This is a genomic window from Streptomyces sp. WM6386 (assembly GCF_000972385.1).
Taxonomy (GTDB): domain Bacteria; phylum Actinomycetota; class Actinomycetes; order Streptomycetales; family Streptomycetaceae; genus Streptomyces.
In genome coordinates, this window is sequence record NZ_JXTE01000017.1 from 1 (window position 1) to 111,772 (window position 111,772).

At 71.3% G+C, this 111,772-nt stretch carries 107 protein-coding genes, 5 pseudogenes and 1 riboswitch; of the genes and pseudogenes, 53 read left to right on the plus strand and 59 right to left on the minus strand.

Features of this window, described 5'->3' with window-relative positions; translation table 11 throughout:
- A pseudogene (locus TN53_RS13010) lies at positions 1-254 on the plus strand (ROK family protein); the annotation flags it as partial.
- Between the two features lie 107 nt (positions 255-361).
- On the opposite strand, the gene TN53_RS13015 reads toward TN53_RS13010, so the two are convergent.
- Positions 362-1,123 (minus strand): GntR family transcriptional regulator, encoded by a 762-nt coding sequence (locus TN53_RS13015; protein ID WP_046258595.1) that lies wholly within the window; start codon positions 1,121-1,123, stop codon positions 362-364.
- Between the two features lie 165 nt (positions 1,124-1,288).
- A complete protein-coding gene (locus tag TN53_RS13020) occupies positions 1,289-2,170 on the minus strand; it encodes an RNA polymerase sigma-70 factor (protein ID WP_046258596.1) in 882 nt (293 codons plus the stop codon).
- Positions 2,171-2,313: 143 nt separating this feature from the next.
- On the opposite strand from TN53_RS13020, the gene TN53_RS13025 reads away from it, so the two are divergent.
- Complete coding sequence (locus TN53_RS13025; protein WP_046258597.1) at positions 2,314-3,144, plus strand: alpha/beta fold hydrolase; 831 nt, start codon at positions 2,314-2,316, stop codon at positions 3,142-3,144.
- Positions 3,145-3,225: 81 nt separating this feature from the next.
- Here TN53_RS13025 and TN53_RS45000 read toward each other — a convergent pair.
- Positions 3,226-4,071, minus strand: a pseudogene (locus TN53_RS45000) (DMT family transporter); the annotation flags it as partial.
- Here TN53_RS45000 and TN53_RS13035 point away from each other — a divergent pair.
- The 5 genes from TN53_RS13035 (at position 4,062) to TN53_RS13055 (ending at position 12,995) form a co-directional block, all read left to right on the plus strand.
- Positions 4,062-5,537 (plus strand): PLP-dependent aminotransferase family protein, encoded by a 1,476-nt coding sequence (locus tag TN53_RS13035; protein WP_046258598.1) that lies wholly within the window; start codon positions 4,062-4,064, stop codon positions 5,535-5,537. The pseudogene TN53_RS45000 and the gene TN53_RS13035 overlap by 10 nt on opposite strands.
- A 149-nt stretch (positions 5,538-5,686) precedes the next feature.
- Positions 5,687-7,261, plus strand: a complete 1,575-nt coding sequence (locus tag TN53_RS13040; protein ID WP_046258599.1) for an alkaline phosphatase D family protein — start codon at positions 5,687-5,689, stop codon at positions 7,259-7,261.
- Between the two features lie 154 nt (positions 7,262-7,415).
- Positions 7,416-8,819 (plus strand): SWIM zinc finger family protein, encoded by a 1,404-nt coding sequence (locus TN53_RS13045; RefSeq protein ID WP_046258600.1) that lies wholly within the window; start codon positions 7,416-7,418, stop codon positions 8,817-8,819.
- Positions 8,816-11,458: a DUF6493 family protein gene (locus TN53_RS13050; RefSeq protein ID WP_046258601.1), complete on the plus strand. Its 2,643-nt coding sequence runs from the start codon at positions 8,816-8,818 to the stop codon at positions 11,456-11,458. Before TN53_RS13045 ends, TN53_RS13050 begins: the two co-directional genes overlap by 4 nt.
- 142 nt (positions 11,459-11,600) lie before the next feature.
- On the plus strand, positions 11,601-12,995 hold the full coding sequence (locus TN53_RS13055; RefSeq protein ID WP_234441587.1) for a GNAT family N-acetyltransferase: 1,395 nt from the start codon (positions 11,601-11,603) through the stop codon (positions 12,993-12,995).
- Here the strand turns inward: TN53_RS13055 and TN53_RS13060 are convergent.
- Positions 12,973-14,202 (minus strand): trans-sulfuration enzyme family protein, encoded by a 1,230-nt coding sequence (locus TN53_RS13060; RefSeq protein ID WP_046258603.1) that lies wholly within the window; start codon positions 14,200-14,202, stop codon positions 12,973-12,975. The genes TN53_RS13055 and TN53_RS13060 overlap by 23 nt on opposite strands.
- A gap of 60 nt (positions 14,203-14,262) precedes the next feature.
- Here TN53_RS13060 and TN53_RS13065 point away from each other — a divergent pair, with 60 nt between their 5' ends.
- Positions 14,263-14,754, plus strand: coding sequence for an Lrp/AsnC family transcriptional regulator (locus TN53_RS13065; RefSeq protein ID WP_046258604.1), 492 nt, complete (start codon positions 14,263-14,265; stop codon positions 14,752-14,754).
- Positions 14,755-14,786: 32 nt separating this feature from the next.
- Positions 14,787-16,475, plus strand: coding sequence for a DUF885 domain-containing protein (locus tag TN53_RS13070; protein ID WP_046258605.1), 1,689 nt, complete (start codon positions 14,787-14,789; stop codon positions 16,473-16,475).
- 24 nt (positions 16,476-16,499) lie between these two features.
- Here the strand turns inward: TN53_RS13070 and TN53_RS13075 are convergent, their stop codons facing one another.
- From TN53_RS13075 to TN53_RS13085, 3 genes are all read right to left on the minus strand, one after another.
- Entirely contained in the window at positions 16,500-17,333 is an 834-nt protein-coding gene (locus TN53_RS13075; protein WP_046258606.1) for an SDR family oxidoreductase, read from the minus strand.
- A gap of 41 nt (positions 17,334-17,374) precedes the next feature.
- On the minus strand, positions 17,375-17,893 hold the full coding sequence (locus tag TN53_RS13080) for an immunity 21 family protein (protein ID WP_046258607.1): 519 nt from the start codon (positions 17,891-17,893) through the stop codon (positions 17,375-17,377).
- Positions 17,894-17,991: 98 nt separating this feature from the next.
- Entirely contained in the window at positions 17,992-18,474 is a 483-nt protein-coding gene (locus TN53_RS13085) for a rhodanese-like domain-containing protein (RefSeq protein WP_046258608.1), read from the minus strand.
- A 135-nt stretch (positions 18,475-18,609) separates the two neighbouring features.
- On the opposite strand from TN53_RS13085, the gene TN53_RS13090 reads away from it, so the two are divergent.
- Complete coding sequence (locus TN53_RS13090; RefSeq protein ID WP_046258609.1) at positions 18,610-19,056, plus strand: Lrp/AsnC family transcriptional regulator; 447 nt, start codon at positions 18,610-18,612, stop codon at positions 19,054-19,056.
- Position 19,057: 1 nt separating this feature from the next.
- Here TN53_RS13090 and TN53_RS13095 read toward each other — a convergent pair whose 3' ends face one another.
- From TN53_RS13095 to TN53_RS13125, 8 genes and pseudogenes are all read right to left on the minus strand, one after another.
- The gene (locus TN53_RS13095) at positions 19,058-22,054 is read right to left on the minus strand and encodes an AAA family ATPase (RefSeq protein ID WP_046258610.1); all 2,997 of its coding nucleotides are present in this window, start codon (positions 22,052-22,054) and stop codon (positions 19,058-19,060) included.
- Positions 22,051-23,223 (minus strand): exonuclease SbcCD subunit D, encoded by a 1,173-nt coding sequence (locus TN53_RS13100; protein ID WP_046258611.1) that lies wholly within the window; start codon positions 23,221-23,223, stop codon positions 22,051-22,053. The genes TN53_RS13095 and TN53_RS13100 overlap by 4 nt, the downstream gene beginning before the upstream one ends.
- A gap of 51 nt (positions 23,224-23,274) precedes the next feature.
- A complete protein-coding gene (locus TN53_RS13105; RefSeq protein WP_046258612.1) occupies positions 23,275-23,901 on the minus strand; it encodes a YigZ family protein in 627 nt (208 codons plus the stop codon).
- A gap of 83 nt (positions 23,902-23,984) precedes the next feature.
- The gene (locus tag TN53_RS13110; protein ID WP_063776245.1) at positions 23,985-24,479 is read right to left on the minus strand and encodes a DUF6210 family protein; all 495 of its coding nucleotides are present in this window, start codon (positions 24,477-24,479) and stop codon (positions 23,985-23,987) included.
- Entirely contained in the window at positions 24,476-25,018 is a 543-nt protein-coding gene (locus tag TN53_RS13115) for a SixA phosphatase family protein (protein WP_046258613.1), read from the minus strand. Before TN53_RS13115 ends, TN53_RS13110 begins: the two co-directional genes overlap by 4 nt.
- On the minus strand, positions 25,015-25,716 hold the full coding sequence (locus TN53_RS13120; protein ID WP_234441588.1) for a hypothetical protein: 702 nt from the start codon (positions 25,714-25,716) through the stop codon (positions 25,015-25,017). Before TN53_RS13120 ends, TN53_RS13115 begins: the two co-directional genes overlap by 4 nt.
- Positions 25,717-25,857: 141 nt before the next feature.
- Entirely contained in the window at positions 25,858-26,007 is a 150-nt protein-coding gene (locus TN53_RS49295) for a glycoside hydrolase family 15 protein (RefSeq protein WP_324609613.1), read from the minus strand.
- A pseudogene (locus tag TN53_RS13125) lies at positions 26,007-27,083 on the minus strand (glycoside hydrolase family 15 protein); the annotation flags it as partial. The pseudogene TN53_RS13125 and the gene TN53_RS49295, both read right to left, overlap by 1 nt.
- A gap of 205 nt (positions 27,084-27,288) precedes the next feature.
- Here TN53_RS13125 and TN53_RS13130 point away from each other — a divergent pair.
- Together TN53_RS13130 and TN53_RS13135 are read left to right on the plus strand one after the other, a co-directional pair.
- Entirely contained in the window at positions 27,289-27,696 is a 408-nt protein-coding gene (locus TN53_RS13130) for a CoA-binding protein (RefSeq protein WP_046258614.1), read from the plus strand.
- 483 nt (positions 27,697-28,179) lie between these two features.
- On the plus strand, positions 28,180-29,403 hold the full coding sequence (locus TN53_RS13135; protein WP_046258615.1) for a 4-hydroxybenzoate 3-monooxygenase: 1,224 nt from the start codon (positions 28,180-28,182) through the stop codon (positions 29,401-29,403).
- 6 nt (positions 29,404-29,409) lie between these two features.
- Here the strand turns inward: TN53_RS13135 and TN53_RS13140 are convergent, their stop codons facing one another.
- Positions 29,410-29,769 (minus strand): ArsR/SmtB family transcription factor, encoded by a 360-nt coding sequence (locus tag TN53_RS13140; RefSeq protein WP_046258616.1) that lies wholly within the window; start codon positions 29,767-29,769, stop codon positions 29,410-29,412.
- A gap of 60 nt (positions 29,770-29,829) precedes the next feature.
- Between TN53_RS13140 and TN53_RS13145 the strand changes: the two genes are divergently transcribed.
- The gene (locus tag TN53_RS13145) at positions 29,830-30,852 is read left to right on the plus strand and encodes a cation diffusion facilitator family transporter (RefSeq protein WP_046258703.1); all 1,023 of its coding nucleotides are present in this window, start codon (positions 29,830-29,832) and stop codon (positions 30,850-30,852) included.
- Positions 30,853-30,862: 10 nt separating this feature from the next.
- Here TN53_RS13145 and TN53_RS13150 read toward each other — a convergent pair whose 3' ends face one another.
- Positions 30,863-31,420 carry a YbaK/EbsC family protein gene (locus TN53_RS13150; protein ID WP_046258617.1) on the minus strand — a complete coding sequence of 186 codons (558 nt, stop codon included), beginning with the start codon at positions 31,418-31,420 and terminating at the stop codon, positions 30,863-30,865.
- Positions 31,421-31,440: 20 nt separating this feature from the next.
- Positions 31,441-32,013, minus strand: a complete 573-nt coding sequence (locus tag TN53_RS13155) for a helix-turn-helix domain-containing protein (protein WP_046258618.1) — start codon at positions 32,011-32,013, stop codon at positions 31,441-31,443.
- Positions 32,014-32,106: 93 nt separating this feature from the next.
- Here TN53_RS13155 and TN53_RS13160 point away from each other — a divergent pair, with 93 nt between their 5' ends.
- The gene (locus TN53_RS13160) at positions 32,107-32,964 is read left to right on the plus strand and encodes a DMT family transporter (protein ID WP_046258619.1); all 858 of its coding nucleotides are present in this window, start codon (positions 32,107-32,109) and stop codon (positions 32,962-32,964) included.
- A gap of 12 nt (positions 32,965-32,976) precedes the next feature.
- On the opposite strand, the gene TN53_RS13165 is transcribed toward TN53_RS13160, so the two are convergent.
- Positions 32,977-33,729, minus strand: coding sequence for an acyltransferase (locus tag TN53_RS13165; protein ID WP_046258620.1), 753 nt, complete (start codon positions 33,727-33,729; stop codon positions 32,977-32,979).
- A gap of 109 nt (positions 33,730-33,838) precedes the next feature.
- On the opposite strand from TN53_RS13165, the gene TN53_RS13170 reads away from it, so the two are divergent.
- Complete coding sequence (locus tag TN53_RS13170) at positions 33,839-34,366, plus strand: gamma carbonic anhydrase family protein (RefSeq protein WP_046258704.1); 528 nt, start codon at positions 33,839-33,841, stop codon at positions 34,364-34,366.
- Between the two features lie 61 nt (positions 34,367-34,427).
- Here TN53_RS13170 and TN53_RS13175 read toward each other — a convergent pair whose 3' ends face one another.
- The 3 genes from TN53_RS13175 to TN53_RS13185 form a co-directional block, all read right to left on the minus strand.
- On the minus strand, positions 34,428-35,072 hold the full coding sequence (locus TN53_RS13175) for a DedA family protein (protein ID WP_046258621.1): 645 nt from the start codon (positions 35,070-35,072) through the stop codon (positions 34,428-34,430).
- 65 nt (positions 35,073-35,137) lie between these two features.
- Complete coding sequence (locus TN53_RS13180; RefSeq protein ID WP_046258622.1) at positions 35,138-36,739, minus strand: carboxylesterase/lipase family protein; 1,602 nt, start codon at positions 36,737-36,739, stop codon at positions 35,138-35,140.
- Positions 36,740-36,915: 176 nt separating this feature from the next.
- The gene (locus tag TN53_RS13185) at positions 36,916-38,763 is read right to left on the minus strand and encodes an RICIN domain-containing protein (RefSeq protein ID WP_095046462.1); all 1,848 of its coding nucleotides are present in this window, start codon (positions 38,761-38,763) and stop codon (positions 36,916-36,918) included.
- A 376-nt stretch (positions 38,764-39,139) separates the two neighbouring features.
- On the opposite strand from TN53_RS13185, the pseudogene TN53_RS49300 reads away from it, so the two are divergent.
- Positions 39,140-39,546, plus strand: a pseudogene (locus tag TN53_RS49300) (UTP--glucose-1-phosphate uridylyltransferase); the annotation flags it as partial.
- 51 nt (positions 39,547-39,597) lie between these two features.
- Here the strand turns inward: TN53_RS49300 and TN53_RS13195 are convergent.
- On the minus strand, positions 39,598-40,035 hold the full coding sequence (locus tag TN53_RS13195; RefSeq protein ID WP_046258623.1) for a DUF4442 domain-containing protein: 438 nt from the start codon (positions 40,033-40,035) through the stop codon (positions 39,598-39,600).
- An 86-nt stretch (positions 40,036-40,121) separates the two neighbouring features.
- On the opposite strand from TN53_RS13195, the gene TN53_RS13200 reads away from it, so the two are divergent.
- The 4 genes and pseudogenes from TN53_RS13200 to TN53_RS49535 form a co-directional block, all read left to right on the plus strand.
- The gene (locus TN53_RS13200; protein ID WP_046258624.1) at positions 40,122-41,033 is read left to right on the plus strand and encodes a hypothetical protein; all 912 of its coding nucleotides are present in this window, start codon (positions 40,122-40,124) and stop codon (positions 41,031-41,033) included.
- Between the two features lie 66 nt (positions 41,034-41,099).
- Positions 41,100-42,122 carry a membrane protein gene (locus TN53_RS13205; RefSeq protein ID WP_046258625.1) on the plus strand — a complete coding sequence of 341 codons (1,023 nt, stop codon included), beginning with the start codon at positions 41,100-41,102 and terminating at the stop codon, positions 42,120-42,122.
- A gap of 71 nt (positions 42,123-42,193) precedes the next feature.
- Entirely contained in the window at positions 42,194-43,174 is a 981-nt protein-coding gene (locus TN53_RS13210; protein ID WP_046258626.1) for a membrane protein, read from the plus strand.
- 86 nt (positions 43,175-43,260) lie between these two features.
- A pseudogene (locus TN53_RS49535) lies at positions 43,261-43,419 on the plus strand (MFS transporter); the annotation flags it as partial.
- On the opposite strand, the gene TN53_RS13215 reads toward TN53_RS49535, so the two are convergent.
- From TN53_RS13215 to TN53_RS13225, 3 genes are all read right to left on the minus strand, one after another.
- The gene (locus tag TN53_RS13215) at positions 43,381-44,226 is read right to left on the minus strand and encodes a spermidine synthase (protein WP_046258627.1); all 846 of its coding nucleotides are present in this window, start codon (positions 44,224-44,226) and stop codon (positions 43,381-43,383) included. The pseudogene TN53_RS49535 and the gene TN53_RS13215 overlap by 39 nt on opposite strands.
- Positions 44,227-44,323: 97 nt before the next feature.
- A complete protein-coding gene (gene tuf / locus TN53_RS13220; protein ID WP_046258628.1) occupies positions 44,324-45,502 on the minus strand; it encodes an elongation factor Tu in 1,179 nt (392 codons plus the stop codon).
- 254 nt (positions 45,503-45,756) lie between these two features.
- The gene (locus TN53_RS13225; protein WP_046258629.1) at positions 45,757-46,479 is read right to left on the minus strand and encodes a DNA alkylation repair protein; all 723 of its coding nucleotides are present in this window, start codon (positions 46,477-46,479) and stop codon (positions 45,757-45,759) included.
- Positions 46,480-46,528: 49 nt separating this feature from the next.
- Between TN53_RS13225 and TN53_RS13230 the strand changes: the two genes are divergently transcribed.
- Entirely contained in the window at positions 46,529-47,296 is a 768-nt protein-coding gene (locus tag TN53_RS13230) for a TVP38/TMEM64 family protein (RefSeq protein ID WP_046258630.1), read from the plus strand.
- Between the two features lie 163 nt (positions 47,297-47,459).
- On the opposite strand, the gene TN53_RS13235 is transcribed toward TN53_RS13230, so the two are convergent.
- Positions 47,460-48,629 (minus strand): thiolase family protein, encoded by a 1,170-nt coding sequence (locus tag TN53_RS13235; RefSeq protein ID WP_046258631.1) that lies wholly within the window; start codon positions 48,627-48,629, stop codon positions 47,460-47,462.
- Positions 48,630-48,775: 146 nt separating this feature from the next.
- On the opposite strand from TN53_RS13235, the gene TN53_RS13240 reads away from it, so the two are divergent.
- Positions 48,776-49,276 carry a winged helix-turn-helix transcriptional regulator gene (locus TN53_RS13240; RefSeq protein WP_046258632.1) on the plus strand — a complete coding sequence of 167 codons (501 nt, stop codon included), beginning with the start codon at positions 48,776-48,778 and terminating at the stop codon, positions 49,274-49,276.
- Between the two features lie 79 nt (positions 49,277-49,355).
- Here the strand turns inward: TN53_RS13240 and TN53_RS13245 are convergent, their stop codons facing one another.
- Genes TN53_RS13245 through TN53_RS13255 form a run of 3 tightly spaced genes read right to left on the minus strand, consistent with a single transcriptional unit; the run spans position 49,356 to position 52,125 of the window.
- Positions 49,356-50,063, minus strand: a complete 708-nt coding sequence (locus tag TN53_RS13245) for a cupin domain-containing protein (protein ID WP_046258633.1) — start codon at positions 50,061-50,063, stop codon at positions 49,356-49,358.
- Complete coding sequence (locus TN53_RS13250) at positions 50,057-50,983, minus strand: PmoA family protein (RefSeq protein ID WP_046258634.1); 927 nt, start codon at positions 50,981-50,983, stop codon at positions 50,057-50,059. The genes TN53_RS13245 and TN53_RS13250 overlap by 7 nt, the downstream gene beginning before the upstream one ends.
- Positions 50,980-52,125, minus strand: coding sequence for a Gfo/Idh/MocA family protein (locus tag TN53_RS13255; RefSeq protein ID WP_095046463.1), 1,146 nt, complete (start codon positions 52,123-52,125; stop codon positions 50,980-50,982). Before TN53_RS13255 ends, TN53_RS13250 begins: the two co-directional genes overlap by 4 nt.
- Positions 52,126-52,395: 270 nt before the next feature.
- On the opposite strand from TN53_RS13255, the gene TN53_RS13260 reads away from it, so the two are divergent.
- Together TN53_RS13260 and TN53_RS13265 are read left to right on the plus strand one after the other, a co-directional pair.
- On the plus strand, positions 52,396-53,271 hold the full coding sequence (locus TN53_RS13260) for an undecaprenyl-diphosphate phosphatase (RefSeq protein WP_046258636.1): 876 nt from the start codon (positions 52,396-52,398) through the stop codon (positions 53,269-53,271).
- Positions 53,272-53,385: 114 nt separating this feature from the next.
- The gene (locus TN53_RS13265; protein WP_046258637.1) at positions 53,386-53,565 is read left to right on the plus strand and encodes a hypothetical protein; all 180 of its coding nucleotides are present in this window, start codon (positions 53,386-53,388) and stop codon (positions 53,563-53,565) included.
- A 15-nt stretch (positions 53,566-53,580) separates the two neighbouring features.
- On the opposite strand, the gene TN53_RS13270 is transcribed toward TN53_RS13265, so the two are convergent.
- The gene (locus tag TN53_RS13270; protein WP_046258638.1) at positions 53,581-54,162 is read right to left on the minus strand and encodes a hypothetical protein; all 582 of its coding nucleotides are present in this window, start codon (positions 54,160-54,162) and stop codon (positions 53,581-53,583) included.
- Between the two features lie 50 nt (positions 54,163-54,212).
- On the opposite strand from TN53_RS13270, the gene TN53_RS13275 reads away from it, so the two are divergent.
- On the plus strand, positions 54,213-54,782 hold the full coding sequence (locus tag TN53_RS13275) for a chloramphenicol phosphotransferase CPT family protein (protein WP_046258639.1): 570 nt from the start codon (positions 54,213-54,215) through the stop codon (positions 54,780-54,782).
- A gap of 9 nt (positions 54,783-54,791) precedes the next feature.
- On the opposite strand, the gene TN53_RS13280 is transcribed toward TN53_RS13275, so the two are convergent.
- The gene (locus TN53_RS13280; protein WP_046258640.1) at positions 54,792-56,039 is read right to left on the minus strand and encodes a hypothetical protein; all 1,248 of its coding nucleotides are present in this window, start codon (positions 56,037-56,039) and stop codon (positions 54,792-54,794) included.
- A 207-nt stretch (positions 56,040-56,246) separates the two neighbouring features.
- Between TN53_RS13280 and TN53_RS13285 the strand changes: the two genes are divergently transcribed.
- From TN53_RS13285 to lnt, 3 genes are all read left to right on the plus strand, one after another.
- A complete protein-coding gene (locus TN53_RS13285; RefSeq protein ID WP_046258641.1) occupies positions 56,247-57,425 on the plus strand; it encodes an FAD-dependent monooxygenase in 1,179 nt (392 codons plus the stop codon).
- A 76-nt stretch (positions 57,426-57,501) separates the two neighbouring features.
- Positions 57,502-57,981, plus strand: a complete 480-nt coding sequence (locus tag TN53_RS13290; RefSeq protein ID WP_046258642.1) for a nuclear transport factor 2 family protein — start codon at positions 57,502-57,504, stop codon at positions 57,979-57,981.
- 79 nt (positions 57,982-58,060) lie between these two features.
- On the plus strand, positions 58,061-59,626 hold the full coding sequence (gene lnt, locus TN53_RS13295; protein ID WP_046258643.1) for an apolipoprotein N-acyltransferase: 1,566 nt from the start codon (positions 58,061-58,063) through the stop codon (positions 59,624-59,626).
- On the opposite strand, the gene TN53_RS13300 is transcribed toward lnt, so the two are convergent.
- Together TN53_RS13300 and TN53_RS13305 are read right to left on the minus strand one after the other, a co-directional pair.
- On the minus strand, positions 59,550-60,455 hold the full coding sequence (locus tag TN53_RS13300; RefSeq protein WP_046258644.1) for a Gfo/Idh/MocA family protein: 906 nt from the start codon (positions 60,453-60,455) through the stop codon (positions 59,550-59,552). The genes lnt and TN53_RS13300 overlap by 77 nt on opposite strands.
- A gap of 13 nt (positions 60,456-60,468) precedes the next feature.
- Positions 60,469-61,650, minus strand: a complete 1,182-nt coding sequence (locus tag TN53_RS13305; RefSeq protein WP_046258645.1) for an FAD-dependent monooxygenase — start codon at positions 61,648-61,650, stop codon at positions 60,469-60,471.
- A gap of 74 nt (positions 61,651-61,724) precedes the next feature.
- Between TN53_RS13305 and TN53_RS13310 the strand changes: the two genes are divergently transcribed.
- The 3 genes from TN53_RS13310 to TN53_RS13320 all read left to right on the plus strand — a co-directional run bounded on the left by TN53_RS13310 (position 61,725) and on the right by TN53_RS13320 (position 63,458).
- Positions 61,725-62,321: a TetR/AcrR family transcriptional regulator gene (locus tag TN53_RS13310; RefSeq protein ID WP_046258646.1), complete on the plus strand. Its 597-nt coding sequence runs from the start codon at positions 61,725-61,727 to the stop codon at positions 62,319-62,321.
- A 41-nt stretch (positions 62,322-62,362) separates the two neighbouring features.
- Positions 62,363-62,875 (plus strand): DinB family protein, encoded by a 513-nt coding sequence (locus TN53_RS13315; protein WP_046258647.1) that lies wholly within the window; start codon positions 62,363-62,365, stop codon positions 62,873-62,875.
- 112 nt (positions 62,876-62,987) lie between these two features.
- Entirely contained in the window at positions 62,988-63,458 is a 471-nt protein-coding gene (locus tag TN53_RS13320) for a hypothetical protein (protein ID WP_046258648.1), read from the plus strand.
- Between the two features lie 483 nt (positions 63,459-63,941).
- On the opposite strand, the gene TN53_RS13325 is transcribed toward TN53_RS13320, so the two are convergent.
- From TN53_RS13325 to TN53_RS13355, 7 genes are all read right to left on the minus strand, one after another.
- Positions 63,942-64,463: a tetratricopeptide repeat protein gene (locus TN53_RS13325; RefSeq protein WP_046258649.1), complete on the minus strand. Its 522-nt coding sequence runs from the start codon at positions 64,461-64,463 to the stop codon at positions 63,942-63,944.
- Between the two features lie 111 nt (positions 64,464-64,574).
- Positions 64,575-65,258 carry a uracil-DNA glycosylase gene (gene ung, locus TN53_RS13330; protein ID WP_046258650.1) on the minus strand — a complete coding sequence of 228 codons (684 nt, stop codon included), beginning with the start codon at positions 65,256-65,258 and terminating at the stop codon, positions 64,575-64,577.
- 69 nt (positions 65,259-65,327) lie between these two features.
- The gene (locus tag TN53_RS13335; RefSeq protein WP_046258651.1) at positions 65,328-66,911 is read right to left on the minus strand and encodes an ABC transporter substrate-binding protein; all 1,584 of its coding nucleotides are present in this window, start codon (positions 66,909-66,911) and stop codon (positions 65,328-65,330) included.
- Positions 66,912-67,103: 192 nt separating this feature from the next.
- Positions 67,104-67,865, minus strand: a complete 762-nt coding sequence (locus TN53_RS13340) for an SDR family oxidoreductase (RefSeq protein WP_046258652.1) — start codon at positions 67,863-67,865, stop codon at positions 67,104-67,106.
- Between the two features lie 11 nt (positions 67,866-67,876).
- Positions 67,877-68,638 carry a 3-oxoacyl-ACP reductase FabG gene (fabG, locus tag TN53_RS13345; RefSeq protein WP_046258653.1) on the minus strand — a complete coding sequence of 254 codons (762 nt, stop codon included), beginning with the start codon at positions 68,636-68,638 and terminating at the stop codon, positions 67,877-67,879.
- 128 nt (positions 68,639-68,766) lie between these two features.
- Positions 68,767-69,216 carry a DUF3037 domain-containing protein gene (locus tag TN53_RS13350; RefSeq protein ID WP_046258654.1) on the minus strand — a complete coding sequence of 150 codons (450 nt, stop codon included), beginning with the start codon at positions 69,214-69,216 and terminating at the stop codon, positions 68,767-68,769.
- Positions 69,213-69,968 carry a HipA family kinase gene (locus TN53_RS13355; protein ID WP_046258655.1) on the minus strand — a complete coding sequence of 252 codons (756 nt, stop codon included), beginning with the start codon at positions 69,966-69,968 and terminating at the stop codon, positions 69,213-69,215. The genes TN53_RS13350 and TN53_RS13355 overlap by 4 nt, the downstream gene beginning before the upstream one ends.
- 93 nt (positions 69,969-70,061) lie before the next feature.
- Here TN53_RS13355 and TN53_RS13360 point away from each other — a divergent pair, with 93 nt between their 5' ends.
- Positions 70,062-70,481 (plus strand): Rieske (2Fe-2S) protein, encoded by a 420-nt coding sequence (locus TN53_RS13360; protein ID WP_046258706.1) that lies wholly within the window; start codon positions 70,062-70,064, stop codon positions 70,479-70,481.
- Here the strand turns inward: TN53_RS13360 and TN53_RS13365 are convergent.
- Positions 70,447-71,100 (minus strand): cysteine hydrolase, encoded by a 654-nt coding sequence (locus tag TN53_RS13365; protein ID WP_046258707.1) that lies wholly within the window; start codon positions 71,098-71,100, stop codon positions 70,447-70,449. The two genes, TN53_RS13360 and TN53_RS13365, sit on opposite strands and share 35 nt — an antisense overlap.
- A 139-nt stretch (positions 71,101-71,239) precedes the next feature.
- Between TN53_RS13365 and TN53_RS13370 the strand changes: the two genes are divergently transcribed.
- On the plus strand, positions 71,240-71,707 hold the full coding sequence (locus TN53_RS13370; protein ID WP_046258656.1) for a pyridoxamine 5'-phosphate oxidase family protein: 468 nt from the start codon (positions 71,240-71,242) through the stop codon (positions 71,705-71,707).
- Between the two features lie 6 nt (positions 71,708-71,713).
- On the opposite strand, the gene TN53_RS13375 is transcribed toward TN53_RS13370, so the two are convergent.
- Positions 71,714-72,616, minus strand: a complete 903-nt coding sequence (locus tag TN53_RS13375; RefSeq protein ID WP_046258657.1) for a LysR family transcriptional regulator — start codon at positions 72,614-72,616, stop codon at positions 71,714-71,716.
- A 73-nt stretch (positions 72,617-72,689) separates the two neighbouring features.
- Here TN53_RS13375 and TN53_RS13380 point away from each other — a divergent pair, with 73 nt between their 5' ends.
- A complete protein-coding gene (locus TN53_RS13380) occupies positions 72,690-73,724 on the plus strand; it encodes a DMT family transporter (RefSeq protein WP_046258658.1) in 1,035 nt (344 codons plus the stop codon).
- On the opposite strand, the gene TN53_RS13385 is transcribed toward TN53_RS13380, so the two are convergent.
- Positions 73,721-75,052: an aminotransferase class I/II-fold pyridoxal phosphate-dependent enzyme gene (locus TN53_RS13385; RefSeq protein WP_046258659.1), complete on the minus strand. Its 1,332-nt coding sequence runs from the start codon at positions 75,050-75,052 to the stop codon at positions 73,721-73,723. The genes TN53_RS13380 and TN53_RS13385 overlap by 4 nt on opposite strands.
- Before the next feature lie 48 nt (positions 75,053-75,100).
- On the opposite strand from TN53_RS13385, the gene TN53_RS13390 reads away from it, so the two are divergent.
- Positions 75,101-75,784, plus strand: coding sequence for a pyridoxamine 5'-phosphate oxidase family protein (locus tag TN53_RS13390; RefSeq protein ID WP_046258660.1), 684 nt, complete (start codon positions 75,101-75,103; stop codon positions 75,782-75,784).
- Complete coding sequence (locus tag TN53_RS13395; protein ID WP_046258661.1) at positions 75,784-76,416, plus strand: FMN-binding negative transcriptional regulator; 633 nt, start codon at positions 75,784-75,786, stop codon at positions 76,414-76,416. The genes TN53_RS13390 and TN53_RS13395 overlap by 1 nt, the downstream gene beginning before the upstream one ends.
- Positions 76,417-76,454: 38 nt before the next feature.
- On the opposite strand, the gene TN53_RS13400 is transcribed toward TN53_RS13395, so the two are convergent.
- The 3 genes from TN53_RS13400 to TN53_RS13410 all read right to left on the minus strand — a co-directional run bounded on the left by TN53_RS13400 (position 76,455) and on the right by TN53_RS13410 (position 79,239).
- The gene (locus tag TN53_RS13400) at positions 76,455-77,390 is read right to left on the minus strand and encodes a DMT family transporter (RefSeq protein ID WP_046258662.1); all 936 of its coding nucleotides are present in this window, start codon (positions 77,388-77,390) and stop codon (positions 76,455-76,457) included.
- Positions 77,391-77,563: 173 nt separating this feature from the next.
- The gene (locus TN53_RS13405; protein ID WP_046258663.1) at positions 77,564-78,568 is read right to left on the minus strand and encodes an EamA family transporter; all 1,005 of its coding nucleotides are present in this window, start codon (positions 78,566-78,568) and stop codon (positions 77,564-77,566) included.
- Positions 78,569-78,708: 140 nt separating this feature from the next.
- Complete coding sequence (locus TN53_RS13410; RefSeq protein WP_046258664.1) at positions 78,709-79,239, minus strand: Clp protease N-terminal domain-containing protein; 531 nt, start codon at positions 79,237-79,239, stop codon at positions 78,709-78,711.
- A gap of 171 nt (positions 79,240-79,410) precedes the next feature.
- Here TN53_RS13410 and TN53_RS13415 point away from each other — a divergent pair, with 171 nt between their 5' ends.
- Positions 79,411-79,626 carry a hypothetical protein gene (locus TN53_RS13415; RefSeq protein ID WP_199924565.1) on the plus strand — a complete coding sequence of 72 codons (216 nt, stop codon included), beginning with the start codon at positions 79,411-79,413 and terminating at the stop codon, positions 79,624-79,626.
- A gap of 113 nt (positions 79,627-79,739) precedes the next feature.
- Complete coding sequence (locus TN53_RS13420; protein ID WP_046258666.1) at positions 79,740-80,168, plus strand: SRPBCC family protein; 429 nt, start codon at positions 79,740-79,742, stop codon at positions 80,166-80,168.
- A gap of 72 nt (positions 80,169-80,240) precedes the next feature.
- On the opposite strand, the gene TN53_RS45010 is transcribed toward TN53_RS13420, so the two are convergent.
- The gene (locus TN53_RS45010) at positions 80,241-80,867 is read right to left on the minus strand and encodes a PadR family transcriptional regulator (protein ID WP_095046469.1); all 627 of its coding nucleotides are present in this window, start codon (positions 80,865-80,867) and stop codon (positions 80,241-80,243) included.
- A 215-nt stretch (positions 80,868-81,082) separates the two neighbouring features.
- On the opposite strand from TN53_RS45010, the gene TN53_RS13430 reads away from it, so the two are divergent.
- From TN53_RS13430 to TN53_RS13440, 3 genes are all read left to right on the plus strand, one after another.
- Positions 81,083-82,210: an ABC transporter substrate-binding protein gene (locus TN53_RS13430; protein WP_046258668.1), complete on the plus strand. Its 1,128-nt coding sequence runs from the start codon at positions 81,083-81,085 to the stop codon at positions 82,208-82,210.
- A 100-nt stretch (positions 82,211-82,310) separates the two neighbouring features.
- The gene (locus TN53_RS13435; RefSeq protein ID WP_052745195.1) at positions 82,311-83,534 is read left to right on the plus strand and encodes a sensor histidine kinase; all 1,224 of its coding nucleotides are present in this window, start codon (positions 82,311-82,313) and stop codon (positions 83,532-83,534) included.
- Positions 83,531-84,163 carry a response regulator gene (locus tag TN53_RS13440; RefSeq protein WP_046258669.1) on the plus strand — a complete coding sequence of 211 codons (633 nt, stop codon included), beginning with the start codon at positions 83,531-83,533 and terminating at the stop codon, positions 84,161-84,163. Before TN53_RS13435 ends, TN53_RS13440 begins: the two co-directional genes overlap by 4 nt.
- 177 nt (positions 84,164-84,340) lie before the next feature.
- On the opposite strand, the gene TN53_RS13445 is transcribed toward TN53_RS13440, so the two are convergent.
- Both TN53_RS13445 and TN53_RS13450 read right to left on the minus strand, forming a co-directional pair.
- Positions 84,341-85,969, minus strand: coding sequence for a thiamine pyrophosphate-binding protein (locus tag TN53_RS13445; protein WP_046258670.1), 1,629 nt, complete (start codon positions 85,967-85,969; stop codon positions 84,341-84,343).
- A complete protein-coding gene (locus tag TN53_RS13450; protein ID WP_046258671.1) occupies positions 85,966-86,751 on the minus strand; it encodes a cyclase family protein in 786 nt (261 codons plus the stop codon). The genes TN53_RS13445 and TN53_RS13450 overlap by 4 nt, the downstream gene beginning before the upstream one ends.
- A 162-nt stretch (positions 86,752-86,913) precedes the next feature.
- On the opposite strand from TN53_RS13450, the gene TN53_RS13455 reads away from it, so the two are divergent.
- Positions 86,914-87,723, plus strand: a complete 810-nt coding sequence (locus tag TN53_RS13455) for a PhzF family phenazine biosynthesis protein (RefSeq protein ID WP_046258672.1) — start codon at positions 86,914-86,916, stop codon at positions 87,721-87,723.
- Positions 87,724-87,844: 121 nt separating this feature from the next.
- Here TN53_RS13455 and TN53_RS13460 read toward each other — a convergent pair whose 3' ends face one another.
- A complete protein-coding gene (locus tag TN53_RS13460; RefSeq protein WP_046258673.1) occupies positions 87,845-88,654 on the minus strand; it encodes a CPBP family intramembrane glutamic endopeptidase in 810 nt (269 codons plus the stop codon).
- 186 nt (positions 88,655-88,840) lie between these two features.
- Here TN53_RS13460 and TN53_RS13465 point away from each other — a divergent pair, with 186 nt between their 5' ends.
- Positions 88,841-90,613, plus strand: coding sequence for a substrate-binding and VWA domain-containing protein (locus TN53_RS13465; protein WP_046258674.1), 1,773 nt, complete (start codon positions 88,841-88,843; stop codon positions 90,611-90,613).
- A 54-nt stretch (positions 90,614-90,667) separates the two neighbouring features.
- On the opposite strand, the gene TN53_RS13470 is transcribed toward TN53_RS13465, so the two are convergent.
- Complete coding sequence (locus TN53_RS13470; protein ID WP_046258675.1) at positions 90,668-92,188, minus strand: glutamate-cysteine ligase family protein; 1,521 nt, start codon at positions 92,186-92,188, stop codon at positions 90,668-90,670.
- Positions 92,189-92,315: 127 nt separating this feature from the next.
- Here TN53_RS13470 and TN53_RS47260 point away from each other — a divergent pair, with 127 nt between their 5' ends.
- From TN53_RS47260 to TN53_RS13485, 4 genes are all read left to right on the plus strand, one after another.
- The gene (locus tag TN53_RS47260; protein ID WP_159038126.1) at positions 92,316-92,534 is read left to right on the plus strand and encodes a hypothetical protein; all 219 of its coding nucleotides are present in this window, start codon (positions 92,316-92,318) and stop codon (positions 92,532-92,534) included.
- A gap of 205 nt (positions 92,535-92,739) precedes the next feature.
- Positions 92,740-93,324, plus strand: coding sequence for a hypothetical protein (locus tag TN53_RS13475; protein WP_046258676.1), 585 nt, complete (start codon positions 92,740-92,742; stop codon positions 93,322-93,324).
- Positions 93,325-93,603: 279 nt separating this feature from the next.
- Positions 93,604-93,810 (plus strand): DUF5999 family protein, encoded by a 207-nt coding sequence (locus TN53_RS13480; RefSeq protein ID WP_046258677.1) that lies wholly within the window; start codon positions 93,604-93,606, stop codon positions 93,808-93,810.
- 210 nt (positions 93,811-94,020) lie between these two features.
- Positions 94,021-95,067 carry a LacI family DNA-binding transcriptional regulator gene (locus TN53_RS13485; protein WP_046258678.1) on the plus strand — a complete coding sequence of 349 codons (1,047 nt, stop codon included), beginning with the start codon at positions 94,021-94,023 and terminating at the stop codon, positions 95,065-95,067.
- A 99-nt stretch (positions 95,068-95,166) separates the two neighbouring features.
- On the opposite strand, the gene TN53_RS13490 is transcribed toward TN53_RS13485, so the two are convergent.
- The 5 genes from TN53_RS13490 to TN53_RS13510 form a co-directional block, all read right to left on the minus strand.
- Positions 95,167-96,231, minus strand: a complete 1,065-nt coding sequence (locus tag TN53_RS13490) for an endo-1,4-beta-xylanase (protein ID WP_046258679.1) — start codon at positions 96,229-96,231, stop codon at positions 95,167-95,169.
- Positions 96,232-96,287: 56 nt separating this feature from the next.
- Positions 96,288-97,115 carry a carbohydrate ABC transporter permease gene (locus TN53_RS13495; protein WP_046258680.1) on the minus strand — a complete coding sequence of 276 codons (828 nt, stop codon included), beginning with the start codon at positions 97,113-97,115 and terminating at the stop codon, positions 96,288-96,290.
- A complete protein-coding gene (locus tag TN53_RS13500; RefSeq protein WP_046258681.1) occupies positions 97,112-98,110 on the minus strand; it encodes a carbohydrate ABC transporter permease in 999 nt (332 codons plus the stop codon). The genes TN53_RS13495 and TN53_RS13500 overlap by 4 nt, the downstream gene beginning before the upstream one ends.
- Positions 98,111-98,116: 6 nt before the next feature.
- Positions 98,117-99,412 carry an extracellular solute-binding protein gene (locus tag TN53_RS13505; RefSeq protein WP_046258682.1) on the minus strand — a complete coding sequence of 432 codons (1,296 nt, stop codon included), beginning with the start codon at positions 99,410-99,412 and terminating at the stop codon, positions 98,117-98,119.
- Between the two features lie 217 nt (positions 99,413-99,629).
- Positions 99,630-101,123: a glycoside hydrolase family 43 protein gene (locus TN53_RS13510; RefSeq protein ID WP_046258683.1), complete on the minus strand. Its 1,494-nt coding sequence runs from the start codon at positions 101,121-101,123 to the stop codon at positions 99,630-99,632.
- 422 nt (positions 101,124-101,545) lie between these two features.
- Here TN53_RS13510 and TN53_RS13515 point away from each other — a divergent pair, with 422 nt between their 5' ends.
- The gene (locus TN53_RS13515) at positions 101,546-103,501 is read left to right on the plus strand and encodes an APC family permease (RefSeq protein WP_046258684.1); all 1,956 of its coding nucleotides are present in this window, start codon (positions 101,546-101,548) and stop codon (positions 103,499-103,501) included.
- A 172-nt stretch (positions 103,502-103,673) separates the two neighbouring features.
- On the plus strand, positions 103,674-104,201 hold the full coding sequence (locus TN53_RS13520) for a hypothetical protein (RefSeq protein WP_046258685.1): 528 nt from the start codon (positions 103,674-103,676) through the stop codon (positions 104,199-104,201).
- On the opposite strand, the gene TN53_RS13525 is transcribed toward TN53_RS13520, so the two are convergent.
- A complete protein-coding gene (locus TN53_RS13525) occupies positions 104,179-104,775 on the minus strand; it encodes a DUF1707 SHOCT-like domain-containing protein (RefSeq protein ID WP_046258686.1) in 597 nt (198 codons plus the stop codon). The two genes, TN53_RS13520 and TN53_RS13525, sit on opposite strands and share 23 nt — an antisense overlap.
- A 104-nt stretch (positions 104,776-104,879) precedes the next feature.
- On the opposite strand from TN53_RS13525, the gene TN53_RS13530 reads away from it, so the two are divergent.
- From TN53_RS13530 to TN53_RS13545, 4 genes are all read left to right on the plus strand, one after another.
- Positions 104,880-105,275, plus strand: a complete 396-nt coding sequence (locus tag TN53_RS13530) for a TOBE domain-containing protein (protein ID WP_046258709.1) — start codon at positions 104,880-104,882, stop codon at positions 105,273-105,275.
- Between the two features lie 255 nt (positions 105,276-105,530).
- Complete coding sequence (modA, locus tag TN53_RS13535) at positions 105,531-106,364, plus strand: molybdate ABC transporter substrate-binding protein (RefSeq protein ID WP_046258687.1); 834 nt, start codon at positions 105,531-105,533, stop codon at positions 106,362-106,364.
- Positions 106,361-107,215 (plus strand): ABC transporter permease, encoded by an 855-nt coding sequence (locus tag TN53_RS13540; RefSeq protein WP_046258688.1) that lies wholly within the window; start codon positions 106,361-106,363, stop codon positions 107,213-107,215. Before modA ends, TN53_RS13540 begins: the two co-directional genes overlap by 4 nt.
- A gap of 110 nt (positions 107,216-107,325) precedes the next feature.
- Positions 107,326-108,393 carry an ABC transporter ATP-binding protein gene (locus TN53_RS13545; protein ID WP_046258689.1) on the plus strand — a complete coding sequence of 356 codons (1,068 nt, stop codon included), beginning with the start codon at positions 107,326-107,328 and terminating at the stop codon, positions 108,391-108,393.
- A 104-nt stretch (positions 108,394-108,497) separates the two neighbouring features.
- Here the strand turns inward: TN53_RS13545 and gcvP are convergent, their stop codons facing one another.
- Positions 108,498-111,383: an aminomethyl-transferring glycine dehydrogenase gene (gcvP, locus tag TN53_RS13550; RefSeq protein WP_046258690.1), complete on the minus strand. Its 2,886-nt coding sequence runs from the start codon at positions 111,381-111,383 to the stop codon at positions 108,498-108,500.
- Between the two features lie 174 nt (positions 111,384-111,557).
- Positions 111,558-111,654, minus strand: a riboswitch (glycine riboswitch).
- Between the last annotated feature and the right edge of the window lie 118 nt (positions 111,655-111,772).

Here is a 111,772-nt window from a genome sequence, read left to right on the forward strand (position 1 = left end):
TCGTCCACGACGTGGCCGCCCTCTCCCTCGCCCTCGACCCCGAGCTGGTCGTCATCGGCGGCTGGGCGACCGGCCTGGTCGACGTACTGGAGCCGCTGCGGCTGGAGTTGGCGCGCTACTGTCTGCGGCCGCCGAAGGTGACGCTGTCGCTCCTCGGCGAGGCCGCCGTGGCGACGGGGGCGCTGCGGCTGGCGCTGGACCATGTGGAGGAGCAACTCTTCGCGGTGGAGGGCACGGTGACGGCGCGACGCTGAGGGGTTGCTGCTTCCCAGGTGGCTGTTGTTGCCGAAACGCCTCGCGCCCCGAAACGCCTCGCGCCCCGGAGTCGCTCCGGGGCGCGAGGCGTCGGGCGCTACGGCGGTCAGGACGCCCGGCGCTCCGGGTCCTCGTGGATCTCCACGCCGCCGGAGTCGCCGAAGGTCAGCCGGCAGGTGTCGGCGCGGTAGGTGGCGACGGACAGCGCGGCGGTCCTGCCCTGCGAGAAGAAGCGGGTCGTCACCACGAGGACGGGAGCCCCGGGCAGCCGGTCCAGCTGCTTGGCGTCGTCGGCGCGGGCCGAGCCCAGTTCCACGGCGCTGTCCTGACCCTCCAGTCCCAGGCGCTGCAGCTCGCGCAGCACGGCACGCGCGCGTGCCGCACCGGACGGGGCGTCTATGGCGGAGAGGTCGGGGACCGAGGACTGCGGGATGTAGAGCAGTTCCGCGGCGACGGGCTGGCCGTGCGTCATACGGGAGCGGCGGACGATGTGCACGGATTCGTCGTGGCCGGTTTCCAGTGCCCCGGCGACGGCTGCCGACGGGACCTCCAGCGTGCTGTCGACGGGCTGCCAGGCGTCCGTGGCCGTGCCCGGCCAGACATGCTGTTCCGTGCCGACGGCGACGCCCACGCGGGGCGGGGCGACGGTCGTGCCGACACCGCGGCGGCGCTGCAGCCGGCCTTCCAGCTCGAGCTGCTCCAGGGCCTGGCGGAGCGTGGCGCGCGCGACGCCGAACCGGGCGGCGAGGTCGCGCTCGTTGGGCAGGATCTCCCCCACCGAGAACTCGGAGTCGAGCGCCTCAGTGAGCACGGTCTTGAGGTGCCAATATTTCGGTTCCGGCACCGTTTCCAGCTGCGTGGTCCCCACCCTGTCCTCCGCAATCGCCGTGATCCGGCGGCGTTTTAGCGCCCTTGTTTATTAAAGGTTGTTTCACTTCTCTGCGACCATAGGGCGGCCCCCACCCTTGGTCAAGACCAATCCTTGATGACGACAAAGCCCCCGTCGTGGACGGGGGCTTCGCGCTGGAGTTCGCTACGCGGCGAGCGACTGCAGTTTGTCGGGGTTGCGTACGACGTAGACCGACTGGATCCGGCCGTCGACGACGTCCAGCTGGAAGACCGAGTCGGGCTTGTCGCCCGACAGGAGCAGCAACGCGGGGCCGCCGTTGAGCTCCAGGAAGCGGAAGGACATGTCCGGGACGCCCTTGCGTGCGGCGCCGACGAGGAAACGGCCGACCTTGTCCGCCGTCTCGATGACGCGCAGCGGCGCCCTGGACTTGCCGCCGCTGTCGCCGACGAGGCGGACGTCGGGGGCCAGCATCGACATGAGCCCCTGGAGGTCGCCCTCCGCGGCGGCGGCGAGGAAGCGCTCGGTGAGATCCCGGCGCTGGACGGGGTCGACGTCGTAGCGGGGCCGTCGTTCCTCGACGTGCTTGCGGGCTCGCCCGGAGAGCTGGCGGACGGCCGCTTCACCCCGGTCGAGCATGGTGGCGATCTCCGCGTACGGGTAGCCGAAGGCCTCCCTCAGCACGAACACCGCCCGCTCCAGCGGCGACAGGGACTCCATGACGACAAGGACGGCGAGGGACACCGAGTCGGCGAGGACGGCGCGCTCCGCGGTGTCCGGGACCATGTCACCGAAGTCCGTGACGTACGGCTCCGGCAGCCACGGGCCGACATACGCCTCGTTGCGCGCCTTGACCTGGCGCAGCCGGTCGATGGCCAGGCGGGTCGTGACACGCACCAGATAGCCGCGCGGTTCGCGCACCTCGCCGCGGTCCGCGCCGGACCAGCGCAGCCAGGCCTCCTGGACCACGTCCTCCGCGTCGGCCACCCGCCCCAGCATGCGGTAGGCGACGCCCACCAGGACGGGGCGGTGCTCTTCGAATACGTCGGTCACGGTATCGGTGCTCACGACACCATCCCAGCCGACCTCCCGCGTGCTGTCCAGGCGAGTTGGGCACGTGCCACACGAAGGGGGCTACCCGCCGGTAGCAATTGCTGACAAGCTGTCTACACGCCGTCCGGCTGCGAGTCCAAGACGAGGAGCACACGTACATGGCCGCCACCGTCTCGTTCAAGGTCCCTTCCCCGCACGGCCCGCGGACCGTGACCGTCGACTACGCGCGCGTGGGCAGCGGCGAACCGCTTCTCCTGTTGCACGGCATCGGTCACCACCGGCAGGCCTGGGACCCGGTCGTGGACATCCTGGCGACCGAGCGCGAGGTCATCGCCGTGGATCTGCCCGGCTTCGGGGCGTCCCCGGGGCTGCCGGACGGACTGACCTACGACCTCGCCACCACGACCGCCGTGTTCGGCGCCTTCTGCGAGGCGTTGGAGCTCGACCGGCCGCATGTCGCGGGCAACTCGCTCGGCGGCCTGCTCGCCCTGGAACTGGGCCGGGAGAAGCTCGTACGGTCCGTCACCGCCCTCTCCCCGGCGGGGTTCTGGTCGGAGGCGGAGCGGCGTTACGCCTTCGCCGTGCTGCTCACGATGCGCGGCATAGCCCTGCGGATGCCCCGGCCGATGGTCGAGCGACTGTCCCGCTCGGCGGCCGGCCGCACCGCGCTCACCAGCACCATCTACGCCCGCCCGGCCCGCCGTTCACCCGAGGCCGTCGTCGCCGAGACGCTCGCGCTGGTGAACGCGACCGGCTTCGCCGAGACCCTCCGCGCGGGTGGCGCCGTGCAGTTCGTCGACGACATCCCCGGTGTTCCGGTCACCGTGGCCTGGGGCAGCAAGGACCGTCTGCTCCTGCGCCGGCAGGGGGTCCGCGCCAAGCAGATCATCCCCAAGGCCCGCCTCGTGCGGCTGCCCGGCTGCGGCCACTGCCCGATGAACGACGACCCGGCGCTCGTCGCGCGCGTGATCCTCGACGGCAGCCGCTGACCTGTTCGACGCGCGGGACCCGAGGACGACTCCGGCGCCGACGACGGCGCTCCCGACGGCCTGGGCGACGCCGTAGGAGCCCGTTCCGACGAGCGGGGCGGTGCAGGCGGCGGCGACCGGGATGAGACCGGAGAACAGCGTGGCGCGCTCCGCGCCGATCCGCTGCATGCCCATGTACCAGCACACGAACCCGACGACCGTGACGACCGCCGCCTGCCACAGCAGCGCGGCGGCCTCGGCCCGGTCGGGCGGGCGCAGCCAGGCCGAGCCGTCCACGACCAGTCCGGCCGCCAGGGACTCGAGCGTGGCGATCCCGCACACCGTCGCCGACAGCAGCCGTGGCCCCAGCGGCCGCAGCAGGGGCACGGCGAGAACCGCGAAACCGACCTCTCCCGCCAGCGCGCACACGGAGAACGCCAGGCCCGTGCCGTCCGTCCGCCCCCAGCCCTGGACCGTGAAGGCGCCCAGGGCCACGAGCAAAGCCCCGTACAGGACGGCACGTCGGGGGCGGCGCCCGTCGAGGAGGGGCACGACAACGGCAACCACGACCGGCGCGCAGCCGACGAGGACACCGGGGACGGCGGGCTCGGCCGTACGTTCCGCCGCGATGACGGCCATGTTGAAGCCGACCATGCCGACGGCCGCGAGCAGCGCGAGGCGGGCCCAGTGCCGCGGCGCGAGGGTCCGCAGCCGGGCCGCCGCGCCGCGCCCCACCAGCGGCACGAGCAGCAGGCAGGCGAGGCCGTAACGCAGGAACTGGCCGCCCGCGTACGGGTAGTCGCCCAGGACGCTGTTGGCGGTGAAGGACGCGCCGACGAGGACGCAGGCGAACGCGGCGAGGAGCGCTCCGCGGGTGGTGGTGGCGTTCATGGGAACGACGCTAGGGAGCGGGGTGGCCCGCATTAAGGTCCATTGCCATGACGTCATCGGGGACCAATCGGAAGCGCGCCACGGCACCGGGCGATGAGGCCGGCTCCGCGTCGGGCGATCGGCCCGGCTCCGCTGCCTGGGAGTTGCTTCTCCCGCTCGGCTCCGCACCCGCGCGCACGCGTGGGCGTTCGCTGCAGGCGGCGCTGCGGGCCGCGGTCCGGTCGGGGAGGCTCCCGCCGGGGACCAGGTTGCCGTCCAGCCGGGACCTGGCCGGTGACCTCGGTGTGTCGCGCGGGCTCGTGACGGAGGCGTACGAGCAGCTGACGGCCGAGGGGTATCTGCGCAGCGGGCGGGGGGCGGGGACCTGGGTGGGCGGCGCCGTACGTTCCGCCGAGCCACGCGCGCGTGATCTCTCGCCGCGTCCCCCCGGCGCCCGCGCGGACTTCGTGCCCGGGACGCCCGACCTGTCCCTGTTCCCGCGCGCCGCCTGGGGCGCGGCACAGCGCGGGGTACTGGCGGAGCTGCCGCACCACGAGCTCGGCTATCCCGATCCGCGCGGGCTGCCCCGGCTGCGCACCGCCCTGGCCGAACTCCTCGCCCGCCGCCGTGGAGTGGTCGCCGACCCGGAGCGGATCGTGGTGGTGTCCGGGGTGGCCCAGGCGTCGACCCTGCTCGGCTTCGCCCTCCACGCGCGCGGGCTGCGCGAGGTGGGCGTGGAGGATCCCGGCAGTCCGCAGCACGACGGCCTGTACGCCGCGGCGGGCGTCACCGCGGTGCCCGTGCCGCTGGACGAGGACGGGCTGGCCGTCGAGGCCCTGCGGGCGTCGGGCGTGCGGGCCGTCGTGACCACGCCCGCCCACCAGTACCCCACCGGGATCGCGTACTCCGCACGCCGCCGTGCCGAACTGCTCGACTGGGCACGGTCCGTGGACGGGTTCGTTCTGGAGGACGACTACGACGGCGACTTCCGCTACGACCGTGCCCCGGTCGGCGCGCTCCAGGGCCTCGATCCCGACCGTGTGGCCTACGCGGGTTCCGTGAGCAAGTCCCTCGCCCCGGGGCTGCGGCTGGGCTGGCTGCTCGTACCGGAGTCGCTCGCCGACGAGGTGATCGAGCGCAAACGGACCATGGACCTCGGCCATCCCGCTCTCGACCAGGCGCTGTTCGCCCGTTTCGTGGAGCGCGGCGACTACGACCGTCAGCTGCGCCGCTGCCAGCGCGCCTACCGCGAGCGGCGCGACGCTCTCGTGGCCGCTCTGGAGGAGTACTTCCCCGGCGCGAAGGTGTCCGGGATCGCCGCGGGGCTGCACGTCATCGCCACGCTGCCGGAGCGCTACGGGCCCGAGGAACGCTTCCTCGCGCGCGTTGCCGCGGCCGGGGTGGCGGTCCGTCCGTTGTCGGACTGCACGCACGCGCGTGCCGCGGACGCTGCGCAGACCCGACTCGTGGTCGGATACGCGCATCTGTCCCCCGCGCGGATCCGTTCGGGCGTACGGCTGATGGCCGAGGCGGGGTCCGGCTGAGGTCGTCGTACCTCGCCATGTCCGCGAATCGCACACCGGTTCCCTTACGCCCGCGGTCAGTTGTTCACTTGTGGTTTGCGTGTGCGCTGCGGCGCACGAGTAGTTGTGGCATCGCACACTGGCCGGATCCCGTCCTTGGAGGCGCATCCATGTCACATCGTCCGCTCCCCGACCGCCGCACCGTCCTGCGCGGCTCCCTGGTCGCGTCGGCGGCCCTGGCCCTGCCCGCCACGGCCGGTTCGGCACCGGCGTTCGCCCTGTCCGGGCGCCCCGAGGCGGGGTGGGGTGTGCAGACGGGCGACGTGACCTCGAACTCGGGGCTGGTGTGGGTGCGGTCCGACCGTCCGGCGCGCATGATCGTCGAGACGTCCGCGACCGAGTCGTTCCGCAACCCGCGCCGCTGGCACGGCCCGCTGCTCGGCCCGGACACCGACTTCACCGGCACGACACGGCTGCACGGCCTCCCGCCCGGTGAGCAGATCCACTACCGCGTACGGCTGGCCGACCCCGACGACCCGCGCCGTACCGGCGAGCCGGTCGCCGGCACGTTCCGCACGGCCTCGGCCAGGAGGCGCGACGGCGTGCGCTTCGTCTGGTCGGGCGATCTGGCCGGGCAGGGCTGGGGCATCAACCCGGATCTCGGCGGATACCGGATCTATGACGCGATGGCCGCGCTGGACCCCGACTTCTTCGTCTGCAGTGGCGACAACATCTACGCCGACGGCCCGCTCTCGGCTGCCGTCACCCTGCCCGACGGCAGCACCTGGCGGAACGTCACCACCGAGGAGAAGGCCAAGGTCGCCGAGACGCTGGCCGAGTTCCGCGGCAACTTCCGCTACAACCTGCTCGACGACAACCTCCGGCGGTTCAACGCCCAAGTCCCCTCGATCGTCCAGTGGGACGACCACGAGGTGAGCAACAACTGGTTCCCCGGCGAGATCCTCGCCGACTCCCGCTACACCGAGAAGAACATCGACGTGCTGGCCGCGCGCGCCCGCCAGGCGTTCTCCGAGTACTTCCCGATCTCGACCCTGCGCCGCCCCGACGGTCGGGTCTACCGGGTGGTCAACCACGGCCCGCTCCTCGACGTGTTCGTGCTGGACATGCGCACCTACCGCAACGCCAACTCGCCGGACGACCAGTCCACCGACCCGCAGGGCATCCTCGGCGCCGAGCAGCTGGCGTGGCTCAAGCGGGAACTGGCACGCTCCCGGGCGGTGTGGAAGGTGATCGCCTCGGACATGCCGCTCGGTCTGGTCGTGCCGGACGCCACGGACGGCAAGCCCAACATCGAGGCCGTCGCCCAGGGCGACCCGGGTGCCCCTCTCGGGCGTGAGCTGCAGATCGCGGAGCTGCTGCGGTTCATCAAGCACCGGCGGATCACCGGCACGGTGTGGCTGACCGCCGACGTCCACTACACCTCGGCCCAGCACTACCAGCCGTCCCGGGCCGCCTTCACCGACTTCGAGCCGTTCTGGGAGTTCGTGTCCGGACCGCTCAACGCCGGCGCCTTCCCGGCCAACACGCTGGACGGCACCTTCGGCCCGGAGCGGGTGTTCGTCAAGGCGCCGCCGACCGCGAACGTCTCCCCCGCCGGCGGCTACCAGTTCTTCGGCGAGGTCGACATCGACGGCGGCAGCGGGGAGCTGACGGTCCGGCTGCGGGAGTCGGACGGCACCGTGCTGTTCACGCAGGTGCTCCAACCGGGCCGCGTGGGCCAGTGACTCCCGTACCCTCGTAGGCGGGCCGCGTCCCGGCGTCATCCCCCGGTGCGCGGCCTGCGTATTTTCCCGGCCGATGACCCCGCGAACTCCCCCTCAACCAGGGCGTTTTAGCAGGTCAGGGCCGATTGTCAGTGGTCGCCTCTACGGTTTTTCCATGACGCGATCTCTGCAGGCCGTGGCCTATCGCCGACCCTCCGTGCTGGAGTCCGCAGCGGGCTCACAGCGCCTGGGGCTCGAGACCTCACGGGGTGCGACGCCCTCGGGCACCGAGGACCATCCGCGGTTCTTCGCGGGCTTCCTGACGTCTCCTCAGGTGGCTTCCGCCGGACTGCTCGCGGTGGCCGACGTCGCGGCCGCGCGCTACTTCCAGCCGCAGCTGCGCGCCTCGCTGGACCCGGTGGTGACGGGCAACGGCGATCGGCTGCGCTTCGAGTCCTTCTCCGGCTGCGGCGGGGTCTACGCCCGCCTCGACGTGCTGGCGCCCGGCCTGGACGGCGGCGAGGTGGGGCATGGCACGACGAACGTCGACGTCAACAACCCGCTGCGTGACGCGCTCTCGCGGATCGGCGCGGACGACCCGCTCCATCTGCGGGTCGGCCCCGAGGAGCTGGCCGTGACCACGCTCGACGGCCCGGTCGTGGAGAAGAAGGTGCCGCTCCCCGACCGCTGGCTGCGCGGCTTCGCGGAGGCCCAGGTGATCGCGGCGGGCTTCGACCTGCGGGCCGAGTTGCCCGCCGCCGAGGCCGTGCGGTTCCTGCGGGCGCTGCCTCGCGGCGGAGGGCGCGGCGCCCCGCGTTGGGTGGTGCCGGCGGGCGGCACGCTGCGGCCGACCACCCGCGCGGTGCCCGGCGCGGTGTGCCTGCCGGGGCCGGAGCGGCTGGTCGCGCTCCAGCGGGTGCTGCGGCACGCGACGGCCCTGCGGGTGTACGGTCCGGCGGTCGCCCCCGGCTCCGGCAGCGCCGCCACGGCCGGCGCCTGGGAGGCCGTCCTGCCGGGCATGCGGCTCACCCTGACGCTGTCACCCGATGCGTCACGCGGGTTCTCCGGGGAGGGCGGTGTCCTCGACGCGCTGGCCGCCGACGAGGCCGCGGAGGACGCCGAACTGATCTCGGTGCTCCTGGCATGGGAGCCCCGCGTCGACGTCGCCGACCTCGCCGCAGCGGCGGGGCTCCCGGCCGACCGGGTCCGGACGGCCCTGGTCCGTCTGGGCACCTCGGGCCGCGTCGGGTACGACACGGCGGAGGCGGCCTACTTCCACCGGGAGCTGCCCTACGACGCCGAGCGCGTGGAGCGCCACAACCCGCGGCTGCGGTCGGCCCGGGCGCTGGTGGCGGCGGGCGCGGTCGCCCTGGACGGCACGGGCGGCACGGTCACGGCCGAGGACGGACATGTGCACCGGGTGCGGGACGCGGCGGGGGTGCTCAGCTGCAGTTGCCTGTGGTGGGCGAAGTACCGGGGCGGGCGCGGGCCGTGCAAGCACGCGCTGGCGGTCCGCATGGTGCGGCGGGGTGCCGCGGTGGAGCGGGAGACGGTTCGGGTCGACGGGGGTGTGCGATGAGCGAGCTCATCGACGCGGTGCGGGGCGGGCGGACGGCCGAGGTGCTGAGTCTGCTGGACGGGATGACGGACACGGAACGGCGGGCGGTCTTCCCCGAGTTGAAGGAGCTGCGCAAGGAGCTCCGGGCGGATCGCTGGGGCGCGGCCACACGGCGCGCGCACCCCGCCCTGCACGTGGCGGGCGCGGCCTGCCAGACCGGTGCGGCGGCGGTGGCCGGCTGGCTCGGGGCCTCCGACATGAGCTGGTGGCAGGCGCAGCCGGCGGTGCTGATCGATGTGCTGGGCGACCGCGATCCCGCATGGCTGGCGGACGTGGCGCACCGGCTGGCGCAGCGTCCGGCCGGTGCCGACGTGGCGTACGAGCTGATGTCCGGCCTGGTGCGTCTCGCGGGCTGTGCGGTGCCGACGACGGACGCGTACGTCCGGGGTTGGCTGCTCCACATCGGCACCACCTGGCATCGCGAGGGCACTGTGCAGGACCGGCTGCGTCGGGAGCCGCATCTCGCGCAGCTGGTGGCCGCCGTCTTCGAGACGGACGACATGGGCTCTCTGCTGGGGTGGTTGTCCGGTGACGGGCCGAACAGCTGGACCGGGGCTCTGGCCGGGCTCACGGCCGAGGGCACGCTCGACCGGCGGACGATGGTCGACGCGTGTGTCGCCCGGCTCCTGCGCGGCGGCCGGCCCGCCGATCACCGGGTGTTCCTCCGCCTCCTCAAGACACTGGACCTCACTCGCGACGAAGAGCGCGAACGGACGGCGGACTGGCTGGCCCTCGCCGCGGACGCCACGTCGACGGTTGCCTCGCACGCACAGTCGGTGTTGGGCTCCTTGGCCCTGGACGGCGACCTGCCTGTGCGCCGACTCGCCGAGATGTCGGGCGCGGTGTTGTTCCGTACGGAGAAGAAGCTGGTGCGGGCCCAGCTCGTCCTGTTGGGCAAGGTGCTCGCACGGGACGCCGGCACGGTCGACGATCTGCTGCCGGCCGCCGCCCAGGCGTTCGGGCACGAGGACTCGGATGTGCAGGAGCGGGCGCTGAAGCTGGTCGAGCGGCACGTCGGGAAGGCCGGCGCCGGGGCGCGGGACGAACTGGCCTTCGCGGCGGAGCAGTTGATCCCGGCGTTGCGCGCCCGGGCGGTCGCCATGCCTGGTGTGGCACCGGCGGCATGGCAGACCGTGGCCCACGAGGAGGTGCTGCCACCGGCCCCGGAGCCGGCGCGTCTCGCCCCTGCGCCCGAGTCGGCCGCCGAACTCGCCGAGGAGGTGGGGGCGTTGCTGGCCTCCGGCGGGGATGTGGCGACGTTCGAGCGCACCCTGGACGGGCTCGTGCGCCGTGCCCACCAGGACCGGGAGTCCCTGATCGAGGCGCTCGGTCCGGTGGTGGCACGTCTGTGGTGGGTCGCCGACGACCCCGAGCATGAGCGGCAGTACGCCTTCGGTGGCCGTCTGTCCTCTCTCGAAGTGGTGCTGGCGACGCTGCTGGGCAAGGTCCGTACCCACACGCTCCACAGCGCGGTCCAGCACGGGACGTCGGCGCACACCTGCGTACACAGCCCGCTGGCGAAGGCGTTCAACGCCCGTGTCGCGGAGATCGCGTACCGGATCGCCACCGACCCGTTGCCGTTCCTGTTGTCCACACCCACGTGGAGCACGGGGCTGCTGGAGCCCGACGAGCTGGTGGCCCGCCTAGAGGAGTACCGGCGCCTCGGTGCGCGGGTGTCGGCGGCGGACTTCGACCAGGCGCTGCTCCGCGTCAGCCGCACGGACGAGTCGGTGTCCGCGGCGGCGGCCGAGAAGGCGGCGGGGCTCGGCACAGTGGAGGGGAGGCGCCTGGCCCGGTGGCTCGCCTCGGGGCCGTCGGCGCTGCCCACGTACCGGCGGCGGACCGCGGGAGCGCGCCTGCTGGTCGAGCTCGGTGAACTCCCGGAGCTGCAGGAGGACTTCGGCCGCGAGTTCCGTCACCTGGGCCGGCCGGTGAGTGTGCACGGGGACCGCTGGCACTGCTACCACTGGGACGACACGCCTCGCCGGCACTGGCTCGCTCTGCTCCCCGAGCGCCGCGAACTGATCGCGGCCCGCGTCCTGCGCGACGTCTCGACGGTCGCCGTCGACGACGCCCGGGGAGCCGCCGCCATACTTCCGCTGCTCGCCGAGTCCGGCGGTGAGGCGGGTGACGCCGTGCATCTGTGCCTGGCGTACGGGCTCGGGGCCCGGCACGAGGAGGATCGACTCGCCGCCGTGGACGCCCTGCTGGTGCTCGCGGCGCGGGGGCAGCTCGATGTGGCGTTGCTGGGAGCCGACCTCGGGCAGCTGGTGCGGCGCGGGGCCGTGAAGCCGTTGCGGCTGACGGAGTCGGTACGCGCGGCGGCGGCGACCGGGGCGAACGCCACCATCTGGGGGCTGCTGCGGCACACCCTGCCCGTGCTGCTCGCCGACCTCGCCACCGGCGGTCCGGACGGACAGGCCGCGAAGGTCCGGGGCCTCGGTGAACTGCTCGCCGTGGCCGCGGAGTGCGCCGAGCGGTCCGGGGCACGGGGCGAGCTGCCGCATCTGGCACGGACCGCGGACCGGCGTGGCTCGTCCCGGCTGGTCACGCAGGCCCGGCGGTTGCACAGCGCGCTGGCTCTGGAGGTGGCCGCTTGACGGTCGCCCCCACTGCACCGTCTGCCGCAGCACAAACGCAAGAACAGCCACATATGGTGCAGATCTAGTCTTTACCGCCCGGTCACAAAGCGTTCGTGATCACGCAACACCGTTCCTTCACAGTGGCTGTATGAAACGGGAAATGTCTGATGTGACGCGTGCGAGGCATGGTCGTCCGGTCCACCACTGGCGGCGGGACCTCATCGAACTCGCCGCACTCTTCACGGCGGTCGCGGTGGCGGACGCCGTCGCGAACCTGGTCGGGCACGGCCCCGACGGTCCGGTGCTGCTGTTGATCTCGGCGGTCGCGCTGGTCGCCACGGCGGCGTTCCACACATGGTGGGCACGACACCACGGTCACGCACCGCCGGTCGGCGATACCGATACCGACGCCCGGCCGCTCTCCCCGGAGCAGGCCGGGCTGTCCGAGCAGTCGTCGGCCGAGGCCGGGGTGAGCACGCTGTGGCGAATGCGGACGACGGTGAAGGACGAGCCGGGGTCGCTGGCCGCGCTGTGCACGACGCTCGCCGCTCACCGGGTCGACATCCTCAGCCTGCAGACGCATCCGCTGGCCGAGGGCACGGTGGACGAGTTTCTGCTGCGGGCGCCCGGCGCGCTCGAGGCGACCGGGATCACCCGTGCGGTCTCGCTGGCCGGCGGTTCCGGTACCTGGATCGAGCGGGCCGACGCCCATGACCTGGTCGACGCACCGACCCGGGTGCTCGGCCTCGCGACCCGTACCGCGCTGGACGCGGCGGAACTTCCGCTGACGCTGCGGCAGTTGCTGGGCCGGTGCACGATCCGGCAGTCACCCGCGGGTCCGGGGCCCGAGACGGTGCCCACCGAGGGCGTGCTCGAGGACACCGTGATGAGGCTGCGGGCGCCGGAAGGCGGAGTGATCACCGTGGAGAGGCCCTATCTGCCGTTCACCCCGACCGAGTTCGCGCGGGCGCGGGCCCTGGTGCAGCTGGACGCGGTGCTCGGACCCCGGGTGCCGCGCAGCCAGGACGTACTGACGCTGCCCGAGGGCAACGACATCACCGTGCGCCGGGCCGACGTCGCAGACCTGGACGCGGCCAAGGCGATGCACGAGCGCTGCTCGCAGCGGACGTTGTCGCTGCGCTATCACGGGCCGGTGGGCGACGCGGACCGTTACTTGAACCACCTGCTCAGTCCGCGCTTCGGGCGGACCGTGGCCGTCCAGACGACGTCGGGTCGGATGGTCGGCCTGGGTCATCTGCTGTGGGACGGGGACGAGACGGAGGTCGCGCTGCTCATCGAGGACGAGTGGCAGCGGCGCGGTATCGGTGCGGAGTTGCTCCGCAGGTTGGTGGGAATGGCCCTTGAGGCCGGGTGCGAGAGTGTGTACGCCGTGACGCAGGCGTCCAACACGGGGATGGTCGCGGCGATGCGGGGGCTGGGGCTCCCCCTCGATTACCAGATCGAGGAGGGGACCCTGGTGATCACTGCGCGGCTGGACGGGGTCGCTGCGCTGGGAGACGGCATGGTCAGCGCTATGAACGCAGAAGCGCCGTAGCAATCGTAGGACCGTCGGCGGGTGCGGGCACACTGTGGCTGGTCGCGCAGTTCCCCGCACCCCTTGGCGGCGTCGCGGCCAGGGCGTTGTTCAGATCTGTCCAGAGATCCTCCACGTCCTCCAGGCCTACCGACATGCGCAGCAGGCCGTCACTCACCCCGGCGTTCCGTCGGTCGCCCTCGTTCACGATGCGGTGGCTGATGGACGCCGGGTGCTGGATCAGGGTGTCCACGCTGCCCAGGCTCACCGCCGGGGTGATCAGGCGGACGCCCGCGATCACCTCGTGCGGGTCGCCGTGGACCTCGAAGGCGATCATCGCGCCGCCGATGCGCGGGTAGTGGACACGGGCGATCCGGGGGTCGGCGGCGAGGCGGCGGGCCAGTTCGGCGGCGTTGGCGGAGGCGGCGCGGACGCGGACCGGCAGGGTGGAGAGGCCGCGCAGCAGCAGATAACCGGCCAGGGGGTGCAGTACGCCACCCGTGGCGAAACGGACCTGCCGCAGCCGTCCGGCGAACTCCTCGTCGCAGGCGACCACCCCCGCCATCACGTCACCGTGCCCGCCGAGGTACTTGGTGGCGCTGTGCAGCACCAGCCGTGCGCCCTGCTCCACCGGGCGCTGGAGTACGGGCGTGGCGAAGGTGTTGTCCGCGAGCAGCGGGACCGAGCCGCAGGCATGGGCCACCGCCCGCAGGTCCACCTCGGCGAGCGTCGGATTGGCCGGGGACTCGACCATGACCAGGCCCGTGTCGGGGCGCAGCGCGTCCGCGATGCCCGCCGGGTCGGTCCAGGTCACCTCGGAGCCGAGGAGTCCGGCGGTGAGCAGGTGGTCGCTGCAGCCGTACAGGGGGCGGACGGCGACGACATGGCGCAGGCCGAGGGAGGCCCGTACGAGAAGTACCGCGCTCAGCGCGGCCATACCGCTGGCGAAGGCCACCGCGGACTCGGTGCCCTCCAGACGGCCCAGGGCCGTCTCGAAGCGGGCGACGGTCGGGTTGCCCAGACGGCCGTAGACGGGCGGGCCGTCCGGGTCGGCGCCGGTGGTGGCGAAGGTGTCGATACGGGCGGCCTCGCCTCGGCTGTCGTACGAGGGGTAGGTGGTCGACAGGTCGATGGGCGGGGCGTGCAGTCCCTGCCGGGCGAGGTCGTCGCGGCCGGCGTGAACGGCTTCGGTGGCCAGGGCTCTCATGGGCACAGGCGTCGTCTCCATGCGGGCAAGAGTGAACACCGACCGGGCTGGGGGACGAGAGCACCGTGCTACGTTCGGCCAATGGCCGAATCTGTCGTACTGGATCCGGTGGACCTTCATCTTCTGCGGCTGCTGCAGAACGACGCCCGGACCACCTATCGCGACCTCGCCGCCCAGGTGGGGGTCGCGGCGTCGACCTGTCTGGACCGGGTGACCCGGCTGCGGCGCGCCGGTGTGATCCTCGGCCATCAGCTGCGGCTGGACCCGACGAAGCTGGGGCGCGGCCTGGAAGCACTGCTGTCCGTGCAGGTCAGGCCGCATCGGCGGGAGTTGGTGGGGCCGTTCGTGGAGCGCATCCGGGCGCTTCCGGAGTCCCGGACCGTCTTCCATCTGACCGGCCCGGACGACTATCTGGTCCATGTCGCGGTCGCGGACATGACGGATCTGCAGCGGCTGGTCCTGGACGGGTTCACCGCTCATCGTGAAGTGGCCCGGGTGGAGACGCGTCTGATCTTCCAGCAGTGGGACTGCGGACCGCTGCTGCCGCCTACGCCCTCGGCTCAATCCGCGTGACGTGCGCGGCCCCTCGTATGAGGATGGACCGCATGTCAGAGACCAAGAGCCCGCTGCCCCGTGAGGTCGCCGACGCCTATGTCGACGACCTCATCGCCCTCGATCCGATCACCGGTACGTACCTCGGCGTGAAGGAGAGTTCGAGCAGGCTGCCCGACACCTCGCCGGCGGGCCAGGAGACGCTCGCGCGGTTGCAGCGGGCCACGCTCGCCAGGCTCGACGAGGCCGAGCGGCAGCCCGGTGCGGACAGTGACATCGAGCGCCGCTGCGCCCGGCTGCTGCGCGAGCGGCTCACCGCGGAGCTCGCCGTGCACCAGGCGGACGAGGGGCTGCGCTCGGTCGGCAACATGGCGACGGCGGCGCACTCGGTGCGCGAGGTGTTCACCGTGACACCTCAGGAATCGGACGAGGACTGGGCGGCGATCGCCGAGCGGCTGCGGGCCGTGCCGGCCGCGTACGCCGGGTACCGCGAGTCCCTCGCGCTCGGTCTGGAACGCAAGCTGTACGCGTCCCCGCGCCCCACGGCCACCTTCGTCGAGCAGCTCACCGAGTGGGCGGACACGGGTGAGGGCCGCGGCTGGTTCGAGGACTTCGCGGCGGACGCTCCCGAGGCCCTGCGCGCTGATTGTGACGAGGCCGCCCGCGCCGCGACCGCCTCCGTCGCCGAGCTGCGGGACTGGATGCGGGACGTGTACGTGCCGGCGATCGAGGGCGCGCCGAACACGGTGGGCCGTGAGCGCTACGCCCACTGGTCGCGTTACTTCAACGGCACGGACCTCGACCTGGACGAGGCGTACGCGTACGGCTGGTCCGAGTACCACCGGCTGCTCGGCGAGATGAGGAAGGAGGCCGAGAAGATCCTCCCCGGCGCCGAGACGCCGTGGGTGGCGCTCGCCCACCTCGACGAGCACGGCAAGCACATCGAGGGCGTCGACGAGGTCCGGGACTGGCTCCAGGCTCTGATGACCCAGGCGATCGAGTCGCTGGACGGCACGCACTTCGAACTGGCCGAGCGGGTACGGAAGGTGGAGTCCTGCATCGCGCCGCCCGGTGGCGCGGCGGCCCCGTACTACACGCCCCCGTCGGAGGACTTCTCCCGCCCGGGCCGCACCTGGCTGCCGACGATGGGCCAGACCCGCTTCCCGGCGTACGACCTGGTGTCGACCTGGTACCACGAGGGCGTCCCGGGCCATCACCTCCAGCTCGCGCAGTGGGTGCACGTCGCCGACAGCCTCTCCCGTTACCAGGCCACGGTCGGCATCGTCAGTGCCAACGCGGAGGGCTGGGCGCTGTACGCGGAACGGCTGATGGACGAGCTCGGGTTCCTCACGGACGCGGAGCAGCGGCTCGGCTATCTCGACGCGCAGATGATGCGGGCCGCGCGGGTCATCGTGGACATCGGCATGCATCTGGAGCTGGAGATCCCGGCCGACTCGCCGTTCCACCCGGGCGAGCGCTGGACCCCTGATCTGGCGCAGGAGTTCTTCGGGTCGCACAGCAGCCGTCCGGCGGACTTCGTGGAGAGCGAGCTGACCCGCTATCTGACGATCCCGGGGCAGGCGATCGGCTACAAACTGGGCGAGCGGGCCTGGCTGCTGGGCCGGGAGAACGCGCAGCGCCGCCACGGCGACGCCTTCGACCTCAAGGCGTGGCACATGGCGGCGCTCTCGCAGGGCTCCCTCGGCCTGGACGACCTGGTGGACGAGCTCTCCGCGCTGTGAGTCAGCGCGGGAATCCGCTCGGAGTCAGCGCCGGAATCCGCCCTCCGAGTCGATCACCTGCCCGGTGACCCAGCCCGCCTCGTCCGTCGCCAGCCAGGCGATGAGGCGGGCGGGGTCGTCCGGCATGCCCCAGCGGCCGGCGGGGAAGCGGGCCGCGACGGCCTCGTACACCTCGCCGGTCAGGTAATCCGTGTCCACGGGGCCGGGGTTGACGGTGTTCACCGTGATCGCCTGCTCGGCGAGGGTCGTCGACAGCGAGCGGGTGACGGAGGCCAGGGCGCCCTTCTGGAGGGCGTAGGCGATCTCGCCCGGCATGCCGCCGGCGATGTCCTGGCCGGACGTCATCATCACGATCCGGCCGCCCGGGGTGTCCGCGCGGCGGCGGGCGTAGGCCTGTACGAGCAGCAGCACCGAGCGGGTGTCGACCGCCCAGTGCGCGTCGAGCATGGTCGCGTCGACCTCGTCGAGGGTGCCGTCACTGCCGCTGAGGGCGTGGTTGGCGACCAGGATGTCGAGGCGGCCGCCGAGCGCGGAGACGGCGGTGCCGATCAGTTCGGCGGGTGCCGCCGGGTCGGACAGGTCACCGGGGCCCGCTTCGACCCGGGCCTGCGGATCGCCCAGTGCCTCACGCACGGAGGCGAGGACGTCCTCGGGGCGGTCGGCGCCCCACGGCTGGGCGGCGTCGTGCGGCACATGGTGGTGCAGATAGACGCTCGCCCCGTAGGCGGCCAGTCGGCGGGCCACCGCGTGCCCGATGCCGCCGCGTCTGCTGGCGCCGGTGACCAGGGCGGTGCGACCCCGCAGGGGCAGCGGGTCGCGGCGGAGCGATTCGGGTGCGGGGTGCGGGAGTCGGGGCATGGTCGACCATGATGGCCAGGGGGCCGCCGCGGCGCAGGTGATTATCCGTGCGCCAGTGGCCTCAGTTGTACGAGTCCCAGCCACGTCTCCGGCCCGGGCCGCACGTGCGCCGCGCGCACCGCGTAACGGCCGGGTTCCAGCGCGATCCACACATGATCGGTGCGCAGCGAGTCGTTCCCGGGCCACGCGGCGTCGAACAGCAGCACCGGTCCTGGCACGTTCCAGGCCACTTCGGGCCCCCACACGGCGCTGTCGAGCGCCGCCGGCACCTCGGCGAGCAGCCGCTCCTCGGACTCCCCTGCGGACCATCGTACGAAGATGCCGTGGTCCGGCAGATACGTGGTGGAGGCGGGCTCGTCGCCGAGCACGAGCGCCGCGCTGTCCCCGACGGGCAGCAGCCCGACGTATCCGTCCACCTCGCAGGCCCGGTCGTAGTCCGAGGCCAGTTCGTCGCCGTCGGCGCCCGCCCAGAACGGAAGCACCGTCTCCGGCACCGCTATCAGCGGTCCGCCGCCCGACTCGACCCACTCCGCCGCGCCCGGCTCCGCGTATCGCACCATGGCGCGGAATCTACCGTGTGCATGACGGCTTACGTCGGCGGATACCGAAAAGCGGAACATCGGATTCAGCTACCGCGCCGCTTCGCGGAGCGCCAGGCTCAGCACCCGCAGTTCTCCGCGCCCACCGGCGCCGTCAGCGGGTCGGCGTCCCGGCGCTCCGCGCCCTCCCAGGTCTCGAACCCGAAGCCCTCGCGCGCCCAGTACTCGAAGCCGCCGAGCATCTCCTTGACCTGGTAGCCGAGTTCGGCGAGGGCGAGGGCCGAGCGGGTGGCGCCGTTGCAGCCCGGGCCCCAGCAGTACGTCACGACCGGCACGTTCTTGTCGAGGAGCTGCTCGGCCTGCTCGGGGATGAGCGCGGTCGGCAGGTGGACGGCGCCCGGGATGTGTCCCTGGTCCCAGGCCTCGGTGGAACGCGAGTCGAGGACGACGAAGCCGGGGTCGCCATCGGCGGCGAGGGCGGCGGCGACGTCGGACACGTCCGCGTGGAAGACGAGGCTCGCACGGAAGTAGGCGGCGGCCTCGGCCGGAGCCGCGGGGGCGACACGCAGGACGGGGTTGACGACGGCGGTGCTGGTGCTCATGCTCTGGCCTTTCCCTGGCGGTTCTCGTGGTGTGGTTCCACGACCAGAAATCTACGGCCGATGATCATGATTCAGAAGTGTCGATCCCCGGCCTTCGGCTTGATCGGCCGGTGAATCCCCTGCTATCTCTCGGACATGACCGCGTTTTCCCCGGACGCCACCGACTGGCGCATTCTCGATGTCCTCCAGCGGGAGGGCCGGGCCAGCTTCGCCGAGCTCGCCCGGGCCGTCTCCATGTCCCCGAGCGCGGTGACCGAGCGGGTGCGCCGATTGGAGGAGGCGGGGGTGATCCAGGGGTACTCCGCGGTGGTCGACCCGGACCGGCTGGGGCTGCCCATCCTGGCGTTCGTGCGGCTGCGGTATCCGAACGGCAACTACAAGCCGTTCCACGACCTCGTCGAGGTGACGCCGGAGATCCTGGAGGCGCACCACGTCACGGGCGACGACTGCTTCGTCATCAAGGTCGCCGCCCGCTCGATGCAGCACCTGGAGGAGGTGTCCGGCAAGATCGGCTCGCTGGGCTCGGTGACCACGAGCGTCGTCTACTCCTCGCCGCTCCCCCGCCGCCCGCTGGGCCGCTGACTCACCCCGCGCCGCGCTGCCGCAGCGCCGACCCGGAGCGCCCCTTCACGACCTCCAGCTGGGCGTGGATGCGGCGCCGCAGGTCCGCGACATGGCTCACGATGCCGACGCTGCGGTCGCGTTCGCGCAGGGAGTCGAGGACGTCGAGGACCTCGTCGAGGGTCTGGTCGTCGAGGCTGCCGAACCCCTCGTCGATGAAGAGGGTGTCCAGGCGGACCCCGCCGGCCTCGTCGGTGACGACGTCCGCGAGCCCGAGGGCGAGGGCGAGCGAGGCGAAGAACGTCTCGCCGCCGGACAGCGTGGCGGTGTCCCGCTCACGGCCGGTCCAGGCGTCGACGACATGCAGTCCGAGCCCGCTGCGGCCGCGCCCTGCCCGGTCGTCGGAGTGGACCAGGGTGTAGCGACCGGAGGACATCCGCAGCAGCCGTACGGTCGCGGCGGCGGCGACCTGCTCCAGGCGGGCCGCCAGGACGTACGACTCCAGGCGCATCTTGCGCTCGTTGTCCGCCGAGGTGCCCGCGGCGAGCGAGGCGAGGCGCGCGACACGGTCGTACTCCTCGCGCAGCGGTGCGAGCCGTCGCACCGAGCCGGTCGCACGCGCGGAGAGCCGGTCGAGATCGGTGCAGCGCCGGGCGGCGGCGTCGCGCGCGGAGGCCGCGTCACGGACCCGCCGGTCCGCGAGGGCGGCGCTCCGCTCGGCCGACGCGAGGTCGCCGGGCGGCTGCTGAGCGGCCGCCGCGGTCTCGGGCTCGGCGAGCACGGCCCGCACGGCGGCCTCCTCGGACTGCCAGGCGTCCAGCCGCCGTTGGAGGTCACGGTGGGCGGCGACGTCGAGGAGGGCGTCGGCCGCGGCCTGCGGTGTCTCGAAACCGGCCCGGAAGGCGGCGTCCGCGAGCCGGGCGTCGGCGTCCTTGAGTCGCTGGGCGGTGTCCTCGGCGGCGCGGGCGGCGTCGGCGGCGTCGGTGAGCAGGGCGGTCTGCCGCTCCAGCTGCGCGGCCCGCGCGGCCACGCTGTCGGCGGGGCCGCGCGCCTGGGCCAACTCCTCCTCCAACAGGGTCCGTTCCTGGTCCAACCGCTCCCGGTGCCCCACCCGCGAGGCCGCCCGCACCTCGGCCTGCTGCCGCGCGGCGGTCCGCTGCTCGTGCTCGACCTCGGCACGGCGAAGCTCCTCGCGCGCGGGGTGCAGATCCGAGGCGTCCCGGTGAGCCTGGGCGTACAGCCACTCCAACTCCTCGGACGTCGAGGAGAGTTGCCCGGTGGGGGTGTCCCCCGCCTCCGCCGTGGCGGCGGCCAGCGCCTCGCGTACGGTGCCCAGGCGCCGTTCCTGCTCGATGTGGCGTTCGTCCGCCTGCTGGTAGGCGGCCAGCGCGCGCTCCTCGGCCTCCCGGTCGACGTGCCCGGCGTCCTTGCGGGCCGGGGCCGGGTGGTCGGTCGAACCGCAGACGGCACAGGGCTCACCGTCCGCGAGTTGCGCGGCAAGCTCGGCGGCGATGCCGTTCAGGCGCTGTTCCTTGACGTCGAGCCAGTGCGCCTTGGCCGCGAGCGCGTCCTCCTGGGCGAGGCGGACGCGATCGGCGATGGTGTCCGTGTCGCCGGCCAACTGGTCCCGCATCCGCGCGGCGTTGAGCCGCTTCTGCGCGGGCTCGCGCTGCACGCCGAGCTGCTCGGCCCGCGTCGCGGCCTCCTGCGCGGAGTCGATCCGGGACTGAAGCCCGGCGCGGATCGTCTCCCACCCGGCGAGCCACGCCTCCGCCTCCTGGCGAACGTCGTCGTCCGCACGCTCCTGACGGTCCAGCCCTGCCCGCTCGGCGACGAGTTCGGCCAGCCGCTGCTCGCCGCGCCGCGCCGACTCCAGCCCGCCCAGCTCCTCCGCGGCCCGGCGGGCGGCAGCCGCGAGCCCGGCCGCACCGGCGCCCGCGAGGGTCTGCGGCAGCAGGGCACGCGTGCGTGACTGTGCGACGGCCGCTCTGCCGTGCTCGGCGTCGGCGGCCTCCCGCAGCTCCAGCGCGGGCGCCACGGCCTCCGCCTTGCGGGACCGCTCCATGCGGGCCTGCGCCTGCCGGTAGCCGTCGGAGCGCTCTTCCATCAGGGCGGCCCGGTCCCGCGCCTGTGTGAACCGCTGTTGCAGCCGCGCCAGTTCGCGTACGTCGGCCAGGGTGTGTTCGGCGCCGGCCTGGGCGGACTCGGCGGCCGTGAGGCGGCTGTGGGCGATGGTCAGCTGTTCACGGGCGGTGCTGCGGGCGATCGCGGCGGCGCCCATGACGGCTTCGGCGAGGCCCGGTTCGCCCGGCGCGGCGTCGGGGAGTCGCATGGCGTCGCCGGCCGCCTGCTGCATGCGGTGGGCGTCGGCCAGGAGTTCGGTGTCGCCTTCGCGTACCTGGGTCTCGGTGGCGCGGCGGCGTTCGGCGAGGCGCTTCTCGACCTCGGCGAAGCGGTGGGTGTCGAACAGCCGGCCCAGCAGCCGGCCGCGCGCCTCGGCGTCGGCGCGCAGGAAGCGCGCGAAGTCGCCCTGGGGCAACAGCACGACCTGGCAGAACTGCTCGCGGCTCATGCCGAGCAGCTGGGTGATCTCCTCGCCGATCTCCTGGTGGGAGCGGCTGAGGTCCTTCCAGGTGCCGGCCTGGGCATCGTGCTCGCGCAGCCAGCTCTGGGCCTTGTCGACAGTGGTCCCGGGGCGTCCCTTCTTCTTGGGGCGTTCCCAGGGCGGCTGCCGGGTGATCTCCAACCGGCGTTCGGCAATGGACAGTTCGAGACAGACCTCGGTACGGGTCTCGGCAGTGGCATGATCACTGCGCAGGGTCATCCCCTGCCCGCTCTGCCTGGCACCGGGAACGGCGCCGTAGAGCGCGTAGCACACAGCGTCCAGTACCGAGGTCTTTCCTGCCCCGGTCGGCCCGTGGAGCAGGAACAGTCCCGCCGCGGACAACTCGTCGAAGTCCACGGTCTGCGAGCCGCCGAAGGGACCGAAGGCGGTGACCTTCAACCGGTGCAACCTCACCGCGCCACCTCCCGTACCGTCTCGTCCGCACGGACCGCGTCGAACGCGTCCCGCAGCACGCCCTGTTCGTGTGCGTCGGGTCCCGCGCCGCGCACATGGGCGACGAAGTCCTCGGCGATCTCCTGGTCGCTGCGGTCCGCGAGCCGCTGGGCGTAGGACACGTCGGGGTCGTCCGGCGCCCGCTCGGGGTCGAAGGCGAGGCTGAGGGTGTGCGGGAAGCGCTCGGTGAGCCGGGCCATGGGGTCGGCGGGGCGCACCGCGTCGGTGAGGGTCGCCTCGACCCACGCCTCCTCGTGGCGCGTGAGTTCGGGGTCGGCGAGCAGGTCCTCCAGTGATCCCCGGATGCGGGCCAGCGAGCGGGGCACCGGGCAGTCGACGCGCTCGGCGCTCACCGCGCCCTCGGCGTCCAGGTCGATCAGCCACATGCTCTTGCGGTGACCGGCCTCCGAGAAGGAGTACGGCAGCGGGGAGCCGGAATAGCGCACGCGCTCGGTGATGGTCTGGCAGCCGTGCAGATGTCCCAGCGCCACGTAGTCGACGCCGTCGAAGACCCCGGCCGGTACGGCGGCCACTCCGCCGACCGTGATGTCCCGCTCGCTGTCGCTGGCCTCGCCGCCGGTGACGAAGGCGTGGGCGAGGACGACGGACCGCGTCTTCCGCTGTCCACGCGCGCGTGCGGCGAGGTCGGCGCGGACGCGGTCCATGGCGGCGGCGAGCACGGCCTCGTGGCCGGCCTTCTCCACGCCGAACTCGTCCTTCACCAGAGCGGGTTCCAGATACGGCAGTCCATAGAAGGCCACGTCACCGAAATCGTCCGCCAGGACCACCGGTGTCCCGCACGCCGCGGGCTCGGTCCGCAGATGGATGCCCGCGCGGTCGATGAGGCCGGCTCCCACGCCCAGTCGACGGGCGGAGTCGTGGTTCCCGGAGATCATCACCGTGGGCACACCGAGGTCGGCCAGCCGGTGCAGGGCGTCGTCGAACAGCTCGACCGCGGCGAGCGGCGGCACCGCCCGGTCGTACACGTCTCCCGACACGACCACGGCGTCCACGCCGTGCTCACGCACGGTGGTGACGAGATGGCCGATGAACTCGGCCTGCGCCCCGAGCATGTTGACCCGGTGGAACGCCCGGCCGAGATGCCAGTCGGAAGTGTGCAGCAGTCGCATGATCCCCGAGACTAACGGCCGGGTCTGACATCACGGGCGGTTACCGGCCTTTCAGGCATCGCCATACGCCTCTCCGCCCAGTTCGAACCCGGCCGCCCCGGCGGTGACGTCGGCGAGCCAGGCCTCGAAGGCCGGTACGTCCGCGTCCGGCAGGCCGATCTCGATCGTGACCGCCTCGGCGTAGCGCACGTCGCGCACCTCGCGGCCGGTCGAGCGGAGGTCGTTCTGGAGTTTGCCGGCGCGCTGGTGGTCGACGGTGACCGTGGCGAGGCGGAAACGGCGGCGGGTGAGGGTGCCGAGGACGTCCAGAGCTTCGCCGACCGCTCCGCCGTACGCGCGGATGAGGCCGCCCGCGCCGAGCTTGACGCCGCCGTAGTAGCGGGTGACGACGGCGACGGCGTACCGCATGTCGCGGCGCAGCAGCATCTGGAGCATGGGGACGCCCGCGGTGCCGCCGGGTTCGCCGTCGTCGCTCGCCTTCTGGATCGCGGCGTCGGCGCCGATGACGTAGGCGAAGCAGTTGTGGGTGGCGTCGGCGTGCTCCTTGCGGACGGACGCGATGAAGTCCTGGGCCTCCTGCTCCGTGGCCGCGGGGGCGAGGGCGCACAGGAAGCGGGAGCGGTTGACCTCGGTCTCGTGCACGCCCGCGTGGGCGACTGTGCGGTACTCGTCCGGCATCCGGCCACCCTATGCGGACCGTCTCGGCCCGCCCGACCAGGAGGTGCGGGCGACGATGTGGTGAAGATCGCGCCGCAGGGAGATCACCGCATGACCGGCACGCAGGCGGAGGGCTCGGAGCGACGGCCGCGGGTGCACGTCGGCTGGTCGGAGTTCTCCCAGGCCAGGAAGCCGGGTCCGTCGGGGGTGAGCACCGGGACCCACGCCTCGTCGGCCTCGGCGAGGCGGGACTCGTCCAGGACGAGGGGGCTGGGCCAGGTGTCGTCGCGGTCGGCGGAGCCGTAGAGGTGGACGGCGACCGCCTTCCTGAGCCCGGCCAGGAGCTCCTCCGGCCAGTCCAGGCCGCGCGAACCCCGTCCCTTCAGCTCCCGCACGAAGATCTGCTTCAGCTCGTCGTCGAGGTCCCGCCCGAACACGGGGACCAGATAGCCCTCCTGCTCGTAGGGCATGCAGCCGTGACCTCCGCCCTGGGTCTGGTAGACCACCCCGGTCGGCGCCGCCACGACCACGAACATCCAGCCCTGACCGGTTCCGGTGCCGTCGGGGTCGAGGAAGACGTACCGCTTGGCCGCGCTCACTCCTTCTTGCCCCTCGCCACCGTCACCGCGGTCAGCAGTGCCGTGCCGGGGAGCAGGGCCTCCCACCCGGTGCCGCGCCAGGTCAGCACGGCGACGGCCGCGGTCGGGAACTTCACGTGGACCCGCTCCAGGGTGTCGTCGAGGCCGTCGCCCGCCAGATCGAGGACGAGCTCCTCCAGACCGGGGTTGTGGCCGACCAGCAGCAGCGTCTCGACCTCGGCGGGCACCTCGTGCACGATCTCGAGGAGTTCGGTCACGTCGGCGCCGTAGAGGCGCGCGTCGTGCCGGACCGGCGGCGGGGTGCCCCACTGGGCGGAGGCGAGGTCCCAGGTCTGGCGGGCGCGGACGGCGGTGGAGCACAGCGCGAGGTCGGGCAGGAAGTCGGCCTCGACGAGCGCGCGGCCCGCGGCGGGTGCGTCCCGGCGGCCCCGCGGGGCCAGTGGGCGCTGGTGGTCGGGGACGCTCTCGGGCCAGGCGGACTTGGCGTGCCGCAGCACGACCAGGCGGCGCAGCGGGCCCGCTCCGGCGCGCGCGATCACGCGAGGGTCCCCAGGTCGCGGGTCAGTTCCAGGCCGAGGAGCCGGTCGGCGTAGGCGTACGTCTCGAAGCGGGCGCCCGCCGGGAGGTCGGAGGCCTCGACCCGGCGCAGGACGCGCAGCACGCCGGGGACGTCCAGATCGTCCTCCCAGGCGGTACGCAGCTCTCCGCGCACGTCCTCGGGGACCGGCTTCGACGGTTCGCGCGCCCATGCGGCGACGGCTCGGCGCCAGCGTACGAGCGTGTCGTCGGCCTCCGACAAGGCGGCCGCGTCGAGCCGTACGGGCAGGCCATGGCGGCTGGACAGCAACGCCAGACGGAGCACACCGGGGTCGGCTCCTTCCGGGGCACCCGTGACCGGCGCGACGGCGACCCGCACCCCGTCGGGTGTCGCCCCGCCCTCGCCGGCCACGTGGACGACCTGGGACCCGCCTGTCCCCGGGCCGCTGTCCCGGCCGTCCTCGAAGGGCCGGACACCCAGGGCCGCGGCACCCGCCCGTAGCTCCGCCCGGTCCCGTTCGGCGCTGAGCAGTGACCAGACCGGTGTGCCGCCGATTTCCAGGGCGCGTGCGAGGACGTCGGCGACGAGCAGCACGCGCAGGGCGGTGCCGTCGTAGCCCGGCACATGTGCCTCGACGCGGGTCGGGCCACGGCGGGCAGGGACGGGGGCGCCGGTTCGGGCGTCGATGATGTGCAGCACGGGGTGAGCGTAGGCGGGGTCGGGGTCGTGCGCAGGCAGGTGGCACGGATTCCGGTCAGGGTGGCGGAGTCCGACGGCGGGCACGGCGCGCGTGACGTATCCGGACATCGGCCACCCCCTGCGTGCGGACCGCCCGCCGGCTCAGCGCTCCGCCCGGTCGAGTTCCTCGTCGAGGGCGAGGGCCGCGCCGATCAGGGCGAGGTGGGTGAACGCCTGGGGGAAGTTGCCGAGTTGTTCGCCGGTGCGGCCGATCTCCTCGGCGAAGAGGCCGACATGGTTGGCGTACGTCAGATGTCGAGCTGGAGCTGGTCGGCGGCGCCGTTGCCGACACGGACGGGGGCGGAGCCGCGGTGGCCCTCCAGGTGGTCGAGGGTCTCCTCGGCGAGGTGGGGGTCGCCGTCGACGCGGTACATGATCTGGAGAGGCTCGCCGGTGGCCGTGCGGCCCGATCTCAGGCGCTCACCGAGCCAGCGGCGGAAGGCGTGCGCCGCCTCGGTGAAACCCAGGGCCATCAGTGCCTGCATCGAAAGGGAGGCGTCGCGCACCCAGGTGTAGCGGTAGTCCCAGTTGCGTGCGCCGCCGAGCTGTTCGGGCAGGCCCGTGGTCGCGGCGGCGACGGGGGCGCCCGTGGGGGCGTAGGTGAGGAGTTTGAGGGTGATCGCGGACCGGTTGACCATCGCCTGCCAGCGGCCCCGGTAGGTACTGCGGCGGAGCCAGCGGTGCCAGAAGGCGCGCGCCGCGTGGAACTCCGTCTCCAGGGCCTCGGGCGTCGGCGGAGCGGGCGGCTCGGCCCCGGTCGCGCACACGGTCAGGATCAGGGCCGCACGCTCGCCGTGTGCCAGCTCGACGACGGATCGGGCGTCCGTGCCGTCCCGCTCCAGGGTGAGCGGTCCCGCGCTCTGGAGGTACGCGTCGGTGCCCGGACCGGAGAAGTGCGCGCGGTCCGGGCGCAGGTCGAGGCGGTGGTCCGCGCGGCCGTAGTCGAAGCGGGGGCGGCACTCCAGCGTGAAGCGGACCCGGCCGCGGGTCACCCGCAGGACCCGGATCAGCCGGTGCCGGTCCGTGGCGGTCTCCGGACGGTCCACCGGCATGAAGTCGACGACCTCGCCGACCCCGTCGGGGGTGAGGAAGCGGGTGACGAGGACGGCGGTGTCGGCCAGGTACAGCTGGCGGGTGGTGACGTCCTCGCCCTCGACGGTGACGGCGAAGTGACCGCCCCGCTCGTGGTCCAGCAGCGCGGCGAAGAGGCTGGGCGAGTCGAAGCGCGGGGCGCAGAACCAGTCGATGACACCGTCGGAGGAGACCAGGGCCGCCGTCTGGAGGTCTCCGACCAGCCCGTGGTCGGCGATGGGGGGATAGCGCCGCATGGCCCCGACACTCCTGCCGGGCCGCCGCCGTCGCCACAGGGGTTGCGCCGTCCGCGTGATCGAGGATCCGGCCCGTGATCCGGTGAAGGTTGAACCATCGGCGGGACCGCTGTCCGGCGGCGCTCTGAGAGCCGTGGGAATCCCGGTGCCCGGCCCGCTGTTGTCGCGCACACCAGCCCTGGCAGGACTTTCAAGGAGGCCGAGCGTGTACGGCGACCCAGCAACGATCCGCAAGATCCTCACCGAGAGCGGCGACACCTGGGCGATCGTGGGCCTGTCGTCGAACCAGCGGCGCGCCGCCTACGGCGTCGCGGACGTGCTGCAGCGGTACGGCAAGCGCATCGTGCCCGTGCACCCCAAGGCGGAGACGGTCCACGGCGAGCGGGGCTACCCCTCGCTGGAGGCGATCCCCTTCGACGTCGACGTCGTGGACGTGTTCGTCAACAGCGACCTCGCCGGTGCCGTCGCCGACGAGGCCGTCGCGAGGGGCGCCAAGGCCGTCTGGTACCAGCTCGGAGTGATCGACGAGGCCGCATACGAGCGCACCCGGGCCGCCGGTCTGGAGATGGTCATGGACCGCTGCCCGGCCATCGAGATCCCCCGGCTCGGCTGACCGGCCGCACAGGAACGTCGCCTGGCCTCGCGCCATGGAGGAGCACTGCGGTACCGCCGAGGCCCGAGGACCACAACGTCAGGAAGTCGGTGCGCTTCGGCGCGTCCTCGAAGTCCCGGAACGCGAACCACAGGGACAACCACGTCAGGACGATGGGCAGGAAGACCGCCACGTCCCGGAGCGTGGACACGCATGCGCTCGACCGACGACCAGTGCTCGACGGTGGTGCCCCGGGTGGCGGTAAGGACCCGGTCGCCCTCCCGTCGGCGCACCTTGCAGGCGCCGGTGTCACCGTCGCGCAGCCGGCAGCGGAAGGGGCAGAGGGTGCACTGAAGGCCACCGTCGACGGGACGGTAGAAGTCGGCCGGTACCCAAGCGACCACCCCGTCCAAGCCATCACCCCGCTCGCGAGCACCGCACGGTCACCCGGATTTCCACGGTACTCGGTTCCCGGGTGCGACAGGGCGCGGACATAATGCTCGGATGACTTCCCCCACCCCCCACTCCAACTCCGGCGCCGCGCAGCGCAGTCCGGTCGTCGTCATCGGCGCCGGGCCCGCGGGGCTCACCATCGGGAACATTCTGCGGGCCGCCTCCGTCGACTGCGTGGTCCTGGAGACCGAGACCCGTGAGTTCGTCGAACAGCGGCCCCGGGCCGGGGTTCTGGAGGAGTGGGCGGTACGCGGTCTCGAGCAGCGGGGCCTCGCGGTGAGCCTGCTGGAGCGTGCGCAGCGCCACGCCGAGTGCGAGTTCCGGTTCGGCGGGGAGCGGTACCGGTTCGAGTACGCCGAGCTGACGGGCCATCACCACTGGATCTATCCGCAGCAGTTGCTGGTGACCGACCTGGTGCGCGAGTACGCCGACGTGCGCGGCGGCGACATACGGTTCGGTGTGCGGGACGTGGAGCTGCACGGCCTGGACACGGACCGCCCGTCGGTGTCGTACACGGACCCGGAGTCGGGCGAACGCGTGCTGATCCACTGCGACTTCGTCGCGGGCTGCGACGGCGCACGCGGTGCGACCCGCGCCGTACTGACACCGGACCGCGCGCACATCTCCCGCTACGACTACGGCATCGGCTGGCTGGCGCTGCTCGCCGAGGCCCCGCCGTCCAATGACTGCGTGGTGTTCGGCATGCACCCGAACGGCTTCGCCGGCCACATGGCCCGCAGCCCCGAGGTGACCCGCTACTACCTGGAGTGCCCGCCGGGCGACGACCCGGAGAACTGGTCGCACGACCGCGTCTGGTCGGAGCTGCGGGAGCGCCTGGGGGCGGCGGGCGCACCGCCCCTCACGGAGGGCCGGCTGATCGAGAAGCGCGTCCTCGACATGCACAGCTATGTCGTCGAGCCGATGGTCTTCGGCCGTCTCTTCCTCGCCGGCGACGCCGCCCATCTCACGGCGCCCATCGCGGCGAAGGGCATGAACCTCGCCCTGCACGACGCGTTCCTGCTCGGCGACGCGCTGATCGCACAGCTCGGCAAGGGTGACGGCACGGGTCTGTCCGGCTACTCGGCCGCGTGTCTGGGCCGGGTCTGGGACTACCAGGAGTTCTCCCAGTGGCTCTCCGACATCTACCACGGCACCTCCTCCGGCGACCCCTACCGCGCGGGCACCACCCTGGCCCGCCTGCGCCGCCTCTTCGGCTCGCCGTCCGCGGCGTCGGCCTTCGCGGAGCAGTACCTGGGCAAGGGCTCCGGGTACTGAGCCCTCTCAGTCGTGAACCGGCCGGTCGTCGAGCCGGTGGTCCGCCACGCTCAGCGCCTCGTCCACCAGCCGTCGCAGATGCCCGTCCCGCAGTGAGTAGATCACCCGTCGTCCTTCCTTCCGTGTGGTCACCAGCCCCGCCAGCCGCAATCGGGCCAGGTGCTGGCTGACCGCGGGACGCGCCGCTCCGCAGGCCTCCGTGAGGGTCGTGACGTCGGCCTCTCCGGTCGTCAGGGCGTGCAGCAGGGTGAGGCGGGTGCGGTCGCCGAGGAGGGCGAGGAGTTCGGCGGCGAGGGCGAACTGTTCGTCGCCGGGGGTACGTGGGTGCGCATGATGCGCAGGTGATAGGTGCATGCGTGCGCTCATACGCACATAATGACGTCGTGGGCTTCCTGCGTCCACTTCGCGCACCGGAAGGGCAACGACGTGAGCGACCGACACCACCACGACCATCACCGGCATGCGGGGCTGCGCCACCGTCTCACCCATCTCTTCACTCCCCACTCCCACGAGACCGCCGACAAGCTGGACTCCGCCCTGGAGTCCTCGGCGCGCGGGATGCGCGCCCTGTGGGTCTCGCTCGCGGTGCTCGGCGTGACGGCGGCGGCCCAGGCGGTCGTGGTGGTGATGTCCGGGTCGGTCGCGCTGCTCGGGGACACCGTTCACAACACCGCGGACGCGCTGACCGCCGTGCCGCTGGGGATCGCGTTCGTACTCGGCCGACGTGCGGCGACGCGGCGTTTCACCTACGGGTACGGGCGGGCGGAGGATCTCGCGGGCATCGCGATCGTGCTGACGATCGCCGCGTCGGCGGCGTTCGCCGGGTGGACGGCGATCGAGCGGCTCCTCGACCCGCGTCCCGTCCAGCATGTCCCGGCGGTCGCCGTCGCCGCGCTCGTCGGTTTCGCGGGCAACGAGTGGGTGGCGCGGTACCGGATCCGGGTCGGCCGGGACATCGGTTCGGCCGCGCTGGTCGCGGACGGACTGCACGCCCGTACGGACGGATTCACGTCACTGGCCGTGCTGCTGGGGGCGGGCGGCTCGGCCCTGGGCTGGCAACTCGCCGACCCTGTCGTGGGGTTGGCGATCACCGCCGCCATCGCTCTCGTGCTGCGGGACGCGGCGCGCGAGGTGTTCCGGCGGGTGATGGACGCCGTCGACCCGGCGCTCGTCGACCGGGCCGAGCACGCCCTGCGGAAGGTCGAAGGCGTGCGCGAGGTCGGTGAGCTGCGGCTGCGCTGGATCGGGCACCGGCTGCGCGCCGAGGTCGCGGTGGTCGTCGACGGCGATATGACGGTTCGTCAGTCCCACGCGGTGGCCGTCGCGGCCGAGCACGCCCTGCTGCATGCCGTCCCCCGGCTCACGGCTGCCCTGGTGCACGCCGACCCCGCACCCCTGCCGGGCGAGGACGATCCGCATCACATCCTCGCCCATCACACCGCGGCCTGAGCTCAAGGGCTCAGGCGATCCCGAGCCCCTCCAGCACCACCGCACCCGGCAGCTCCGCGAACGCCTTCCCCGGCACCAGCAGCTTGCCGCGCCGCCGTCCGCTGCCCACCAGGACGTAGGGCAGGTCGACGACGGCCGAGTCCACCAGCACGGGCCAGTCGGCGGGGAGTCCCACCGGGGTGATACCGCCGTACTCCATGCCGCTCTCCCCCGTCGCCGTGTCCATCGAGGCGAACGAGGCCTTGCGGGCGCCGAGTTGGCGCCGCACCACGCCGTTGACGTCGACGCGGGTGGTGGACAGGACGACACACGCGGCCAGTTGGGACTCTCCGCCGCGCTTGCCCGCGACGACGACGCAGTTCGCGGACTGTTCGAGCAGCTCCTGCCCGTAGTGCTGCACGAAGACGGCCGTGTCGGCCCACTGCGGGTCGGTCTCGACGTAGACGATCTGCCCGGCGGGGACGCTGCCGCTCCAGCGGCGTACGGCGTCCGCGACGGGGGCGGTCAGTTCGTCGAGGCAGTCAGGAGCGGGCCGGGCGTTGTCGAAGTGTCCGATGGGTGCGTCCATGGCCGCACGCTAACAGCCGTTCAGGGCGCGGCCGGCACCGAGATGGCCAGCAGCAGTTCCATCGGGACGTCACCCTGATTGCCATAGGTGTGCGAGGCGTTGGCCTCGAAGGTGACGCTGGAGCCGGCCGGGACGCGGTACTCGACGCCGTCGACGGTGAGGGTCAGTTCGCCGCCCGTGACATGCACGATCTCGACCGTGCCGACCGGGTGCGGGTCGGAGGAGCTGCTCTCACCCGGCATCAGCTTCCACCCCCACATCTCCAGTGGGCCTGGGGCCTCCGTGCCCGCGAGGAGCTTGCTGTAGCTGCCCGCGTCCGTGTGCCACAGACGGACGACCTGCTCGGGCGGGACGATACGCACCTTCGGGCCCTGCTCGTAGTCGAGCAGGGTGGTGACGCTGACGCCGAGGGCGTCGCCGATCTTCACGACCGTGCCGATGCTCGGATTGGTCCGGGCCTGTTCGATCTGGATGAGCATGCCGCGACTGACTCCGGCGCGTGCGGCGAGCGCGTCCAGGGTGAAGCCGCGTTCGGTCCGCCAGCGCTTGACATTGCGCGCCAGGGACTGGGTCAGCAGATCGAGGTCCGACACATCACGTCCAATATTCTGTATGACACGGTGCACCTGATTGAACTACGGTGAGATGCACCCGATTGTTCACCGAACTGTACTGCGAGGCACCCCGTGACAGCATTCTTCGCCCTGGCCACCAGTCTCCTGTGGGGGCTGGTCGACTTCGGCGGCGGACTGCTGACCCGGCGCACCCCCGCGCTCACGGTGGTGGTCGTCTCGCAGGCGATCGCCACGGTCGTGCTCGGTGTGATCGTGGTCGCCACCGGCGGCTGGAGCGAGGCCGGGCCGCGGCTGTGGTTCGCGGTCGCCGCCGGACTCATCGGCCCCGTCGCCCTGATCTGCTTCTACAAGGCGCTCGCCCTGGGCCCGATGGGCGTGGTCTCCCCGCTCGGCACCCTCGGCGTGGCCGTCCCGGTCGGCGTGGGCCTCTTCCTCGGTGAGCGCCCCGGTCTGGTGCAGTTCGCGGGGATCGGGGTCGCCGTCCTCGGTGTCGTCCTCGCGGGCGGCCCGCAGCTGCGGGGCGCCCCCGTCCAGCGGCAGACCCTCCTCCTCACCCTGGTCGCGGCGTTCGGGTTCGGCACGGTGTTCGCGCTGATCGCGGAGGCGTCCACCACGGTCACCGGCCTGTTCCTCGCACTCTTCGTGCAGCGCGTGGTGAACGTCGCCGTGGGCGGCGCCGCCCTGTACGTCTCGGTCCGCAAGGGAGTCCCCGCGCTCCCGGCGGGCGGCTTCCCCTGGGCCTCGCTCCCGGCGCTGGCGTTCGTCGGCCTCGCGGACGTCGCGGCGAACGGCACCTACGCGATCGCCGCCCGGCTGGGCCCGGTCACCGTGGCGGCGGTGCTCGCCTCGCTCTACCCCGTGGTGACCGCCCTCGCCGCCCGCGGCTTCCTCAGCGAACGGCTGCGGGCGGTCCAGGCGGCCGGTGCCGGCCTGGCCCTGGTGGGCACACTGCTGCTGGCGACCGGCTGAGCCGCCCCCGGATCAGTCCAGCTCGGCGAGTTTCGCCGCCGTCTCCTCGTCCAGCCCGGCCAGCGCGTTGAGCTGCTCCGGCGTGACCCCCTCGGGTATCGGCCTGGGCGCCGGGGTCCGCAGCGGCGGCTGCCAGCCGGCCTCGGGAGTCCATCGCCGTACGATCCTGGCGGGCGCCCCCGCCACCACGGCGTGGTCGGGCACCACACCGCGCACCACCGCCCCGGCCGCCACGACCACGTTCCGCCCGATCCGCGCCCCCGGCAGGATCACGGCACCGGTGCCGATCCAGCAGCCCGGGCCGATCTCCACCGGCTCCATCCGCGGCCACTGCTTGCCGATGGGCTCGTGGGGATCGTCGTAGGAGTGGTTCGTGGACGTGACGTACACATAGGGCCCGAAGTAGCAGTCGCTGCCGATGGTGACCGTCGTGTCGGCGATGACATGGCTGCCACGGCCGAGGACGACACCGTCCCCGATCCGCAGGATCGGCTCCGGACCGAGGTCCAGGTCGGGCATCAGACCGGCGGTCAGCGTGACCTGCTCACCGACGATGCAGTGCGAGCCCAGCTGGATCCACGGCTCCCCGAAGACCGTGCCGAGCGGAAACGCGAGCCGCGAGTGCTCGCCCAGCGCGCCGAAGCGGAACCGTCCCGGGTGTTCGGCGGTCACGGAACCCGTGCGCTGCACCCAGGCCCAGCCCGCGTGGACGGCACGCTGCGTGAGGCCGCGGCACCAGGATGAGAACGTGTTCTTCTTCGGCACGAGGTCACCGTACTCAGGGTGAGGAGGGGCGATGAGCGACCGGGCCTGTGATCTTTGCCCCACGCGCGTGGCGTACGGTGCCGGTGTCAGCGACGACGAGGAGAAGGCGATGACGCACAAGGCGTTGATCACGGGCATCGGCGGCCGGGAACCGAAGATCGACGGCGCGGCCTTCGTGGCCCCCACCGCCTCGGTGATCGGCGACGTGACGCTGGAGGCGGGGGCGAGCCTCTGGTACGGGGCCGTGGTCCGCGGCGACGTCGAGCGGATCTCCGTCGGCGCGCAGAGCAACATCCAGGACAACTGCACCCTGCACGCCGACCCGGGATACCCCGTGACGATCGGCGAGCGGGTGTCGGTGGGGCACAACGCGGTGGTGCACGGGGCGACGGTCGAGGACGACTGCCTGATCGGAATGGGCGCGACCGTGCTGAACGGCGCGGTGATCGGCGCGGGGTCGCTGGTGGCGGCACAGGCACTGGTCCCACAGGGGATGCAGGTGCCGCCGGGTTCACTGGTGGCGGGCGTACCGGCGAAGGTGAGGCGTGAGCTGACGGAGGAAGAGCGTCAGGGCGTCACGCTGAACGGCACCATGTACGCGGATCTGGCGAAGGCGCACGACGAAATCCACAGCTAGGCAAACCCACCCAGGGGCGCGGGGAACTGCGCGACCAGCCACGACAACCCCGCGCCCGAGGTCACTCAGAAGCCCCTACGGTCTCGGCCTCACGCACCGCACTCTGAGCCTTCGCGGCCTTGCGCTTGAGCACCAGCATCGACGTGAGCCCGATCAGCACGGCGAGCACCAGCCCCAGCCACGAGAACCGCTTCAGCCACGACTCCGCGACGATCCCCACGTAGTAGATGACGGCCGTCGTACCGCCCGCCCAGATGATCCCCCCGAGGACGTTGGCGATCAGGAACTTCCAGTACGGCATCCGCAGCACACCCGCCAGCGGCCCCGCGAAGATCCGCAGCAGGGCGACGAAGCGGCCGAAGAAGACGGCCCACATGCCCCACTTCTCGAAGGACCGCTCCGCCGTGGCGATGTGCCCCTCGCTGAAGTGCCGGGGGAATTTCCTGCCCAGCCAGGCCAGCAGCGGCCGACCACCCTTGCGGCCGATCGCATAGCCGATCGAGTCGCCGATGATCGCTCCCGCGCTGGCGCAGGCACCGAGGATGAACGGGTCGATCTCACCGTGCTGGGAGGCGAGCAGCGCGGACGAGACGAGGATGATCTCGCCCGGCAGCGGAATGCCCAGGCTCTCCAGGCCGATGACCAGGCCCACCAGCAGATAGATGCTGACCGCGGGTACGGTCTCGAGCCACTCCTGGACGTGCACCGCCGGTTCCTCCCGTTGTCCTGTGTTTGCGACGCACTCTCCACGTGAGCGTGCGTCGGGGCAGCCTACCCGTTGAGTGTGACGGTGGCGGGGTCCCAGAGGTTGCACCGGTGCTCACGGTGCGCGGTCGCACTCAAGGCGTTACCACCGGCGGACGCCGTCCGCAGCGAGAGCACCGTCCCCGTACCGCCGGGCATCGAGGGCTGTCCGTCCGCCCGCGGCACTCCACCGCGGATGAACGATCCCCAGTACTGGACCATCTGCCGCGCCAGCACCTGCTGCTCGCGGTTCAGCGGGGACTGGAGGCCGAAGTGCTTGAAGAGGTACTGCAACTCGTTCACATGGGTCGCCCCGAAGTCGAAGTCGGTCCCCAGATCGCGCAGTGAGGCGAACGGCGGGGAGGTGCGGTCGGCGAACTCGTACCCGTAGACCGGTCCGCGGCCGGCGAGCACGCCGTCGAGCCGTAGCGCGCTGCACGCGAAGAGCTGGTCGCCGAGGGCCGTGGCATAGCCGATCGTGGGCGTCGGGTACGCCGAGACCGGGTAGCGCCGCAGCGCCTGCTCGCCGAATTCCTCCCGCATGACCGTCGGATACTGCTCCGCCGTGAGGGGGTTCCCGCCGAGGTCGAAGCGGGCGAAGGCGAAGAGCCGGCCCTCGTCCTGGTTCGCCCCGTTCATCACCGGCACCCCGGCGGCGGCACCCTGGGCGAAGGCGTCCGAGGGCTGGGTGGGCAGGAAGCGTCCGCCGGCCACCGGAGCCCAGTCGAACTCCCCTTGTGCGGCGAGGACTTCGGCGGCCGGCTTGCCGCGCAGACAGGCGACCGTCTCGCACCCGAGCTGCCGCGCGAACGCGGCCCCCTGACTCACTGCCGTCTCCCGCGTCCGGGCGGCGCAGTCGTCGTACGCCCCGCTCTCGATGATGCCCGCCCGGAACAGTCCCTTCGCCGTGGGTGAGGCGAGCTGGGTGCAGACCGAGCGGCCGCCCGCGGACTCACCGGCGATGGTGACACGGCCCGGGTCGCCGCCGAAGCGGCCGATGTTGGCCCGCACCCAGCGCAGCGCCGTCTGCTGGTCGAGCATGCCGAAGTTGCCGGAGACCCCGTCGCGCGCCTCGTCGTCGAGACCAGTGGTGGCGAGAAAACCCATCGCACCCAGGCGGTAGTTGACGGTGACCACGACCGTGCCGGTCTGCCGGGCGAAGGTGTCGGGGACGATGTCCTGTCCGGCCCCGGCGGTGAGCCCGCCGCCGTGGAACCAGACCATGACCGCGCGGTGTCCGGCGCGTTCGGGGACGTACACATTGAGGTCGAGGCAGTCCTCGGTGTGTGAGGGCTGCTCGTACCCCGGGTCCCAACTCGACGTCTGGACGCACTTGTTGCCGAAGTCCTGTGCTGTACGCACCCCGTGCCACGGCCTGACCGCTCTCGGTTCCTTCCAGCGGAGCGCGCCGACGGGCGGCTCGGCGTACGGGATGCCGAGGAACTGCCGCCCCTCGGTGGTGACTTCACCTCGTACCAGACCCGCTTCCGTACGGACGACGGGATCGGGCGAGCCGACCGCCTGAGCGGGTGCGGGCGTCACGAGCGCGGCCGCGAGGGCCGTCAGGGCGACGGCGATCGCCCCGCGCAGCGGACGCAGGGCGGGTCGCCGGGAGACGGTGTCGGTCATGAGCCGTCACTCCTTCGGTGTGCGGGCACGACTTTGTGAACACATCCGGTGGGAAACGCCATGGGCGCGGCGGGAAAACTATGACCCTTAGTGACTCGTGTCAATGAGGTGAACGAGAAGCGGCCGGATGCCAACAACAACCGAAGAGGGGCCGCCTCGACGAGGCGGCCCCCGGGTCAGTGAAGGAGGGATCCGACTGCGGTGACGACGGTTCCCGCGACCGGCACGTCCTGGAGGACGGCCGGGTCCTCGGGTTCGGCCCGATGGTCGACCTGGGCCGCGCGCGGCTCGTACTCCTCCGCCTCGCCCGGAGCGTGCCCGTCGGGCTCCTCGGGGCGCACGGGCTCAGCCGTGGGTGACTTCGAGGCGGTGTCCGGGAGTTGGAGATCCCCACCCTCCCCCTTCTCCCCCTTCTCCTTCGTCCCGCCCTTCCCCGTCTTCTCTGTCCTGTGTTCCTTCTCTTCCTTCCCTTCCGTCTCGCCCTTCTCCCGCGTCTCAGCGGTGGGCGGATCCGCTGTCTCGAACAGCCACCCCTGATCCGCGGAGCCGTCGCGCTCGACCACTACGACGTCGAGGTCCTTGTCGGGTGCGACGACCAGCCCCTTGCCCCAGCGGAGCAGGAGTTCACCGCGGACGGTGAGGTCGTACTGGACCTCACCGGCGTGCACCAGGCATCCGGCGAGGACGACCGAACCCTCGTCGGTGTCGGCGCCGAGGCAGAGGGTGGGATCGGCGAGGCTGCGCAAGAGGCCGTCGTCCTGGTACGACCACTGCTGGGACAGCACCGACGAGCAGGCCGCGAGCACCGTCGCGGATCCGGCCTCGACCTTGTTCCCCCGGATGTCGAGGCAGAGATCGGCGGTGCGGCTGCGGAGTCTGCCCTGGCCGATCTCCACGGGGTCGCTCGCGGAGGCGGCCGACGGGGAACCGTCGGAGGGCACCGAGTCGGGGCTGGGCACGATGTCGTTGCCGCTGGGCGCGCCCCAGGTGACACCGGGGTCGGGGACACCGTTGTCATCGGACCAGCCCTTGGTGACGAGGACGGTCGCGAGCAGGGCCAAGGAGGTCAGGCCCACGATCATCGCCGCCTTGGTGTGCCGTCTCGGTGCGGCGACACGTGCGGGCCGGTGACGGCCGCCGCGCGGACGGGCCGTCGGCGACTGGCTCGAACCGCCGCGGCCGGGCCGGGAGTCGAGATAGCGCCGGGCACCCCAGCCGAGCACGGTCTCGGCGAGCAGCGCCTCGAGGCCGCCCTCGAAATGGCTGAGCTGTTCGGCGGCGTGCCGGCAGTGGCGGCACTCCATCAGATGGTGCTGCACATCGGGGAGCAGGGCGCCGCCACGGCGAATCGGGACGTCGAGGAGACGGTTGTAGAAGCGGCAGTCCTTGGAGGGAGCGAGTTCCCGGTGGGCTCGTACACAGCCCTCCCGGAATTGGTCGCGCGCCCGTTCCAACCCGTCCGCCGCCTGGGGGATGTCGACCCCCAGCAGACCGGCCGGTACGGATATGTGCTCGGCCTCGACCTCGACATGCCACAACAGGCATTGCGAGGCACCCGGAAGGGCCTGGAATGCGCGCTCGGCGAGCTTCCGCCTTTCGGGGGTGACACCCCGCGCGGCACGCAGTCCGCGGCCGCCGGTCGTTTTGCCCAACTCCGGCAGCGCCGCGGAAATGCGGTCCTGTGCGGCCCACTCCTTCACCGTGTCCCGTACGGCGACCAGGAGTTGGGGCCGCACCGCGCCCCCGCCCGCCCGTCCGAGCACCCGGTGGAACGCCGCGGCGGCCACGAGTTCCGCCGAACCGGACGAGGAGGCCAGGCAGATGACCGCGTAGTCATGGGTCGCCCGCCAGTGCCGGGCCATCAGCAGTGCGACAGCGCGGTCACCGCCCTCGGCACCGCCCAATTGGGCGACGAGATTTCGGTCGGTCTCCCCCGGGGTCGCTCCGGGGCGCGGCGGATAGGGGGGCCTTGGGGGGGTAGGGGATTGCACTGAACCAATTCCTTCCAAGCCGCAGGACGGCATGGCTATTGCGCGTCCGCCGGAAAGCAGGTGCGTGATTGGTGCATACCTATGCCGCGTCAGGTACGGTGCGGTCATTCGGGGCGGTCACTTTCGCACACGTGAATCACAGGAAACAAGAAGTTCGAGTGACCAAAGTTCAAAACGCAGTGAATTCAGATAAGTTACCGGCGGTATCCGCACCCGCATTCGAAATCCCGGACCGGCCGACCCCAAGTTGTGTGCAGCCAAAGACAGTTGGCACACGAAATCTCCAACTTTCGCGACCCCGGGGCCGACACATAGCGCGCCCCCATGTTTCTCCCCGGAAGCTCTCATTCCCGTGGGCCGGCATGGGCCGCATGATCGTCTCCCGACCTCCCACCGACCTCGCGACCAAGACACGGTCCGCCTTGGCGTCGTGCGCGACCCCGGCCCGCCTCGCCGACTTCCACCACATCCGGCAGCGCGAACCCCTCGGCCACGCGGTGCTGTGCGCCCGTCGCCACCTCGGCGCCGAGCCGTTCGCCGTCCTGTTCGGCGACGACCTCATTGACCCGCGCGCGACACTGCTCATCCGGATGCCCGACCGACGCCCTCCAGGCACTCGCCAGGGGCGGCACGGTGCACGGGGTCGGCTTCGAGGGACTGCGCTACGACACCGGCGACAAGGCGGACTGGCTGCGCACGGTGGTCCGGCCGGCCTGTTGCCGGCCCGACCCGGGGCTCGAATTCCTCGCCTGGCTCAGGGAGTTCGTCACGGCGGCCGAGAACGGCGGAGCCGAAGGCCGGCGGCTCGGGGCCTGATCACACACCATGGCCCCGACCGACGGCCGGGGCCATGTCAGGACGGGTGGCTCAGCCGTTGGGACGCAGGGTCCAGACCACGGTCATCTCACCGGTCACCGCCCCGTCGGCACGGCGGATCTCGATCGCCACCGGGAACTCCGGGCGCTCCCCCGCGTCCAGCTCGGCGACCACGTCGGCGACAGGGCGGCCCAGGGTCGCGGTGGCGGTGACGGCTCCCATCGCGAGCTTCTTGTACGCGATCTCGGCCTTGACGGCGAGCGGCACGGCTCGCGAGAGCTGGTCCCCGAACGCGGCGAGGACGATGCTGCCGCTGGCGGTCTCACCGAGCGTGAACATCGCGCCGGCGTGCGGGCCGCCGACGTGGTTGTGGTATTCGCCCTGGTCCGGCAGGGACACCACGGCCTTCTCCGGTGTGGTCTCCAGGAACTCGAGGTGCAGGGTCCGGGCCATGGGGACGGTGGCGGACAGCATCTCGCCGATCGACATCTGGTCTGCGCTCATGATGGGCATGTTACCCACGAGTAGCCTCGCATGACCAGGCAGGTGTGATGATCGTCGTATCCTTACCGCCCATGTGGCCAGGAGAGCGACCGCCGGGGGGCGGAACGAATCCGCAGCAGGACGCGAACCCCTATCAGCAGCCGGGATATCAGCAGCCCAACCCGTACACCGCGCCACCGCCGCCACCGCCGCCCGCGCCGGACAGCGGGAACCGGCGTACGAGAACCGTCGCCCTCGCCGCGACCGCGGCCGTCGTGGTCGCCGCCCTGGTGACCGGCGCCGTGTTCCTCGGGGGTGGCGGCGACGACGAGGCGGCACCGGACCCGACGCGTTCCTCGGCATCGCCGTCCGCCTCCGGCAACCCGCGCACGGCCGACGGCCAGAAGCCGACCGTGGACGGCTGGAAGGTCGTGGTCAACACGGACCTCGGCGTCGCCTTCGACGTTCCGGCGGACTGGGCGCTGGAGTCGAGGGACTGGGTGTCCTACGTCGCGGAGGACGACGATCCCGACGAGACACCGCTGGTCGCCATGAAGGGACCCGCAGTCCTCAAGGCGCAGTGGTGCACCTCGGACGACGACAAGGACGGCAGGACCGACGACACCCCGTTGGCGAGCGCCGGATCACGGGGCAACAAGGGCGCGCGGAGCACCGAGGAGATCGCCCGCGCCGACTCCGCGGCCTGGGTCTACGGCATGTACACCCAGCCGGACAAGGAGAAGGTGACCACCGCGACCGCCACTTCGTTCACCACCGCGTCGGGTCTGACCGGCAGCGTCGCCACGTCGGAGTCCTCCGGGGTCGAGCGGCAGGACAAGTGCGACACGGACGGCAAGGCGACGACCTTCGCCTTCAAGAACGCCGAGGGTGACTTCGCGTCGTGGTCGTTCTTCGGCGCCGCGGGCGTCGACGAGGAGGTTCCGCAGACCACGGTCGAGGAGATCCTGAGCACGGTACGCGTGTTCACGCCCGGGGAGTCCTGACTTGCTACGTCCCTGACAAGGGGCGGTGACCGAATCGATGCACCGACGCCACTAAGGTGACTGCCCATGTGGCCAGGACAGCAGCCGCCCGGGGGCGAGCAGAACCCGCAGGACCAGAACAACCCGTACCAGCAGCCGGGGTACCAGCAACCCAATCCGTACCAACAGCCCGGCTATCAGCAGGCCAACTCCTACGGGCAGCAGCCCCAGTGGGACACGCCCCAGCCGCCGCAGCCCGGAGTTCCCGGAGGCGGCGGCGGTGGCAGCCGTACGAAGATCACGGCGATCGTGGCCGCCCTGGCCGTCGTCGTGGCCGCCGGTGTGACCGGCTTCCTCGTCCTCGGCGGTGACAAGGACGACGAGTCGGACGGCGGCTCGGACAAGCAGACCGGCCAGAGCGCGCCTCCGTCGAAGTCCGTCTCGACCGATCCGTCCGCGTCGGCCTCCGGCTCGGACGACAACCCGCGGGGCGGTGAGGAGGAGAAGGCGACGATCGACGGCTGGAAGGTCGTCATCAACCCCAAGTGGGGCACCGCCTTCGATGTCCCGGCGGACTGGCAGGTCGAGTCGCCGGGCATGATCATCGGCTTCGAGGAGGACGACGCCAAGGCCGGTGACAAGCCCATCATCACCATGTCGGCGCCGGCGTACCTCAAGGAACAGTGGTGCACCTCCGACGACGACAAGAACGGTGACAAGGAGGAGACCGCCCTCGCCACCGCGGGCACCAAGGGCGCGAACGGCGCCAAGGACACCGACGAGGTCGCCCTCAACCAGGTCGCGTGGTGGGTGTACGGCGGCTACACGCAGCCGGACAAGAAGAGCATCACCCTCGACGAGAAGGCCAAGGCGTTCACGACGACGTCCGGCGTCAAGGGCAGCATCGCCTGGGCCCGTTCGAAGAACACGCCCCAGAAGGGCAAGTGCGCGAGCGACGGCAAGGCGGTCACGTTCGGGTTCAAGAACTCCGCCGGTGACTTCGTGGCGTTCAGCCTGTACGGGGCCACGGGCGTCGACGAGGAGCTTCCGGACGCCACGATCACGAAGATCCTGAGCACGGTCCGGCTGCACGGCGAGCCGACGGGCTGAGCCGTGGGGAGGCCGTCCGCTAGCCGGATGTGCGGGGCACCGGCCTCCCCGCCCCCCTAGGGTTGTCGGCCATGTGGCCAGAACAGCAGCCGCCCGGGGGCGAGCAGAACCCGCACAACCCGTACCAGCAGCCCGGGTACCAGCAACCCAATCCGTACCAACAGCCCGGCTATCAGCAACCCACTCCTTACGGGCACCAGCCCCAGTGGGACATACCCCAGCCACCGCAGCCCGGGGGCGGCGGTGGCAACCGTACGAAGATCACGGCGATCGTGGCCGCCCTGGCCGTCGTCGTCGCCGCCGGTGTGACCGGCTTTCTCGTCCTCGGCGGTGACAAGGACGACAAGGCGGACGGCGGCGACCCGACCCCGACCGCCACCACCCCGGCGCCCACCTCGGCGAGCCCGAGCGCCGACGACGATCCGCGTGGCGGTGACGGGGCGAAGCCGACCATCGACGGCTGGAAGGTCGTGGTCAACCCGAAGTGGGGCACCGCCTTCGATGTCCCGGCGGACTGGCAGGTCGAGTCGCCCGGCGTGTTCATCGGCTACGAGGACGAGAAGAAGGGCGACGGCTCGGCCCTCATCGGCATGTCCGCACCGGCCTACGTCCAGGAGAAGTGGTGCACCTCCGACTCCGACAAGGACGGCACCACCAGCGACAAAGCGCTCGGCACGGCCGGCACCAAGGGCCAGAACGGCGCCAAGAACACCGCCGACGTCGCCCGCAACGACTCGGCCTGGTGGGTGTTCGGCGGATACACCGACCAGAAGGACGCCTCCAAGAAGCTGCTCACCATCGGCAAGGCGAAGGCGTACACCACGGCCTCGGGCATCGAGGGCAGCGTCGCCACGACCTACTCGACGGGCGTGCCGAAGACGGACAAGTGCGACACGAACGGCAAGGCGACGACGTTCGCGTTCAAGAACTCCACGGGTGACTTCGTCTCCTGGACTTTCCACGGGGTCAAGGGCACCGGTGACGAGGTGCCGGACGCGACGGTCCAGAAGATCCTCAGCACGGTCCGGCTGTACGGCGAACCCACGGGCTGACCAGCGTGTCATCGGCCGGGAACGGGTTCGGCAAGCCCGGGGACGAACCGGGGACAGCCGGCCGGTGACCTCCGCCGATGCGGCCCTACGACTGGTTCGGCTCCGTCGCCATGGTGCCGCCGGCGACCGCGGCGGTGCTGTGCGTATCGGACGTGCGGAGCCTGAGGCGGGGGAGCAAGCCGGTGGCACAGTCCGCCGCAGGCGGCTCAGCCGATGCCGAACGCCCCGTCGGGGGGCTCGGGTGACGGCACGGCGTCCTCGTCCCGCACGGGCCGCGCACCGCCGGTGAAGTCCCGTAGGGCGGCCCCGTGCTCGACGCGGGCGGGGAAGGCGTCGGAGGCGGTGAGCCGGGCGAGTGCGGCCGTGTCGATGGGCTTCCGGGCGGCGACCACCACGGCGTTCCCGAACCGCCGGCCCCGCAGCACCCCCGGCTCGGCGATCAGCGCGAGCTCCGGGAACACCGTGCCCAGGGTGGCCAGTTGGGACCGCAGAAAGGCGAAGGGCGCCGCGTCGGCGAGGTTGGCCAGATAGACACCCCCGTCGCGCAGCACCCGGTCGGCCTCCCGGACGTACTCCAGGGACGTGAGGTGCGCGGGCACCCGCGAGCCTCCGAAGACATCGGCGACCAGCACGTCCGCGGAGTCGGCCGGGGCCGCCTCCAGCCACGCCCGCGCATCGGCACCGTGCAGGGTGATCGAGGCCCCCTCGGGCAGCGGCAGATGCTCCGCGACCATCCGCAACAGCTCCTGATCGGCCTCCACGACATCCTGCCGGGACCCGGGCCGGGTGGCGGCGAGGTAGCGCGGCAGCGTCAGCGCCCCGCCTCCGAGGTGCAGCACGTCCAGGGGCTGTCCCGCGTCCGCGACGGTGTCCAGCACATGCCCGAGCCGACGGGCGTACTCGAACTCGAGATGCGTCGGCTCGTCCAGATCGACGTACGACTGAGGCGCCCCGTCGACGGTGAGCAGCCAGGCCCGCGCACGGTCGACGTCGGGCATGAGCTTGGCGAACCCGTGATCGACGGCACGGGCGACGGGGAGGGACTCGGTCACCTGGTCATTGTGCCTGTGACGCATGCCGCCACGGGGCGTGGGGGACTGCGCGACCAGCCACAACGGCCCCGCAGTCACCCACGCACACCAGCCACCCTCACACGACGGCTGTCACGGTCCCCGCACCCACGGTCCGACCACCCTCACGGATGGCGAATCCGAGCCCCGGCTCCAGAGGCACCTCCCGCCCCAGCTCCACGGTCATCGTGACCGTCTCACCAGGCCGCGCGACAGCCACCTCACCCAGGTCGACATCACCCACCACATCCGCCGTGCGGATGTAGAACTGCGGCCGATACCCCGTCGCCACCGGCGTCGTCCGACCGCCCTCGCGGGAGGACAGCACATACACCTGCGCCGAGAACCGCCGTCGCGGCTCCACGCTGCCCGGCGCGGCCACCACATGCCCACGCCGTACGGCGTCCCGGGGAACGCCCCGCAGCAGCAGCGCCACGTTGTCCCCGGCCTGCGCCTCGTCCATGGGCTTGCCGAAGGTCTCGAGCCCGGTGACGACGGTCTCGACCTCCGCCCCGAGCACTTCGACCCGGTCGCCCACCCGGACCGTGCCCCGCTCCACGGCACCGGTGACGACCGTCCCGCGGCCGGTGATGGTGAGCACGTTCTCCACCGGCAACAGGAACGGCGCGTCCAAGTACCGCTCCGGCATGGGCACATATGTGTCCACCGCGTCGAGCAGCGCGTCGATGGACGCCGTCCACCGCGGGTCGCCCTCGAGCGCCTTGAGCCCGGAGACCCGTACGACAGGCACCGCGTCGCCGCCGTACCCGTGCGTGGTGAGCAGGTCACGGACCTCCAGCTCGACGAGTTCCACGAGCTCGTCGTCCGCCGCGTCCGCCTTGTTCAGCGCGACGACCACGTGGTCCACGCCCACCTGCCGGGCGAGCAGCACGTGTTCGGCGGTCTGCGGCATGATCCCGTCGAGCGCGGAGACGACGAGGATCGCCCCGTCGAGCTGCGCGGCGCCGGTGACCATGTTCTTGACGTAGTCGGCGTGGCCCGGCATGTCCACGTGCGCGTAGTGCCGGGTGTCGGTCTCGTACTCGACGTGCGCGATGTTGATGGTGATGCCGCGCGCGGCCTCCTCCGGGGCCCGGTCGATGCGGTCGAACGGGACGTATCGGGTGCTGCCGCCGGTGCCGCGGTCGGCGAGGACCTTGGTGATGGCGGCGGTCAGGGTGGTCTTGCCGTGGTCGACGTGGCCCATGGTGCCGATGTTCAGATGCGGTTTGGTGCGCACGTATGCCGTCTTGGGCATGGCGATTCCTCGAAGCCTCTTCGTTGGTGATGGGGACCCCGGGGAACTGGCCGACCCTCCCCCTGCGGGGTCCGCCGGACAATCCGGAGAGGGTCAGCTTCGGGCGCCGTCGACAGCGGCCAGGAAGATTTCAACGGCAGCCTTCGGTGCATCCGCGACTGCGGATGCTGCGAAGAGGAAGGCGTGCCGGAACATGAGGCCGATCATTGCCGACCCCCCGCCCGGCGTCGAATGGTTTTTCGAGCTACGGGGCGTCAGGCACCGATGTTCTTGAGTGCTTCCCGCACCGACAGCGGCGCGAAGCGGCCCTTCTCCCGGGCGAGGAAGGACCGTACGGCCGCCGGGTCGGTCTTGGCGTACTCGCGCAGCGCCCAGCCGATCGCCTTGCGGATGAAGAAGTCGGGGTGTCCGGACTGGCGCAGGCAGTAGGCGAAGAGGCGGTCGGCGTCGGTGTGTTCCTTGTGACGCAGCTGGTGGAGCAGGGCGGTGCGGGCGATCCACAGGTCGTCGTCCACGATCCAGGCGTCCATGTCGGCCTTGAGCTTCGGGTCGGCGGTCACCATCGCGCCGACGACGTGTGCGGCGAGCAGGTCGACGGTGTCCCACCAGGGGACCGTGGAGACGAGGTGCCGGGCCACCGGCAGGAAGCCGGACGGGAGCACGCGCGCGTGGCGGCGCAGATAGTCGACGGCGAAGTACTGGTACTCGCGCTCGGGCAGCTCCCAGCAGCGCAGGGCGATCGCGGTGCAGTCGGCCTCGTCGGGGCGGGGCGTGCCCTCCAGGACGGTGCGGGACAGGCAGCGGCGTACGGGCGTGGTGAGGCCGAGGAAGGGGGCGACGTCCTTCATGTACGCGCGCATGGGCTCGGCCCGCCCGCGGTCGGCCGCTGCGCCGTAGACGGCGGTGAGCCGCTCCAGGACGGTGTCCGCGAGAGTGCTGTGCGGCAGTGAGGGAGATCCCACACCTGTGACGCTCATGAGACGAACCATACGGCGATCACACACATCGGTCGGTTAGTGTCACCGGATGCTCGATGCCACCACCCGCTCTGGGGGCACCGCCACGGCCGCTCCCCCGGCCACCGCCACGGAGCTCGCCCTCGCGGCACCCGTCACGGTCGGTCCCGCCGCCCGCTTCTCGAGAGTGCTGCTCTCGCCCTGGTCGCGGCTGTCCCTGCTCGTCGCGCTCCTCGTGGCGGCCGGGTCGACCGTGCTGCTCCTGGAGCCACAGCGGCTGCTGGCCGACGGCTGGCCACCGGAGCTCAGCGGGGCCGCGGCCGCCCTGGTGTACGCGGTGGCGTACGGGCTGTGCTCGGTGGCGTTCGTGCCGCGCCCGCTGCTGAACCTGGCCGCAGGCGCTCTCTTCGGCTCGCAGCTGGGTCTCGGCGCCGCGCTGGCGGGCACGGTGCTCGGCGCCGGCATCGCCTTCACGCTGGGCCGGGTACTGGGCCAAGGCGCCCTGCGCCCGCTGCTGCGCGGTCGCCTGTTGCAGGGCGCGGACGGCCAGCTCAGCCGCCACGGTTTCCGCTCGATGCTGGCGATCCGGCTGTTCCCCGGCGTCCCGTTCGCCGCCGCCAACTACTGCGCCGCGGTCTCACGCATGGGCTACGTGCCGTTCCTGCTGGCGACGGCGCTCGGCTCGATCCCGAACACCGCCGCGTACGTCGTGGCAGGGGCCCGTGCGTCGACGCCGACGTCCCCGGCGTTCCTGATCGCGATGGCGGCGATCGCGGTCCCGGCACTGGTAGGGGCCATGGTGGCCTGGCGTAAGCGCCACCATCTCCGGGCACGCTGATAAACGCCGGTCAGGGACGCGCCCACCGAGCACCATCGCGTTGGCCAGAGGCGCTGGCAGGAGCGACGGTGGGCGCAAGCCACCCTTTGCGAGGGCGCTGAGCAGAGCGCCCCGTCAGGGGCGCGGGGAACTGCGCGACCAGCCCCCACCGGCCCGCAGCCGCTCACACACGCTCAAGCACCATGGCGTTGGCGAGCCCACCCGCCTCACACATGGTCTGCAACGCATACCGCGCTCCACGCTCCCGCATCGCATGCACCAGTGTCGTCGTCAGACGCGTACCGCTCGCCCCCAACGGATGCCCGATCGCGATGGCACCCCCGTGCACATTGACCTTGTCCAGGTCCGCGCCGGTCTCCTGCTGCCACGCCAGGACCACGCTGGAGAACGCCTCGTTGACCTCGAACAGGTCGATGTCGTCCAGGGTCAGTGAGGCCCTCCGCAACACCTTCTCCGTGGCCGGGATGACACCGGTCAGCATGAGCATCGGGTCGGACCCGGTGACGGCGAAACTGTGCAGCCGGGCCAGCGGCCGCAGCCCGAGCCGGGCCGCGGTCTCGCTCGACGTGATCAGCACAGCCGACGCACCGTCGTTGATCGGGCTCGCGTTGCCCGCCGTGACGTTCCACTCGATCTGCGGGAAGCGTTCGGCGAAGGCGGGGTCGTAGTACGCGGGCTTGAGCCCGGCGAGGACCTCGGTCGTGCTGGACGGCCGTACGCACTCGTCGCGCACCACGCCCTCCAACGGCGCGACCTCCGCGTCGAACAGCCCCTTCTCCCAGGCCTCGGCGGCCTTGAGATGGGACGACACCGCGAACGCGTCCATCTGCTCGCGCGCGATCGACCACTTCGCCGTGATGAGCTCGGCGCTGATGCCCTGCGGGACGAGCCCGTCCGGGTAGCGCTCGGCGACGCCGGGGCCGAAGGGGTCCTTGCCGGGCGGCACGTTGGACCACATCGGCACCCGGCTCATCGACTCGACGCCACAGGCCACGACGAGGTCGTACGCGCCGGAGATGACGCCCTGGGCCGCGAAGTGCACGGCCTGCTGGGAGGAGCCGCACTGGCGGTCCACGGTGGTCGCCGGGACCGTCTCCGGGAAGCCCGCCGACAGGAGGGCGTAACGGGTGGTGTTCATGGCCTGTTCGCCGACCTGGTCGACGGTGCCGCCGATGACGTCGTCGATGAGGGCAGGGTCGACACCGGAGCGCTCGACGAGCGTGCGCAGGGTGTGGGCGAGGAGCTCGACGGGGTGGACGTGTGCGAGGGCACCGTTCGGCTTGCCCTTGCCTATCGGGGTGCGTACGGCTTCGACGATGACTGCGTCACGCATGGACGGCCTCCAGCACTAGGAATCCGGGCACTGCATTCGGGCGCTGCTTTGGGGTGCTGCACCCGGGCGCTACCGGTCAGTAGGAATTCCAAACTCACCATAGCTCCGTAGGTTGGAAAATCAAACCCTCCCCTAGAATCGGCACCATGGCCGCCACCAAAGACCCGCGCCCCTGCTCCATCGCCGACACCCTTGCGCTCGTCGGCGAGAAGTACTCGCTGCTCGTCCTGCGCGAGGTCTGCCTCGGCAACGGTCGCTTCGACCAGCTGGTGCGCAACATCGGCACCCCGCGCGACGTCCTCGCCACGCGTCTGCGCCGGCTCGTCGACGTCGGGCTCCTCACCAAGCGGGCCTACAGCGAGCGGCCGCAGCGCTTCGAATACCGGCCCACCCCGGCGGGACTCGAACTGGAGCCGGTCCTGATCACCCTCATGGCCTGGGGCGATCGCCACCTTCGCAAGGACGACGACCGTCCCATGGTGGTCGAGCACGTCTGCGGCAACGAACTGTCCCCGGTCGTCACCTGCGCGGCATGCGGCGAGCAGATCCGTCACGAGGACCTCACGGCCCATCCGCAGACACCCGGCTGGACGGTGGCGGGGCCGTCGGCGGCCCAGCCGCCCAAGGAGCCGGTCACGTTCGGGTAGACGCAGGTCAGGTCAGGACGAGTACGGGCCGACCTGTGCGCCGAAGCCCTCCGGGCCACGGCCGCCAGGGCCCGTCGCTTCAGGCCCCCTTGTAGACGTCCAGCCGCCCGCACATCCCGAACCTGCCGTGCTCCAAGGGCTGTTCGGACCGTACGGCGGCGTCGGCGAGGTGGGAGAGGTCGCCCTGTTCGAGACGGTCGAGCTGCTCCCCCGTCGCCGCGGCGGCGGCCGCCGCACCGTTGCGCCAGCGCTCCCGCCACTCGGCCAGCCGCGGCCGTACGAGCGCGGCGGCCGCGCGATGGAAGTCGGCCAGCCCCCCGGGAGCCTCCCGCAGCACCCGATAGCCCTCCAGGGCGAGGTCGCGGCGGGCCCGTGCGAAGCGTTCCCGTTCGGCCTCGGGCGCGTCCGCGGGGATGGCGGTCGCGGCGGCGTACCTCTGCGGGTCGGCCAGGTACTCCGGGGGCAGCGTGAGCACCGCGTCCCCCGCCTCCGGCAGCCCGCTGTTCTGCATCAGGACGGTGATGCGCAGATCGTCGTCGTTGACCAGCCGGTGAATGGTGCCCGGCGTGAACCGGGCGACCGTGCCGGGTACGAGGGGCGTGACCTCGTACCCGGACGTCGTGAGGGTCTGCACCGAACCCCGGCCACCGGTGACGACGTACGCCTCCGAACAGGTCAGGTGCATATGGGGGGTTCCGCCGGAGACGCCGTCGGCGGCGGGCCAGTCGTACACGCACAGATGCGAGACGGCGACCCCGCCGGGCAGTCCCTCGAAGGCGGTCACCACGGATGTGCCTCCAGGTACTTGGCGATCTCCTCCCGCTCCCAGGTACCGTCGGCGACGACGACGCGGTAGCGGCGGGTGAGGGTGTCGCCGGGGGCGAGTTCGAGTTCGTCGTAGAAGGCCCAGGAGGGGGCCACGCCGGCGAACGGCTCGTTGCGGACGAACCAGTGGGCCGGGTGGGCGCCTTCGGTGCCGAGGTGGTCGTTCTCCGGGGCGTGCTCGAAGACGAGGGTGGCGTGGCCGTCCGTGCCGTCGTGCTCGCCGGAGAGGGCCAGCCAGGGGGCCTGCGCACCGAGAAGGCCGGGGCCCTCGGTGTCCGGCGCGATGATGCGGCCGTCGCGGAAGGCGCGCGGGCCGCGCCAGAACAGACCCGTGTACCCGGCGAGTTCACGTCCGGCGGTGGTGGGGCTGCCGAAGACCAGCGGCTCGTCGCGCCGGTTGGTGATGGCGCTCGTCCAGGTCAGCGCCCAGGATCCGGACTCCTGGTCCACGTCGTGGATCTCGATCCGGCGCTGCTCCTCGGCCCACAGCTCGCCGCTGTACGGGTGCCAGGTCAGCCGTTCGGCGATGACGACCCGGTCGTCGTCGGCGCGGACCTCGTCGAAGGCGACGTGCGCCATCGAGCCGACGCGTTCGGGGAGTTCGAGGTAGCCCTCGCCGTGCACGTACGAGTTGCCGCCCCAGAGGTTGGCGCCCGACAGGTGCGAGGCGGTCAGGGACAGGCCCTTGTGCCAGCGGTGGTCGTTGGGCCGGTAGTCGGTGACGACGTCGCCGGCCAGGGTCCGCAGCGGGTGGATGTACGGCTTGGGGGCCTCCCAGGCCGCCTCCGGCCGGTAGACGTAGGAGAGCAGCTCCACGCCGGTGGCCGGGTCCGTCACGGTGATGCGGTCGCCGTGCGCGTGGACGATGCGCAGCCCGGTCATACGGGCACCTCCTCGCTGACGACGGGGGCCCAGCCGGGCGCGTTCCCGTGCATGGCCGTGTAGAACGCGTCGCCCGGGCCGATCTCGCCCGCTCTCACCGTGACGTCCGTGAACGCCGACTTGTACAGCGCGGCGATCAGCTCCAGGCTGCCACGTCCGTCGGCACCGCTGCTGCGCGGCCGCTCCCCGGCGCGCATGCTGGCGACCAGTTCGCGCAGCTGCTCCGTGTGCGAACTGGGCACGTCGGCGCCGAAGTCCCGCCAGGCGGCGGTCTGCTCGTCCGGCACGCCGGGCGCCGGCGTGATGGCCCAGTTCTCGTTGCCGTGACCGTACAGATGGGTGAGCTCGACGGTCGCGCGCTCGCAGTCGATACGGATACGGCTGACCTCGTCGGGACTCAGCACGCTGTTCACGACCGTCGCCAGCGCGCCGTTCTCGAAGCGGACCAGCGCGGTGGAGACGTCCTCGGTCTGTACGTCGTGGACCAGCCGCCCGGCCATGGCGCGCACCTCGCTCCACGGGCCGAGCAGGTCGAGGAGGAGATCCATCTGGTGGATGCCGTGGCCCATCGCCGGGCCGCCGCCCTCGGTCTCCCAGCGGCCGCGCCAGGGCACGGCGTAGTACGCGGTGTCGCGGTACCAGGTGGTCTGGCAGTGCGCGACGAGCGGGCGGCCCAGGTCCTGCCCGTCGAGCAGCCGTTGCACATGGCGGGTGCCGGAGCCGAAGCGGTGCTGGAAGACGATCGAGGCGTACGGGCCGCCGTCCTTGCCCTCCTCCGCCTCCACGGCGTCGAAGTCGGCGAGGGTGGGCACCGGCGGCTTCTCGCACCACACCCAGGCCCCGGCGCGCAGCGCGGCGACGGTCTGGTCGCGGTGCAGGGTCGGCGGGGTGCAGATGCTGACGAGGTCGGGGCGCTGCTCGCGCAGCATGCGGTCGAGGTCGGTGTAGCCGTGCGGGACACCGCCCGCCGTACAGAACTCCTCGACGGCCCTGGCATCGATGTCAACCGCCGCGACCACCTCGACCTCGCCCTCCTCGGCGAGTGCGCCGAGCGCGGTCAGGTGGGAGCCCCGGGCGATGGCGCCGGTACCGATGACGGCGGCCCGGATGCGGCGGCCGTCGTAGGGAGTGGTGGGTGACATGGACGCGATCAGCACTCCTCGAACGAACGGCGGACAGCGCCGACACCTGCCACACGAGCAGCAAGCGCTTTCTCTCCGCAGCAACCTAAGCGGCCGCACCCTGGCCGGTCAACAGCTCGCATGCCCTGCTCGCCGGCGCCCGGCCCGCACCCTGTGCCAGGCCTGTCACCAGAGGCCGCTAGGCTGCCCTCCACACCTGTGATCACCGCGCCCGGACGGCTCGGTGTGTCCGTAACTCCTCCCCGATCAGCGCTTGGACTCCCTACCTTCATGTCTTGGTTTGAATCCTTCATCCTCGGACTCGTCCAGGGGCTGACCGAGTTCCTCCCCGTCTCCTCCAGCGCGCATCTGCGGCTGACCGCGGCCTTCGCGAAGTGGGACGACCCCGGCGCGGCCTTCACCGCCATCACGCAGATCGGCACCGAGGCGGCCGTACTGATCTATTTCCGCAAGGACATCGGGCGGATCATCTCGGCGTGGACCAGATCACTGTTCAACAAGGAGATGCGGAGCGACCACGACGCCCAGATGGGCTGGCTGGTCATCGTGGGATCGATCCCGATCGGTGTGCTCGGGCTGACACTCAAGGACCAGATCGAGGGACCGTTCCGCGATCTGCGGATCACGGCGACGATGCTGATCGTGGTGGGCATCATCATCGGCATCGCCGACCGGCTGGCGGCCCGCGACGAGAGCGGCGGCAAGCACCGGGCCGCCAAGCAGCGCAAGGGCCTGGAGGACCTGGGCGTACGGGACGGCCTGATCTTCGGCCTCTGCCAGGCCTGCGCTCTCATCCCGGGCGTCTCCCGCTCCGGCGCCACGATCAGCGGCGGCCTCTTCATGGGCTACAGGCGCGAGTCCGCGGCCCGCTACTCCTTCCTCCTCGCCATCCCCGCGGTCCTCGCGTCCGGCCTCTTCGAGACCAAGGACGCGATGGAGGGCGGCCACGTCGACTGGCCCCAGACGATCTTCGCAACGATCATCGCGTTCGTCGTCGGATACGTGGTCATCGCGTGGTTCATGAAGTTCATCTCGACCAAGAGCTTCATGCCGTTCGTCTGGTACCGCATCGCGCTCGGCATCGTGATCATCCTGCTCGTGACCTTCGGCGGGCTGAGCCCGCACGCCGCGGAGTCGGCCGGCTGACGCCCACGACAGCAGAGTCAACACGTTCACACAGCGAACACCGTGACCCATCACATACGTTGTGTGTAGCCGTTCGGTAGCGCAGTGTCAGTTCCTGCCCTTAGGCTTGTCCGCATGCCCCCCTATTCCGTGGCTTCTGGTTCCGTGCGGTCTGCTGCCGAAGTGAACGAGCAGATCCGTGCGCTGTGGCTGCGGGCAGGCGGCTCGCTGTCGACCCAGGAGCGTAAGGAATACGAGTTGTTGGTGGTCGAGTGGGCCGCCGCGATCCGGGGGAACATCATCAAGGCGGCCTGAACGAGGGCCTGCGGCTCAGCCGTTGGCGGGGCCGTAGTGCAGGACTCCGTCGCTCGGCACCAGATAGCCGACGCCCCGCTTCTCAGGCAGCTCACCGGCCAGTGACGCCGCGTCGATGGATCCGGAGACCTCCCAGCCGACGGCGGCACAGCTGAAGGGCGCGCTGCGGAAGACCTCGGTGGCGATGGCGGCCAGCCAGTCGTCGATCAGCGCGGAGCGATAGAAGGGCCGGCCGTCCCAGTAGGCGACACCGACGGCGTCCAGCGCACTCGTCGGCACATAGAAGTCCAGCCAGTCGCTGCTGTCGCCACCGCCGCGCACCGCCATCACTCCACACACGACGAGGTCCCCCGTGGACAGCCGGACGCGCCCGTGGAGATGCCCGAACTCCTCCAGCGAGGCGACCGTGCAGGGCACCGCCTCCTGCTCCTCCGGCTCCCGGTCCCCATGCCCGTAGCACCCCTGCACCTCCGCCGCGGCCCACACAGCGCTCAGGACGGCCTGAAGCCCGGCGTCGTCCGTCGATCCGACCTCGATGCCCAGCTCGTAGAAGCCGTCGGACCGGAACTGGTGGCGGAAGGATGCGGCGTGCGTCATCGGACGATGATCCCTCACCGATCGCCGAAGCACCTCCTAAGATCCGCCCCATGGAGCACCTCGACAGCGTTCCCCCGCAGCAAGGCCTCGTCATCTTCCTGAACGGCACATCGAGTTCGGGCAAGTCGACCATCGCGGCCGAACTGCTCCAGATCCTCGACGAGCCGTACTTCCACATGCCCGTGGACGCGTTCCACGCGATGCGGTCGCGTGTGGCCGTGCCGCCGGACCGGTTGGCCACCCTGCTGCACCGCACCTGGCAGGGCTACCACCGAGCGGTCGGGGGGATGGCGGCCGCAGGGAACAACGTCGTCGTCGACCATGTGCTGAGCGCCCAGTGGCGGCTCCACGACTGCCTCTCACTGTTCGCACCCCAGGACGTGGTGTTCGTCGGCGTGCACTGCCCGCCCATGGAGCTGGCGCGCCGGGAGCGTGAGCGGGGCGACCGGCCGCCCGGGCTCGCGGAACGCCAGCTGGCGCAGGTGCACTCCCACGGGATCTACGACGTCGAGTGCGACACAGCCGACGCGACCCCGCGGGAATGCGCCCTGCGGATCAAGGAGTTCCTGCCGGACCGTCCGACGCCGACCGCGTTCGAGAGGTTGCGCGCGATGCTCTGATCTGCCGGATCACCCGTCCAGCAGGGCACAGCCCTCGCGGAAGTCGTCGTAGGCCTCACCGTACTGTCTGGCCGCGAGCAGGAACATGGAACGGTCCGTCAAGGCCCGGCCCAGCTCCTCCCGTTCGGCGAGGCGACGGGCGAGGGTCACCCTCTCGTTGAAGACGGGGCGCAGTGGCTTCAGGATGCGGTGGTTACGGCGCTCCCGGCACACGGCGGTGCGGATGGTCAGTCTGCGGTGCAGGGCGACCAGTTCGGGGAGAGAGGCGGACGGGTCCTGCCGTAGCGCCTCGACCTGGTCCTCAAGAGACCCCAGGCCGTCGAAGTACGCCTTCCTGACATCGGGCGACCACTGATGGAGTGTCGAACCGAACGCCGGCCCCGGCGCGGCCGCGGACGGTGTGGGCTCCGCCGACCGGCCCGACAGGGCCAACAGCGTGCTCCACCACGACAGGATGTTGCTCCAGCTCTTGGGTTCCCCGGTCAGGTCCAGCTCGGCCAGATGAACGAGTGCCTCCTGCCGGGCCGCGCCGGCCTCGCTGTGGCGCCCGGCGGCGTCCAGCATCCCGGCCAGGTGGACCAGTTGCCAGATCTGGATCGCCAACGCCTTGCTCTCCGCCGCGACTTCAGCCCTGGTGACCTCCACCAGTTCCGCGAAGACCGCCAGCGCCGCCTCGTGCCGACCGGCAGCGTCCAGTTCGGCCGCCCAAGCGACCATCGACCAGAAGGAGTTGTCCCCCGGAGTCAACGGGCGCTCCACATCGGCCGACCTCCCGCAGATCTCCGCCGCCTCCCCGTGCCGCCCCTCCTCTGCCAGCGCCACCGCCACCTGCCGATACCCGTACGCGGGGTGCTTCACCTGACCGTGCTCGAAGCCCCACCGCCCGGCCTCGGCCATCTCCTCGCAGACGGCCATGCCCGCCGTCCGCCGCCCGAGCTCGTACAGACCGAACCGGTAGGCGTCCAGGGCCCGGACCAGCAACTCGGTCCGCTTCGGTTCTCCTTCATCCACACGTCGTGCCGCGGCCGCCGCCTCCGCGTGCCAGGCCAGTTGCGCCTCCGGCAGGTCCCGGATCTCCGGCTGGTATCCCGCCGACAGCAGCGCCTCGGCCAGTTTCGGCATGTAGGTCAACGGACTCACCACCGACAGCACCCGGTATGCCTCGACCTGCCGGGCCACGCTCGGCCTGCCCGACTCGAGCAGCATCGTCCGCGCCCTGAGCACCGCATCCTGATCGACCTTCTCCGCGTGATCCATGACGGCGATTCTGGGAGGCCGCGCAGGGCTCGAACAAGGCTGCTGAGCAGTGCCGTTCGTCCTACGAAAACGGCCTCCGACCTGTCATGATGGAGACGTCTTCACCCCTTGGGCAGGAGGCCGACATACTGCGGGGCTCGGCCGTGGTCGCACCAACGCCCGAAATCCCCCGTACGGCACCGGAGTTCCCTTCGCTACCGTCGTGCCATGCGAGCCATCGTCATGGGCGCGGGCATCGGAGGGCTGGCCGCGACGCTGAGTCTGCGCCGTGCCGGGCACGAGGTCACGCTGGTCGAGCAGCTGCCGCGGTTCACCGAGGCCGGCGCCGGAATCCAGCTCGCGCCCAACGCCACGCGGGTGCTGCGAGACCTGGCCCTCCTCGACGCGGTCACCGCACAGGCCGCCCCGCCCGGCCCACTGAGCTTCCGCACCTGGTCCGACGGGACGGAGATCTGCCACTACGCGCTGGGCCGCGAGGTCGACGACGAGTTCGGGGCGCCCTATCTGCAGCTGCACCGGGCCGATCTGCAGCAGGCCCTGGCCGCCGCCGTGCCGCCCCGGTCGGTGCGGCTCGGCACCCAGGTCGTGGGGATCGGCCAGGACGACAGGTCCGCCCAGGTGACCACGGCCGGCGGTGAGCGACTGACCGCGGACCTGGTCGTGGCCGCGGACGGCATCCGCTCCGCGGCCCGCCAGTGGCTCTTCGGCGCGGACGAGGCGGTGTTCTCCAGGACCGCCGCGTACCGGGCGCTCCTCCCGGCCGGGCAGGTCGCCGATCTGGACCTGCCCGACACCGGGATCTGGCTCGGCCCCGGCCGGCACTTCGTCCACTACCGGGTGCGCCGCGGCGAACTCCTCAACGTCGTGGCCGTGTTCGGGACGCAGACGGCGCAGGAGTCGTGGACCGCCCTCGCGGAGCCCGGAGAGCCACTGCATGCCTTCGAGGAGTGGGATCAGCGGATCGTCAGGGTCCTCGAACGCGCGGAGCGGATGTACCGCTGGGGCATCTACACCCGTTCCCCGCTCGCCCGTTGGAACTCCGGACGGGTGACCCTGCTGGGCGACAGCGCCCACGCGATGGTGCCGTTCCAGGCCCAGGGGGCGGCCCAGGCGATCCTCGACGCGGCCGTGCTCGGCGACTGCCTCACTGACGTGGAACCCGCCGACGTGCCCGCCGCGCTCGACCGGTACGTACGCCGCCGACTGGCCACGGCCACGCGCATGCAGGCCCGTTCCGCGCACGCGGGCGACGAGTTCCACCTCCCGGACGGGCCCGCTGCCGGGGCACGGAACGCCCGGATGGCGGCGCACGCGGCCGAGCACAGGTTCCTGCCGGTGGCGACCGCATGGGCGGCCGACGTCCTCGACGAGCAGGCGGCGCCCTGAGTCGCGACCCGGCCCACCACCCGAATGTCACCGCACGCCTCTTGGCCCCGCCCGCCCCATGCCCAACACTGAGCCGATGACGCAGCGTGTGGAGCTCGCCACCGTGATGGACCGGCTGGCCGTCGACGAACTGATCACCGAGTACGCGGTGGCCGTGGACGACGGCGACTGGGAGGGGTACCGAAAGCTGTTCACCCCGGACGGACGCGCTGACTACCGCTCGGCCGGCGGTGTCGAGGGAGACGCCGGGCAGGTCGCCACCTGGCTCACGGAGAGCCTGCGGGTGTTCTCGATGCGGCAGCATCTGATCGTCAACCGGCGTATCACCTTCGGCCAGTGGGACCACGACACGGGCGACACGGCCCGCGTCCGGGCCGACTACGTCAATCCGATGCGCATCGACCGGGACGGCGACGGATCCGGTGCGGCCCCGGACTTCATCTGCGGCGGCCGCTACGCCTTCGGGCTGCTGCGCACGCACGACGGCTGGCGGCTCCGCGAGGTCGTCGTGCAGGAGAAGTGGCGGCGCCTCCCGGCCCCCGCCCCACGTCCATGATCAACTGAGCCGACGCCCTCTGTCCCCGGGGCGTCCGCACCACGCACACTGGAGGGACGCACGGGGTAGGAGGCGCCGTATGAAGACGCTCGGCCACTGGCTCACCTCCCCCTGGCGGCGTTCCACCGTCGTCGCGCTCTCCGGCGCCCTGCCCGTGCTCGCCTTCCCCGCCCCGTCCCTGTGGTGGTTCGCCTACGTCGCCCTGGTCCCCTGGATCGCCGTGGTCCGCTCCGCTCCGACCGGGAAGAGGGCGGCGTACGACGGCTGGTTCGGCGGGCTCGGCTTCATGCTGGCCATGCACCACTGGCTGCTGCCGAGCCTGCATGTGTTCACGTTCGTCATCGCGGCCCTCCTCGGCTCGCTGTGGGCGCCCTGGGGATGGCTGGTCCGCCGCTTCCTCACCGGGACGCCCTCGCGCGGCCGGATCTGCGGCGCCCTTCTCGTCCTGCCCTCGGGCTGGCTGCTGGTGGAGCTCGTCCGTTCCTGGCAGGGCCTCGGCGGGCCGTGGGGGATGCTCGGCGCCAGTCAGTGGGAGGTGGAGCCGGCGCTGCGGCTGGCCTCGGTGGGCGGGGTGTGGCTGATCAGTTTCCTGGTGGTGGCCGTGAACGTCGCGGTCGCCGTGCTGATCACCGTCCGGCAGTCCCGCGTTCCCGCCATGGCCGCTCTCATGGCCACGGCCGCCGCCGGCTCGGCGGCCTGGATGTGGTCACCGCGCCCGGACGCCGACGGCGGCCTGCGGATCGCCGTCGTACAGCCGGGCGTCATCGAGGGCGGCGACCGGCGCTTCGCCCGCGAGGAACAGCTCACCCGTCAACTGGCCGGGCAGGACGTCGACCTGGTCGTGTGGGGCGAGAGCAGTGTCGGCTTCGACCTCGTCGACCGGCCCGACCTCGCCCGCCGGCTCGCCGCGCTCTCGAGCGAGACCGGCGCCGACATCCTCGTCAACGTGGACGCACGGCGCTCCGACAAGCCCGGCATCTACAAGAGTTCCGTGCTCGTCGGCCCCGACGGCCTCACCGGCGACCGCTACGACAAGATGCGGCTCGTGCCCTTCGGCGAGTACATCCCCTTCCGCTCACTGCTCGGCTGGGCGACCTCGGTCGGCAAGGCGGCGGGCGAGAACCGCAGGCAGGGCTCCGAACAGGTCGTGATGGACGTCGGCCACGGGCTGAGGGTCGGTCCGATGGTCTGCTTCGAGTCCGCGTTCCCCGACATGAGCCGGCATCTCGCCGAGGACGGTGCCGAGGTACTGATCGCCCAGTCGTCGACGTCGTCCTTCCAGCACAGCTGGGCCCCCGAGCAGCACGCCTCGCTCGCCGCCCTGCGCGCCGCCGAGACGGGCCGCCCGATGGTCCACTCGACCCTGACCGGTGTCTCGGCCGTCTACGGCCCGGAGGGAGAGCGGGTCGGTTCATGGCTCGGCACGAGCGCGAGCGCGACGACGGTCTACGAGGTACCGCTGGCCACGGGTGTCACGCCATACGTCCGCTTCGGCGACTGGGTGCCCCACGCGGCGCTGCTCATCGTCGCCGTCTGGTGCGCGGGGCAGGGAGTCCGGGCCCTGCGGCTCAGGCGGCCCGCTCCCGGACCGCGCGTACCACCCGCTCGCACAGCTCATGGGTCGCCAGCGCGTCCCGGGCGCTGACCACCTTCCCCGCGCGCACGGCGTCCAGGAAGGCCATGACGACCTGCTCGATACCCCGCTGCCGGGCGACCGGAACCCAGTCCCCGCGCCGTCGCACGGTCGGCTGCCCCTTGTGGTCGATGACCTCGGCGAGGTTGACCACCTGACGCTTGGTGTCCTGCCCCGACACCTCCAGGATCTCCTCGGCCGAGCCGCTGAGCCGGTTCATCACGCCGAGCGCGGTGAAGCCGTCCCCCGAGAGCTGGAGCACGAGGTGATGCAGCAGACCGTCCTGGACCCGGGCGCGCACGGTGACGTCGTCGACCGGGCCCGGCGCCAGAAAGCGCAGGGTGTCGACGACATGGATGAAGTCGTCGAGGATCATCGACCGCGGCTCCTCCGGCAGCCCGATCCGGTTCTTCTGCATGAGGATCAGCTCGCGCGGATGGTCGGCGCACTGTGCGTACCCGGGCGCGTAGCGCCGGTTGAAGCCGACCGCGAGAGACACCTCCCGCTCCTCCGCGAGGGCCACCAGCCGCTCCGAGTCGGCGAGTTCGTACGCCAGCGGCTTGTCGACGTACGTCGGTACGCCCGCCTCCAGCAGCCGCGTCACGATCTCGGGGTGCACGACGGTGGGCGCGTGCACGAAGGCGGCGTCGAGCCCGACGGCGAGAAGTGAGTCGAGGTCCTGATGCCGCTGGGCCCCGGGCAGACGGAGGCCGTCGGCGACCCGGGCCAGCGTGGCCGGGGTGCGGGTCTGCAGATGGAGTTCGACGCCGGGCAGAGCGCCGAGCACCGGCAGATAGGCCTTGCGGGCGATGTCGCCGAGTCCGATGCAGCCGACCTTCACTACTGGGTTCTCCCTACCGCTTGCCCGCGCCTGACACGACCGAAGCATACGGCGGCTGCGGCGGCCGCCAGTCGGCGATGCCGTCGAATCCGCGCAGGAAGAGGGCCGGACCGGCGAGGGAGAGCGCGGCGATCGCGGAGTTGCGTACGGCCATGAGGGCGCGGTTCGGCGTCATGTTGAGGCGTCCGATCCTGACGGCCTGGCGGGCTATGGCGGTCGTACGGGGAAGGCGTGCCGCCGAATACGCGGCCAGGTCGTCCGCATGGTGCGCCACGACGACCGCGTCCTCGATCGCCTGGTTGCCGCCCTGGCCGAGGGTCGGGGGCATGGCGTGCGCGGCGTCGCCGAGGAGGGCGACCCGGCCGTGATGGAAGGCGGGCAGGGGTTCGGCGATGTGGTGGACGTCGTGGCGCAGGACGTCCTCGGGGCGGGCCGCGGCGAGAACGGCGGGGATGGGGTCGTGCCAGTCGCCGTAGCGGCGGACGAGTTCGGCCCTCTCGTCCGGGGCCCGCTCCCCCGCGGGCGCCAGGGCGGCGGCGTACGCGTAGACCCGGCCGTCCTTGAGCGGGTGGGTGCCCCAGATGCGGCCCCGGCCCCAGGTCTCGTGCGAGGCGAACTCCGTGGCGGGCACGGGGATCACCACACGCCAGGTGGTGAAACCGGAGTGGACGGCGCCGGGGTGGTCCGGGAACAGCGTGGCGCGTACGGCGGAGCGGACGCCGTCGGCGGCGATGACGAGGTCGGCCTCCAGCTCGCCGTCGGGCGTCCGCACGCGGGCCGGGCGGTGGGCGTCGCCGGGGTCGACGAGGGTGCTCTCGGCAGCCGTGCGGATGGCGTCCGGGGGGAGCAGTGCGGCCAGGCTGTTGATGAGGGTGGCCCGGTGCAGCAGCACGAGCGGGCCGCCGAAGCGCTCGGCCGCGGCGGCGGCACTGGAGCGGGAGAGCCAGCGCCCGCCGGGGGTGCGCAGGCCTCCGTCGCCCGTCCAGGCGGCGAGGTCGCGGATCTCGTCGCCGATGCCGATGACGTCCAGGGCGCGCAGGGAGTTGGGGGCCAGGGAGATGGCGGCGCCGACCGGTTCCAGGGAGCGGGCCCGCTCCAGGACGGTGACCTGCCTGCCGCTCAGGTGCAGGGCGGCGGCCGCGGTCAGGCCGCATATGCCGCCGCCGATGACGACGACGCGCCGGGTCTGTGTCATGACCACTCCTCACTACAGGTGTAGTTCCACACCAACCGTACTACAGCTGTAGTGCGCCGGGTAGATTGAGCTCCATGCCCGTACGCACCGAACCGGCCCCGGCCTCCCGTACCGATCTCGTCGCCGACACCGCGCTCGCGCTGCTCGCCGAGCGCGGAATGCGCGGGCTCACCCACCGGGCCGTCGACGAGGTGGCCGCGCTGCCCCAGGGCTCCACGTCGAATCTCGCCCGCACCCGACAGGCGCTGCTGGAGCTGGCGGTGCGCCGGCTGGCCGACCGCGAGGCCAAGGTGCTGGCGCTCGACGAGATGCCGGACCCGCAGGCCGGCCTCCCCGCGCTGGTGGAGGCGCTGGCGCTGGCGACGCACCGCGCCCTCACCCACCACCGCGAACTGACCCTCGCCCGCTACGAACTGGCCCTGGAGGCCACGCGCCGCCCCGAGCTGCGGGCCTACTTCGACGCCACCGGCGCCCGCTTCCGGGACCAGCTCGCCGTCCTCGTCACGGCCATGGGCTCCACCGAACCGGACCGGCATGTGCTGTCCCTGGTGGCCTGGGCGGACGGGCTGATGTTCTCCTGCGTGGCCGGGTCGTTCAGTACGCGGGTGCCGGGGCCGGAGGAGGTCCGGGCGGGGCTGCGGGAACTGCTCGACGGGATGCTCGGCGCCTGAAATACGTGGCCGGACCTGGTGGATTGGGACACGATGCGGGCATGACGACGCAGCGAAGTGAACCCGCCACCGACGCCGACGAGCGGACCATGCTGGAAGGCTGGCTCGACTACCACCGGCAGACCTTGGCCTGGAAGTGCGAGGGCCTGACCGACGCCCAACTCAGGACCGCCGCCGTGGAGCCCTCCGAACTGTCCCTGATGGGGCTGGTGCGGCATCTGGCGGAGTGCGAGCGGGGCTGGTTCCGCAAGGTGCTGGCCGACGACGATCAGGGGCCGCTCTACTACAGCGACGAGGACCCGGACGGCGAGTTCCATCTCACCGAGGCGGACACCTGGGAGGAGGCCCACGCCACCTGGCAGGCCGAGATCGAGGTCGCCCGGCGCAACGCGGCCGGCCTCGGGCTGGACGACATGTCCGCGGGCAAGCACCGGCGCACCGGCGAGCGCTTCAACCTGCGGTGGATCTACACCCACATGATCGAGGAGTACGCCCGCCACAACGGCCACGCCGACCTGCTCCGCGAGCGCCTCGACGGCGCGACCGGCGACTGACGTCACCCTCGCGGAGGCCCCGCCCTCCGTACGGGGCCGGAGATCACCCGTGCGGGGCAACCTCCGCTGGTCCGCTGTACCAAACCCGGCGCGACCCAGCAGAGTTGCGCGGGTGCATCGAACGACGACCACCGCAACGCTCCTGGTCACCGTGGCCGTCTCGGCCCTCTCCGGCTGTGTGACCGTCCAGCACCCATCCGTCGCCCCGGGTCCACCGGTGGCGCCGTCGCAGCCGACGGCGCCCCGGCCCGACGGCCGGGCGGAGCCGCAGGTCGTGCAGGCACCGGCCCAGGAGGCCCTGCAACTGATCGAGTCGTCCCGCAAGTCGGGACGGAGTACGCCCCTACCGAAGGAGGCACCCCCCTCCTCCGCCGCCGCGCCGGCGCCCGGGCAACAGCCGCACGCCCGGCCGGCCCATCCCCACCCCGGACACCCCGAGGCCCCGCGTCCACACGTCGAGATTCCCGACGTCGCCGGCCAGGTCCCGAAAAACCCGGACGTCTGCAAGCTCGGCAAGCAGTACGGCGGCTGGCGCAAGGACAGCCCGGAGGCGGTGATCTGCGAGCGGACGTACGGGCGTTAGCCGGGGCCGCGGGGCGGGCCCCAGCCAGGGCCGGGCAGGCGGGCGCAAGCCAAGCCTGCCGCGGGGCGGGCGCCAGCCAGGGCCGGGCAGGCGGGCGCAAGCCAAGCCAGGCGGGCGCAAGCCAAGCCAGGCGGGCGCAAGCCAAGCCAGGCGGGCGCAAGCCAAGCCAGGCGGGCGCAAGCCAGGGGCCGGGCGGGCGCAAGCCAGGGGCCGGGCGGGCGCAAGCCAGGGGCCGGGCGGGTGTGACCCAAGGTCATGCAGGCGTCCGCCAGACATGCGCGGCGGGCATCAGCCAGGCGTGCGACGGTGCTGGCCGAGGCGCGGCAGCCGCCGGGTGAAACGCCGCTAGGTGCGGGGCGGGACACCGCAAGGCGCCGCGAGGCGCGGGGCCAAGCGCCGCGAGGATGCCGGACTGGGTGCCAGCCGATCGGATTGCCGCCTCACCGACCGCCCCACCGGCCGCGCCGCCCCGCCTCCGCCACCTCAGGGCCGCTGTCGCGGCGGCCCCCACCCTGCGGTGCCGGAGGAACCGCCTTCCCCGAGCCGCAGCTCCAGTCGGCTGATCGCCGCCCGTACCCCGTCCCCGTAACTGTCGTCGCCGAGTGATTCCGCCGCCCCTCGCGCCCGGCGCAGATGCGTGCGGGCGGCGTCGGAGCGGCCGAGCTTCACATAGTCGGCCGCCAGGTTCAGATGCAGCGAGGGGTACAGCGCCCTGACCGCGAGCGCGCTCTCGTGCTCGGCGAGACGGTCGTCCGTGAGTTCCTCGGCGGCCGTCAACGCCCTCAGGTCCCAAGCGAGTTCGTCCGAGGGGTCGTCGTGGGTGTCGGCCATGTAGTGGGCGAGGGTGCAGCGGTGCAGCGGGTCGCCGTCCTCGCCGATCTCCGCCCACAGGTCCAGGAAGCGGTGCCGGGCCTCTTCGCGATCCCCCGCGTGATGCAGCATGACGACCTGCCCGATCCGCGTCATCACGGCATCGGGCGCCGTCTGCTCCTGTCGCTCCGCCACCGCGTCCTCCGGGCACTCGTCGGGCAATACCACCCGACGCTAACGGCCCCCACCGACAATCCCGGTCAGGCGGCACCGGGCCGGTCCGACGGGGAACCGGCCCGGCGGCAGTCAGCCCAGGTTCGGGATCGCCCAGTCGATCGCCTCGTGGCCCTGGAGCGCCACCGCCTCGTTGATCTGCGTGAACGGGCGGGAGCCGAAGAACTTCTTCGCCGACAGCGGCGAGGGGTGCGCACCCTTGACCACGATGTGCCGGCTCTCGTCGATCAGCGGGAGCTTCTTCTGGGCGTAGTTGCCCCACAGCACGAAGACCGCCGGGTCGGGCCGGTCGGCCACCGCGCGGATGACCGCGTCGGTGAACTTCTCCCAGCCCTTGGCCTTGTGCGAGTTCGCCTCGCCGGCCCGGACGGTGAGCACCGCGTTGAGCAGCAGGACGCCCTGCTCGGCCCACGGCAGCAGATAGCCGTTGTCCGGGATGGGCGTGCCCAGCTCCTCCTTCATCTCCTTGTAGACGTTCCGGAGCGAGGGCGGCGTCTTGACCCCGGGGCGCACCGAGAAGCACAGACCGTGGCCCTGGCCCTCGCCGTGGTACGGATCCTGACCGAGGATCAGGACCTTCACCTTGTCGTACGGCGTCGCGTCCAGCGCGGCGAAGACCTCCTCGCGCGGCGGATAGACGGGACCCTTCGCCCGCTCCTCCTCGACGAACTCGGTCAGCTCCTTGAAATAGGGCTGCTGGAGCTCGTCGCCCAGGACCCCGCGCCAGGACTCGGGCAGCATGGCGATGTCGGTCACGTCAACGTCCTTATGTCGTGCGGTCACTTCAGGTCTCAGAACCTACAGGCGACCACTGACAGTGCGCCGCTACCAGCTGGTCTTCCGGTACAGCTCCCACATCGTCATCATGGTCGCCGGGTCGATGACGTTCTCCAGGCCGCCGATCTCCTCGTCCGCGGCCACGTACTGCTTGCCCTGCCACAGCGGCAGCAGCCGTGCGTCGTCCACGAGGATCTGCTGAGCGTCCTCGATCTGCTGGGTCACGGCCCCGCGGTCGCTCTCCGCGCGCGACTCCGGCAGCAGCTTGCCGGTGATCTCGGGGGCGTCGTACGGGGTGCCGAGCGCGTTCTGCTCACCCACGAAGGGTGCGATGAAGTTGTCGGCGTCGTTGAAGTCGGGGAACCAACCGCGCCCGAACACCGGGTACTCGCCCTTCTGGTAGCCCTCGACGTAGGTCTTCCACGGGCGGCTCTTGAGGGTGACCGTGAAGAGGCCGGAGGCCTCCAGCTGCCGCTTCAGCTCCTCGAAGGCGGGCTTGGTCGTCGAGCCGTAGCGGTCGCTGGTGTACCAGAGGGTCAGCGGGACCTGCTCGGTGATCCCCGCCTGCGTGAGGAACCGTTTGGCCTTGGTCACGCTGGGGCTTCCGAAGTCGTCGAAGAAGCCCGTGGTGTGGCCGGTGAGTCCGGCCGGGACCATCGAGTACAGCGGCTGGACGGTGTCCTTGTAGACCTTGTGCACGAGCGCCGCGCGGTCGACGATCTGGGCGACGGCCCTGCGGACCGCGGGCTTCGCGGCCCAGGGGTCGCTGGGGTTGAACACCAGGTAACTGATCTCGGAGGTGGCGTTCTCGACGAGCTGGAGCCCCTCCTTGCGCTGGTTGTCCTCGATGTCCACGGTGTCGGAGGCGGCGAGGCCGCGGTAGACGACCGAGATCTCCTTGTTCCTGAGGGCCTTGACCATGTCGTCCGACTGCTGGAAGTAGCGGATGGTGACGGCGTCGTTCTTGCTGTCCGCTATGCCCTTGTAGTTGTCGTTGCGGACGAGTTCGGCCTTCTCGCCCTCATCGAAAGCGTCGAGGGTGTAGGGCCCGGAGCCGCTGATCCCGCCGTCCTTGCGGATCTCGGTCGCGGAGTACTCCTCGGGGTCCACGATCGACATGGCGGGCGTGGTGAGCACCAGGGGGAAAGTGGCGTCGGGCTGGCTGAGCTGGAAGACGACCTCGCGATCGCCCCTCACCTGCACTCGGGAGAGAGTGCCCAGCAGGCCCGCGGGGCCACCGTTGACGTTGATCTTCTTGATCCGGTCGAACGAGTACTTGACGGCCTTGGCGTCCAGTGTGTGCCCGTTGGAGAACTTCAGGCCCTCGCGCAGCGTGCAGCTGTACTCGGTGCTCGACGCGTCCGTGAACTCGCAGCTCTCAGCGGCGTCGGGCTCGGGTTCGGTGCCACCGGGGGAGTAGTTCAGGAGCGTCTGATAGACGTTGCGGAACAGCTCCCAGGAATTGTCCCAGGAGGCCGCGGGGTCCAGCGTGGCCGGGGCACTGGTGGTTCCGACGACGATCGGGTCCCCGCCATCGGAGGAATCCGAGGAGAACACACCACATCCGGCCACCAACGAGGATATGGATGCGATGGCTGCTATCCGCCGAAGGCCTCTGATCCGGTTGAACACGCGCACGCTCCTCGAGCTGCCATACCAAGGGTTGGCAGACCATACCGCAGCTTTACGCGGCCTGAACCGGGTCCTCCGGCTTGTGGACAGGAGGTGCTGTTGTGTCGGCCTTGTCGACGGCCTGTGCAGGTGCTGTACGTGAACACGGGCGCCCCTGGTGGCCAGAGGCGCCCGTGATGTGTGCGGGGTCGGTCAGCCGACGCCGGCGTTGAGGAAGATGCCGCCGTCGACGACGAGCGTCTGCCCGGTGATCCAGTCGGACTGCGCGGAGGTCAGAAACGCCGCGGCGCCGCCGATGTCGGAGGGCACACCGAGCCGGCCCAGCGGGTAGGACGCGGCGGCCTCGGCCTCCCGGCCCTCGTACAGGGCCTGCGCGAACTTGGTCTTCACGACCGCCGGGGCGATCGCGTTGACCCGCACCTTGGGCGCGAACTCGTGGGCGAGCTGCGCGGTCAGGTTGATCATGGCGGCCTTGCTGACGCCGTACGCGGCGATGAAGGGCGAGGGCGCGACGCCCGCGACGGAGGCGATGTTGACGATCGCGCCGCCGTTGTCCTTCTGCCAGGCGTGCCAGGTCTTCTGCGCGAAGCCGAGCGCCGAGATCACGTTGGTCTCGAACACCTTGCGGGCCACGTTCAGGTCGAGGTCGGCGATCGGCCCGAACACCGGGTTGGTGCCGGCGTTGTTGACCAGGTAGTCGACGCGGCCGAAGGCCTCCATGGCGCGCGCGACGGCGACGGCCTGGTGCTCCTCGTCGTGGGCCTTGCCGGCGACGCCGACGACGCGGTCGGCGCCGAGCTGCTCGACGGCCTCCTTCAGGGCGTCCTCGTTGCGGCCGGTGATGATCACGCGGTCGCCGCGGGCGACGAACGCCTCGGCGACGCCGTAGCCGATACCGCGGCTGGCGCCCGTGACGAGGGCTACCTTGCCGGAGAGCTCAGGAAGTTCAGTCATGTCCGTGATCCCTAGTCGAGCGGTCCGCCGGCCACGTACAGCACCTGGCCGGAGACGAAGCCGGCGGCCTCGTCGGTGAAGAAGGCGATCGCGTTGGCGATGTCCTCGGGCTCGCCGACACGGGCGACGGGGATCTGGGTGGCGGCCGCGGCCTTGAACTCCTCGAAGCCCATGCCGACGCGGGCCGCGGTGGCGGCGGTCATGTCGGTGGCGATGAAGCCGGGGGCGACGGCGTTGGCGGTGATGCCGAACTTGCCGAGCTCGATGGCGAGGGTCTTGGTGAAGCCCTGGAGACCGGCCTTGGCGGCGGAGTAGTTGGCCTGGCCGCGGTTGCCGAGCGCCGAGGAGGAGGACAGGTTGACCACGCGGCCGAAGCCGGCGTCGACCATGTGCTTCTGGACGGCCTTCGTCATCAGGAAGGAGCCGCGCAGGTGGACGCCGAGGACGGTGTCCCAGTCCGCGACGCTCATCTTGAACAGCAGGTTGTCGCGGAGCACGCCCGCGTTGTTGACGAGGATCGTCGGGGCGCCGAGCTCGGCGACGACCCGGGCGACGGCCGCCTCGACCTGGGCCTCGTCGGAGACGTCCGCGCCGACCGCGATCGCCTTGCCGCCCGCCGCGGTGATCTTCTCGACGGTGTCCTTGCAGGCGGCCTCGTCGAGGTCGATCACGGCGACCGCGCGGCCCTCGGCGGCCAGTCGTACGGCGGTGGTGGCGCCGATGCCCCGGGCTCCGCCGGTGACGATGGCTACCCGCTGCTCAGTGGTGGACATTGCTCGTTCTCCTCGCCCTTGAAGAATGTGCGGCCCAATCGGTGAGCGACCGCTTAGTACCTTCGGCAGACGTGACGCTAGAAGCCCTGGCACTCGGTGTCAACGTCACGCGGCCCGGGTGTGATCCATTACCTGACCAGGAGGTCCAGCAGTCGCTCGGGCTCGGCCGCCGGATCGGTGGTGAGTCCGGTGTGCACGGGCCCCGGCTGGACCACCGTCGAGCGGGGCGCGACCAGCCAGCGGAACCGCCGCCCGGCGTCGTCCGGGGCCGCCGGCCCCGCCGCGCCGCCGCCCGCGCAGACGCGCTCCACGGCGCTCAGCGCCGCGCGCACCCCGGCCACGTCCGCCGCCGGGTCGAGCGCCAGCAGGCGGGCCTCGTCGAGGTGGGTGCGGGCACCGACGTAGCCCTTCGCACGGCAGTAGACGAGCACACCGGCGTTGATGCACTCGCCGCGCTCGATGCGCGGGACGAGGCGCAGGACGGCGTACTCGTAGACGTCCCGGTCGCTGCCCTGCCCGCCCTTGATGATGTGGCGCTCGACCACACTGCCGGCCATGTGGATATGGCGCTCGCTCACTTGATCCCCTGGATGCGCTCGTGGATGAGGGGGGCGCGGGCCAGCAGGGGCCGCGCGTAGGCCGCTCTCAGCTCGGCCGCGCTGTCGAAGCCGGGTTCGTCGGCCAGCCAGACGTCCGGGATCTCGGCGGTGACCTCGGCGAGGAGGTCCTCGGTGACGAGGGGTGCCAGGTGCGCGGCGGCGGCCTCGACGTCCGGCCCGAAGCGCGCGAGGGCGTGGTCGCAGGCATCGTAGGGGCGGGCCGCGGAGGCGTCGGCGCCGGGCCAGTTGTGGTGCCAGATCATGGTCGCGCCGTGGTCGATGAGCCACAGATCGCCGTGCCACATCAGCAGGTTGGGGTTGCGCCAGGAGCGGTCGACGTTGTTGACGAGCGCGTCGAACCAGACGATCCGGCCGGCCTCCTGCGGGTCCACCGTGAAGGCGAGCGGGTCGAAGCCGAGGGCTCCGGAGAGGAAGTCCATGCCGAGGTTGGCGCCGCCGCTGCCGCGGAGCAGGTCCTGCACCTGCGGCTCGGGTTCGCCGAGGCCGAGCACCGGGTCCAGGGCGAGCGTCACCAGCCGGGGTACCCGCAGGCCGAGGCGGCGGGCGAGTTCACCGACGACGACCTCGGCGACGAGCGTCTTGCGGCCCTGCCCGGCGCCGGTGAACTTGATGACGTAGGTCCCGAGATCGTCGGCCTCGACGAGCCCCGGCAGCGAGCCGCCCTCACGCAGGGGCGTGATGTAGCGGGTCGCGATGGCTTCCTTGAGCATCGCCCCAGGTTACCGAGGGGTGGCTGAACAACGGGCACGCCGGGTCCGTACCCCTGGGCAGTTCACGAGATATCCGTGGAAGGGGACGTGACCATGTCCAGCGAATCGCTTCATCCCACCTCGGCACCGAGTCGGCGCACCGTCGTGGCGGCGGTGGGGGCGGCGGGGCTCGCCATCACGCTGAACGCGTGCGGGTCGGACGACGACGGGTCCGCCTCCGCCTCCGGCACCGCGCTCGCGAAGACGTCGGACATACCCGAGGGTGGCGGCAAGATCTTCAAGGACGCGGGCGTGGTGGTCACCCAGCCCGCGGCGGGCGAGTTCAAGGCCTTCTCGTCGAAGTGCACCCACCAGGGATGCGCGGTGACGGGCATCTCCGACGGGGTCATCACCTGTCCGTGCCACAAGAGCGAGTTCTCGGTGTCCGACGGCAGTGTGAAGAAGGGGCCCGCCACCCAGCCGCTGCCCGAGCAGAAGATCACTGTGAGCGGCGACTCGATCGCGCTCCCGTGAGACAGGCGACCACGTCGGCCGTGGTCGCCAGGGTCGCCACCAACGCGAGGGTGTTGCGGATCATCGCGGGGGTGTAGTCGGAGGGCGCCCCGGCGATCGCGTCCGTCGGGACGACCACGGTGTAGCCGCGGTTGACCGCGTCGAACACGGCGTTGGGGATCGCCACGTTGGCGGAGACGCCGGTGACGACGAGGGTGCGGCAGCCGAGGTTGCGCAGCAGGGGGTCGACGTCGGTGCCCTGGATCGGCGACAGCCCGTGCAGTCGTCGTACGACGAGGTCCTCCTCGGTGACCTCGATCGGGGCCGCGATCCGGACCGCGCTGGTGCCGGACAGCTGCTGGACGGGGAGCCGTTCGGCGGCGCGGAAGAGTCGGGCGTTGCGGTTGGCGCCGCGGCCGTCGGGGCGGCGTTCGGCGAGGGCGTGGATCACCTGGATCCCGCTCTCGTGGGCGGCGGCCACCAAGCGGGCGACGTTGGCGAGGGCGCCCGACGACCGTGCCTCCTTGGCGAGTTCGGGCAGTGCGCCGTCCGGGCCCACGACACCCTGCTGGCACTCGACGGTGAGCAGCACCGTGGAGTGCGGTTCGAGAAGCTCGCTGAGCTGTTCGTTCGACGGCACGGTCGCCCCCTGGTCGCCGACGGTGGAGCGGGGAGCGTAGCCACCATTGCGTGGGGACGGAAGACGCCGCATCCTTTTCTGACGTGATGTCAGAGGATCTCTCCTCTGGCACGACGTGGGAGAAGGAAGAGGGGGCCGCATGACCGTCACTCAGCGCCGGGGCCGGAAGATCATGATGACACCGGGCGAGCTGGACGAGTTCCTCACCAGCCAGCGCACCTGCCGGGTCGCCACCGTGTCGACGGGTGGCGCCCCGCATGTCAGCACGCTCTGGTTCGCCTGGGACGGCACCTCGCTGTGGCTGTACTCGGTGGTGAAGAGCAAGCGCTGGACCGACCTGCGCCGCGATCCCCGGGTCGCGATCGTGGTCGACACCGGTGAGGACTACGACGAGTTGCGTGGCGTCGAGCTGTCCGGGGCCGTGGAGTTCGTGGGCGAGTCCCCGCGCGTCGGGGATCTGTACGCCGAACTCGACGTCCCGGAGACGCTGTTCGCGCGCAAGAACTTCGGGCTCGACGAGATGCCGCACGACGGACGGCATGCGTGGATGCGGCTGACGCCGGACAAGATCGTGTCCTGGGACTTCCGCAAGCTCGCTGCCCTGTAGGGCGGTTCAGCCGACGCTCGCCGCGGCCTCGCGCAGCGCCTCGACCGCCGCCCTGATCGACGGGCGGCGGTCGGCGTCCGCGCGCCAGACGACGTACACATGCCGTCGGACCCGCTGCTTGAGCGGGACGGTGACGACTCCGTCGGGCATCGGGTGGCGGCCCAGCAGCGGAGCGATGCAGATGCCCAACCCCGCTGCGACGAGCCCGAGTTGGGTGTGGGTCTCGGCGGCGCGGTGACCGACGATGGGCTCGATGCCCTTGGAGCGCAGGGTGAACATCAGCCACTCGTGACAGAACTCGCCCTGCCCCCAGGTGATCCACTCGTCCCCGGCGAACTCGGCGAGGTCCACCTCGTCACGGTCGGCGAGCCGGTGCCCGACCGGCATCGCGACATCCGCCGGGTCGTCCAGGACGGATGCCTTGACCAAACCGTCCGGCAGCGGCATCGGCTTGTTGTACCAGTCCAGGACCACGGCGAGGTCGAGGTCGCCGCGGACCACCCCCGCGATTCCGAGCTCCGGCTCCAGCTCGCAGGAGCGGACCCGCAGCGCGGAGTGCTCCGCCTTGAGGGCGGCGAGCGCGGCGGGGAACAGTCCGCGCGCGGCGGTCGGGAACGCCGACAGCCTCAACTCGCCGACGACCTGCCCGCGTTGGGCCTCCAGATCGGACTGCGCGAGCTCGACCTGGGACAGAATGCGGCCCGCGTGCTCGGCGAGCAGCCGGCCGGCGTCCGTGAGCCGCACTCCCCTGCCGTTCTTGGCGAGGAGCTGCTGGCCGACCTCACGCTCCAGCTTGGACATCTGCTGCGAGACGGCCGAGGTCGTGATGTGCAGCCCCGCGGCGGCGCCGCTCACCGAGCCGTGCCGGGCGAGGGCGTCGAGGGTGCGCAGGCGCTCCAGGTTCAACATATAAGCAATGCTACGAGATACCGGGGCAAAAATCTCGATTGTGCTACGCGGTGTTCGGCGTCAGGGTTGTCCCATGACCACCGCCGTCCACACCCGGACCCGCACCCTCGACTGGCGTCTGCGCTTCGCCGCCCTCTCTTTGATCTGGGGCTTCAGCTTCCTGCTCATCAAGGTGGGCACCGAGGGGTACGCGCCCTTCCAGGTCACGCTGGGCCGGCTGCTGTTCGGGACGGCGGTACTGGCGGCGGCGATGGCGGTGAAGCGGGAGCGGCTGCCGCGCGGGGCGCGCACCTGGGGGCATCTGGCGGTGGCCGCGTTCTTGGTGAACGCGCTGCCCTTCTCTCTCTTCGCCTACGCGGAGCTGACGATCCCGTCCACACTCGCGGGCATCTGCAACGCGACCTCGCCGCTGTGGGGCATGGCCCTGTCGCTGGTCGCCCTGTCGGAGGACCGCCCCACCCGCACCCGGGTCGCCGGTCTCGGCCTCGGCTTCCTCGGCGTCCTGACGGTCCTGGGCGCCTGGCAGGGCTTCCATGGCCTGGACGCCCGCGGCACCGCGATGGCCCTGCTGGCCTCGCTGAGCTACCCGATCGGCTGGATCTACATCCGCCGCACGCTGGCCGGGGCCGGTCATTCCCACCTCTCCATGACCGGCGCCCAGTTGCTGTTGGCGACACTGCAACTGACGGTCGTGACCCCGCTGTTCACCGACCTGCCCAGTCGTTTCGCCGTGACGCCCCTGCTGGCGATCGCCGCCCTGGGCACCCTGGGGACGGGCCTGGCCCTCCTCATCCAGTACGGCCTGGTCGCCGAAGTCGGCCCGACCACGGCCCAGATGGTCACGTACTTCATCCCGGTCATCGCCACGGCAGCGGGCGTCGCGATCCTCGGGGAGTCGCTGAGCTGGTCGACCCCAATCGGTGCGGTGATCGTGCTTGCGGGTGCGGCATTGACGCAGGTGCACCACAGCGCCCCGCCAGGGGCGCGGGGCCGTATCGATCTGCGGCTCCGCCGCGATGGGGGTCCCCCCGCTCGAGCGAAGCCGAGAGTGGGAGAGCGATCAGCCCCCACCGTGCCGCACCCGAAACACGACCTCACATCCCGTTAGACATATCCCCGCACCGGCCCCGCCCCCACCGCCGCAGCGATCGCCTCCGCCAGCGACACCGCCTCCCTCTGTGTCAACGTCGACACCGTGACCCGGATCCCGGGACCCGCACCCATCCGGAAGCGGGCCCCGGGGGCCACCGCCCACCCCGCGTGCAGCAGCCGGGCCACCGCCCCGGTCTCGTCCGGCACCGGAATCCACACGTTCATGCCACTGCGGCCGTGCGCGGCGATACCGCGATCCGCCAGAGCCCCGATCAGCACGTCCCGCCGCCCGGCATACGCCGCCGACACGGCCCTGGTGTCCACCGCACCCTCGGCCCACAGCCCCGCCAGGGCCCGCTGACCGATCCGGCTCACCCAACCGGGCCCGACCCGCTGCCGCCCCCGCACCCGGTCGACCGTCACGGCGTCGCCGGTGAACACGGCCAACCGCAGATCCGGCCCGTACGCCTTGGCCGCCGACCGCACGAAGACCCAGCTGTGAGTGACACCGGCCAAGGGATGCAGCGGCAGATCCACGATGCCGTGCCCATGGTCGTCCTCGATGAGCAGCACCTGCGGGTACTCCTTCAGTACCGCCCGCAACGCCTTCGCACGCCCCGCACTCACCGCCGCCCCGGTCGGGTTCTGCGCCCGGTCGGTCACGATCAGTGCTCGCGCCCCCGCTCCCAGCGCCCGACGCACATCGTCCGGGAGCGGCCCCTCGTCGTCGACGCGGACGGGAGCCGTGCGCAACCCGACCGCCGGGACGAGGTCGAGCAGGCTGCCCCAGCCGGGATCCTCGACGGCGACGGTGTCGCCGGGCTTGAGGTGGACCGCGAGGACGCGCTCGACGACGTCGAGTGAACCGGACGCGACGTGGACAGGCCCGTCCGGAACCCCGTCGGCGTCCAGCGCGGCCCGGGCCAGGCGCGCCAGTTCCGGCTCCACGGCGGCGTCGCCGTACAGGACCGGCTCCCGGTCGTTCCGCTCGGCCGCCGCCGCGAACACCTTCGCCAGCGGTGGCAGCAGCCCCGGGTCCGGGTTGCCGTTCGCCACGTCGCGCACCCCCTCGGGCACATCCACCCGGACGGCCTCGCGCCCGGTCGTGGCCGGTCTGGGCCGCACTCTGCTGCCCCGGCGCCCCGCGGTCTCGATGACCCCGCGCTCCCGCAGGATCCGGTAGGCGGCCGCGACGGTATTGGGATTCACCTCCAGCTCGACCGCCAACTCCCTCATGGGCGGCAGCAGTTGACCCGGTTCCAGCTCGCCGGAGCCCACCGCACGCTCGACGCTCGCCGCGATCTCAGCTGCGCGACGCCCTTGGATCTTGTATCCTCCTAGCACAAAGTAGATTATGCACTAGTGCAACATGGACCGCAAATGGAGAGAGCCATGCAGGGGACCCAGCAGCCGACGTCTCAGCCGACCGCCTACCCGGCGACCGACCGTACGGTCCCCACCCGCTCCCCGGACCGGGCGTCGTACGACAAGGAGGTCGTGCACGCGATACTCGACGAGGCCTGCGTCTGCCATCTCGGCTTCGTCCGGGACGGCGCGCCGGTCGTGCTGCCCACGCTCTTCGGCCGGGTCGGCGAACGGCTCTATGTGCACGGTTCGACGGGCTCGCGTCCGCTGCGGATGACCGGCCAGGCCGACCCGGGGCTGCCGGTGTGCCTGACGGTGACCCACGTCGACGCGCTGATCCTGGCCCGCTCGGGCTTCCACCACTCGATGAACTACCGGTCCGTGGTGGTGCACGGCACCGCGTACGACGTGACGGACCCCGAGGAGAAGCTCCTCGCCCTGGACGCGCTCGTCGACCAGGTCGTGGCCGGCCGTTCCAAGGACTCGCGGCCCGCCAACAAGAAGGAGTTGGCCGCCACCGCCGTGATCCGGCTCGACCTGGACGCGGTCTCCGCGAAGATCCGCACGGGTGGCGTCAACGACGAGCCCGAGGACCTCGACCTCCCGCACTGGGCCGGAGTGGTCCCGTTGCGCAAGGGCTACGAGGCCCCGGTCGCCGACCCGCTCCTGGCCCCCGGGACCGAACTGCCCGACTACCTGCGGGCGCTGTGATGCTGATCCACCCCTGGGACGCGCCCCACGCCGACGCCGAATGGCAACGGTGGCTGGCCGTGCACGACTTCGGCACGCTGGTCGTCAACGGCCTGGACGGCGAGCCGCCGTACGCCCAGCCGCTGCACTTCACGTACGACGCCCCGCGCGGTGTGGTCCTGACACATCTGGCCCGGCCGAACCCGATGTGGGCCGCGCTGCTGGCGAACCCGGAGGTCGTGCTGAGCGTGGTCGACGACTACGCGTACATCCCGGGCCCCTGGCAGGCGCCCCCGGACAGCCCGCCCGAGCACGGCACACCGACCAGCTTCTACGCGGCGGTCCAACTCCGTTGCCGGGCCCATGTCGTGGACGACCCGGCAGAGAAGGCCGCGCTGCTCAACCGCCAGGTCGGCCACTTCCAGCCGGAAGGCGGCTCCGCCGAGGTGGCGGTCGGCGAGGCTCCTTACGGCCGACTGCTTTCCGGTCTGCGGGGTGTGCGGCTCGAAGTCACCGGTGTACGGGCGAAGTTCAAGTACGCGAACCATCGGACGCCCGAGGTGCAGGACCGGATCGTGGAGAGGCTGACGGAACGGTCCGGGCCGGGTGACGCGGCGGCGCGCGAGCATCTGCTGCGCCGCCGCGGAGCCTGAGCGAAGGGGCCCTCACCACAAGGCGGGGCCCCTCGGCGTCAGGCCACCGGCCGTTGCGCTCCGCGCGCCTCCGTCACCGCGAGCCCCGTGACGGCCCCGAGCATGAGCAGCGTGCCGGCGAGGGTCGGCGTCGTCAGCCGCTCGCCGAGCAGGACGACGGCGAGCACCGCCGCGCCGACCGGCTCGAGCAGCATGATCACGGACACGGTGGCCGACCGTACGGCGGCCGCGCCCGCGAAGTAGAGGGCGTAGGCGAGGGCCGTGGGGACGGCCGCGAGGTAGGCCAGCAGCAAGAGCAGCAGCCCGGGCCGCGCGGTGTGCGGCACGAGGCCCTCGGCCAGAGCGAACGGCAGCAGCAGCACGCTGGTGACGGCGAACACCCCGATGGACGTACTGGCGGCGTCCGCCCCGCCGTCACGACCCCAGCGGCGCGTGAGCAGCGTCATCGACGACCCTCCGGCCGCCGACACCAGCCCGAGCAGCACGCCCGACGGGCGGACGGTCGAACTATCGCCGCCGAGCATCAGCACCCCGAGCCCGGCGAGCGCGCCGACGACGGCGACGGCCCCGCCGCGCCCGAGCCGCTCCCCCAAGGCCAGTCGTGCGCCGAGCGCGACGAAGACGGGACCCGCGCCGAGCGTGACGACCGTGGCCACGGCGAGTCCGGTGGATTCCACCGCCGCGAAATAGCCGGTCTGGAACACGGCGAGCCCAAGACCCGTGGCACCCGCCCGCGGTCCCCTGCGACGGAGCGGTTCCCGTACAGCGGTCCGGGGCCGCGGCCGCACCAGGCGTACGGCGGTGAGCAGTACGAGCCCGGAGGCGCAGCGCCAGAAGGACAGGGCGACCGGTCCCAGGTCGCTGACCCCGTAGGCCAGCGCGGCGACCGCGCCCGCGGTGCCCCAGGCGGCACCGGCGATGATCAGATAGAGCAGGCCTCGCCCGATGGGCAGGCCGGAAGCAGCATTCGACACTTGTCGTCTCCGCAGACATGGAGAAGTGAGGAACCCGGCTCAGCGGGATCCGTGGACTTCGTCCGCGGGCAGCACCGTTGCGCCCGGCGCACGGCCGGGCGTGATCTCCGGAGGGCCCGCCTCAGGCGGCGGGCGGCGCGAGGATGACGCGGTGGGAATGCATGATCGGCAGCCTAGGAGGCGCTCGACCGAGCCGACAACTCCCTTTCCGGGCCGCCGCTCGCCACCGGCTCCGGGGCGGGATGGGCAGGGGCCGAGGACTGCGCGATGAAGGCACCGGCCAGGACGACCGCGCCGCCGATGATCTGCGGGGCGGACAGGTGCTCGCCGAGCAGGACCCAGGCCAGGACGGTGGCGATGACCGCTTCGAGGCAGGCGACGACGCCGGCGACCTGCGGGGAGAGGCGGCGCACGGAGACCACGCCGGTGACGTAGGCGACGACCGTGGCGATGAGGACGATCCAGGACAGCAGCAGGGCGGCGGCGACCGGGGTGCCGTTCATGTCCCCGGTGCCGCGGAGGACGGACCAGTCCATCGTCCAGGGGCGGGCGACGACGGTGAGCACGGCGGCGCCGACGAGGAGGCCGTACGCGATGACGCCGAGCGGATCGGGGGCGTCGGCACCGGAGTCGCTGCCCTGGTCGGACAGGACGAAGTAGCCGACCTGGCAGCAGGCGGCGCCCAGCGCCAGGAGCAGGCCCACGGCATCGAAGCTCAGTCCCGACCAGACCTCCACGACACAGGCGAGCCCGCCGACCGCGAGGACCACCCCGAGCGCGGCGGCCCGCGTGACCGGCCGCCGCTGCACGAAGCGGACCCAGCCGAGGACGAGGGCGGGGGCGAGGTACTCGACGAGCAGTGCGACGCCGACGGGTATGCGGGAGATCGAGGCGAAGTAGAACGCCTGGACGCCGGCCACGCCCAGCAGTCCGAACCCGGCGAGCAGCGCGGGCCGACTGCGCAGCAGCGCACGGTGACGGATGGCGAGCGGCAGCATCACGAGGGCCGCGCCGGTCACGCGCAGCCACACCACATGGAGCGGATCGAGCCCCGCCTCGATCAGCGGCTTGGCCGCGACACCGGATCCTCCGAAGGCGACCGCCGACACGAGCGCGAGTCCGAGCCCGGCGCCCTTTCCGCGGTTGCCGCCCCTGCTGTCAGTCGTATGCACCGACACATGATGACAGGCGATGACAGGAGCGTCATCCCCGATGACACCTGTCTCAGCGGCTGGACCGGCACGGTCGGGGCAAGAGGGTGGCGCACGGGTGGGACGAGGGGGCGCCCACGGGCGGACCAAGGGGGTCCGCGTCGAGCTCAGGAAGGGCTCTGCGCCCGGCCCTCGATCCCGCCCAGCACCGCCCCGGCGTCGATGCCCGCGCGGGTGAGGACCTCGACGGCGCGGGCCTGCGGGTCGACGACGAGGGCCGCCAGCAGGTCCATCCCGTTCGCGCGGCCGGCGCCGCGGCGGACGGCGCGCTCACCGGCGTACTCCATCGCACCCGCGGCCAGCGGTGAGAGACCCTCCGCCTCGGTCACCACGGGGACCGCGCCGGAGTCCTCGACGCTGCCCTGCCAACGCAGTCCGTAGCCGATGCTGCGCTGCACGAGATAGCCGAGCAGCCGCGCGAGCTGCGGGCCGTCCTCGAAGACGGCGCGCACCTCGGGGTCGTACTCCAGGAGCGAGTGCAGCAGATGGGCCGTGTCGATCTGCCGGTCCCCGTCCCGGACCGATCGGCGGCGCGCTCCGGAGACCACCGTCGCCAGCTCTTCGCCGAGCCTGGCATCGATGTCCGCGCGGTTGCTGCCCGGCCCGTTCACGGATTGCCGGGGGATACGGGGTGGCACATCCCCCACCTCATCAGCCACGCCGACCCGGGTCATCCCCGGAGGGAACCATTTTCGCGTCCCACACAGAGTGGACCCCGGTGGCCGGAATCTCCTCCTTACGGAGGAGATCAGGCCCCTCACCCCGCAGCGGCGCGCGTCTCCTTGCCCCGCCCCCCGCACGCAACCACCGTGCTCCCTCGTTCGTCCAACACGGACATGGAGAGCAGGTACTGGCTGGTGGCTCTGCCGGCCGTCGACGGCAGGCAGTACGTGTACCGGGTGTACGCCCCGGAGGACGCGCTGCTCGCCGACCTGTTCTGGGAGGCGTGGCACTGCCACGACGAGAGCGCCTTCCCGCGGGCGTGGGACCTGTTCGACGCGGCGGTGATACGGCTCGTGGCCTGAGCGGCGCCCCGGTCCGGGGTCTCCACACTTTCTGACGGTTCATCAGCATTGAATGTTTCAGGCCCTGCGGCTACGTTCCGCGACACCGTAGCCCGAGTCGAAGGGGTGGTCGCATGGCCGAAGTCAGCGCGGAGGCACGTATCGAGGCACCGGCCGAGAAGGTGTGGGCACAGCTCACGGACTGGCCCGCGTACGGGGAGTGGAACGCCACCCACACCAGCTTCCCGCAGGGCGGCCCCACGGCCCTCGAGGTGGGCGCCACGTTCCAGGAGAACATGAAGCTGATGGGCTTCCCGGCCGAGGTCGAGTGGACCATCGAGGAACTGGAGCCGGCCAGGGTGCTGGCCATTCGCGGCAAGGGCCCGATGGCGGTGACCGTCGCCAACCGTTACACCCTCACCCCGGACGGCGACGCGACGGCGGTCCGTATCGACGGCGAGTTCACGGGCGCCGCGGTGGCGCTGATGGCGGGCAAACTCAAGGACTCGGCGACCGCCGCGCTCAACGAGTCGCTGCGCAAGCTGGCCGGGCTGGTGACCTGACGAGCCCGGCAGCACACACGAAGGCGCCCCGCGGATCACTCCGCGGGGCGCCTTTTCACGGCCCCGTGACCGTCAGTCCTCGTCGGCGAGGATCAGGTACAGCTTCTTGCGGGCATCGGTGATGACCGCGAGGGCCTTTTCGCGCTGCTCCTTGCTGCCGGTCTTCCAGACCTGGCCGAACGCCTCCATCAGCCCGAAGCCGGCCTGACGGATCTCGTTCAGCGCCTCGAAGTCGACGCCGCGGGAGGCTTCCTCCCAGGGCGCGTCGGGACCTTCCTCGGCCGCGGTGCGGCCCGCCTCGGTGAGCGCGAACAGCTTCTTGCCGCCCTCGCTCTCGCTGGCGATCAGGCCCTCGTCCTCCAGCAGCTGGAGGGTGGGGTACACCGAACCCGGGCTGGGCTTCCACGCCCCGCCGCTGCGTTCGGCGATCTCCTGGATCATCTCGTACCCGTGCATGGGCCGGTCCCTGAGCAGGGCCAGGATCGACGCACGTACATCGCCGCGCCGCGCCCTCCCCCTCGGTCCGCCACGCCCTCGAGGCCCCCAGGGGCCCGGGCCACCGAAGCCCGGTCCGCCGAAACCACCGGGGCCGCCGCCCGGCCCGAAGGGGCCGAAGGCACCACGCCGTCCGTCGAAGCCGCCTCGGCCGCCGCGGGGGCCGGGTCCACCGTGTCCACGTTCGAATCCATGGGAACGCATCGCCATCACTCCATCCATCGTTGATCTGTCGCGATGCGTCAACGATATATCGGAATACTTCGCATGGCAAGCCTCTGCCGAAAGGCCTCGTCAACCGTTCGGTTGAACCGCGGATACCACTCCAGCGCGCCCCTCGCTCCGCCCGGCGGACGCGAACACCCGCCCGGAACGAACAAGCTGCGTACCTCACCCCCCAGCAGAGAGGCCCCCGCAGCATGTCCAGCTTCCCCAGCAGACGACGTGTCCTCGCCACCGGCGCCGGTGCGGCCATCGGTATCGGTGCGCTCGGCGCCAAGGCGGCCCAGGCCGCCCCCACCGCGCGTACCACCGGATCCGAGGAGACCAGGACCCTCGACGAGCTCTACAAGGCGGCCCTCGCGGACGGCGGGAAGCTCGTCCTCTACGCCGGCGGGGACACCCCCACCCAGCAGGACTTCACCAAGGCCGCGTTCCTCAAGCGGTTCCCGGACATCGACCTGACCCTGGTCGTGGACTACAGCAAGTACCACGACGTCCGCGTCGACAACCAGCTCGCGACCGACACCCTCGTCCCCGACGTCGTACAGCTCCAGACCCTCCAGGACTTCACGCGCTGGAAGGAGCAGGGCAGGCTCCTGCGGTACAAGCCGGCCGGGTTCTCCAAGGTGTACGACAAGTTCAAGGACCCGCAGGGCGCCTGGGTCGCCATCGGGGCGATCGGCTTCAGCTTCATGTACGACACCGCGGCGGCCGGCTCGGGCGCCCCGCGCACCCCGCTGGACCTGGTCGACCCGAAGTGGAAGGGCAGGATCGCCTCCTCCTACCCGCACGACGACGACGCGGTCCTCTACCTCTACTCGCTCTACGTCCAGAAGTACGGCTGGGAGTGGGTGGCCAGGCTCGCCGCCCAGGACGTGCGCTTCGCGCGGGGCAGCAACTCCCCCGGCGACGCGGTCCGCGCCGGCACCCACGCGATCGGTATCGGCGGCTCGGGCGCCCCGCTCGCCTCCGGGCCCGTGAAGTGGGTCGCGCCGGAAGGCGCCCCGTTCATGGCCTGGGGCCAGCGCGCTGCGATCCTGAAGCAGGCCGCGAACCCGACCGCGGCCAAGCTGTACCTCAACTGGCAGCTGTCGCTCGCCACCCAGCAGGGGTCCTTCAACGGCTGGTCCGTGCGCACCGACGTCACTCCCCCGGCAGGCCTCAAGCCGGTCTGGGAGTACCCTGACGCGCACGTCGACGGCTTCCCCCGCTTCATGGCCGACCGTGCCGCGATCGAGCGCTGGAAGCAGACCTTCGCCCTGTACTTCGGCGAGGTGAAGGGCGACCCCACGCCCGGCTCGCTGGGACTCCACCCAGGCGCATAGGGGCGGACAGCGCGCCCCAGCCCTTCACACCGGTCATACAGCCCCCGGATAGACTCGGACGCCCTGTCCAAGTGGATCAGTGAGTCCAAGGGGATCTGCCGTGACCGACCGCGCTCCCGTCCGCGGCACCCGACACGCCCTGGAACACGCCCCGCACTTCGTGTTCTTCCTGGTCGTCGGCGCCGCCGCCGTGCGGCTCGTCGATCTCAACAGCCCGCTGTGCTGGCACATGGTCAGCCTCAGCGGGCTGCTGGCCGTGGTGTACGGGGCGGGTCTGGGCCTGTGGAGCCGGCTCGGCCCCGCCCTCCGGCTCGCCTGGATCACGACGCTGATCGGTCTCTGGAGCTGCCTCCTGTTCCTCGTCGAGGCGCCGGTGACCTGGGCGTACGCCTGGTGCGGCGTACCGCTGGCGTGCGCGGCCCTGCGGGCTCTGGGGAAGCGGGCGGCGCTGGTCGCGGTGGGCGCGATCTCCGTCGTACTGGGCTGGCGGCTGGTCGGCTCGACCGGGCGGCTCGACCTGGAGATGGCGCTGATCCCGGTCGCCGCGGTGTGGGGCACCGTGGCCCTCTACCGGACGCAGCAGCGGGACGCCGCCGAACGCCAGCGCCTCCTCGACGAGTTGCGGAGTACCCGCCACATCCTCGCCGAACAGCAGCGCGAGGCCGGCGTGCTGGCCGAACGCACCCGGATCGCCCGCGACCTGCACGACACGCTGGCCCAGGAACTCGCGGGCAGCCTGATGCTGCTCCAAGCGGCCGAGCGGGACTGGGACCGACGGCCGGACGCTGCCCGTACCCGGGTGCGCGCGGTGGCCGACGGCCTGGACGGCAATCTCGCCGAGACGCGCCGGATCATCCACGACCTCACACCGTCCGCCGTCGCCGAGGACGGACTCGAGGGCTCGCTGCGGCTGCTGTGCGCCCAGGCGGAGCGGGAGGGGTCGGCCGCCCAGGTGCGGTTCCGGTCCGCGGGCGAGTCCCGTCCCGTGCTGGACGAGCAGGCGGCCGCCGCCCTGTTCCGGGTCGCGCAGGGCACGCTGGCCAATGTCCGCGAGCACGCCCGCGCGGTGAACGTCCTCGTCACCCTTCACCACGAGGCGGACCGGATCGAACTCGACGTACGAGACGACGGAGTGGGCTTCGACCCGGCGGGCGCCGGGGCTCTCGCCCGTACGACCCGCGGCTTCGGCCTGCCCTCCGCGCGCGCCCGGCTGCGCGAGTGCGGCGGCGACCTGCGGGTCACCAGCGCGCCCGGCCGGGGCACCCGGGTCCGGGCCGTGCTGCCGGCGGCGGCACCCCGTCTGACCTCGGCGACCGCCGGATGACCGTACGGCTGGTGATCGCCGACGACCACGCCGTCGTACGCGCCGGGCTGCGGGCCCTGTTGGAGGGGGAACCGGATCTCGAGGTGATCGCGGAGGCGGGCACCGGCGAGGAGGCCGTACGGCTCGCGGCGGAGCTGAAGCCGGACGTCGTGCTGATGGACCTCCGGTTCGCCGGTTCCGCCGTCGACGGCATCGAGGCGGTCCGCCGGTTGACCGTCGAGGCCCCGGCCGTGCCCGCGCTGATGCTGACGAGCTTCTCCGGGCGGACCGACGTCGTGCGGGCACTGGAGGCGGGCGCCCGGGGATACGTACTGAAGGCCGGGCCGCCCGAGGAGCTCTTCCGGGCGGTCCGTGGCGCCGCCGCCGGCGCCCTGGCCCTCGCCCCCGAGGTCGTCGGCGAACTCGTCGGCCAGGTGGTCAGCCCCGACGTGGATCTGACCGGGCGCGAGGTCGAGGTCGTACGGCTGGCGGCGGAGGGTCTGAGCAACCGGGCCATCGCCCAGGCCCTGTTCCTCAGCGAGGCGACCGTCAAGACCCACCTGGTGCGGATCTACCGCAAGTTGAAGGTGGGGAACCGCGCGGCTGCCGTGACGGAGGCCGCGCGCCGGGGACTCATCCAGCTCGACTGACAGCCCGACCGAACAGCCCGGCCGGCCCTGAACGGGTCGGGTGAAGTTCTCTACGGTTCGGCAGTGCCCTGAGGGGGCGCGGGGCCGTATCCATATGCGGCTCCGCCGCGGGGCGCGACCAGCCACGACGGCGCCGCGGACGGCCGACGGCACATCGCGGCACTTCCCGCGGAGCGCTCAGTGCCCTCGGAAGGCCTCCTCCAGCCACCAGGACCCGTGCTCGCCCGCCACCTTGGCGTCGACCAGCAGCGGCACCGACCGCGGCCCGGCCACCCAGTCCTCGACCGCCTTGAGATCGGCGCGCGTCCGCACGGTCACCGCTTCGAAGCCGTAGCCGCGGGCGATGGCGGCGATGTCGGTCGCCGGGAAAGTGACCGTGTCGAGCGGGAAGCCGTCCGGCCCGAAGTGGTGCACCTCCGCCCCGTAGCCCTCGTCGTTGTAGACGACCACCGCCATCGGCAGCCCCAGCCTGCGTACGGTGTCCAGCTCGGCCGCGCCCATCAGTGCGCCGCCGTCGCCGAGCACGGCCACCGGCAGCCGGTCGGGCCGGGCCAGGGCCGCGCCGATCGTGGTCGCCAGGCCCAGGCCGATCGACTGGAAGGCCTGCGTGAAGCAGAAGCCGTCCTGGTCGGGCACCGACAGATAGGCGCTCGGGTATCCCATGAAGTTCCCGGAGTCCACGCCGACGACCCGCTCCGCCGGGAGGATGTCGTCGAGCGCGATGCTCAGCGTCCTCGGGTCGATGCGGTCCCGGGTGCTCTCGTCCACGTACGGCACGTCCCGCCGTCGCACCCCCGCACCGAGGGCCTCCGCGCGGTACCCCTTCCGCGGCGCGCCGCCCGCGTCGAGTGCGCGCCGGGCGGTGCGGGTCACGTCGCCGACGACACCGAGGTGGACCTCCCGGTGGGCGCCCAGGGCGGACGCGTCGTCGTCGACCTGGACGACGGTGGCGTCCGGGCCGATGAGGCGGCCGTGCCGCATGGTCCACATGTTCAGGGCGCAGCCCCAGCCGACGATCAGGTCGGCGCCCCGGATCAGTTCGGCCGTCAGGTCGGACGCGAAGCCGCCGGAGATGCCGAGCGACCAGGGGTCGCCGTGGAACAGACCGTGGGCCACGGCCGACGTGGCGAGCAGTGCGCCGTGGTGGTCGGCGAGCGCGGTGAGGGCGTCGCGGCCGCCGGGTGAGCGGGCGCCTCGCCCTGCCACGAAGACGGGGCGGCGGGCACGATCGAGGGCCGCCACCAAGGCCGCCACATCGGACTCGGACGGCTCGACGGCGGCCCGCGCGGGTGGCGGGGCGGCGGTGATGGCGGCGGTGTCGGGCAGGTCCAGGGCCTGCACGTCCAGGGGGAGGTTGAGCAGTACCGTACGGCGCTCGTGCAGGGCGCGTCGTACGGCGTCGCAGGCCTGTTCGACCGCGGAGTGCGGGGAGGTCACGCGCTCGGTGACCGCGCCGACGGCCTGGGCCAGCGCCTCCTGGTCCACGAAGAAGTTGGAGGTGCACCGGGTCGCCTCGGCCGCGAGCACGAGGAGGGGCGTGCGGCTCTTGGCGGCTTCCGCGATGCCGGTCAGGGCGTTGGTCAGCCCGGGCCCCTGGTGCACGCTCAGCGCGGCGACCTTCCCGCTCATCCGTGTGCAGGCGTCGGCCATGGTGGCCGCTCCGCCCTCGTGGCGGGCGGCGACGTAGCGGGCCCCGCCGGCCACCATGGCGTTGGTGAGGTGGAAGTTGCCGGAGCCGACCACGCCGAACACATGATCCACGCCGGCCGCGGTCAGTGCCCGGCCGACGGCTTCGGCAACCTTCATGACCGCTCCACCAGGGCGAGGACGCGGGCGGGTGAGCCGGAGCCCTTGACGATCGGCAGCGGGCCGGCGATGACGACCGCGCCGGTGGCGGGCAGTTCCGCGAGGTTCTGCAGCTGGGTCAGGCCGTACTTGTCGTTGCCCATCAGGTGGGAGTGGCACGGGAAGGCCGGCTCGAAGGAGTGGGCGCCGCCGGCGTCGGTGCCGACCGTCTCGGTGCCGAAGCCGATCACCGGCGACTCCTCGGCGACCCAGCGGGCGCACTCCGGGGACAGGCCCGGGGTGTGCGGGCCGTTCTCGTCGGCGTTGAGGAACTCCTCCTGCGAGTGCGAGCGCGCGTCCCAGCCGGTGCGCAGCAGCAGCCACCCGCCCTCGGGCAACGGGCCGTTCTCCGCCTCCCAGGCCTTGATGTGGTCCACCTCGACGAGGAAGTCCGGGTCCTTGGCGGCCGGGGCGGAGAAGTCCAGCACGGCGGCGGGAGCGATCAGCCGGCTCGCCGGTACGGAGGCCACGTCCGCGAGGTCCTTGCCGGTCACCCAGTGGTTGGGCGCGTCGAAGTGCGTACCGGTGTGCTCACCCGTGCGGAAGTTGTTCCAGTACCAGGCCGGCCCCCGGTCGTCGTACCGACTGATCTCCTCCAACTCGAACACCTGCGTCTGCCCGAACCCTTCGGGCAACTGGATCACGGGGGTCTGCGACGACAGGGGTGACGTGAGATCGACGACTTCGATCGCACCGCTCCGCAGCCCGGACAGCAGCGCGGCGAGAACGGACGGCTGGGACATGACGGCCTCCTGAACTGTCGTGTGCGCGAGACGCGTTGACGACAGTCGCACCGCATCGACGAGCTCGTCCAGAGGCCGCGGCTCCCCGCGTGTCCCCAAATCGGTCCAGTGCCCCGGAATTGGCCTTGGCCTGCGGCTTCGTGTCGGCCTAGCGTCGACGTCATGCGTATCCGAATCGTCGACGCCTTCACCGACCGGCCCTTCGCCGGCAACCCGGCCGGGGTCCTGCTGCTGGACGCCTTCCCGGACGACAACCGGCTGCAGAACATCGCCGTCGAGGTCAATCACGCCGAGACGGCGTTCGCCCACCGTCTGCCCGAGGGCGGCGAGGCCGACTGGGCGCTGCGGTGGTTCACGCCGGCCGCCGAGGTCAACATGTGCGGGCACGCGACGCTGGCCACGGCCCATGTGCTGCACACCACCGGCGCCCACGAAGGGCCGGTGCGGTTCGCCACGCGGAGCGGTGTGCTCATCGCGACGCCCGGTGCGGACGGGTCGATCACCCTGGACTTCCCGACCGCGCCGCTCACCCCGGTGGAGTCCCCGGAGGGGGTCGCGACGGCCCTCGGCGCCGAGCCGCTCACCGCCTTCGACACCGGTCCGAACGTCGGTGACCTCCTCGTCGAGCTCGCCGACGAGAAGACGGTCCACGCCCTCACCCCCGACCACAAGGCCCTCGGCGCCTACTCGGAGCGCGGCATCATCGCCACCGCCCGCGCCGAGAACCCCGCGCTCGGCTACGACTTCGTCTCCCGCTGCTTCTTCCCCAACGTCGGCATCGACGAGGACCCGGTCACCGGCAGCGCCCACACCGCCCTGGCGCCCTTCTGGTCCGAGCGGCTGGGCCGTACCGAACTCACCGGTCTGCAGGCCTCGCCCCGCTCCGGCCGCGTCCGCACCCGGCTGGTCGGCGACCGCACACTCCTCACCGGCCGGGCGGTCACGACGATCGATGGCGAGCTGCTCGTGTAGGCGGCTCCACCGCGCCCCGAAAGGGGCGCGGGGCTGTATCGACATACGGCTGCCGCCGCGTCGGCGCGCTCAGCCCCCACCGGTCCGCGGCTTCCTCACGGCCCGCACCCCCGCACACGGTTCAGCCGCCGGCAGGCGTCGGCAGCCAGCCCACCTTCCCTGCCAGCAGCGCATAGCCGACGAACGCCCCGATGTCGAGCAGCGAATGCGCCACCACCAGGGGCCCCACCCGCCCCCACCGGCGGTAGAGGTAGACGAACACCACGCCCATCACCATGTTGCCGATGAAGCCACCGATGCCCTGGTAGAGGTGGTACGAGCCGCGCAGTACGGAACTGGCCATCAGCGCGGACCCGGGCGTCCAGCCCAACTGGCCCAGCCGGCGCAGCAGATAGCCGACGACGATGACCTCTTCGAGGATCGCGTTCTGCATCGCGGACATGATCAGCACCGGGTACTTCCACCACACCTCGGGCAGCGCCTCCGGCACCACCGTGAGGTTGAACCCCAGCCCGCGTGCGGCCAGGTAGAAGGCGATTCCGGTACTGCCGATCACCGCGGCGACCGCCGCCCCGCGGCCGAGGTCGGGCCACGGCCTGGTGCGGTCGAAGCCGAGGGTGCGCAGGCTTTTGCCCTCGCGCAGCAGGAAGTGCGCGACGAGCAGGACGGGCACGAGGGACGAGGCGATCCCGAAAAGCTGCCAGGCAAGATCGAGCCAGGGACGGCCCGGCGCGGCCGAGGCGTTGAGGGTGGCCGCCTGGTCCTTGAGGCCGCCCGGTCTGGTGACCGATCCGACAAAGCTGATCAGGGCGGACACTCCGCTCGCACCGAGCGAAAGCCCCAGAACGAGCAGCGTCTCATCCCGGAAGATCCGCCGCGAAGACCCCTCCTCTGGAAAAGAATCGGCCACGCGGCCCGCCTCTCCCTGCACACCTGACTCCAATTCAGTAATCCCGTCCCATCCCCATCGCCGCCCCGCTAGGGTCTCGAAAGAAGTTGCGAAGATCGTGCGCGACTGGCCGTTGGGGGACGGACACCGTACGGGGCTGACCTCCCCTTTGCATGCCATACGGCCGTGAGACCGGCAGAAGGTACGACAGGGAGGGGCACCACAGTCATGGGACGTCACAGCTTGCCCGATCAGTATGGGGCGGGCGGCAGCGACCCCCGCCCACGCACCCGCCGCCGTACGGTGGCCATCGCGACCGTGCTCGTCCTGACCGTCGCCGGCGGCACGGCGGCCGCCGTCCAGAGCGGACTGCTCTCCTTCGGTTCCTCCTGCCAGGACGACGCGGTGGACCTGAAGCTCGCCGCCTCGCCCGACATGGCCCCCGCTCTGCGCGCCGCGGCGGAGCGGGCCCGTGACATCAGCCTCACCTCCGACGGGCGCTGCGTCGACGTCGAGGTGACCGCGCACGACTCGTACAAGCTCACGGCCACGCTGCTGGCAGGCAGGCGGACCGACGTCCAGGTGTGGGTACCGGACTCGGAGCTGTGGGTCCAGCGGATCGCGGCGGACACCAAGGCGACGGAGGTGACCCCGGTCGGCAGCTTCGCCTCCAGCCCGGTCGGCGTGGCCATGGTCCCGGAGGCCGCCAAGTCGCTGGGGTGGCCGAAGAAGTCGTACAGCTGGATCGAGCTGGTCGGTGCCACGATGCGGGACGACTCCCTCAAGCTCGGCGCGGCCGACCCCTCGCGCAGCGCCACCGGACTGCTCGCCCTCACCCAGCTGGGCGCCGGCGCCGCCGAGATCAAGGGCGGGGACACCCAGGCCGCGGCCATGATGAAGACCCTGTCGCAGCGCACCTCCGACAGCGACACCCAGGTCCTGGACACCCTGCCGCGGGATGCCTCGGGCACCGAGCAGGGCAACCCGAAGCGCAACCAGGCGCTGATCCTCAGCGAACAGGCGGCGTTCACCTACAACACCGCGGCCGACGGCGAGGGTCTCGACCTCTTCTACCCGAAGGACGGCTCTCCCCGGCTCGACTACCCGTACTCGCTGGTCGACCAGACGGCGCTGAGCACCGACGAGAGCCGGGCGGCGCTGAAGTTCATGAACTATCTGCGCAAGCCCGAGCAGCGCCGGCTCATGGAGAAACACGGGTTCCGCACCTCCGCCGACGAGGTCGCGCAGACGCTGGTGACGCGGGCCGGCGGCAGCAAGCCGCAGCCGTACACGCAGGACGCCCTCAAGCCGGCCTCGCAGGTGGCCCTCCAGGAGGCCCTCGGCACATGGACGATCACGGTGCAGAGCGCGCGGGTCACCACGGTCGTCGACGCGTCCTCCTCCATGTCCGAGCCGGTCCCGGGCACGAACCGGTCACGCATGGAAGTGACCAAGGCATCCCTCCTCCAGGCACTCGCCACGTTCACGCCGGAGGACGAGATCGGTCTGTGGCAGTTCTCCACCAAGCTGGACGGCGACAAGGACTACCGCGTCCTCGTCCCGACCGGACGCCTCGGCGACAGCAAGGACGGCGGAACCCAACGGGACAGGCTGTCGGCGGCCTTCAGCGAACTGACGCCGGTCCCCAACGGCGCGACGGGCCTGTACGACACCACGCTCGCCGCGTACACGGAGGCCACCGCCTCCTACGCCAAGGGCAAGTTCAACGCCCTGGTCGTGCTGACCGACGGCGTCAACCAGGACCCCGGCAGCATCTCCCGCTCCACGCTCATCAGGCGTCTGCAGGAACTCACCGATCCCGACCGCCCGGTTCCGCTGATCATGATCGCGGTCGGCCCCGACGCCGACCGCGAAGAGGCACAGCAGATAGCGAAGTCCACCGGCGGCACGGGCCAGGAGGTCTCCGACCCGTCCCAGATCCACGAGGTGATCCTCAAGGCGATCGTGGCGGCAGGGGCGGAGGGCAGCGGGCAGGACTGAGCGGGCGGAGGGGCCCACTCGGCCGTGCCCTTCCCCGACTACCCCTCGCGCCGCTCACCCCAGCGGCACCGGCTCCGGCAGCCCCACCGGCCAGGTATGCACCGGCTCACCGAGGTGCATCAGCTCGGCGTAGCGACGGGTCGTCGCGGCGAGTGCGGCGTCGCGGTCGAGGCCGCACTCCAGGGCCCGGTGGAACGTCGCGGCCTGCCAGGTCGCCCCGTTGGCCCGCCGCCGGCACCGCTCGTCGATCACGCCCAGGTACAGGTCCCGGTCCGCGGGTTCGACCCCCCACGCGTCCAGGCCCGCCGACGCGAGCGGCAGCAGTTCGTCGCGTACCAGGGTGACGGCGTCGACCTGGGTCAGCCCGCCGCCGTACCGTCCGCGCCGCGGCCAGTCGAAGCGGGCCTCGATGCCGTGCTCGCAGGCCGCGTCGAAGTTGGCGGCGGCGGCCTCGAAGGGCAGCCGGGTCCACACCGGCCGGGACTCCTCGGCGAGGGCGCGGACCACGCCGTAGTAGAAGGCCGCGTTGGCGATGACGTCGGTGACGGTGGGCCCCGCGGGCAGGACCCGGTTCTCCACTCGCAGGTGCGGGACACCGTCGGCGATGCCGTACACCGGCCGGTTCCAGCGGTACACGGTGCCGTTGTGCAGGACGAGTTCGGCGAGCGAGGGGACGCCTCCCTCGTCGAGGACCCGCAGCGGATCCTCGTCGTCGCAGATCGGTAGCAACGCCGGGAAGTAGCGCAGGTTCTCCTCGAACAGGTCGTGCGCCGAGGAGATCCACCGCTCCCCGAACCAGGTCCGCGGCCGCACTCCCTGCGCCTGGAGCTCGGGCGGCCGGGTGTCGGTGGACTGCTGGAACAGCGGCGGCCGCGACTCGCGCCACAGCTCACGCCCGAACAGGAAGGGGGAGTTGGCTCCTACGGCGATCTGCGCGGCGGCGACGGCCTGCGCCGCGTTCCACACGTCGGCGAAGCGGCCCGGGGTGACCTGGAGATGCAGCTGCACGGAGGTGCAGGCGGCTTCCGGGGCTATGGACTTCGAGGTGCAGACGAGATGCTCGACCCCGTCGATGTCCAGGACGAAGTCCTCGCCCCGGGCGGCCACGATCTGTTCGTTCAGCAGCGCGTAACGGTCGACGTCCGAGAGGTTGGAGGAAACCAGGTCGTCCCGGTCGAGCGTCGGCAGAATGCCGATCATCACGATTCCCGCGTCAAGCTCTCCCGCTTTTCGATGGGCATATGCCAGCGAGGTGCGGAGTTCCTCGGCGAGCCGGTCGAATACCCGACCGCCCAAGGGATGTGGGGCTATGTTTACTTCCAGGTTGAACATGGCGAGTTCTGTTTGGAAATCTCGGCTTGCGATACGCTCAAGAACCTGCGCATTCAACATTTTCGGCATACCGTCGGCACCGGCGAGATTCAATTCGATCTCTAGCCCCATGAGGTTCTTCGGGCGATCGAACCGCTTCTCCGCCAGCAGCCGCTCCAGTCCCGTCAGGCACTTGCGGAGCTTGCCGCGGTACAGCTGCCGATCGGACAGGTCGAACCGACCTGCCGCGACCTTCTCCCCCATCGAAGCGTCCCTCCTTGGATGGGCGGACCGAAGATCCGGCCGCCGGTGTCGGGTCACGTGGGATGATGCCCAGTGAAGACGATCGATAACGTCCCGCGCGGCCTTGGCGCCCGCTACGCTGTTTGAAGTGACCGGCGGCACATTCACCGGGCATGCGGCACTGTGCAGTTTCGGGTTCCCCATACGCCTCGTGAAAAACGCCGACGAGAATTGGCCGACCGCGCCCCCGGTATTCATCGAGGTCATCGCCGTACCGTCGCCGAAAATCGGGTTGATTCCCACGTATCGCCGACCGGATGGGCCCTTGCTGTTCACGTCGGAAACGGGTAGACGAAACACCGTCTGAACACGTGTCGTATAAACTCCGCGAACGAGGCAGAAGGTTGGCGCCGACGGTCTGTTGATCCTGTCGTCGAGGTGACGCACGGCAGGTCTCACGCACATCCCACGCACCCATGACCCGGCCCCCGCCTCTCTGACCCCGCGAGCTGACAGCGCCGTCCGCCCACGTCCTCGCGCCACTGTGCCTGTCGAATGAGAGGCGACCCACCATGCCGCTGCATGTCCCCCCGGCTCCCGCGCCCGCACTTCGCTCCGTCCTCACCGCGCTCGGTTCGCCCACCGCCGTCCGCGAGGCCCGCACTCCCTCCCTGCGCGCCGCCCAGGGACCCGCGACACCCGAACTCCCACTGCCCGTACACGTACTTGACGAGATCACCGCCGCGGGCGCCTCCGCCACCCGACTGACCGGGTGGCGTTTCCTGATCCGCTGCCAGGAGCGTGCGGTGGCCGCCGCCGAGACCCGGCTGACTCCGGACGGCTGGGCCTTCTCGCACTTCTTCGAGGGCCCCTACATCGCCTCCACCGAGCGTGCGCTGCGCCAGGCCGAGACCATGCAACAGCCCTATCAGCCCCGCCTGCTGTCGGTCCCGGGCCTCTACATGCTCACCCTCTGGCTGCACGGGGACCTCACGGCGGACGGCGCCACCGGCCACCCCGCCGCCACCGATCTGCTCGTCCCGCTGGCGCCCGCACCGCCCGGTATCGCGGCCCACCGGCCGCACCGCGTCGCCGAACTGCTCCCGGTGCTGACCCACCGGGCGGCTCCGGCCCCGCTTCTGGGACAGCTCGCCTGACATCTTCGATCATGGGGCTCGTACGAGCGAAATGCAGCTCGTACGAGCCCTTTCCATGCCCGCACCCCGTCCGGACTAGCCCCATCCGGCCATCCCGAACCACCCGAACAGACAGCGCAGTTGGAATGAACCGTCCGCGTGGGTGATGCGTCATGAACCTGTGAGTAGCGGTGCTGCCAAATCCCTGCGGATTGACGCCCGTGGGGCAACACTGGTTCCGACCGACTTATCACAACGGGGGCAGCGATGAAAACCACGACAAAGCGAAAGATCCCACCAATGTGCCAGCACCAGCCGCCGTGTCCGACAGCCGAATCCGCCGACCGGGAGTCCGCCCGACTCATGGCGCACCACCCGGAGCAGGGATGGAGCCTGCTGTGCAACGGCGTTCTGCAATTCGAGGACACCGGTGAGCTCCTGCCCGACGGCAAGATCATCGCCCCGCACCGCCCCATGGGCACCGAACAGGTGATGACCGCCGCCTGAGGCGCTACCGGGCGGTGGGACCGACCGCCCGGTGACTTGAGGGGCCGGCCCGCAGACCTGTGCTGCGAACCGGCCCCGACGCATGTCCGGGGGTGATCACTCCCTGTAGTTCCCCATGCGGAATGCGCTCTTCTCCCTGGCGCACTTCCCATGGGCACCCATTTTCCGGAAGACTCCTGGAAGTTTCGATCCGTCGACGGAGGTGGGGAGTTGACAGCACACGAGGTCGACACCGAGAGAGCGCCCGAGACCGGGGGCCGGGTCACGATCACCGAGATCGCCCGACAGGCGGGCGTCTCCGTGCCGACCGTCTCCCGGGTCGTCAACGGCCGTTCCGACGTGTCGCCCAGGACCCGGGCCCGCGTGGAGGATCTGCTCCGCCAGTACGGCTACCGCAAGCGCCCGAGCACCTCCGCCAGCGGTGCGGCCCTGCTCGACCTGGTCTTCAACGACCTCGACAGCCCCTGGGCGGTGGAGATCATCCGCGGGGTCGAGGAGGTCGCACACGCGGCCGGCGTCGGCACCGTGGTCTCGGCGATCCACGGCCGCTCCGGCGACGCCCGCGAGTGGATGCGCAATCTGCGGGCCCGCGCCTCCGACGGCGTCATTCTGGTCACCTCGGTCCTGGAGCCGGTGCTGCACGAGGAGTTGCGCATCCTCGGCGTCCCGCTCGTCGTCGTCGACCCGGCGGGCTCCCCCGCCCTGGACGCCCCCACCATCGGCGCCGCGAACTGGTCGGGCGGCATGGCGGCCACCGAGCATCTGCTGTCGCTGGGCCACCGCAGGATCGGCCTGATCTCGGGCCCGCCCCGGCTGCTGTGCTCCCGAGCCCGCTTCGACGGCTACCGCGCCGCCCTGGAGGGCACCGGGCTCACGGTCGACGACTCGCTCGTCGTCCCCGGCGACTTCCACCCCGAGTCCGGCTTCGCGGGCTGCAACGCGCTGCTGGACCTGCCCGAACCGCCGACGGCGATCTTCGCGGCCAGCGACCAGATGGCGCTCGGCGCGATCGAGGCACTGCGCAGACGCGGGCTGCGGGTCCCGGAGGACATGAGCCTGGTCGGTTTCGACGACCTTCCGGAAGTCCGCTGGTCCGCCCCGCCACTCACCACGGTCCGTCAACCGCTCGCCGACATGGGCAAGCTGGCCGTCCGCACGGTGCTCAAGCTGGCCCGCGACGAGCAGCCGGACTCGCCGAGGGTGGAGCTCGGCACGGAACTGGTGGTCCGCGCGAGCACCGCACCCCCGGCGCGCTGACCCGGCACCGGCCCGGCGGTGAGCCACACCGCCGGGCCGGGCCGCACCCCGGCGGACTCCCCTCCGTGCCCAGCCGCCGGGCGTCTCACCGCCGTACCGCTACTTCTTGAGCGCCTCCTTGATCGCGAAGTAGGCGGGCTTGGGCCGCAGTTGCTCGTCCCACGGCAGCGCCGCGCCCTGACCCTCGAAGAACGCCGGGATCCAGGAGTACTTGTCGGTGTAGTCCCAGACGGTGATGCCGACACACCGCCGCACGGCGAGACAGGCATCGGTCAGGTCGGCGTACCAGTCGGCCTGCTGGGCCAGCTTCTCTTCGGTCGCGGGCAGGATCATCCGGATGTCGACCTCGGTGAGCGAGGTGTCGAGGCCGAGCCCGGCGAACCTGCGGAGGTTGTCCTCCAGGGTGGTCGGATAGCCGTACTGGAGTGCCAGGTGGGCCTGAAGACCGATGCCGTCGAGCGGAACGCCTTGCGCCTTCAGCTCCTTGGCCAGGGTGTAGTAGGCGTCGCTCTTCGGGCCGACCGCCTCGATGTTGTAGTCGTTGAGGTAGAGCTTGACCTTCGGGTCGGCCTGTCGGGCCCAGCGCAGGGCGTCGGCGATGTAGCCGGGGCCGAGGGTCTTGTAGAAGACCGTCTCGCGGTACGTCCCGTCCTCGTTGAAGGCCTCGTTGACGACGTCCCAGGCGAATACCTTGCCCCGGTAGTGCCGTACCTCGGTCTGGATGTGCTTCTTCAGCACGGCCCTCAGTTCGGTCGCCGTCCACTCCTTGCCGGTGAGCCAGCCGGGCAGCTGGCTGTGCCAGACGAGGGTGTGGCCGCGCACCTTCTGGTGGTTGGCCCGGGCGAGGTTCACGATCTCGTCGCCCTTCGTGAAGTCGAAGACGCCCTGCTGGGGTTCGGTGGCGTACCACTTCATGCCGTTGCCCGGCGTGATCTGGTCGAACTCGCTGCCGAGGACGGCCTTGTAGGGCTCGTCGACGAGTTCGGGGTTGTCGGTGGCGCTGCCGAAGTAGCGGCCGTGGCGCTGGGCGAGGTCGGCGAGGGTGACCTTCTTGCCGTGGGTCTCGGCGTTTTCGTGGGCCTGGGCGCCCGGGCCGGTGGCCACGCCTGCGGCGACCAGGAAGGCGGCGAGAGCGCCGGCGAGTCTGAGGCGGTTCTTGCGCATGGTGCGACTCCTCACGTGCGGGTGTGTGGGCGAGCCGTACGGGATTCCGGCGCGGGTCATCCCTTCGTGGCGCCGGCGGTGAGGCCGCCGACGAGCTGACGCTCGGCGACCGAGTAGAAGGCGAGGGCGGGAACCATCGCGAGGACGAGATAGGCGAAGACGCGGGCGTACTCCGCGGAGTACTGGCCCTGGAACTGCTGGACGCCGATGGGCAGCGTCCACCAGGTGTTGTCGGTGAACACCAGCAGCGGCAGCATGAAGTTGTTCCAGCTGGTGACGACGGCGAGCACCGAGACGGTGCCGAGTGCGGGCCGGGCCATGGGCAGCAGCACCCGCCAGAAGAAGCCGAAGGAGCTGCACCCGTCGAGGGTGGCCGCCTCCTCCAGTTCGCCGGGGATCTCCCGGAAGAAGGCGCGCAGGATGATGATGGTCATCGGCAGCCCGAACGCGGCCTGCGGCAGGATCACGCCCAGCGGGTTGTCGAGCAGCCCGAGATAGCGCAGCAGCAGGAACAGGGGCAGGGCGGCCACCGCGAAGGGGAACATCAGCCCCATCGTGAAGAAGGTGAACAGCACCTCCCGGCCCCGGAAGGCGAACCGGGCGAAGGAGAAGGCCGCGAGCGCGGACGCCGCGACGACGAGCACGGTCGTGGCGACCGCGATCAGCGTGCTGTTGCCGAGCAGCTTCCAGAAGTCGCTTCCGCCGAGGATGTCGGTGTAGTTGCTCCCCAGCCAGCGCTTCGGCAGTCCGAAGGGATTGCTGGAGAGCTCGTCGGTGGACTTGAAGCCGGACAGGACGGCGTACACCAGGGGGACGAGCATGACGACGCCGACGGCGACGAGGATGAGGTGCAAGGGCAACGTACGGGCGTTCCTGCGGCTCATTTCCCGGCCCCCCTCATCGTGGTGGTGGCCCCTTCGAGGTCGCGGCGGAGCACGAACCGCTGGTAGGCGAGGGCGAAGACGAGGCAGATCCCGAACATGACCACGCTGATCGCGCTGGCGTAGCCGACCTGGTAGCGCTTGAAGCCGTACTGGAACATGGTCACGGCCATGGTCTCGGAGTGGTGGTCGGGGCCGCCCTGGGTGATCACCCACACCAGGTCGAAGAGCTGGATCGAGCCGATGACGGCCAGGAAGACGCTGATGCGGATGGTGGGCGCGAGCAGCGGCAGGGTGACGCTGCGGAAACGCTGCCAGGCGTTCGCACCGTCGATCAGTGCCGCCTCGGTCAACTCACGGGGGACGGACTGGAGTCCGGCCAGCAGGAGCATCATGTGGAAGCCGAAGTACTTCCAGGTCATGACGATGAACAGGGTCGCCATCACATACGACTGATCGGCGAACCACTCACCGCCGACGCTGTCGAGACCGATGCTGCCGAGGAGATGGTCGGCCAGACCGTCGTCCGGGGCGAAGACCATGCTGAAGAGCACGCCGGTGATGGCCTCGGACAGCACGTAGGGCGCGAAGAACAGCATCCGGTAGACAGCCCGGCCGCGCAGCCGCTGGTTGAGCAGGACCGCCATGGCGAGCGCGAACGGCAGCTGGAGGGCGAGCGTGAGGACGACCAGGACGAGGCAGCGCCACAGGTCGCCCAGGAAGACCGGGTTGTCGAAGAGGTCGGTGAAGTTGTCGACACCGACGTAGTCCTCGGGCATCCCGAAGCCACCCCAGCGGAAGAAGGCGGCGTACAGCGCGAACAGCATCGGCAGCAGCACGAGCCCGGTGAAGAGGACCAGGGCGGGCAGCTGGAAGCCCATCGCCGTGAGCCAGTTGAGGGCGCGCCGCCGGGCCCGCCCCCGGGCCCTGACGATGTCCGGGGGCGGGGCATCGGCACCGGGACCGCTCCGCTTGTCTGCGAGGAACGTGGAGGTCATCGCCTGCTACTGCTCTTCCTTCGCGGACTTCGTGATCGACTGGGAGACCTGTTCAGGAGACTTGGAGCCGGCGATGAGCGCGGCCACGCTGTCGTTGACCTCCTGGCCGACGGCGGGGGCGTACGCCTGGTCGAGGTAGAGCTGGAAGCCGGTGGCGGCGTTCAACTGCGTCTGTACGGCCTTGATGTTGGGGTCGGTGATGGCGCTCTCGGCGCCGGCGACCACCGGGAGGGTGCCGGTCTTCTTGACCAGTTCCAGGTCTGTGGCCTCGGAGGCGAAGAACTTCAGGAAGTCGACGGCCGCCTGCGGGGCACCGCGGCGCAGGGCGTGCCCGCCCCCGCCGCCGAACACCTCGGTGATGGCGCCCTTGCCGCCCTCGACCGCGGGGAACGGGAAGAAGCCCAGGTCCTTCCCGAGGCCCTTGCCGGCGTCGGCCTGCACGTTCGGGGCCCACTGGCCCATGAGCTCCATGGCCGCCTTGCCGTTGCCGACGGTGGCCGCCTGGCCGGTCGGGGTGGAGTAGGCGGCGTTGAGGAAACCCTTCTGGAACGGCTCGAGATCGACGAGGGTCTTGAGGTGGGCGCCCGCCTGGATGAACTCGTCGCCGGTGAAGTCCTTGTCGTCATAGGCCTTCTGCAGGGCGCTCGCGCCGGCGGTACGCATGGCGAGGTAGGCCCAGTAGTACATGCCGGGCCACTTCTCCTTGCCCGCGAGGGCGATGGGGGTGATGTTCTTCGACTTCAGCTTGCTGACGGCTTCGAGGAACGCGCCCCAGGTGGTGGGGGGTTCGCTGATGCCGGCCTGCTTGAAGAGCGCCTTGTTGTACCAGAAGCCGATCATGCCGATGTCGAACGGGATGCCGTACACCTTGTCGTCGAGGAGGTAGGGCTCCTTCGACACCTTCAGCAGGCTGTCGGCCCACGGCTTCGTCCGGTCGGTGAGGTCCTCGACAAGACCGGCGTCGACCTGCTGCTTGAGGACGCCGCCGCCCCAGGTGTGGAAGATGTCGGGGAGCTTCCCGGAGGCGATCAGTGCCGTCATCTTCGACTTGTAGGCGTCGTTCTCCAACTGCACGATCTTCAGCTTGACCTTGGGGTTCTGGGCCTCGAACTTCTTGGCGAGGTCCGCCCAGACGCTCTTGGCCGGCTCGGTGGTGGAGATGTTCCACCACTCGATGGTGGTCGTCCCGTCGGACGACCCCTCGTCATCCGAGTCACCGCAGCCACTCAGTGCGGTCATGCCCAGACCGGCCGCGGCGGACGCCGCCAGGAAGCCTCGGCGGGACAGTGCCGGGTCGCCCATGGTGTGCTCCTTGGGTACGGGACGGAGCGTCTACGCCCGTCCGCTGGACCGAAAGTTTCGGAGTTGATCCAGAAAGGTTCGTTGATGCCGCACCCTAGAGACAGCTGCCAAACGGTGGCAACCCCTTGTACGCGGTGAATCTGCGGCCGACTTCCCTGGTGTCCGGGCCCGTTGGCACCGACCGGCCCGGACCGAGAGTTTCCGAGGCTTTCCGGAACTACGGCTGCGGCTCGGGCACGTACTCGAACCAGTCGAAGGCCGCGCTGCCCTCGGTGACGTACATCCCGACCACCCGCCCGGTGAAGCCACCGGCGACCTGCGTGGACAGATAACGACCGTCGAGCTCGGCCAGCCGTACGCCGTCGATCCCGAGCGCCACCACGTCGGGGCCTCCTGCGCGAACTCCCGGCTCCTCCTGCCCGGTCGGGGACACCGGCGAGTCCGTACGGACCTCCACGGTGAGCGTGACCGGCCCCGACCCCACCGTCCGCCGCGCGAGGCACTGGCGCACCGGGCCGATCCGGGCGAACACGGCCGCCTCTCCCTGGGCGACCTCGATGTCGTAGTGATGCGCCTCGTCGAGGCGGACGGAGAGTCCGGCGCGCCCCGCCCCGGGGTCCAGCCGGGCCGCGAACCGGCAGTCGTGGTGCTGCTGACGGCGCCCCACGAAGGTGTGCCCCGGCCGGTCGAGGCTGGTCCCCGTCGCCCGCAGGGTCAGCCATCCCGGCCGCTCCCCCAGCGACCACGAGTCGTCCGGCCTGCGGCGCGGGGAGATCCAGTGCGGGGACAGGTCGGCGGCGTCGAAGTCGTCCCGTGCGGGCGGGAGTTCGACGGTGTGCCAGGCTGCCGGCGCCGGGTGCCGCTCCCGTACCAGCCCCGCCCTCGGCCAGCCGTCGGCCCACTCCACCGGGGTCAGGAACGTCTCGCGGCCCAGCACATGGAAGGACGGGAAGTACCCGCGCGGGCGGGTGCCCAGGAGCACCATCCACCAGGTGCCGTCGGCCGCCTCCACCAGGTCGGCGTGGCCGGTGCACTGGATGGGCAGACCGGTGCTGCGGTGGGTCAGGATCGGATTGGCCGGGGCCGGTTCGTACGGCCCGCGCGGGGACCTCGCCCGGGCGATCGAGACGCTGTGCCCATGGGCCGTACCGCCCTCGGCGACCAGGAGGTACCACCACTCACCGATGCGGTAGAGGTGCGGCGCCTCCGGGTCCTGCATGCCCGACCCGGACCACACCGGAAGCGGGCCCTCCAGCACCTTGCCGGTCTCCGGGTCGATACGCGCGACCGCGCAGCCGGCGACGGCGACCCAGCAGGAACCGTCCTCGTCCCAGGCCAGGTCGGGGTCGATGCCGGCCAGGTCGAGCCATACGGGATCGGACCACGGCCCCTCCGGGCGGTCGCTGGTGACGATGAAGTTGCCACGGGCCCCGACATTGGTGGTGATCAGGTAGAAGCGGCCGCCGTGATGGCGCAGGGTGGGAGCGTAGACACCGGCCGAGGCAGGCAGGTCGTCGGGCAGCTCCAACTGCCCGGGCCGGTCGAGGACATTGCCGATCTGCCGCCAATGCACCAGGTCACGGCTGTGGAAGAGCGGCACGCCCGGGAAGTACTCGAAGCTGGAACAGACGAGGTAGTAGTCCTCCCCCACCCGGCACACACTCGGATCCGGATGGAACCCGGCGATCACAGGATTGTCGTACGTCCGCATGTGCGTCAGTCCCTTCGAGCGTCGCACGATGGCGAAACTTTCGGATGATCTGGCGAACGTTACGGAGTCGCACTGTAGGTAGCCAGGGGGCCGACGACAAGACAGCCGGGGCCACGGACCCGCGCCCCGGCTGCGGATGCCGTCCGGGGCATCCGGGTGGCCTCTACAGACGTACGACATGACGCTGGGTGTCCGCTGCCGCCGCCCCGCCCCCTCACTCCCCACTACGACCCAGTCCACCCCGAATCCGCCCCTACGCTCCTCTCTTGTCATGCCGCGGCCTTCCGCAAAGCCAGTCTTAACGGAAGCTTGACGCCCCCGGCCCCCTCATCCGTGGGCCCTGACGTCACTCTCCGCTTACGCTGATCCGGCCGTCCAGGTGATGGCCGGAAACACACGCTGAGCCGCACACAGGAGCCCCGATGGCCACCACCGAACACGCGCCACCCAGTCGGCTGCGCGCCTGGATGCTGGAAGGCCTGTCCGACATGGGCAAGGGCAGCCACGGCCAGCCGGCCGAGTCCAAGCCGGAGCCGGAGCCGGAGGGCCAGCAGTGGTGGCGGGTCATGTGTCTCACCGGCGTCGACTACTTCTCGACCCTCGGCTACCAGCCCGGCATCGCGGCGCTCGCGGCCGGTCTGCTCTCCCCGATCGCGACCATCGTCCTGGTGATCGTGACCCTGGCGGGCGCACTGCCCGTCTACCGCCGCGTGGCCGAGGAAAGCCCCCACGGCCAGGGCTCGATCGCGATGCTGGAACGCCTGCTCACCTTCTGGAAGGGCAAGCTCTTCGTCCTGACCCTGCTCGGCTTCGCCGCCACGGACTTCCTGATCACCATCACCCTGTCGGCCGCCGACGCCTCGACCCACCTCGTCGAGAACCCGCACCTGAACAGCGCCCTGCACGACAAGCAGCTCCTGATCACCCTCATCCTGGTCGCCCTGCTCGGCGCGGTGTTCCTCAAGGGCTTCCTGGAGGCGATCGGCGTCGCGGTCGTCCTGGTCGGCATCTACCTCGCGCTGAACGTCGTCGTCGTGATCGTCGGCCTCTGGCACGTCATCACCGCCGCACACGTGGTCACCGACTGGTCGACCGCCCTGACCAACGAGCACGGCAACGTCTTCGTGATGATCGGCGTGGCCCTGATCGTCTTCCCCAAGCTCGCCCTCGGCCTCTCCGGCTTCGAGACCGGCGTAGCCGTCATGCCGCACGTCAAGGGTGACCCCGGCGAGACCGATCAGAACCCGGCCGGCCGGATCCGCGACACGAAGAAGCTGCTCACCACCGCCGCCGTGATCATGAGCTGCTTCCTGATCGCCACCAGCTTCATCACCACCCTCCTGATCCCGGAGAAGGAGTTCGAGTCCGGCGGCCAGGCCAACGGCCGCGCCCTCGCCTTCCTGGCCCACAAGTACCTGGGCGGCGCCTTCGGCACGGTCTACGACGTCTCGACGATCGCCATCCTGTGGTTCGCCGGCGCCTCAGCGATGGCCGGCCTGCTGAACCTCATGCCGCGCTACCTGCCCCGCTACGGCATGGCCCCGCACTGGGCCAGGGCCGTCCGCCCGATGGTCATCGTCTTCACCCTGATCGCCTTCCTGGTCACCTGGATCTTCGACGCCGACGTGGACGCCCAGGGCGGCGCGTACGCCACCGGTGTCCTGGTCCTGATCTCCTCGGCGGCGATCGCGGTGACCATCGCCGCCCGCAGGGCCGGCCAGCGCAACTGGACCATCGGCTTCGCCGTCATCTCGGCGGTGTTCCTCTACACGACGGTCGTCAACGTCTTCGAGCGCCCGGACGGCGTGAAGATCGGCGCCTGCTTCATCGCCGGCATCATCCTGGTCTCCCTGCTCTCCCGCCTGGCCCGAGCCTTCGAGCTCCGCGTGACGAGCGTGACGCTCGACCCAATGGCGGAACGATTCATCCGGGACATCGCCAGCCGCAAGATCCGATTCATCGCCAACGAGCCCGACGCGCGCGACAAGGCCGAGTACCGCGACAAGATCGAGCAGATCCGCGAGGACAACGACATCGCCGGCCAGGAGGACTTCGTCTTCGTAGAGGTCACGGTCCTGGACCCCTCCGAATTCGAGGCGGGCCTCACGGTGCGCGGCGAGGTCCTCCACAACCGCTACCGCATCCTGACCCTGGAATCCTCCTCCATCCCCAACGCCCTGGCCGCGCTGCTGCTCCACGTCCGCGACACCACGGGATGCACCCCCCACATGTACTTCGAGTGGACCGAGGGCAACCCCTTCGCCAACTTCCTCCGCTTCTTCCTCTTCGGCCAGGGCGAGGTGGCCCCGGTCACCCGAGAGGTCCTCCGCGAGGCAGAACCGGACAGAGCCCGCCGCCCGAGGGTGCACACGGGCTGACGGACGAACAGGCCGCGCGCGCATCCGACCCGCCGTCGGCGCCAATCCCTCACAGGGCCCACCCGCACCCGCGCCCGCACCGCCATAGAAATCGCGTCAATCTTCAACGGAACGACGTCAGAGCACCGTCAGTGGCAGCACACCCGCCCCCGTCTCGCCCTACCGTCGACTCATGCGACCGAGCGGACGGAGCGATCCCCCACCCCCGGCCGACGACCGCCACTGGCGCGGCACCGTCCGGCTGGCGGCAGGCCTCGCCCTCACCTTCGGCGCCCTGACCCTGTTCGTCGACTGGGACATGGGCACCCTCACCCTCACCCGCGCCCTGCTCTGGCTCACCCTGTCCGCCACGGTCTTCGCGGTCCTCTTCCCCCAACGCGTCACCGCAGGACCGGGCTGGCTGGAAGTACAGGGCCTCGCAGGCCACCACCGGGTGCACACGGACGCCCTGGTATCAGTACAGCTCTACGGCCAGATCTCCTCGCATCTGATCCTCCGCGACACCCACGGCAACCGCCTGGAATGCGACCCCCGTGTCCTGATCACCAATCCCTTCCTCTGGCACGAACTGGACACGGGCGTACGCCACTCGCTCGAACACGGCACTCTGCGCCAGAGCCCGGACGCCCTGCGCCACCTCGGCCAGGAGATCGACGACGAGGCCGCCCTGTCGGTACTCAGGGCGTCCGGGATCTCCTGAGGAACCCCCGCCGCCCCCGGGCCACGACCTTGCCGTACCTCAGCCGCCCGCCGACCTCCACCCGCAGCACGACAGGTGTGCCGGAGTCACCGGCAGGACGCGTTTTCACCTGGGCGTACTCGACGACGAGCGAGTCGGTCTCCACCACGACACCGGGCCGCGTCACCAGCCGCAGCGTCCCGCCCCGCATGCCGAGGTCGACGTAGAGCGTGTCGTACGTGATCACCGCGTCGGTGAAGTCGAGCGTCACGTCACCCCAGGAGGACTCCACCTCCAGCCGCCGGGGTACCGCCCACCCGTCGCCGCGCACGGCCGACCCGCCCTGCTGCTCGATCCGGACGACGTCCTTGACCTCGCCGGCCGCGTCCGCCGGGAGGTCCGCCGTCAGCCCGGCCAGCTCCCCCAGGGTGCGGGCGGACAGGGCGGCCTCCAGGCGCTCGTCGAGTTCCTCAGCGGTCAGCCGGCCGTCCCCCGCCGCGATACGCAGCACGTCCACGACACGATCCCGGTCCGCATGCGAGGCCCTCAGCCCGACCGCTGCGTCCCTGCCACCCCGCGCCAACTCACCCGACATGCCCTCACTCCGATCCCAGGTGGCGAACTAAAGCTATATCGCGTTATACCCAACGCTCAACCCCGCACCCGCCGTTCCCCGTTGATGCCCCTATCGTGATCCGCATGCAGTCGTACACGATCGGCCAGGCGGCCCGACTCCTGGGCGTGAGCCCCGACACCGCGCGCCGCTGGGCGGACGCGGGCCGGATGGCGACCCACCGCGACGAGGGCGGGCGGCGGCTCATCGACGGCCAGGACCTGGCCGCGTTCTCCGTCGAGCTGGCCAGGAGCGACACCGGTGACGAGGAGCCGTCGTACACCTCGGTCCGCAACGCCTTCCCCGGCATCGTCACCGCGATCAAGCTCGGCGACGTCGCCGCCCAGGTCGAGATCCAGGCCGGCCCGCACCGCCTGGTCTCCCTGCTGACCCGCGAGGCCGTCGAGGAACTGGGCCTGGAGGTCGGCATGGAGGCCACGGCCCGCGTGAAGTCGACAAACGTACACATCGACCGCACCTGACACCCACCAGGCACGCTCAGGGCCAGTTCGGCAACCAGCTGCTTCACGGGACACCACCTCCGGCAGGACCGTACCCGCAAGGCCGTCCCGTACGAACGCACATGCACACCCCAGCCCGCCATGGGGCCGGATCGTGCGATGCCACAGGAGACTTCCACCTTGCATATGCGGCAGTATCATCGCCGCAGGGTCTTCGACAGGCCGCTGCCGGGCCCCAGCGGCCCAAGCCCGAAGATCGTGAAGGAGTAGACCGTGATGACCCGTTCCGCTCGCCGGACCCGTCGCACCCGCAGGAGCCTCCAGCTGACCGGTGCCGGAACCGCCGCGCTGCTGGCCCTGACCGCCTGCTCCTCCTCCGACTCCGACTCCGACTCCGCGGGCTCCGACACCTCGGCCTCCGCGTCGGCGAAGCTGTCCGGCACGGTGAACGTCTTCGCCGCGGCCTCCCTGAAGGAGAGCTTCACGACCCTGGGCAAGGAGTTCGAGAAGACGCATCCCGGCACCAAGGTCACCTTCAACTTCGGCGGCAGCGACACCCTGGCCGCCAGCATCACGAGCGGCGCCGGCGCCGACGTGTTCGCCGCGGCCAGCCCCAAGACGATGAAGATCGTCACGGACGCGGGGGGCGCCACGGGCACGCCCGCCACCTTCGTCCGCAACCAGCTGGAGATCGCCACCCTGCCGGGCAACCCGGACAGGATCGCCTCCCTCAAGGACCTCACCAAGTCCGGCCTGAAGGTCGTGCTGTGCGACGAGGAGGTCCCCTGCGGCGCCGCCGCCCAGAAGGCCCTCGACGCCGGCCGCCTCAAGCTCACCCCGGTCTCCTACGAGCAGGACGTCAAGAGCGCTCTGACGAAGGTGGAGCTCAAGGAGGCTGACGCCGCGGTGGTCTACAAGACCGATGTGAAGACCGCGGGTGACAAGGTGGAGGGCGTGGACTTCCCCGAGTCGGCCGACGCCATCAACGACTACCCGATCGCCCTGCTCAAGGACGCCCCCAACGCCGCCACGGCGAAGGCGTTCATCGAGCTGGTCCAGTCCGCCGAGGGCCAGAAGGTCCTGACCTCGGCCGGGTTCCTCAAGCCGTGACGTCCCTGGACAGGACCGGCGTCGCGGACACCCTCAGGGGCGGTCAGCGGCGCCGCCGCGCCCGGCAGCCGTTCAAGGGCGTCCCGCTTCCCCTCCTCCTGCCGGCCCTGCTGGGCCTGGCGTTCCTGATCCTCCCCCTGGTCGCCCTGCTGGTCCGGGCCCCCTGGAGCACCCTCCCGCAGCAGCTGACCAGCGCCGAGGTATGGCAGGCACTACGTCTGTCCCTGGTGTGCGCCACGGCCGCGACCGCCCTCAGTCTCCTGATCGGCGTCCCCCTGGCCTGGCTCCTGGCCCGCACCGAGTTCCCCGGCCGCGGCCTGGTCCGCGCCCTGGTGACCCTTCCCCTGGTCCTGCCTCCGGTGGTGGGCGGCGTGGCCCTCCTGATGGCCCTGGGCCGCAACGGCATCGTGGGCCGCTGGCTGGACTCCTGGTTCGGCGTCACGCTCCCCTTCACCACTGCGGGCGTCATCGTCGCGGAGACCTTCGTGGCGATGCCGTTCCTGGTCATCAGCGTGGAGGGCACCCTGCGCGCGGCAGATCCCCGCTACGAGGAGGCGGCCACCACCCTGGGCGCCTCCCGCTTCACGGCCTTCCGCCGCGTGACCCTCCCCCTGATCGCCCCTGGTATCGCTGCCGGCGCCGTCCTCGCCTGGGCCCGGGCCCTGGGCGAGTTCGGCGCCACGATCACCTTCGCCGGCAACTTCCCCGGCCGCACCCAGACCATGCCCCTCGCGGTCTACCTGGCACTCCAGAGCGACCCGGCAGCGGCGATCGCCCTGAGCCTGGTGCTCCTGGCGGTATCGATCGCGGTCCTGGCGGGCTTGCGGGACCGCTGGATGACGACGTCATGACGAACCCTCGCCCCGCCGACGGCGCTCAGCCCCCACAGGGGCCACCCGCACCCGACAACGAAAGCAGCAACGGCGGTGCGGGTGGGAAAACAAATCCGGCCGAAGGCCGGATGCGCCCCACAACACACCCGCACCCACCCGACGGCCTCCACGCCCATCTGATCGTCACCCACCCCACCTTCCACCTCGACATCACCCTCACGGCAGCCCCCGGCGAGGTGGTAGCCCTCCTCGGCCCCAACGGCGCAGGCAAGACCACCGCCCTGCGCGCCCTCGCCGGCCTCACCCCCCTCACCGCCGGCCACCTACGCCTGGACGGCACCGACCTGGACCGCACTCCCCCCGAATCCCGCCCCGTCGGCGTCGTCTTCCAGGACTACCTCCTCTTCCCCCACCTCACAGCCCTGGACAACGTCGCGTTCGGCCCCCGCTGCCAGGGCGCGACAAAGGCGGAGTCCCGCCAACAGGCAAGCGAGTGGCTGACCCGCATGGGTCTCGCCGACCACGCCACAGCCAAGCCCCGCAGACTCTCCGGCGGCCAGGCCCAACGCGTCGCGCTGGCCCGCGCCCTGGCCACCCACCCCCGCCTGCTCCTCCTCGACGAACCCCTCGCGGCGTTGGACGCCCGCAGCCGCCTGGAGGTCCGCTCCCAACTCCGCCGCCACCTGGCCGACTTCGAGGCGGTCGCCGTCCTGGTCACCCACGACCCCCTGGACGCGATGGTCCTGGCCGACCGCCTGGTCGTGATCGAGCACGGCCGGGTCGTCCAGGAGGGCACCCCGTCCGACATCGCCCGCCACCCCCGTACGGACTACATCGCCCAGCTCGTCGGCCTGAACCTCTACAAGGGCCGGTCAGAAGGCCACAGGGTCCACCTGGAGGCCGGCCCCGTCATCACCACCACCGAGGACCTCACGGGAGACGCCTTCGTCGCGTTCCCCCCGTCCGCCGTGACCCTCTACCGCGACCGTCCCACCGGCTCCAGCGCCCGTAACCTCTGGCGCTGCCAGGTGGCCGGCCTGGAGACCCACGGCGACCAGATCCGCGCCGACCTCACCGGCGAACTCCCCCTCGCCGCGGACCTCACCACGGTCGCCGCGGCCGAACTCGACCTGCACCCGGGCGCGGAGATCTGGGCCACGGTGAAGGCAACGCAAACGCATGCATACCCGGCGTAAACGTCACATGGCCTCGCCGCCGGCACCCCCGCCGGGAGCCAGGCGGACACGGCGGACACAGAAAATGGGCCCCGCCGCAAGCGGGGCCCATCTCAACAACCGGCTCAGTCCTCGTAGGCGTCCAGCGGCGGGCAGGAGCACACCAGATTCCGGTCACCGAAGGCCTGGTCGATCCTGCGCACCGGCGGCCAGTACTTGTCCGCGACCGACACCCCGGCCGGGAACACGGCCTCTTCGCGCGTGTACGCGTGCTCCCACTCCCCGCCGAGCGCCCGGGCGGTGTGCGGCGCGTTCCGCAGCGGGTTGTCGTCCGCGGGCCACTCGCCGGCGCCGACCTTCTCGATCTCCCCGCGGATCGCGATCATCGCGTCGCAGAACCGGTCGAGTTCGATCAGGTCCTCGGACTCGGTCGGCTCGATCATCAGCGTCCCCGCCACCGGGAACGACATCGTCGGCGCGTGGAACCCGTAGTCGATGAGCCGCTTGGCGACATCGTCGACGCTCACTCCGGTCGCCTTGGTCAGCGGCCGCAGATCGATGATGCACTCGTGCGCGACCAGCCCTCCAGGGCCGGTGTAGAGCACGGGGTAGTGCGGTTCGAGCCGCTTGGCGATGTAGTTGGCACCGAGGACCGCCACCTGCGTGGCCCGCTTGAGCCCTTCACCGCCCATGAGCCGGACGTACGTCCACGAGATCGGCAGGATCCCCGCGGACCCCCACGGCGCGGCCGAGATCGGCCCGACACCCGTCTCCGGCCCGGCGGCGGGCTGCAGCGGGTGGTTGGGCAGATACGGCGCCAGATGCGCACGCACACCGACCGGCCCGACGCCCGGACCGCCACCGCCGTGCGGGATGCAGAAGGTCTTGTGCAGGTTCAGGTGCGAGACGTCCCCGCCGAAGTGGCCCGGCTTGGCAAGCCCCACCAGGGCGTTGAGGTTGGCACCGTCAACGTACACCTGCCCGCCGGCCTCGTGCACCTGCGCACAGATGTCGGCGACATGCTCCTCGAACACACCGTGCGTCGACGGGTACGTGATCATCAGCACCGAAAGCTCGTCGCGGTACTGCTCGATCTTCGCCCGCAGATCCTCGACGTCGATCTCGCCGTCCTCGGCGGTCTTCACGACGACGACCTTCATCCCGGCCATGACCGCGCTGGCGGCGTTGGTCCCATGGGCGGAGGACGGGATCAGACACACGGTCCGTTGCTCGTCCCCATTGGCCCGGTGGTACCCACGTACGGCGAGCAGTCCGGCCAGCTCACCCTGCGACCCGGCGTTGGGCTGCAGCGACACCTTGTCGTATCCGGTGACCTCGGCGAGCCGCTCCTCCAGCTCACGGATGAGCGTGAGGTAGCCCTGCGCCTGCTCGGCGGGCGCGAAGGGGTGCAGCTGCCCGAACTCGGGCCAGGTGACCGGCTCCATCTCGGTGGTCGCGTTGAGCTTCATGGTGCAGGAGCCCAGCGGGATCATGCCGCGGTCGAGCGCGTAGTCCCGGTCGGCGAGCCTGCGCAGGTAGCGCAGCATCGCCGTCTCGGAGCGGTACTGGTGGAAGACCGGGTGCGCGAGGAACTCGTCGCTCCGCAGCAGCGCGGCCGGCACGGCCTCCTCGGTGGCGGCGTCGAGCGCCTCGACGTCGCCCTCGACCCCGAACGCCGTCCATACGGCGGTCAGCTGGGCCCGCGTGGTCGTCTCGTCGCAGGAGGCGGAGACCCGGTCGGCGTCCACGAGGTGCAGGTTGACGCCGTTCTGGCGCGCGGCGGCGACGACCTCGGCGGCCCTGCCCGGCACCCGGGCGGTCACTGTGTCGAAGTAGGCGCCGTGCACGACCTCGACACCACCGGCGGTGAGCCCCGCGGCGAGGATGCCCGCGTAGCGGTGGGTCCGCCGCGCGATGTCCTTCAACCCCTCGGGCCCGTGGTAGACGGCGTACATCCCGGCCATCACGGCGAGCAGCACCTGCGCGGTACAGATGTTGCTGGTCGCCTTCTCCCGGCGGATGTGCTGCTCACGGGTCTGCAGAGCCAGTCGGTACGCCTTGTGCCCGTCGGCGTCCACGGACACACCCACGAGCCGCCCGGGCAGGCTGCGCGCGAACTTCTCGCGCACCGCCATGTAGCCGGCGTGCGGCCCGCCCAAGCCCATCGGCACACCGAAACGCTGTGTGGTGCCGACCGCGATGTCGGCCCCGAGCTCACCGGGCGACTTCAGCAGCGTCAGCGCGAGCAGATCCGCGGCGACGGTGACGAGCGCTCCGAGCTCGTGCGCCTGCTCGATCAGGGGCTTTATGTCCCGTACGACACCGGAGGCGCCGGGGTACTGGACGAGCACGCCGTTGATCTCACGAGCGGCGACCTCGGCCGGAATGCCGTCGCTGAGGTCGGCGACCACGACCTCCACGCCGGCCGGCTCGGCACGGGTCTCGATGACGGCGATGGTCTGCGGAAGCGCGTCCGCGTCGACCAGGAACAGCCCCTTCTTGTTCTTGCCCATGCGCCGGGACAGGGACATCGCCTCGGCGGCCGCCGTGCCCTCGTCGAGCAGCGAGGCACCGGAGGTGGGCAGTCCCGTCAGTTCGGCGACCATGGTCTGGAAGTTGAGCAGAGCCTCGAGCCGTCCCTGAGAGATCTCGGGCTGATACGGCGTGTAGGCGGTGTACCAGGCCGGGTTCTCCATGACATTGCGCAGGATGACGGGCGGCGTGAAGGTCCCGTAGTACCCGAGTCCGATCATGGAGCCGAGCACCTGGTTCCGATCGGCGAGCGAGCGGAGCTCGGCCAGCACCTCGGATTCGGTGCGAGCACCGGGCAGGTCAAGGTCATCGGCGTTCTTGATCACATCCGGCACCGCGGCGGCGGTGAGCTCGTCCAGCGAGCCATAGCCGACCTGCGCGAGCATCTTGGCCCGCGCCTCCTGGTCGGGCCCTATGTGGCGCTGCTCGAAGGGGATCCCCTGCTCGAGCTCTGTGAGCGGAGTGCGGTGGGCGGTCATTACGGAGGCCTCCTGGTCTGACACGACCTGCGAGGGGCACCACGGCACGGGTACCCGGACGGCCTCCCCCTCTGTCATCTCAACCTGAGAGCTTCACCGGGACGCCCGAGGGCTCCCGGCTTTCACCGTCGGTGAGAGCGGAAGCCGTACTCCCGCCCTGCTTTCCAGAGTGGCCTCGTCCATGCGGTACGTGTGCCTGAGAGATTCCGGGGAGGATTTGCTCCTTCGGCGCCTCCGAACGGTGTCCGGAGGACTCTCCCGCACAGGGTCGGCAGCCGCTTGTCAGCCTAGCAGCGAGGTCGACGCGGATCCCTCGAGATCCCCTCGAGTGGCCACCTCCCCCAATGTGCTCTTTCGTAGTCCTTACGGATGAGTTGCGAGTCGCGACC

Excerpts from the sequence above, each read along its gene's own strand:
- TN53_RS13375 (WP_046258657.1), bottom strand. The coding sequence starts at position 72,616 with ATGTTGAACCTGGAGCGCCTGCGCACCCTCGACGCCCTCGCCCGGCAC.
- TN53_RS13025 (WP_046258597.1), top strand. The coding sequence starts at position 2,314 with ATGGCCGCCACCGTCTCGTTCAAGGTCCCTTCCCCGCACGGCCCGCGG.
- TN53_RS13225 (WP_046258629.1), bottom strand. The coding sequence starts at position 46,479 with ATGAGCGTCACAGGTGTGGGATCTCCCTCACTGCCGCACAGCACTCTC.
- TN53_RS13090 (WP_046258609.1), top strand. The coding sequence starts at position 18,610 with ATGACCGCGTTTTCCCCGGACGCCACCGACTGGCGCATTCTCGATGTC.
- TN53_RS13240 (WP_046258632.1), top strand. The coding sequence starts at position 48,776 with ATGGCCGCCACCAAAGACCCGCGCCCCTGCTCCATCGCCGACACCCTT.
- TN53_RS13290 (WP_046258642.1), top strand. The coding sequence starts at position 57,502 with ATGACGCAGCGTGTGGAGCTCGCCACCGTGATGGACCGGCTGGCCGTC.
- TN53_RS13085 (WP_046258608.1), bottom strand. The coding sequence starts at position 18,474 with ATGAGCACCAGCACCGCCGTCGTCAACCCCGTCCTGCGTGTCGCCCCC.
- TN53_RS13430 (WP_046258668.1), top strand. The coding sequence starts at position 81,083 with ATGTCCAGCTTCCCCAGCAGACGACGTGTCCTCGCCACCGGCGCCGGT.
- TN53_RS13275 (WP_046258639.1), top strand. The coding sequence starts at position 54,213 with ATGGAGCACCTCGACAGCGTTCCCCCGCAGCAAGGCCTCGTCATCTTC.
- TN53_RS13505 (WP_046258682.1), bottom strand. The coding sequence starts at position 99,412 with ATGGGCGACCCGGCACTGTCCCGCCGAGGCTTCCTGGCGGCGTCCGCC.
- TN53_RS13520 (WP_046258685.1), top strand. The coding sequence starts at position 103,674 with ATGCGACCGAGCGGACGGAGCGATCCCCCACCCCCGGCCGACGACCGC.
- TN53_RS45010 (WP_095046469.1), bottom strand. The coding sequence starts at position 80,867 with ATGCGTTCCCATGGATTCGAACGTGGACACGGTGGACCCGGCCCCCGC.
- TN53_RS13135 (WP_046258615.1), top strand. The coding sequence starts at position 28,180 with ATGACTTCCCCCACCCCCCACTCCAACTCCGGCGCCGCGCAGCGCAGT.
- TN53_RS13250 (WP_046258634.1), bottom strand. The coding sequence starts at position 50,983 with ATGACCGGGCTGCGCATCGTCCACGCGCACGGCGACCGCATCACCGTG.
- TN53_RS13370 (WP_046258656.1), top strand. The coding sequence starts at position 71,240 with ATGACCGTCACTCAGCGCCGGGGCCGGAAGATCATGATGACACCGGGC.
- TN53_RS13440 (WP_046258669.1), top strand. The coding sequence starts at position 83,531 with ATGACCGTACGGCTGGTGATCGCCGACGACCACGCCGTCGTACGCGCC.
- TN53_RS13310 (WP_046258646.1), top strand. The coding sequence starts at position 61,725 with ATGCCCGTACGCACCGAACCGGCCCCGGCCTCCCGTACCGATCTCGTC.
- TN53_RS13465 (WP_046258674.1), top strand. The coding sequence starts at position 88,841 with ATGGGACGTCACAGCTTGCCCGATCAGTATGGGGCGGGCGGCAGCGAC.
- TN53_RS13065 (WP_046258604.1), top strand. The coding sequence starts at position 14,263 with ATGGCCGAATCTGTCGTACTGGATCCGGTGGACCTTCATCTTCTGCGG.
- TN53_RS13075 (WP_046258606.1), bottom strand. The coding sequence starts at position 17,333 with ATGCCCCGACTCCCGCACCCCGCACCCGAATCGCTCCGCCGCGACCCG.
- TN53_RS13080 (WP_046258607.1), bottom strand. The coding sequence starts at position 17,893 with ATGGTGCGATACGCGGAGCCGGGCGCGGCGGAGTGGGTCGAGTCGGGC.
- TN53_RS13525 (WP_046258686.1), bottom strand. The coding sequence starts at position 104,775 with ATGTCGGGTGAGTTGGCGCGGGGTGGCAGGGACGCAGCGGTCGGGCTG.
- TN53_RS13140 (WP_046258616.1), bottom strand. The coding sequence starts at position 29,769 with ATGAGCGCACGCATGCACCTATCACCTGCGCATCATGCGCACCCACGT.
- TN53_RS13260 (WP_046258636.1), top strand. The coding sequence starts at position 52,396 with ATGTCTTGGTTTGAATCCTTCATCCTCGGACTCGTCCAGGGGCTGACC.
- TN53_RS13045 (WP_046258600.1), top strand. The coding sequence starts at position 7,416 with ATGACGCGATCTCTGCAGGCCGTGGCCTATCGCCGACCCTCCGTGCTG.
- TN53_RS13500 (WP_046258681.1), bottom strand. The coding sequence starts at position 98,110 with ATGACCTCCACGTTCCTCGCAGACAAGCGGAGCGGTCCCGGTGCCGAT.
- TN53_RS13445 (WP_046258670.1), bottom strand. The coding sequence starts at position 85,969 with ATGAAGGTTGCCGAAGCCGTCGGCCGGGCACTGACCGCGGCCGGCGTG.
- TN53_RS13450 (WP_046258671.1), bottom strand. The coding sequence starts at position 86,751 with ATGTCCCAGCCGTCCGTTCTCGCCGCGCTGCTGTCCGGGCTGCGGAGC.
- modA (WP_046258687.1), top strand. The coding sequence starts at position 105,531 with ATGACCCGTTCCGCTCGCCGGACCCGTCGCACCCGCAGGAGCCTCCAG.
- TN53_RS13060 (WP_046258603.1), bottom strand. The coding sequence starts at position 14,202 with ATGGAGACGACGCCTGTGCCCATGAGAGCCCTGGCCACCGAAGCCGTT.
- TN53_RS13495 (WP_046258680.1), bottom strand. The coding sequence starts at position 97,115 with ATGAGCCGCAGGAACGCCCGTACGTTGCCCTTGCACCTCATCCTCGTC.
- TN53_RS13070 (WP_046258605.1), top strand. The coding sequence starts at position 14,787 with ATGTCAGAGACCAAGAGCCCGCTGCCCCGTGAGGTCGCCGACGCCTAT.
- TN53_RS13280 (WP_046258640.1), bottom strand. The coding sequence starts at position 56,039 with ATGGATCACGCGGAGAAGGTCGATCAGGATGCGGTGCTCAGGGCGCGG.
- TN53_RS13255 (WP_095046463.1), bottom strand. The coding sequence starts at position 52,125 with ATGTCACCCACCACTCCCTACGACGGCCGCCGCATCCGGGCCGCCGTC.
- TN53_RS13480 (WP_046258677.1), top strand. The coding sequence starts at position 93,604 with ATGTGCCAGCACCAGCCGCCGTGTCCGACAGCCGAATCCGCCGACCGG.
- TN53_RS13515 (WP_046258684.1), top strand. The coding sequence starts at position 101,546 with ATGGCCACCACCGAACACGCGCCACCCAGTCGGCTGCGCGCCTGGATG.
- TN53_RS13100 (WP_046258611.1), bottom strand. The coding sequence starts at position 23,223 with ATGCGACTGCTGCACACTTCCGACTGGCATCTCGGCCGGGCGTTCCAC.
- TN53_RS13210 (WP_046258626.1), top strand. The coding sequence starts at position 42,194 with ATGTGGCCAGAACAGCAGCCGCCCGGGGGCGAGCAGAACCCGCACAAC.
- TN53_RS13050 (WP_046258601.1), top strand. The coding sequence starts at position 8,816 with ATGAGCGAGCTCATCGACGCGGTGCGGGGCGGGCGGACGGCCGAGGTG.
- tuf (WP_046258628.1), bottom strand. The coding sequence starts at position 45,502 with ATGCCCAAGACGGCATACGTGCGCACCAAACCGCATCTGAACATCGGC.
- TN53_RS13285 (WP_046258641.1), top strand. The coding sequence starts at position 56,247 with ATGCGAGCCATCGTCATGGGCGCGGGCATCGGAGGGCTGGCCGCGACG.
- TN53_RS13420 (WP_046258666.1), top strand. The coding sequence starts at position 79,740 with ATGGCCGAAGTCAGCGCGGAGGCACGTATCGAGGCACCGGCCGAGAAG.
- TN53_RS13270 (WP_046258638.1), bottom strand. The coding sequence starts at position 54,162 with ATGACGCACGCCGCATCCTTCCGCCACCAGTTCCGGTCCGACGGCTTC.
- TN53_RS13545 (WP_046258689.1), top strand. The coding sequence starts at position 107,326 with ATGCGCCCCACAACACACCCGCACCCACCCGACGGCCTCCACGCCCAT.
- TN53_RS13105 (WP_046258612.1), bottom strand. The coding sequence starts at position 23,901 with ATGCCGGACGAGTACCGCACAGTCGCCCACGCGGGCGTGCACGAGACC.
- TN53_RS13185 (WP_095046462.1), bottom strand. The coding sequence starts at position 38,763 with ATGCCGTCCTGCGGCTTGGAAGGAATTGGTTCAGTGCAATCCCCTACC.
- gcvP (WP_046258690.1), bottom strand. The coding sequence starts at position 111,383 with ATGACCGCCCACCGCACTCCGCTCACAGAGCTCGAGCAGGGGATCCCC.
- TN53_RS13530 (WP_046258709.1), top strand. The coding sequence starts at position 104,880 with ATGCAGTCGTACACGATCGGCCAGGCGGCCCGACTCCTGGGCGTGAGC.
- TN53_RS13395 (WP_046258661.1), top strand. The coding sequence starts at position 75,784 with ATGCTGATCCACCCCTGGGACGCGCCCCACGCCGACGCCGAATGGCAA.
- TN53_RS13475 (WP_046258676.1), top strand. The coding sequence starts at position 92,740 with ATGCCGCTGCATGTCCCCCCGGCTCCCGCGCCCGCACTTCGCTCCGTC.
- TN53_RS13455 (WP_046258672.1), top strand. The coding sequence starts at position 86,914 with ATGCGTATCCGAATCGTCGACGCCTTCACCGACCGGCCCTTCGCCGGC.
- TN53_RS13305 (WP_046258645.1), bottom strand. The coding sequence starts at position 61,650 with ATGACACAGACCCGGCGCGTCGTCGTCATCGGCGGCGGCATATGCGGC.
- TN53_RS13230 (WP_046258630.1), top strand. The coding sequence starts at position 46,529 with ATGCTCGATGCCACCACCCGCTCTGGGGGCACCGCCACGGCCGCTCCC.
- TN53_RS13195 (WP_046258623.1), bottom strand. The coding sequence starts at position 40,035 with ATGTCGATCGGCGAGATGCTGTCCGCCACCGTCCCCATGGCCCGGACC.
- TN53_RS13200 (WP_046258624.1), top strand. The coding sequence starts at position 40,122 with ATGTGGCCAGGAGAGCGACCGCCGGGGGGCGGAACGAATCCGCAGCAG.
- fabG (WP_046258653.1), bottom strand. The coding sequence starts at position 68,638 with ATGTCCACCACTGAGCAGCGGGTAGCCATCGTCACCGGCGGAGCCCGG.
- TN53_RS13360 (WP_046258706.1), top strand. The coding sequence starts at position 70,062 with ATGTCCAGCGAATCGCTTCATCCCACCTCGGCACCGAGTCGGCGCACC.
- TN53_RS13150 (WP_046258617.1), bottom strand. The coding sequence starts at position 31,420 with ATGGACGCACCCATCGGACACTTCGACAACGCCCGGCCCGCTCCTGAC.
- TN53_RS13470 (WP_046258675.1), bottom strand. The coding sequence starts at position 92,188 with ATGGGGGAGAAGGTCGCGGCAGGTCGGTTCGACCTGTCCGATCGGCAG.
- TN53_RS13390 (WP_046258660.1), top strand. The coding sequence starts at position 75,101 with ATGCAGGGGACCCAGCAGCCGACGTCTCAGCCGACCGCCTACCCGGCG.
- TN53_RS13035 (WP_046258598.1), top strand. The coding sequence starts at position 4,062 with ATGACGTCATCGGGGACCAATCGGAAGCGCGCCACGGCACCGGGCGAT.
- TN53_RS13340 (WP_046258652.1), bottom strand. The coding sequence starts at position 67,865 with ATGACTGAACTTCCTGAGCTCTCCGGCAAGGTAGCCCTCGTCACGGGC.
- TN53_RS13355 (WP_046258655.1), bottom strand. The coding sequence starts at position 69,968 with ATGCTCAAGGAAGCCATCGCGACCCGCTACATCACGCCCCTGCGTGAG.
- TN53_RS13265 (WP_046258637.1), top strand. The coding sequence starts at position 53,386 with ATGCCCCCCTATTCCGTGGCTTCTGGTTCCGTGCGGTCTGCTGCCGAA.
- TN53_RS13040 (WP_046258599.1), top strand. The coding sequence starts at position 5,687 with ATGTCACATCGTCCGCTCCCCGACCGCCGCACCGTCCTGCGCGGCTCC.
- TN53_RS13205 (WP_046258625.1), top strand. The coding sequence starts at position 41,100 with ATGTGGCCAGGACAGCAGCCGCCCGGGGGCGAGCAGAACCCGCAGGAC.
- lnt (WP_046258643.1), top strand. The coding sequence starts at position 58,061 with ATGAAGACGCTCGGCCACTGGCTCACCTCCCCCTGGCGGCGTTCCACC.
- TN53_RS13380 (WP_046258658.1), top strand. The coding sequence starts at position 72,690 with ATGACCACCGCCGTCCACACCCGGACCCGCACCCTCGACTGGCGTCTG.
- TN53_RS13490 (WP_046258679.1), bottom strand. The coding sequence starts at position 96,231 with ATGCGCAAGAACCGCCTCAGACTCGCCGGCGCTCTCGCCGCCTTCCTG.
- TN53_RS13170 (WP_046258704.1), top strand. The coding sequence starts at position 33,839 with ATGACGCACAAGGCGTTGATCACGGGCATCGGCGGCCGGGAACCGAAG.
- TN53_RS13315 (WP_046258647.1), top strand. The coding sequence starts at position 62,363 with ATGACGACGCAGCGAAGTGAACCCGCCACCGACGCCGACGAGCGGACC.
- TN53_RS13510 (WP_046258683.1), bottom strand. The coding sequence starts at position 101,123 with ATGCGGACGTACGACAATCCTGTGATCGCCGGGTTCCATCCGGATCCG.
- TN53_RS13055 (WP_234441587.1), top strand. The coding sequence starts at position 11,601 with ATGTCTGATGTGACGCGTGCGAGGCATGGTCGTCCGGTCCACCACTGG.
- TN53_RS13180 (WP_046258622.1), bottom strand. The coding sequence starts at position 36,739 with ATGACCGACACCGTCTCCCGGCGACCCGCCCTGCGTCCGCTGCGCGGG.
- TN53_RS13235 (WP_046258631.1), bottom strand. The coding sequence starts at position 48,629 with ATGCGTGACGCAGTCATCGTCGAAGCCGTACGCACCCCGATAGGCAAG.